The sequence below is a fragment of the Nocardia brasiliensis NBRC 14402 genome, from assembly GCF_000308475.2.
In the GTDB taxonomy this organism is placed as follows: domain Bacteria; phylum Actinomycetota; class Actinomycetes; order Mycobacteriales; family Mycobacteriaceae; genus Nocardia; species Nocardia brasiliensis.
On sequence record NZ_BAFT02000020.1, the window covers coordinates 1 to 94116 of the forward strand.

Here is a 94116-nt window from a genome sequence, read left to right on the forward strand (position 1 = left end):
CCGCCGTCATCGACCGGGTGGCCCGCACCGCCGCGCGGGCCGCGGCATGACTCCCCCGACCACCGTCATCACCCTGGCGGCGGGACGAACCGGCCACCTGCGCAACCAGTTTCGCGGTCTCGCCGCGAGCGGCGCACAGCCGGACGAGCACATCGTGGTGGCGATGGGCGATCCCGCCGTCCTCGACCTCGCCCGGCGACACGGCGCGCACGGCGTCTGGCTGGACGGGGAGCCGCCCCGGCTGCCCCTGGCCCGGGCACGCAATCTGGGCGCCAGGACGGCACTCGCGCGGGGCGCGGAACTGCTGGTCTTCCTCGACGTGGACTGCATTCCGAGCCCCGGCCTGCTCGGCCGCTACCAGGCCGCGGCGGACGCCGAGCCGCGGCTGCTGTGCGGCCCCGTGACCTACCTGCCGCCCGCCCCGCCCGGCGGCTACGACCTGTCCGCGCTGCACCGGCAGCGCGACCCGCATCCGGCGCGACCGGACCCACCGGCGCGGACCCACGCCGACAGCACGGATTTCGACCTCTTCTGGTCGCTCTCGTTCGCCGTCACCGCCGAGACCTGGCGCCGGGTGGGCGGCTTCTGCACCCGCTACCGGGGTTACGGCGGCGAAGACACCGACTTCGCCTACAAGGCGGCGGCCGTGGGCGCGCGCCTGCGCTGGGTGGGCGGCGCGGACGCCTATCATCAACACCACCCGGTCTCGGACCCGCCGATCGAGCACCTCGACGAAATACTCGTCAACGCAACAACTTTCCATCGTCGCTGGTCGCGCTGGCCGATGCGGGGCTGGCTCGACGGCTTCGCCGCCGCCGGGCACATCGCCTACGACGACGCGGCGCAGCGCTGGGAGCTGGTTCGCACACCCGTCGACAGCACAGCCGTCGGACATTGATAGGAGGTCAGCAATGCAACGAAGTTCCGGCCGCGACACGCGGTTGCGCACCGCCCGTGGTCTGGCGGTCGTCCTGGAGGTGCCCGGCTATCGGGAATTCGTGTTCAGTGCCGACCGGGTGCGAGTGCCCACCGTCGACGGCGTCCAGGTGCTCGAGCCGGGCCACGACCGGATGGACGTGGCTCTCGACATCGGGGTGCTCACGGTGCGGGCGGGCGCGCGGGAGTGGCTGGCGGCGCTGCACGGTGGCGAGCTACGCGCGATCGACGACGAGATCCGTTTGACGGCACAGGGATTGGAGTTCGCGGAACGGATCGACGTGGTCCGCGCGCGCACCGCGCAGACCGACGCGGCCCAGCGGCTGACCGACGATCGCTCGGATGACGAAGCCCGAGCGGCCTTGCAGCGCGCGAATGTCCGGCTCGCGGTCGCAGCGCGCGTGCACAGCTGAGCGGGCCGCTCAACTCGCGACGGCACCGCCGCCGATGCTCAGGAAGACGGTCATGAGCACGAACAGGAACCATCCCGCACCCTGCCAGATCGGCCAGTTCCGGCCGCGCCGCCACTGCTGATACGTCCGGATGAAGGCGCCGATGCCACCGAGCAGAACTACCGCGGCGGGACCGGCCAGCACCGCGGTCTTGGCCGGCGTGTCACACAACGTACTCGCCGCGGCCGCACAGGCCGCCCGATTCGCCGCCCACACCGTCGTCACCACGAACACCGCCGCCGCCACCCCCAGCACCGCCAGCACATAGGCCGCGGCCTGGCGGAACGTACCTTCGTCGGTCCACCGCTTCTCGACATCCTCGGTCCGCACCGTGCTCACCTCCCGTCGAAGCGGCTACTTCGCCGCCTGTTCAGGCACTACCCGGTGGGCTGCCGTCAAACAGGTGCGGGTCCGGCGCCGCGCGCATGATCGCGATCACACGACTTTTCCTGAACCTGCCGATTGCCGCGGCGCGGGCCGGGTAGCGCGTGACTGTGCCCAACCCGACAAGCGAGGAGGATCATGGTCAGCCACGACGTCATCGCCCAGCTCCGCCAGGACATCACGACCGCGGAGAACGCGGGTGATCAAGCCGCCACCGATCGCCTGCGCGCGGAACTGAGCGACGCGATCGACGCACTCGACAACACCGATTCCGGCGACGAAAACGCCGGCGGTCTCGCCGGTACCGGCGCCGCCCCGCAGCCGTCCGAGGCGCCCCGGCGCGCGGCCGCCGATCTCGGTCCAGGTAGTTACGACGGCACCGACGATCTTCCGGCCAATATCCCGGGCGCGGTCCCCGAGGACGCGCAGGAGCCGCCGGATTGAGGAAAGGAACGAGCATGGTTTCGATGGATCCCGATCCCGCCAAGACCCCCGGCCTGGAGCCGGGCGGCGGCGTCGCGCCGGGCACCACACCCCCGGACACACCGCAGACCTCCGGGCTCTCGGCCCCTGAGCCACGCACCCGGAACCGATTCCCGATCACCGGCATCGCGGCCATCGTCGCGGGGGCGTTGATCGTCGCGGTCTTCGCCGCGGTGGCGATCGGCCTCGTCGTCATGGCGATCGGCTAGCCGCCTCCGGACGCGGCGCGCTGCGGCAGTTCCTCACGTACGGGTTCGATGCCGCGGCGGCGCAAATCGTCGCCCGAGAGCAGCGGCCAGCCTCTACGCAGCACGTGGTCCAGCCAGAAACCGCAGGCCTGCGAGGTGAGGACGGCGGTGAGGACCAGTGTCGTGTAGAAGGTGGCGTTGATGATGCCCGCGTCGAAGGCGACGGAGGCCATGACGATGCCCGGTCCGCCGCGCGCGTTCTGCGTGATCGCGAGATTGACGATGTCGAGCCGGTTCATCCCGGCCAGCTTGGCCCCGAGACCGACGGACAGGAACACCACCAGTGAGGTGCCGAGCAGGAACCCCGCGAGCATGAGCGGGTCGAAGGTCTTGGTCAGGTCGAGCCGGTAGCCGACGATGGCGAAGTAGAGCGGGACGAAGAAATGCCCCGCCACCTCGCCGAGCGCGTGCATGGGTGCCTGAAACCGTTCCTGCTCTGTACCTTTCATCCCGCCCATGACGCCGAATCCGGCCAGCAGGGCGGCGAAGGCGAGCGTCACGTCCAGCGCCGCCGCGAGCGAAACGTAGCCCAGGAACACGACGAGCATCCATGCGATGGGCGAATTGCGCGCCACCACGTTCCATCCGGCGCGCGAGAGTTTGCGCAACACCGCGGGCATGACGGTGAGCGCCAGCAGCACGAAGCAGGCGTTCACCGCCATGTGCTCGCCGATGGTGGCGGCCAGGTCACCGCCGGCGGACATCGAACTCGCCGAAGCGATCGCGGTGGCCACGGACAGCACGCCCCACAGGGCGATGTCCTCGAGTACCGCGGAGCCGAGTTGCAGGCTGGCGAACCGGGTGTGCAGGATGCCCAGGTCATAGAAGATCTTGGTGATCACCGGAATCGAGGTCACCGCCGTGGCGGCCGCGAAGACGAGCACCACCGCGTGCGCACTGCCCGCGGTGCCGGTGAACGCGTCGAGTGGCAGCAGCGGTGCGGCGCCGAGCGCGAGAAAGAACGGCAGCGGGGTGCCGATGCCCAGAATCCAGGCGGTGGCCCTGCGGTTCTGCGATCCCAGCAGATGCTTTGCGGCACAACCCGATACGAACATCAGCAGGAGCAGGCCGAGGTGGTACAGGAAGCCGAGCAGCACCGCCCTGCTGGCCGCGTCGTCGGTGCCGAACAGCTCGGTCGCAAAGCCGGGCGCGAGCTGTCCGAGTACCGTTGGCCCGAGCAGGATTCCGGCCAGGATCTCGCCGACGACCTTGGGCTGACGCAGCTTACGGAACAGCTGCCCGAGCAGATTGGCCGCCAGCAGCAGCACCAGGACGGCCAGCAGGACCTGCCCGAGTTGCGGATTCGTCATCGAAACCTGCTGCTTTCCTGGTCGGGGCGACGCGGCTACAGCAACTCGTGCTCGAGTCGGCGTAGCGCCTGATAGCACCGCTCGATCTCGGCGGCGTCCGGGTGCACGAGGAATACGACACCGGGCGAGGAGTTGAGATCGACCGTCGGCCTGGTCAACGTCTGATCACCGATCCGGAACCGCACGCTCTCCACCGCGGGCAGTCGTTCGAGCTCGTCCCGGAGCACGGGTGCGGGCAGCGGAACCTCGCGGTGCGCAATGAGATTCACACAGCGCGCGTGCTCGCGCCGGGTGTACACGGCCGGCTGGGTGGCCAGCGCGTTGCCGCCGCCGAGGTAGCAGTCCATCGTCAGGTCCACCTGATTCACCCCGGTGCACCGATCGAGGGCACGCGGATTGGCCAGGCCGGATAATCGCGCCCCGGTCTCCAGCAGTACCGGACCTGCTGCGGTATAGATCAATTCGGTGTGCGCGGGCCCGTTCACGATGCCCAGCGCGTCCAGCACGCCCACGACGTAGTCGAGGATCTCGTCGAACCGCGGGTCCGACCGCGCGAGCAGATCCTCGTAGTCGTAGATCCTGCGGTTGTCCCGCACGGTCTTCTTGTGGCTGATCCAGGCATCGGTGAACCAGTGCATCCCGTCGCGGCTGACGGAATTGACGATGTACTCCTCCCCCACCAGATACTCCTGGGCCAGCACCGCCGCATTGGTCCGCAGCATCAGGTTCGTCTTGCCGATGATCGTGCGGACCGCGGTGCGCACCTGCGCCTCGGTATCGCTGATGAACACGTCGTCGGAGCCCGCGCTGTCGAGCGGCTTGACCACCATGCGTGCGAGCCCGGCCGCGCGCCGCCAGGCCAGCAGGTCGGCCACCTCGCTGGTCCGCCGCTGCCGCGCGGTGCGCAACCCCGCCGCGCCGACCGCCTCCAGCATGTGGAACTTGTCCCGCCGCACATGCGACAACGCCGGATCGTTGCCGCGCAGGCCCAGTTTCGCGGCGATCTCATCGGCCACTTCCACGCCGAACTCGCTGGCCGCGATGACCGCGATCGGGGCGAGTTCGGCGAGCCGGCGCATGACGTCGTCGGCGTGGTCGGTATAGGCGAAGTCCTCGGCGAACAACTCGGCGGGCAGGCTCGCCGAGAAGGTCGCGGGCAGCCGGGCCCGGGACCGGACGTGGATCAGCCGGTACCGGTGCCAGGCTTGCAGGGCGAGCAGCGCGCCCGTGGAGAACGCGTCCACCAGGACCACGGTGGACGGATTGTCTTCGGACATCGAGCTTCCCATCTGGGTGTTCACGGAATCAGGCGGCTGTCATAGCTGTTCGCGACGTGGTCGAGCATCCCGTACAGCGCGTCGGAACCGAGCCGGGCCAGGTCGGCACGACCGGCACTGGGCGGCAACGGAAGTCGGCCCAGCTCGCCCCAGCGCAACGCCCCCTGCTCGTCGAGCACGGTGGTCGCGGCGCCGAGGTTGTCGTTGTGCAGGCAGAACGGGACGTCGAGCAGCCCGGTGGCGAAGGCCCGCAGCAACGCCTCCCCGACGTCGGCGTGCAGAGCGAGCACCGTGTCGATGAGCAGGCGCGCCTCGGCGAGCACCTCGGCGAAGTACATGTCCGCGGCCGCGGAGGCCGGATCGAGCGGTCCGGCAGCCTCTTCCGCGGCCATGCGCAATGCCGCGATGTTCTCGGGCACCGACGGGATCTGCCAGGCCTCCGACACCGTCTTCACGATCATCCGCTCACAGCCGGTGGCGATGGCCAGCCGGGCGCTGTCGCGGATCAACCGGCTCGCGCCGTCGGGTGTGCGCGGGAACAGCCCCATATAGGTGTAGAACACGACGTGCCAGGTCACATCGCCGAGGTACTCGGCGGCCAGGGTCCGCAGCGCCCGCAGCGCGCCGCGGTCCTGTTCGGCCAGCGTCCCCTGCGCGTAGCTGAACGACAGGTAGCGCAACCCGTGCTGCCGGAAGAAGCAGCCCTCCAGCACGCCCATCGCCACCAGCAGCGAGGGTGGGCAGAGCTGGCCGAGCAGACAGCCACCGAAACTCTCGATATGGCCGAATTCGGTTGCGTCCGCGAGGAACCGGGTGCTCTGCGCCCACGCGTCGATGGCTTCCCGCAGCGGCAGCCTGCTGTAGGGCAGGCAGTACGAGACCGGCCCGCCCTCGGTCGCGTCCAGACCCACCTCGACCAGCCGCTGGAAGACCCGCAACGGCAGGGCGGTGCCGTGGCGCACCTGGACCGGGAAGTTCGGCCCGTACAGTCCGGCGAGCAGCTTCCTGGTCTCCGCGACCGGATGCGAGACGAGCGGGTACCCGTTCAACTCCTCGCCCGCGGCCAGACGTTCCAGCGGCGTCCGGTAGTCGCCGACGCGGGTGTAGCTGTCCAGCGTGAGCGTGCCTATCACCGGAAAATCCAGGTAGGCCACCCGGGCGAGACCGGACCGCATCGCCGACAGGCTGCCGAACCCCATGCGCGGCTGGACCACCAGCTGCCCGGCCGCGGCCCGGTCCGCCACGAATCGATCGAAGTACCCGGCCACGTCACCGGCCCGAGATCAGCTCTAGCGTCGGCAATCCGGACCGCGGGTCCACCGTGTGCACCTGGGACTTGTGCGGATCACCCGCGCGCACCTTGGCCATCACGGTGTCCCCGGCCGCGAAATCGACCAGGGCACTGCGATAGAGCGTGCGCAGATGGGCGACGGACAGCCCGGACACCTCGGTCAGCCACGCGGCGGCACGGTCGTCACCGGACTCGCCGCGCAGCACGGCGTGCAGAGCGGGTACGTCGCCGAGCCGCTCGGGATGGCAGCGTTCGACGAATTCCGCAAGGCGCGCACCCTCGTTCGTGAACGGCGAGAAGACCAGCGCGACCAACGCGTCCTCGCCCAGCCCGAAGGCCTTCTCCGCGAACGCCGCGGCCACCTCCCGTCGTTCCACGATCTTCTCCGGCGAGTCGTAGCGGGCGAGGGCCAGCTCGATGAGCTGGTCGGGCATCTCCTTCTTGCGCATCATCGTCGCGGCGAATTCCAGATACTCGGTGATGCCCGCCTGATAGGTGCGGCCCTCCACGTACTGCACCCGCAGGCCGCGCAGGTGCGCCATGAGAGTCGGGTTGGCGCAATCGGATTCGGTGAAACTGAAGGCCAGATCGTCGAACCGGAAACCGAGGAAATCGACGATCAGGTCCCAATGGTCGTGCACCCGATAGCTCACCAGGTCGTAGATGGAGACGAAGGTCGGCTGCACCGAGCGATCCCCCACCGCGACCTCGCGCTCGGCCGGTTCCTGCTCGGCGGCGCCGAACAGCTCGTGGAAGTAGGCGTCGCCGACCCCGCGCAGCGCCTGCAGCAGGTCCTGGAACGTCATGCCCTTGCGCTGTACGTCGATGCCGATTCCCTTGGCCAGCCGCAGAATCCACGCCGCGTACAACGCCTGTTCCCGGCGCGAGTCGCCGGTCATGATCGCGTCGACCCCGCCCTGCCACCAGGCCGCGCGACCGTAGAAGTCGGCTACCGCCAGGTTGCAGCTGTTGCAGAAGGTGGGTCGGCCGTCGCCCGCCGAGCGGTGCCCGTTCATCAGCACGTCGAGCCGGTTTATCGCCACCAACTTGTCGGGCAGCGGCAGATCTACTCGGAAGCGGCGGATCTCGGTGTGGTCGATGGTGAGCAGTTCGGCCCGTTTGTCGGTCAGCAGACCCAGCGCCGAATACACCCGATCGATGTTCTCCATGACCGCGCCGACCACGCCGGCATGGCGCATGTTCGCCACCCGCATCAGGAACGTACTGCCGTGCGCGAGTTGCAGATGCAGCTGTACGGCACGCACGAACGCGACGACGTAGGTGCTGTCCTTGCCGCCGCCGTAGGCGACCATGACCTTGTAGCCGTCGAGGCGGTCCACCCCGCCCGCGGCCTCGACCAGCTTGTCACCGACCGCCGCGACGCCGAGTTTCTCCTCCTCGGTGAGGAATCCGATCAGCTGCTCGTAGCGTGTCCGATCGTCGATACCATGTGCACTGTTCACAGCGATTCCGCCTCGAAGTCGAAGTTCTCGATGATCTTCCGGATGCCCGCCTCGACGACGTGCTCGTCCTCGTGCAGCAAGATGAATCGCCCGCGATGCAATGCGTCGTAGGCACCGCCGGGCGCCAGCACCTGCCCAGGCGCGGGCAACAGCTCCCGCCAGAGCGCCGGTACCTGCTCCCGCATCGAGGACGCGCGCACCACCCGCTCGGCGTGCTTCTCGGATTTGGGCATGATCAGCCAACCCCCGGAGGCGTCGGCGTAGTCGGGGACCTGCGGGACCGGGTCACCGGCCAGCGTCCGCAGGAACATCTCGTACAGGTTCACCCCGAACACCCGGTACAGCAGGTGCGGGACCTCGGCGCCGCCCACCCGTCCGCCGATCTCGAGGAACACCGGATCACCCGCCGGGGTGATGAACACCTCGAGGTGAAAAGGCAAGCGGCGCAGGTCGAGTGCGGACACCACCTGCTGGCAGAAGTCCTCGAGCATGGTCCGTCGCGGCGAGGACCGCAGCAGGACCGAGCCCAACGGCTCGCCCTGGGCAAAGGACAAGCAGTCGTTGATATACCGGGAGACGGCCTGGAACACGACGTGGGCGTGGTCGTCGGCGAAGCCGTCGATATGGTAGATCTCGCCCGCGACGAACTCCTCGACCTCGTAGCCGGACAGGTCCAGAACGTCCAGTGCCGCCTCGAGTTCCGCGTCGTCGTCCACCCGGCGCACGCCGATGCTGGCGGCGGCGGCGAGCGGCTTGAGGATCAGCGGATAGCCGCGGTCGGCCGCGAACGCGCGCACCTGTTCGGCGCTCACACAGGAAGCGAAGCGCGGCACCGGAATTCCCGCCTTCTCCAGCACCTGCTTCATTCGGACCTTGTCCCGGTAGACCGCCACCTCGTCCAGTGACGGCCCCGGAATGCCCAGTTGCGCACGGACTTCGGCCGCGATCTCCAGTGTGAATTCCGACAGCGCGATCAGCTCGTCCACCGGGCCGACCCGCTCGATGATCTCTCGCACGGCCGCACCGAGCGCCGCCACGTCGTTGACGTCGGCGACCCGCACCTGCCACGCGATCTTGCCCGGATCGATCAGCACGCCATCGGCACCGGGACCGTCCACGACGTAGCTCACCCGGTTCGCTTCGTGGTCGATGAACTCCTCGTAGCGGGTGAGTTCGTTGTCCCAGCGAATCCCGTCGAAGAACCGTGGCCACCGGTTGACGATGACGATATGCATCAGAAGACCTCTCGCGTTTCCGCGTTCTCGCTGTCCCACGGCGTGATTACGGCGCGATCCGCGCGCCAGGCCGAAAACCCTTGGGCCATACCGAAACGCAGGAAACCCCGGAAGCGATCGATGGCGTCGTCACCGAGGAACACATCGGTGTAGCCCAGTTCGAGCAGCTCGCGCCGCACCCGGTCGTCGTCGGACACCGCGGTGGTCAGCTTGCCGCCGATGGCGCACGGCACCTCGAGTCCGCGTTCGCGCAGTGCGGACAGCAGTACCTGGGCACCGTGGAACCCGTGACCGTTGACGCTCGACACGACCAGCAGATCGGGGCGATCGGCGCGGATGGCCTCGGCCACGCTCTGCACCGGCGTGCACGTCCCGAGGTTGCGCACCTCGGCGCCGTGCTCCTCGAGCAACTTCTGCAGATAGACCAGATTCCAGAGATGAGAATCGGATTCGACGGTGCTCAGCACGCACCGGAAAGTGGCATTCATGTCACGACCTCGACGTTAGCGTTCTCGCGGGCCAGGAGTGCTTTACGGAAGCTGGCCATCGTCAACGGCAGGAATACCGCGCCGAACAGGCAGAGCAGGCAGCCCAGCCACAGCGCAAGTCGTTGGGGGCCGATGGTGGCGCCCAAGCCACCGATCAGCAGACCCGCGATCGGATAGGACAAAAGGTTGAGCAGATAGAACGGCCCCATCACCTTGCCGAGATGTTGGCCGGGTATCACCTTCACCCGCTGGGTGCGGTTGTAGATGTTGTAGAGCGCGTCGCCGACGAGCATCGCGACGAAGGCGGGCGCGTAGATCCAGTAGGACGGGGCCAGCGCCGCGATCAGGAACGCGACGCACATCAGCCAGAACCCGGTGGCGCCAATGGGTTCCACGCCGACACGGCGCAGCAGCGCGGGCATCAGCAGCAGGTTCAGCAGCCCGGTGACGCCGACCGCCGCGTTCAGCAGACCGTACGCGGAGTCGGGCGCTTCGAAGACGTCGGTGACCAGGGCCGCGTTCGACACGATCAACACCCCCACCACCAGATTGATGGTGAAGTTGAGGATGCCGAGCAGCAGGACCGGCCGGATGCGCACCATGAGCTGCCATCCGATGGCCAACTCCGCCAGCACCTTTCGGGCCGCCCACTCCACCCGTTGCCGGGTCTGCGGGCGAGGCAGCGGCAGCCAGGTCAGCGCGCTGATGCCGAAGGCGGCGGCCGCGACGAGCAGCAGCCACAGCTTGCCGAGGAACGCCGCGGCCACGATCGCCAGTGCGGGCCCGAGCGCCATGGCGAGCAACTCCATGTTCTGCACCAGCGACTGCACCGTAGCGATCTGGGAGTCCTTGGCCAGCTGGGGCACCATCCGCTCGATCGACATCCGGATCGGCGCCACACACACCGACAGGAAGGCACCGCCCGACATCAGTGCGGGCACCATCCAGTCGGGCTGGACGACGCAGACGAACACGACGGTCAGCAGGATGAGCGCCCGCAGCACCGCGACCCGGGTGAACAGCCTGGCCCCGCCGTCCCGGTCGGCGAGCAGACCGGCGAACGGGTAGGCGATGAGGGCGGGCGCCCATTCCAGCGCGAAGGCGAAGCCCAGCGTGGACACCTGCTTGGTGTCGTGAAAGATCAACAGCGGCACCGCGAACAGCACCACTTGCTCGGCGACCAGGCCGAGCAGAACGCCGGTACCGAACAGCGCGCTGTGCCGCGGCACCGCTCGCGGCGTCATGCCGGCCGTCTCTCGTGTTCCCGGATCAGCGGCAGCACGTGGGTGTAGAAGATCCGCATCTCGTCCCTGGTCGGCCAGCCGGAGAAGATGAACTCGCTGACCCCGTGCGCCTTGTACTCGTAGAGGTAGTCGGCGACCTCCTGATAACTGCCGACCACACACAGCGCGGGCCCGCCGCGATACGGCACGAAACCGGAGTAGATCATCGGCGAGAGCCAGTCCCCGTCGGCCTGTTCGGCCAGCCGGAAGGAGGTCTTGACGGCCTCGGAGTCCGAGGCCGCGACAACCTCGGCGACCCACGCCTTGTGCGCCTCGTCCGGGTTCTCCTGCATGGCGGCGAGATCGGTGAGCGCCTGCTCCCGGGTCTCCCTGGCCAGCACGTGCATCCGGGTGCCGACCCGAATGCCTTTGTCCAGCACCGGCCTTGCCGCGGCGCCCATCCCCTCGGGGGTGTCGCCGTAACGCAGCCAGCAGTCGCCGAACATGGCGGCAGTCTCCTGCGCGACCCCCGACGCGCCGCTCAGATAGATCTCGGGCCGGCCGCCGTCCTTGTAGCCGAGGCCGAGCGCCGCCTCTTTGATGACGTAGTGGTCGCCCTCGTAGGTCAGCGGCTTCTCGCCACGCCAGAACCGATGGCAGATCTCCAGGAACTCCTGAGTGCGGGCGTACCGTCCGTCGTGCGCGACGAAATCGCCGTAGCCCGCCTGCTCGGCCGGGGAGATGCCGGCGACCAGGTTCAGCGAGATCCGCCCGTTCGACATCCACGAGATCGTGTTCACCACCTGGGTGAACAGCGTCGGCGACAGCAGGCCGGGGCGGTAGGCGAGGATGAAGGTGACGTTCTCGGTCTCCCGGACCAGCGCGCCGATCATCGGCAGCGGATCGGGCATGTAGTCGGCGATGCCCATCAGCAGGGAGTCGACGCCGAGCGCGTCGGCCTCCTGCACGAAGGAGACCATGCCGTCGAAGTCGAGTTCGCCGACTCGATACTTCTCGGTGGCTTTTTGCTGCCCGCTGTCCAGCGGCGCACACCAGTGGAACCTCAACTCGCCCCGATCGGCCTCACGTGTGTGAGACAGCGGAGCAAAGTTCGTACGGTCGTAGTTCATTTTTATCGGGATTCTCTTCCGGTATCGCAGCGGAGGCTGGAGAAGGTGCTCAGCATCAATTCGGACAACGACTGATCCAAGTCCACCCTCTCAGAATTCACACACCCGGAGCTGCACCCCCCAGATGCTCCCGAAGGGAAGTCGCACCCCATTCCAACTCCCCGGCCCTGTTAAAGCCAAGTTACCTCGGCCCACACCGGCTGTCAAAGGGAAGCAAGAAACCCTCGCCACCTCGGATTCCGCAATTCGAGCGGAAATGATCTTGCGCGCCAGACCCCCCGGACGGGGGGTGGACAGGACGATCTCCCAGGGGGAGAATGGGCCAGTGACCAGTGCATATGTAGCCAGTCCACAGAGAACGGGGGGTTCTATGAAAGCTTCCAAGCAATAGTTTCCCGCCAGTTACCGTGTATTCGGATATACGTTATCGCATAGCGGACCAATTGCACACGAGGGGACGGGCGTAAATAAAAGGCGCAATCGCGGATCGACGGCTCGACGCTGGGGCTCGAGCACGCTTTCCGATAATTCCGCTACACCCGCACGGACTATTGAACGGATGGAACTTTGCCCGAAACGACGGAACCCGCGAGATCGGCTCTACCACTACCGCGCGCGCATCTCACCTCGAAACGAACCATTGCCGCACTGACGGTGCAGGCCCGTTTCCTGGCGGCCGCGCGGGAATTCTTGACAGCCGAGGGCTTCACCGAACTGCTGCCACCCATCATCGGCCCGGTGACCGATCCGGGCGCCCGCGGCGCGAAACAGGTGGACATCGACTACTACGGTCACCGCTACAAGCTGATGACCAGCGGCATCCTCTACAAGCAGGCGTCGCTGCTCGCCTTCGAGAAGATCTTCCACGTGGCGCCGAACGTACGCCTGGAACCGCTGGAGACCGCGGTGACCCACCGCCACCTCGCGGAGTTCCACCAGCTCGACGTGGAGATCGCGAACGGATCCCGCGAGGACGCCATGGACGTGGCCGAGCGCGTGACGAAGTACGCGGTGGAATACGTCCTGAGCAACGCCCAGACCGAGCTGGAGGTGCTCGGCCGCGATCTCGAACAGTTGAAGCAGGTGATCGCGGGACCCTACGGCCGCACGCGCCACACCGCCGCGGTGCAGCAACTGCGCGAGCTCGGCTACGACCAACGCGAGCACACCGAAATCGATTGGGCGGGTGAGGAAATCATTTCCGCGGCGGCCACCCGCCCGTTCTTCATCACCGATTACCCGAAGGGCTCGCGCGGCTTCTACGACAGCGAGAACCCCGAGGAGCCCGGCATGCTGCGCAATTTCGACCTGATCTTCCCCGGTGGATTCGGCGAGATGATGAGCGGCAGCGAGCGCGAGTCGGACTATCGCACGCTGCTCACCCGAATGCGCGAAACCGGTGAGAATCCGGCGAAATACGAGTGGTATCTCACCCTCGCCCGCGAAGGTCTTTCGCCCAGTGCGGGTTTCGGGCTCGGCGTGGAGCGGTTCACTCGTTTCCTGGCCGGGCTGGACGCGGTCTGGCAGGCCACCGCCTACCCCAAGGTGCCTGGGGAGCCCAGGCCATGAGCATGCTGTCGGCGCCCGGTTTTCCCGAGCGCGAGGTGCGGGCGCGGGCGCGGGCGGCGGCGGGCGCGGTGTTTCCCGACGACGCGCACTACGGCTCCCGGCTGTTCGGGCAAGGCCGAGCGGAGGCGCCGCACGCGGGCAGCATCGATGCGATCGATCGGGCCCGGCTGGTGCCGCCGGTCTTCGTGCCACTGCGCGAGGAGAAACTGTTCGACCTCGGCCGCGAGCCGCTGGCCGGTGACGTCGACCTGAGCACCACCATCGGCGGCCTGCGCTCGGCGTTGCCGGTGTATATATCGGCCTTCGGTTCGACCGCGGTGGCCGACGGCGATCTGGGCGTGGCGGTGGCCGCGCAGGCCGGCGCGGCCGGGGTGCCGATGGTGATCGGCGAAAACATCGTTCCCGTATCGGGTTACGGACGGATGGTGGCGGAAGCGCCGAGCTCGCTGCTGCGCCGGCTCACCGAATACACCAAACGCGCGGCCGACGACGCCGGCGGCGTGATCGTGCAGCAGAGCACCGAGGACGCCGACGCCGAAGTGTGGAACCTGGTGTACAGCGACCCGTCGAGCGAGCCACTGCTGGCCAGTGGGCGTTTGGCGTTCGAATTGAAGGTAGGGCAAGGCGCGAAGCCGGGTGTCGGCGGCATGACCCTCGTCCCCAGAGCACGTGCCGCCGATCTTTCGGCCCAGTACGACATCGTGGACATCTACGACACCGCCGACGCCCCGATGCTGCGCTGTGCCACCCCCGGCACATTCACGCCGGAAATTCTGCGGCAGCAGATCCGGTTGATGCGCAACAACTATCCGCGCTGCCGCGTCTGGGTGAAGCTGCCGCCTGCCCGGGACGTGGGTGAGGCGGCGGAGGTCGCGTGGGCGGCGGGCGCCGACGCCGTGACGGTCGACGGCGCGGAAGCAGGCACCGGCTGGGCGCCGCACGGCTTCCTCGACCATGTCGGCCTGCCCTTGGCCGAATGCCTGCACCGAGTCGCGGGGCGCGACCGGCAGGGCCGCAGCCTGCTGGTCTCCGGAAGGTGCTGGGAGGGAACCCGAGTCGTCAAATGCCTGGCGCTCGGCGCTTCCGCCGTCGGCCTGGGGCGGGCCGCCCTGGTGGCCGCCGACGAGAACGCCGATCATGGACTGACGAACCTGCTGTCCGCGTTCGAGTTGGAACTGCGGCTGCTGATCAGCGCCCTCGGGAAATACCGGGTCACCGACGTGGCGGCCGAGGACATCTGGTTCTCCGCGACCGACGAAAGGATCCCATGAACGCAGTGCAGCCAGGCACCAGGAACACAATGTCGCCATGGCGGGTGGCGGTACTCGGCCCCGGCGGTGTCGGCGGGCTGGTGGGCGCGCTGCTGGCGCGGGCCGGGCACCGCGTGCTCTTTCTCGGTGGCGAGGCGACCACCAACGCCGTGCGCGAACACGGAATCCAGGTACGCAGCGCGCTTTTCGGCGACTTCACCGCGAAAGCCGAGGCGGACACCGAGCTGCGGGAACCCGTCGACCTGTGCCTGGTGACGGTGAAACAGAATGTGCTCGGCGACGCCGTCGAACGGGTCTGCCCCGACCTACTCGGCGACGGTCTGGTGCTGCCGCTGCTCAACGGCATCGAACACCCGGCCGCCCTGCGGGCGCGGTACCGGCCGGAACTCGTTGTGCCCGGGGTGATCCGAGTGGCCTCGACCCGGGTGGCCCCCGGCGTCATCGAGCACGGCAGCCCGTTCGTGGAGATCGATCTGGCAAGTGCCGCAACGCCGTCCGAACGCCTCACCGCACTCGCCGCCATGCTGGACGAGGCCGGGGTAACGGCCACGGTCCGCCCGGACGAGGCCGCGATGCTCTGGGGCAAATTGTTCTTCCTCGCGCCGTTCGCGCTGCTGAGTACGCGGCACCGGTGTCCGGTCGGCGAGCTGCGCACCGCGCATCGCGGCGAACTGGTCGACGTCGTCACCGAGATCGCCGCGGTGAGCCGGGCGGCGGGCGTGCCCGCCGACGTCGAGGCGGCCCTGCGGTTCTACGACACTTTCCCGCCGGAGGCCAAGTCGTCGATGCAGCGCGACGCCGAGGCCGGTCGGCCCCTGGAACTCGACGCCATCGGCGGTGCACTGCTGCGCATCGCCGCGCGGCACGCCGTGCCCGCGCCGCTGACCGAGCGATTGGTCGCCGACCTGACACCGCGGAGCGACGGGTCGGCGTCCGCCCGCTGACCCACGCTGCCGGCGACTGGGTAGCCGGCCGAGCAGCCCCCTCCGACCTCGTCGGAGGGGGCTGTTTCGCGGTGTGGCGTGCTCTCGCCGAGCGCTGCTCGAGTACCGGTCCAGCCGGCTCGCCGAAGATGCGGTTAAAGTATCGGGGCTCTACTACGAATACCCAGCGTGTGTCACCGTAGGAATAGGAGCTCGAATTGTTGCAGGCAGGTCAGTTTCCCGCGATAGCGTATCCGTTCCGCCGCACTCCGCGTCGCTAGACCGTTGGCCGTCGAGGAGAAGGTTTCCCGCGCGGACAATGGCGTCGGCATCGTGACGTTGACGCTCTGCGCAATTGCCGCCGTTGTCGTGCTGGTCTGGCATGTGTTCGCGCTGCCTATCGGGAACGGATATTACGGACTGTTCGGCAACAATGTCGACCTGTGGGTCTACCGAGCGGGCGGTGACGCCCTGTTGCAGGGCAGCGGGCTCTACGCCGGGCCCGTGTTCTTCGAAATGGAGTTCACCTACACCCCGTTCGCCGCGCTCGCGTTCGTGCCGCTCACGCTCATGAGTTTCGGCGTGACCGAAATTCTCTGGTGGATCGCGATATTCGCGGCCCTGGTCGGGATCGTCCGCTGCTGCCTGCGCACCCTCGGCTATCCGAATACCCGGCGTACCTGGGTTTTCGCGGTACTGCTCGCGGTGGTCTGCACCTCGTTCGAGCCGGTGCGGACCACCATCTGGCTCGGCCAGATCAACGTTTTCCTGGTGTTACTGGTCCTCTGGGACCTCACGCGCACGCGCTCCGCGGCGCGCGGCATCGGCGTGGGCATCGCCGCCGGAATCAAGCTGACCCCGGCCTTCTTCCTGGTCTACCTCGCGGGCACTCGGCAGTGGCGCACCTGGCGGATCACCGCCGCGACCCTGCTGGCTACCGTCGCGATCGGCTTCCTCGTGCGGCCGGCCGATTCGTGGAGTTACTGGGGGCAGCAGTTCACCCGGTCGGGTCGCGTCGGTCTGGTCGATTCACCGGCCAATCAATCCGTCAACGGGTTTCTCGCACAAATGCTGAGATTTTATGACGTGCAACGTTTCTCGTCGCCGCTGGGCACCACGACGGTCTATCAGCCGCCGCTGTGGATGTGGCTCGCGGTGACCGTTCCGGTGGCCGCCCTCGGAATGGCGGCGGCGGTCGCCGCTTTCCGCCGGCGCAACGAACTACTCGCGATCACCCTGACCGGAATGACCTCGGCCTGCGTTTCCCCTTTCTCGTGGGGACACCATTGGGTCTGGTTGGTGCCACTGTTCGTCCTGACCTTGCACCACGCCCGCACCGCGCACACGAAATGGCGTTTCCTGCCCGCCGTCGCGGTGCTGGTTCCCAGCTTCTGCTGGTGGTGGAACTATTGGGGCGGCCCAGCCCAATTGGAAGCGCCGCACCCCATCGGCATCGGATTCTTCATGCTCCCCCGCGACGCCCCCGAATGGTGGATCCACGCCCTGGTCCCGCTCTACTCCGGCTGTTATCCGCTCATCCTGATAGCAACCGCCACGTACGTCCTCGCTACAGCGCGAACCGTGCCTGCCCGAGTTCCGCGCCCTGAACCGCAGGCACCGATCCGACCGCTACCTCTGAACGCACCGGCTACCTCTTGAGCATCGGCAGCGTCGACAGCGGGTGACCGCGGATCCGCTGCACGCCGATCAACCGTCACCTCTGTTCGAGGAACATATCGCGCAGTGCCTCGGCCGGGTTGTCGCCGACCATGCCGCCGAAGAATTCGACGGCCTCGGCCGCGATCGCGGTGCTGCGGGCGAACATGGCCTGCTCGTACTCGGCGAGCGCGGCCTCGATGTCGCCGGAGTGGGCGGCCAGGGCTTGCCCGAGTTCCGCGCCGTCGAGCATCGCCAGATTCGCCCCTTCACCATTGGGGGCTACGAGATGCGCCGCGTCACCGAGCAGCGTCACTCCCGGCATCCGCTCCCAGCGGAACTTCCCGGGCAGCATGTAGTGCGGCCGGAACACGGGCACGCTGTCGGCCTCGGTGATCAGCGCGGTGAGCTCTGGTGCCCACCCGTCGAATTCGCGCGCGACGCGGGCGATGGCCGCGGGGGCGTCGGCGAAATCGATGTCGGCGAACCACTCCAGCGACTCCCGCAGCACAACGTAGGTGTGCAACGTGTCGCCCCGTTCCCGGTGCGCGTGGATCTCCCGCGCCGGCCCCGGTGCGATCAGCGACCCGCCGCCGACCGTCCGCGCCGCCACCGGGTGCCGGGTGTCCGCCTCGAACAGGTACGTCTCGACGAACGCCTCGCCGACATATTCCGGCACCGCCGGGGACAGCAGCGACCGGACCTTCGACCACGCCCCGTCCGCGCCGACCAGCAGGCGCGTGCGGATCGGGTCTCCCGCCGCGAAGCTCACCTCGTAGTCGCCCGGATCGACGGCGCGCACGCCGGTGACCTTGTGCCCCCAGCGCACGGCACCGGACGGCAAGGAGTCGAGCAACAGCTGCCGCAGGTCGCTGCGCTGGACCTCGGGCCGTCCACCCGACCCGTCGTCGGGCTTCTCGAACAGCACGGTCCCGTTCGAGTCGAGGACCCGCAGCGCCTGCCTGCCGTCGAGCACGAGCCCGCGGAACTCGTCCAGCAATCCGGCCGCGGCGAGCGCGATCTGCCCGTTGTAATCGTGAATATCGAGCATCCCGCCCTGCGCGCGTGCCGTCGGCGAGGCCTCCGCCTCGTAGACCGTGGCGGGCATGCCGTGCACGTGCAGCACGCGAGCCAGCGTGAGGCCGCCCAGCCCCGCGCCGATGATCGTGACCGGTGTCGTCATGAGGATTCCTTTCCAAGCCTTATGGAACGCCGTTCCATAAGACCATGTTGGAACAACGTTCCAGGCATGTCAAGATGGGCTGGTGGCGACCAAGAAGCAGCGGGCCGAGCGACGCACGGACGCACTGTCGAAGCAGCGGATCGTCGAGGCCGCCGTGGCCCTGCTCGACACCACCGGCGAGAGCGGCTTGACCTTCCGGGCCTTAGCCGAGCGGCTCGCCACCGGCGCGGGCGCGATCTACTGGCACGTTGCGAACAAGGACGAATTACTCGCCGCCGCCACCGAGGCCGTGGTCGCCGCCGCCCTCGCCGTCGAGCCGAGCGGCCCGCCGAGCACACCGCAGGACGAGATCCGGGCCGTGGCACTCGGCCTGTTCGACGCGATCGACGAACATCCCTGGCTGGCAACCCAACTCGCGCTCCACCTGTCCCGCGCCCCGATGGGACCGGTGACACCCCGCCTCTTCGAACGCATCGGCCGTCCGGTGCGTGCCCTCGGCACACCCGAAAGCAGTTGGTTCACTGCGACTTCGGTGCTCGTGCATTACATCCTCGGCGCGCTCGGCCAGAACTCCGCCAGCGCCCGCGCCCTCGGCCCCGCCACGGATCGTGCCCGATTCCTCGACACCGTGGCCACGGCTTGGGAGAATCTCGACCCCGACGAGTACCCGTTCACCCGCGCCATCGCCGAGCAGGCCCGCCAGCACGACGATCGGGAACAATTCAGCACCGGCATCGACCTCGTGCTGCGCGGTATCGCCGCAATCTCCTGATCGAACCGGCTCGGACCGATTGAAAGCGGCTGGACGGGTTACTGTTCAGACGGTAGTGATTCGGGGCTCGGTACGAGGAGATCCAACGCCATGCTGGTGCTCAACGGCGCTCGGGACGACATGCCGGAGCCGCAACGGCTCGTCATCGACTGGCTGCACACCTGGACCGGGCCGTATTTGATTCCCGGCGTTGCGATCTCGGGTTACTCGCTACCAGAGGGCCCGGCGACCGATCTGCTGGTGATCACGCCGAACGCGTGCATCGTCATCGAAGTCGAGGGAATGCTGCTGAAAGAGAGCGGCACACTGCGCTGTCCCGCCGAAGAGCGCTGGCAGCTGACGGGTTTCGACGGCGACCCGGTGCGGGTTCCGGCGGGCGACCCGAACCCGCTCCCGCGGGTACACGCCGCGATGGACAGCCTGGCACAGCATTTGGCGAGTGCGGCGGACATCGACACGAACGTCACCGGCCTGGTGCTGGTGCTGCCACAGGTCGGTACCGCCGTCACGGCAGACCCGGGGGGACCGTTGCCCGCGGGGATCGAGGTGCTCGCCGGGGAACTCCGGGAACTGCGCGGTTGGTTCCGCACCACCGCCCGCCGCGAGATCGCGTGGACCGCCGAACAGGTGCGAGCCGCGTTGGCGGCGTTGCACTTCGCCGATGCGGTCACCGTCGCCCAGCTGGCCGCGGAGGGGTTCCGCAGCGCGGAGGCCGACAAACCACCCGCACCGACGCACGCTCCCCCGGTCTCCCCCGGCCCGCCGCCGACCCTGCCCGGCCCCGCCGACGCCCCGCCGACCGCGGAACCGATCCCGGCGCCGCTGTCGACCACCGGCGCGGCGCGCGCCAAACGCCCCGTCGGCAAACCCGAATCCACCAAAACCAGGTCCGCCAAAACCGGTTCCGCCAAACCGCGCGCGAACCGCGGCCCGCTACTCCTGGCGATCGGGGCCGTGGCGGCGGTGCTGATCCTCGGCGGCGCCATCTGGCTCTTCGCGAAATCCGGCCCGGCCATGGGTCCGCCCGACACCGGCAACCACAGCGTGACCGAGCCGCCGCCGCAACTGCCGATCGAAGTCCCGCCGCCCACCTCGGAGCCCACCACCGAAGCGCCGTCACCACGTACCCCGCAGGGCTGCTTCCCCTTCCAGCCGGACTGCTGACCGGCCCGCCTGCGCGGTGTCAGGCCGGGTCGGTGATCAGGTGGAGGTAAGCGGTGTCCAGGGGCATGTCGACGGCGAACCAGGCGGCGGGGCGGTCGTCGTCGCGGGGGCACCATGCGGTGGCGATGCACAGGCGGGCCGCTTCGGCGGGGCTCAGGTCGGGGAGGTGCCAGGCCACGCGGGCCGGGTCCGCGTACCGCACGCCGTAGTCGGCGCTGCTGTCGTCTTTCGGGAGCAGGCGCGCCCAGCGGTAGGGAAACAGCCGGCCGTCCTTGGCCTGCATGGCGAGCAACTCGGTGTCGGGACCGCCGATCGACACCATGAAATGTTCGTTCTCGACACTCACCGCCGCGAGGCATTCACCGGAGTCCGGGCCGCCGTACGCGTCGGCGGGCAGGTCGGTCAGTTCGGCCACGACCACCAACCCCGGCACGGTCGCGTGCGCCTGCACCTGCCAGATGCCGGCCCACACCGGAATCGGCGCGCCACCGTCCCACGGCGCCACGTCGACGCTGCCGAGCAACAGGTCGATCGTGGCGGCCGCCTGTTGCCACCGGTGTAGATGTGTGCCATTGGGCAAGCGCCACAGCGCATTCGATTCCGCGGGCAATGCTTCCGAGCCGATCCGGACGGAGAACTCGACGGTGCCGAGCGGCGTGTCGACCACGGCGGGTCGACGGTCTACCTGAGCCAGGTCGTCGGTAGGAAGCATGCGCCCATCATGCAGGTCCGGGTTCAGGCCGATTCGACCCGGACGAGTTGCTTGCCGATGTTGCTCCCTTCGAACAGACCGCGCAGCGCCGCGGGCGCGGCTTCGAGACCGTCGACGATGTGCTCGGCTACGAAGATTTTCCCCGCCGCATGCCATCCGGACAGTGCGCCGAAGGCCTCGGGGAAGCGGTCCACGTAGTCCAGGACGATGAAACCTTCCATCCGCGCGCGCTGCATCATCAACTCCGGGTAGTTGCGTAACGCGTACGCCGCGCCGCCGGCGGTGTAGCCCGAGGCGATGCCGCCGCACAGCACCACCCGGGCCTGCCGCGCGAGATGGGCCAGCCCGTCGTCCAGGATGCTGCCGCCGACGCTGTCGAAGAACACGTCGATGCCCGCGGAAGCGGTGTCGGCCAAGCGTTTCCGCACATTCTCGTGCTTGTAGTCGATGGCGACGTCGAAACCGGCGCGCTCGGTGAGCCAGGCGCACTTCCGCGGTCCGCCCGCGATCCCGATCACCTTGCAGCCCAGGGCCTTCGCGATCTGCCCCGCGACAGATCCGGTGGCTCCCGCCGCGGCGCTGACCACCACCGTGTCGCCCGCGCCCGCCCGGCCGATGTCGACCATGCCGAAGTACGCGGTCAATCCGGTGACCCCGAACAGGCTCAACATCAGCTTGGGGTCGACGCCGCCGGGCACGATGTTCAACCCGAACAGTCCTTGCCCCGAAGCCACGGCGTAGTCCTGCCATCCGACCATGCCCGCGACCCACGCACCGACCGGATAGTCCGGATGGTTCGACGCGACGATCTCGCCGACGCCGCTGCCGCGCATCACCGTGTCGAGCGGCACGGGATCGATGTAGTTGTCGCCGTCGTTGAGCCAGCCCCGCTGGGTCGGGTCGATGCCGAGCCAGTGCACCCGCACCAGCGCTTCGGCCGGGCCGATCTCCGGCACGGGTGCGTGCAGCAGCTCGAAGTCGCTGTCGCGCACCACATCTACGGGACGACGTCGCAATATCCATTGCCGGTTACCGAGTTCGCGGGGGACAGCAGCCATGTCACCGAGTGTGTCAGTGCGGGCAAATCCTTTTGTGATCACCACCAGCATCGGTGCGGCCGGGTTGTGTCGGCGCCAAAGGTTTCCCACTTTGTGGGCAGTCGGCTCGCGCACCCGGGCGTGCCGTGAAAACATCTGCGCCAGTTGGCTGCCGGAGTGCGGGGACCGGGACCGCATCGTTGTACAGCCGAGAATTCGAGGGAACGACAATGCTCTTGTGGGCAACCATCGCAGGCGCCGCGCTCATCGTGCTGCTACTGCTCGCCGCGACCGCGCGGGCCATGGATCCGCAGAGCCGCGCCGAACGCCGTCGCCGCCACGACCCCGTACCCCAGCACCAGTGGCCGCAGACCCGGCACCCCGGCTCGCGCCCGTAGTCCACCCGCTCCAGCGGTGCCCGGGCACGGGTCGGCCGACCGGACACGAGCACACCGGGTAGCCTGCGGATAGCTCAGTGATCTTCTGACCTGTAGGCAGCTGCCGGATCGGCAGCCGGGACGGAGTTGTCCCGGCGCGGACGGCAATCCCCCGAGGGGCCCGGATGACCGTTCGATGTGTGCGACCGATCGCCGCGCTGGTGCTGGCGGCGCTGGTGCTGGTCACGGGCTGCGGGAGCGAGAAGAGTGAGCCTCCGGCGCGCGAACCCGGACAGGTGATCGAGACCCGGCCGCTGATGGTCGGCGACGCGCTCGCCGCCGCCGGTACTGCGACCTATCTGCGCTACCTCTCGACGGCGGCCTCGGGACAGCCGATCGAAGTGTCCGGCGCGGTCTTCCTGCCCGCGGGACAGGCGCCGCAGAGCGGCTGGCCACTGGTCGGCTTCGGCCACGGCACGGCGGGCGTCACGGCGCGGTGCGCCCCGACCGGTTCGCCGAACCTGTTCGGCGCCGCCACCACCGTGGCGGAGCTGCTGCGTGCGGGGTACGCGGTCGCCATGACCAACTTCCAGGGCCTCGACGGTCCGGGTGCCGCACCGTATCTCGACTCCGCGAGTTCGGGTCACAACGTGCTGGACGCGATCCGCGCGGCGCGCCACCTGAAGCTGCCGCTCTCGGATCAGGTTGCCCTGCTGGGGGTTTCGCAGGGCGGCCGCGCGACCGAGGCGGCCGCCGAGTCGGCCCCGCGCTACGCTCCGGAGCTGCAGCTCGTCGCCAACGTGCTGATCTCACCCGCGCTGCGGCTGTCGATCGCGTCGAACATCGATGCCGGAACCCTGAGCACGGACCAGTACCTGGTCCTGCCGTATGTCGTGTCCGGAATCCGCGCGCAGCGACCGGATTTCGGCTTCGACCAGGTACTGCACGGCCAGTTGCTTTCCGCCGCACCGGCTTTGGCCGCCCGGTGCACCGGCGACGCGCTCGACAGCGGCGTAGCCGCCACACTGACCCCGGATCAGGCCCGGTTCACCGATGCCGCCGCGCGCGCCGTCGTCACCGACTTCCAGCAACGCACCGAGCTGCCGCAGTCCCAGAGCACGGTGCCCACGCTGCTGCTGCGCGCGAACCGGGACGTACTCGTCGAGACGGCCTGGTCCGATGCCGCGGCGGCGAACATGTGCCGCAAGGGAATTCCCTTGCGCGACGTGGTGCTGCCCGGCGATCACAACGGCTTCGAATCCGGCGGCGACCAGTGGCAGCCCTGGCTGGCCGACCGCTTCGCGAACCGCCCGGCGCAGGGTTCGACCTGCGGCTGACCTACCAGAAGTCCGGGTGCAGACCCCAGGCGGCGAACTCCTCCTCGACGAAGCCGCGCAACACATCCCGGGTCGGAAAGTGGTCCGGGTCGGCGGCGGTGACCGCGAGGAACACCTGTTCGCCGTCGCTGCACCAGGACATGTTCAGCCCGGCCTCGGTGCGCCGATACAGCTCGGTCTCGGCTTCCTTCAGCATGGGTCGCAGCAATACCGCGCGGGCCCGGTTCGCGCCCAGGTTCAGCAGCGGTCCCGCCGCGCCGCCCAGGTTGGTGCACAGGCACAGCGGCGCTTTGGAAGTGCGCGCGAGTTTGCGTGCCACCGCGTCCGGGATCACCATCTGCAGCGATTGCAGATGTTGCAGCGGCGGTACCCGATCAGGATCGTCGTACGCGGTGATCGCGGTCTTGGTCGCGGACCGGATCGCGCCCAGATCGGCGAGTTCACCCTTGCGATAGGGCACGCTGATCGGTATGCCGGTCGTCGCATTACCGCGCGGATCACCGGGCACGCGCAGCGACCGCGGGATCTCGATGCGCGCCAAGTCCCCGTCCCGGATCCGGCCGCTGCGCCCGAGCACCCCGAGGGCCGCGCCGAGCATCAACCCGTTGGCCGTGCCACCGTGCGCGGCGGCCGCGTTCTCCCATTGCGCCAGTGGGATATTCAGGATCACTTCGGCCGGGTGGTAGCGCTCCCCCAGGGGCACCACGTGGTCGTCCGGCCGGGGCGGGCGGGGCGGCTCGGCGATACCGCGTGCCCGGAACGCACGCACTATTCCGGTGCCGATGGCCCGCAGCTGTCCGGCCGCGTCGGCCAGATTGTGCCGCCACACCCCGTTTTCGGGTGCGTCGCCGACCAGTGCGCCCGAGCTGTCGGCCCGGCTCACCGGCAGCTCGGCGGCGACACGAGCGAGCGCGTCCCCGATCGCGCCGACCGCGCCGCTGCCGTCCGCGGCGATATGCGAGATCACCAGGGACAGCACGTGTCCGGTGCCGTACGGCGCGACCGAGAGCCGCCAGAGCCGGCCGGTCGACGGGTCGAACTCGACCTCCGCCTGGTCTGCCAGCCAATCGATCAGCGCACCGTCTGCGACCGGATCCTGCTGCCAGACAAGCGGAATCGACGCGTGGGCCGGTTGCCACCAGGGACGCGCCAGCGGGATGCGCGAGGTGACCACGCGCCGCGCGAGGAATCCGGCGGCGAGGTGGGCGTGGAACGCCGGCACCGCCGCACGATCCACGGGTCGATCGAACAGCAGCGCGAACTGGTTGACGATGACGGAGCCGAAAAGCCGGTCCACTCTGCGAAACAGGTCGTCGTCCGGGGTGAGGCGATTCATCGGTGCGGGCATCGGTGTTCCTTCCGCGATCAACGTGGACGCAGCGCTTTGTAGGTCAGCGGCGCGAGCACCACCACCACGATCAGTGCCCCGATCAACGACCACCACGCGTCGGCGCCGAACCGGCCGGTGTCGGCCAGTGTGCGCACCGCCGACACCAGCCGCGAGACCGGGTTCACCGCCGAGACGCGGCGCAGCCACTCCGGCATCGCCGCCGTCGGCACCAGCGCGTTGGAGACCAAGGTGAGCCCCAGCAGGATCAGCGTCGAAATGCCCTGCACCGCGGTCGGCCTGGCGACGGTCACGCCCACGTAGGCGAAGATCCAGCTCAGTGCCACGGTCACCAGCACGACGAGCAGCACCGCCACCGCACAGCCGATCGGGTGTTCGGGCCGGTAGCCCATCACCGTCCCGACGAGCACCACGATGACCGCCGCCATGCCGTAGCGGACGATCCCCGCCAGCAGCGCACCGATGATCGGCGCCAGCCGCGCCAGCGGCATCGCGGAAAACCGCTCGTGCACACCGGAACTCATGTCCTCACAGAGTTGGACGCCGGTCGCGACCGAGGAGGTGAGCACGATCTGCACCAGCACGCCGGGGATGAGGGTCGGCAGGTACGCTTGCAAGCTGCCCGCCACCGCGATGCCGAAGATGTTGCCGAACAACACCGGTCCGAGAATGGGCAGCAGCGCCGCGTCGAAGAGCAGTTGCGGGCTGCGCCGGAAGATCAGCAATCCGCGCAATGCCATGATCAGCGACTGGTATACCGCCGCTCGGGTGCCGAGGTGGCGGACCCGCGGCCGTCGATCGATCACCGGTTTCTCGCGCGCCTGGTCGGCCGCCGCACCTGCCGTCGCTATCGCCATCGCATTCTCGATTCCTGAGGTTCCAGTGCCCGCGCCATCAGACCGGCGCTCCGTGCGGTGCCTGTGCCCGGTTGGTCAGTGTGAGGAACACTTCGTTGAGTTCCGGCCGGTCGACCCCGAAGCCGCGCAAACCGACACCCGCGCGGCGCAATTCGGTCAGCACCACGGTCGCGGTGTCGACATCGCGCAGCGGCACCGAGATCGTCGCGCCCTCCGGGCTGATCCGTACCGCGTTCCCCGCCAGGCGTTCCGCGATCAGCACCGCGGTCTGCACGCCCGCCTGGTCGAGCAGGTCGAGCCGGAGCACGTCCTCGCCGACGGCAGCCTTGAGATCGTCGGCACTGCCCTCGGCGACCACGGTGCCGTTGTCGATGACGGCGATCCGGTCCGACAGCATGTCGGCTTCCTCGAGGTATTGCGTGGTGAGCAGCACCGTCACGCCCTCGGCAACCAACGCGCGGATGGTGTCCCACATCCGCATCCTGGTATGCGGGTCGAGCCCGGTGGTCGGCTCGTCGAGAAACAGCAGCGGCGGCGGAATGATCAGGGAGGCAGCCAGATCCAGCCTGCGCCGGGTGCCGCCGGACAATGTGCGCGCGGGCCGGTTCTGCGCCGCCGTCAGCTGGAACTGCTCGATCAGTTCCCCGGCCCGCGCGTTCGCGGCCCGCCGGGTCAGACCGAGCAACCGGCCGAAGATCTGGAGATTCTCTGTGGCGGACAGGCTTTCGTCCACCGAGGCGTACTGGCCGGTGAGCCCGATCATGGATCGCACCGCGGTCGCGTCCGTGGCCACGTCGTAGCCGAAGATGCGGGCGCTGCCCCGGTCGGGCCGCAGCTGGGTGGCCAGCATCCGCACGATGGTCGTCTTACCCGCGCCGTTGGGACCGAGCAGCGCGAACACCGTGCCACTGGGGACCCGCAGATCGATCGCGTCGACCGCGCGCACACCGCCGAAAGACTTGCCGAGGCCCTGGGTTTCGATCGCGATATCGGTGGCCGCGGTCATCGGAGTCCCCCTGCGTTCGCGGTACCGGCCGATCGGACGGGTAGCGCCTCGAGCAGGTCCGCCGCCTCGGACACACCCGCCCCGCGAAATCCGGTGGCGAACCGGGCGGCGCGCGCCGTGACTCCGGGATCCATCACCTGATCCAGCGCGGCCGCGAGCCTCGCGGTGGACAGGCGCGAAAACGGCAGTGCCACACCGAGCCCGAGCGCCTGCACCCGCTGGCCCCAATACGGCTGATCGGCCATGAACGAGCACACCACCGCGGGCACGCCCGCCCGCAGCGCCGCCGCGGTGGTGCCCGCCCCGCCGTGGTGCACCACGGCCGCGCAGCGCGGCAGCACCGTCGCATGGTCGACGCTGCGGAGCAGGGCGTACTCCGCGGAATACTCGCTCTCGGCGGCGGTGGCGCCCGAGACGAACAGCAGCCGCCGGCCGACCTCGCGGCACGCGACCCGCGCCTGTTCGATCGTCGCGTCGATATCCGGAACCGGCATCGAACCGAAACCCACGTAAACCGGAGCAGGCCCGGCCGCAAGCCAATTCGTCAGGTGCGGATCTTCCGCGGCCGCGGCGCCGGGCGGCTGGGTGAAGAAGCCGGTGAACGGCCGGTCCGGGCCCCACTCGGCGCGCAACCCGGGGAACAGCCGATCGTCGTAGGCCTGAATCGCGATGTCGGGCAGCGCCGATCCTCGCGGTGTCGCACCGTACAGCTGCTCGACATCCGGCGCGATCGCCCATGCCCGCGCCGCACCCAACGCCGACCAGCAGGCTCGATTCAACACACCGGGGAGCTTCGCGCCGAACCCGCTCGGCACCACCGGAACCGCCCGGTTGGGCCGGATCGGGAAGTAGTGCACCGCCGCGAACGCGACACCGGCGCGCGCGGCCACACCGCGCGCCACCTCCTCGTTCGCCATCGCCCCGACGATCACATCCACGCCGACCGCGGCCGCCAGCAGGTCGTCGGCCATCTCGGCGAAGCCCTGCCGATTCACCGCCCGCAGCGCGCGCACCCGGGCGATCGGCCCGCCCTGCCCGGCGTTCTCGAACTGGGCACGCAGCAACTCGTCGGTGTCCAAACCGAAAGGCGTTGCGGGCACCCCGCTCTCGGCTGCGAGCCGGACCAGGTTCGGCGACACGGTGAGCCGCACGTCGTGGCCGCGCCCGATCAGCTCGCGCGCCAACGCGATACCGGGCTGCGCGTCACCCCGGCTGCCGCCGAAGGCCAGCAGTGCTTTCATCGACTCACCTCGTGTTCTGGGACAGAGCCCGTTACAGGAAGACCGGGGCGAGCCCGTAGTCGTCCAAAATCGATCCGACCACAGCCGAGAGCTGCTGCCGGTCGAGCGGGTGCGGCGGATGCAGCCCTTGAATCCGCAGGCAGATGGCGTCGTTCGAGGCGACGAAGCCGCCGAACAGGTATCCGCCGCACCGGTGCACCTCGTCGAGCGCCTCGAGCCGCTGGGTGATCAGGCCGAGGCTGAAAATGCTCGCCGGGACACCGGCCACGGTGCGCACCAACGGATCCGGGCAGGTGACATACGAACAGCCGGTGGTGACCTGATCCTTCGTCAGGTCACGCGCGAGCTTCCGGAACACCGAAGGCGGCAGCACCAGGGCCAGTTTCAGGAGCGCGTCGTAGGCTCGCCCATCCGCCTCGCGGCGTTGCAGCTTTCGTTTGACCTCGGCCCGGATCTCGGTGAGGTCGTCGTTCGCGCCGGTCCGATCGACGACGAGATCGATGGCGCCGAGCGCGTTTCCCCGGGTGTCGTGCTGCGGCAGCCGGATACTGACCGGCATCGCGATCCGGGCCCGCCCCTGCTCGTCGGTGCGACCGACCCGCGTCGCCAGCTCGGCCATCACCGCGACCGCCAGCGACGCGTCGTTGCCGCCGCGCGCCTCGGCCTGTTTGCGCCATTGCTCGGCGGGCACCACGGCGAGCACGAACGGCAGGGTGAAATCGGCGGGCGGCGTTATGGTCAGCGGCGCCGGCGGGGGTGCCACCGACCCGTGGTGCGGCTGCTGCCTGGACTCCCGGATGAACCGCGCGACCGTGGGCACGGCGGGCGCCAGGGCCGCCAGCCGGCGGACCGCGGCGAACAGGTCGGAGACGAAAAGCCGGAACCGGCCGACCCGGTCCGCTTCGAACGACCACGCCCGCGGTGCCGACGCGGCGGCTTCCTCGAGCGCCCGGATCAGTGCCAGCCCGTCGGTCAGCGTGTGCGAAACCAGCAGGGACACAGCGGATCCGCCGTCGTCCAGGGTGGTCACCGAGAGTCGCCAAGCCGGTCCGCCATAGGTGTCCAGCTCGCCGCGCGCCTGCTCCGCGATCCAGTCGGTCACGTGCTCCCTGGGCAGCGCGCCCGCATAACGTTCCACCGGCGCGAACGCGTGCGCGCGCACCCAGCGGTCACCCGCGGTGCCGATGAACGGTGTCGCGGCGACCCGGCCGAGCACGCCGCGCTGCAAGAGCCGGTGGAACCGGTCGAGCGTCGCATCGCTGAGCGCGGTGTCGAACAACCAGATCGCATGGATCGACACGGTGTCCGAGCGCACCTGCGTGCGTGCGCTCGCACAGTCCAGATCCGCCATGCGGTGCGGCACCATCACTCCGACCATCGTGACCTCCTTCCGATCGATGTGCCCGTGTCACTGCCAGATGCCGGATATCGCGGCGAGCGGACACGCACTGCGGTAGTCCCCGGTCTCGGCGATCGAGACCAGGATCCGGCGCAGCCGCTGCACGTAATCCCCGGCCTGTTCCCAGGTTTCCGGCAGATCCGGCGCGCCGATGCAGACGAAGTATTCGGTGTTGTTGCGCCCCAACCAGATCGACACCGTCGAGGTGGTGCCGTCGGCGGTCAGAATGCGGGTGTCGGCCTCCGCGCCCAGCGCCTCGTCCACGGTGCGCAGGTCGAGCAGGGTGACGAAACTCGGCTCCCGGGTGACCAGGTCGGCGCCGTACCCGCGGGCGAACAACTGCGCGATCGCACCGTGTGCAGGCAACCGCGACATCTGCCTGCCGCGCTCGAGCGCGTCCCGCGCGATCGGCAGCGTCGCGGCGAAGCTCGGCACCGGCGGCAATTCGAACGAGACCGGGACGAAGTTGCAGAACCAACCCTGCGCGGTGCGAAAGCGCGCACCGAAGCGGGTGGACAGCACATTCAGCGACCAGTAGAACTCGCTGCCGGTCGTTTCGAAATCGGCCAGCGCCAGCACGCTGAACATGGCCGAGGCGACGCTCGCGCCGGTGCGGGCGAGCGCCTGATCGAACGCCGGAACCAGTTCGGCGTCGAGCAGCACCGAGCCCTCGACTCGGCGGCGATGCCGTTTCGGCGTGGGGCCGCCGCGTTCGATCGGCGACACCGGCAGCCGAAAGCCGTTCTCGGCCAGCGCATCCTGCCAGTACGGATACAGGTCCGCCGCGAGCGCGTCCGAGGCGCGGGCGCGCTCGTCGGTCGCGTAGTCGGTACTCGACCCGCCCGGGCCGGGCCAGGCCGCAGCGCGACCTGCCGTCCTGGCCCGATAGCGCTCGGTGAGTTCGAGTGCCGCCAAGGCTTGCGACATGCCATCGCTGAAGGCGTGATCGACGGCGAAGACCAGCTCGAATCCGTCCTCACCCGGCAGCACGGCGAAGGCCGCGCTCGGCCACTGCAGCGGCGAGGACACGGCGTCGAAGTAGTCGGTCAGCGCCACGGCCCAATCACCTTCGGCCCCAGCCAGTTCCCGCGTGCCGAAGTGCACGTCCTCCGGGGCGAGGATGTGCCGGACACAGCCCAGCGCGGTCGGCTCGAACCAGGTGCGCAGGCCGTCGTGCGCCCGCACGAAATCGGTGATCACCACCGTGAGCGCCGCCAGGTCCAGCGCACCGGAGATCCGCGTGACCATGCCCAGGTACACACCGTCGGACACGCCGCCCAGCACACCGTCCAGGTGGTCCTGCTGCAAGAACGACGGCGGCACCGCGGAGGTCGGCGCGGATCTCGCGGCTCTGGCGGTCGCGGCGGTGGGCGCCACGATGATCGGGCGGCGCGTCGGCCGCAGCGCGAAATCCACGCCCCCGATGCGGATCACGCGGCCCCGCAGCCGACCGCGGCGTCGATCACGTCGAGTGCCGGGACCGCGCCGCCGGCGAATTCGCGTAGGCCGCCGACGAATTCGCCGATGAACCGGTCCATCTCACTGACCGGGAACGAGGCCGGGAAGCGCGTCGAGATGTTCAATCCGTCCACGGTGCGCCCGACCCAGAAGTAGACCTCGTCCGGCGAATACGACTCGGCCCGCAGCAGGCGGTGGCGCAGGCTGCCGATCGTGTCGACGCCCGGCACCCGGCGCATGTCGACGAACGACGCACCGAAGCGTGGCGTGTCCGCGATCTCCAGCAGCTCACAGACCGGTCCCGCGGGCACCAGGGTCAGCGGCCGGACCGCCTTCAGCGCAGCCGCGGCATCGTGCAGTGCGGAGTCGAAACTCCGCTCCGGACCCACCGTGATCGAGAGCGGCACGATGTTGACGAACCAGCCCATCGACTCCGCCCACTGCGCGCTCGGCCGGGTGGCCACCGGCATGATCGTCCGGAATTCACTGTTGCCCGATACCCGATACGAGGCATAGGCCAGCGCCGCGAAGATCACGGCGGTGAGCCGGTAGCCGCGAGCGGTCGCCGCCGCCTCGATCAGGTCCGATTCGGGATCGTCGAGCAACCAGCGAGAAAAGCTGTTCTGTTCGATTTCCCGGGCCGCGTCGTGCACCGTCGAATGCAATGGCGGGAAACTCGGGAACTTTCCGTCGCAGGAATCGAAGAAATTCTGCCACGCCAGCGTCGCCGGGCAGTCCGCGGTCACCGCCGCCGCGGCCTGCCGCTCGAGCACCGCGTAATCCGCGGAACTCGCGCACGTGGTCAGGGCTTCGATGCGCGAGCCGTCGAGCAATGCCCGGTACAGCGCGCGGAACTCGTTGATGATCAGTGCCTGTCCGTAGGCGTCCATGACCGAGTGGTCGGCGGCGACCAGCACCGTGAAATCGTCGGTGTCGCGGTGCTCGATGGTCGCGACCAGGCAGTGCGGCCAAGCCGCCGGGGACAGCCGCCGTTCGAACTCGGCCGACAGGTACGGGCCGAGCTCGTCACCGTCGGAGACCGTGTCGACCACTTCGCGAATAACCTTGACCCCCAATGCCGAGCAGGTGAACCGCTGCGGCCGGGCGCCGGGCGCCGCCACCCTCGCCGTGGTGCGCAGGCCCTCGTGCCTGGCGTGCCAGACCCAGATGAGATCGCGTACCGCCCGCCGGTCCAACGGCGCGTCCATCTCGAATATCGTCCCGATCCACTTGCCGCGCCCGGGCCGTTCGTCGAGCGAATCGAATTCCCCGCAATACTTCTCGTGCTGACTCGTCAGCGGCCGATTATCCAATTCCCAGGCCTCGGCGGTTTCCGCCTCCGTACGCCACAGGGTGAGATTTCCCGAGCGGATGGGAAAATCGGACAGGCAGGTATATTCCATTTCGCCCTCATCTATCGATCATCCTCGGACAACTTCGCCGGGCCGAGGAGGGTGGCAGATTCAGAGATGATCACGCGTGAAATGCAATTCTTGGTACCGCTCGATGAGGATATAGCACGATCCGACGGCCCAGCAGCGTGATGCCCGTCACGCGTTTGCCCTGCGGAAACGCATTCGAAACCATTTTTCAGCAATGTTTCAGCTCATTCGGATATGCCGGACCCTCGCGACTATTTGGACATTTCCGCAAACCTCACTGCACACCCGGAGTTGAATTACACCTCCGCCAGGTTAATTCTGGATGAAAGGATTGGTTTCCGGCCGCCGAGCCGCAACGCAGTGCGGGGTGACCGGGCACCGGGGCGGCCCGCGCGAGATCATGGGTATCTTCGACCGCGACGCCCGGCGCGGTCACCAGCGCGGCGCGGACGACGCACAACCGAACTGATCCCTTGGACGAACGGGAGGCCGAGGTGGGCGAGACGACGGTGGCCGACGTGCTGGCCGAGTTGGCCGGCCTGGAAGATCCGAAGATCCGGGCCGTCAACGAGAAGCACGGCGACGAGCACGGGGTGAATCTCAGCCAGTTGCGCGCGGTGGCGAAGCGGCTGAAGACCCAGCAGGAGCTCGCCCGCGAGCTGTGGGCCACCGGCGACACCACCGCCCGGCTGCTGGCGACCCTGATCTGCCGTCCCAAAGCGTTCGAGCGCGACGAGCTGGACCGCATGCTGCGTGCGGCGCGCACCCCCAAGGTGCACGACTGGCTGGTGAACTACGTGGTGAAGAAGAACCCGTACGCCGAAGAACTCCGCCGGTCCTGGCTCGCCGACCCGGACCCGGTGGTCGCGAGCGCGGGTTGGGCGCTGACCACCGAACGCGTCGCGAAAAAGCCCGACGGCCTGGACCTTCCGGGACTGCTCGACGTGATCGAGGCGGACATGAAAGACGCGCCCGAGCGCCTGCAGTGGGCGATGAACCACTGCCTGGCCCAGATCGGCATCGATCATGCCGAGCATCGCGCCCGGGCGATCGAGATCGGCGAACGCCTGCACGTGCTCGAGGACTACCCGACACCGCCGAACTGCACGTCGCCGTTCGCCCCGATCTGGATCACCGAGATGGTCCGGCGGCAGGGCGGTTGACCTGCTCGATCTGTCGTAGAACATTGGATCCGCAATGGATTTCGCCGCCGCCCAGGTGCAGAGCCTCCCAGTCGTCCACATAGCGCACCGTCAGTCCCACCGATCGATAGACGTCGGTGACCGCCGCTTCGAAGACATCGCGACCGTCGACGATCGGACCCCACTGGCGGGGAGCGACGTAGTTCGAGGCGTTCATCAGCACGCCGTTGACGGCACCCGGGTAGAAGGCCACCAACCCCTCCGGCGCTTCCGGGACACCACCGGATTCGTAGAGCCCAGGGATCCGGACGAACTCTTCCGGCTGTAAGCCGACCTCGCGGACCAGGCGCTCGACGTTCTCGTCGATCTTGCGGGCGGCGACTTCGTTTCGTGCGACGAACTTTTCGTCCGCCAGCACCTCGTCGATGGTGCGATCGGAGACACCCGGGCGCGACAGCGCCCGTTCCCCGCCGTGCCCACCGCGCTGCTGTTCGCGCAGGATCTCCAGCCCGCGCCGGGGATCGGAAACGGCGGGCCGCCAACCGCGACCGCCGTTCGTCGGCAGGAACTGGACGAACTCGTCGACGTGGCCCACCACCAGCCATCCGGCGTCCAGCAGCACCGGCGCCTGAACCTGCTGCGCGGCAAAGAATTTCTCCAGTTCCCCGCTGCGTACCGCGGGGTCGTCCGCGTTGCCGATGCCGATGATCACCCGGCCGGCGGGAAACTCGCGCCCGCTGTGGGTATGCGGCGGTATCGTTTCGACGTTTCCGAACGCGTCCACCAGCCGGTCACCGAAGCCGCCGAGCTGAATCGCGCCCACGCCAGGGCCTTTGAGATCGAAGACGGCGCGGCCGCCCTCGCGCTCTGGCTGCGGCGAGCGGATCGCGATGCGCAACGAGACGTTCTTGCCGCCTGTTCCGGGCATCGACACGTAGCCGATCTCCACGAAGTCCTGTCCCCAGGTGTCGGTGGTGCGCAGCCGGATCAGGGGTGTATCGATCCCGGAAGCCTTTGCGGCCGCGCCGAATTCACCCACGAACTGCTCGTGCGATCGATCGTCGCCGCTCTCGGGCACCAGCACCGACTGCGCGGGCTGGGTGTGGTTGTGCAGGACGACGGGCGCGACGCGGAGCACGACATCGTCGGTCTCGATGCGAGCGCCCCGGCGGACGGTGAGCCGGACCGTGACCGCGCCGTCCCAGATTGCCTTGTCACGCACCACATCTCGAGCGTCGACACCGAGGGTGGCCCCGTCTCGCAACTCGATCTCGGTCAGGTTCGTGTCGGGTCGCAGCGGTACCCACGCATCTAGCCGTTTGGCGAATATCCGGATCTTGTCCGCTCCGGCGCCTACTGCCGCTACCTGTCCCGTCGCGTCGGCCGTGTCGCCGATCGGCATCGTCACCAGCGGCGCCAGGTATTCCGGTGCGCGCGCCACGTCGTCGGCGGCGTCGTGGCAGGCCGCCAGCTCCGCATCGGGGAGCTCGCTCGCGCTCGACGGGCAACGCCGCGCGACGTCGCCGATATTCGGCAGGATGATCGCGCCGTCCGACTCGGCATCGGCGTCCTTGTCGTCGACGACCCCGTCCCGATTGCTGTCGGCGCGGATCTGCGCGACGAGCCGATCCGCGGTGGGCGCCGAACAGCCGGACAGTGCCACCGCCGCAACGCCGGCGAGCAGCCAGAACCTGCGATATGCCATGCCACGCTCACTTTCGGTGTCCGGGAGGGCGTCCGCCGGCCTCGACCGGCATCGGTCGGCCCGGTACATCGCCACCGAGGGAGCGCTGTGGCATCCGAGGCCGGCGGACGGAAGTGACCGGCCGTGCCGCGCACGGCGAAACCCGAGGGGGGTGACTGGTTTCGCCGCCCTGATATGCAGGGTCCCGGCCGATCACTGGTTCCCACAGTAGGACCCGCGCGCGCTCCCCCACACCCGTCGACCGGGTGTTTCGACCAGCCGACCGGCTGGTGCGGGGTCCGTCGCCGGCGGGTTTACCACCGCGTCTGCCGGGCAATCGGGTTCTGGTGGCGCCACCGCCACCGATTCTCGACGCATTCCGATGACTTGTTCGAGCAGGAGGAATAGCGAATGAAGGCAGCACTGATCATCCCGTTCGCGGCCGCCGTGGCCGTGGCGACCGTGGCCTGCGACGACGACGGGTCGCCGGCCGCGACCGGTACGACGACCGTCGTACCGGCCGTAAGCAGCTCCGCGCCCGCCGGCACCGATACCGCGCGCGTGGACCTCGCGAACCACAAGTTCCCGATCAGCGCGCAGAACGCCCTGGAAGCGGCCCGCAAGAAGTTCGACGGCACGTTGACCGGCTTGGAGCTGGAACCCGAAGGCGTCAACACCCGCGACACTTACGTGTACAAGGTGAAACTGACCTCCGACACCGAGAAATACACCGTGCAGCTGACCGCCGACGCGGGCACGGTCGTGACCGAACACCGGGAGAACCTCGACGCGGACGAGCAGCGCACCGAACGCATGCGCGAGGCGATCAATCTCGATGCCGCTGTGCCGTTGAACGACGCGATGGCCACCGCGACGAAGGCCCGGTCCGGCCGGGTCGAGAAGTGGAAGATCGAGGGCAAGGACAATGCGGCCCAGTACGAATTCGACATCCAGGCCCCCGGCGACACCGACGAGGATTACGAGGTCCAGGTCGACGCGTACACCGGGCAGCTCAAGACGGCAGGATAAGCGCGCCGGGTCGGAGCCGTGCGAGTCGACGGGCGTCGGCTGGGTATCACCCACTCGTGACCTTCGATCTGACGCCCACGGCCGCACAGCACGACCTGGCCAAACGTGCACACGAATTCGCGCGGGACTGCATCAGACCGGTGGCCGCGCACTATGACAAAGCCCAAGAGTTCCCGTGGCCGGTGCTCGAAGAGGCCGCCGAACGCGGGTTCTACAGCCCGCTGTTCTACCGCGACCTGATCGGCGACCCCACGGGGCTGTCCCTGCCCATGTTCATGGAGGAGGTGTTCTGGGGTTGCGCCGGGATCGGGCTCGCGGTGGTGATGCCCGCGCTGGCCCTGTCGGCGATCGGCAAAGCCGCCACACCCGAGCAGATGTTGCGATGGGCGCCCGAGTGTTTCGGTACGCCCGGGGATCTGAAGCTGGCGGCGCTCGCGATCTCGGAACCGGAGGGCGGCAGCGACGTACGCAATCTGCGCACCCGGGCGACCCGCGACGGCGACGACTGGATCATCGACGGCCACAAGATGTGGATCGGCAACGGCGGTATCGCCGACGTGCACGTGGTCAACGCGGTGGTGGACGAGGAACTCGGGCATCGCGGCCAGGCGCTGTTCGTGATCCCCGGCGGCACACCGGGATTGGAGCTGGTCCGCAAACTCGACAAACTAGGTTGCCGGGCCTCGCACACGGCGGAGCTGAAATTCGATCGGGTGCGGATCCCCGGGGACCATCTGCTCGGCGGCGTGGACAAGCTCGAACACACTTTGGCCGCGCGCCGGGCCGCGGCCCGCGGCAACGGACGCTCCGGCTCGGTCACGCTGGGGACGTTCGAGCAGACCCGCCCGATGGTCGCGGCGCAGGCGCTGGGCATCGCCAGGGCGGCTTTGGAATACATGACCGGGTACGCGAAAGAACGGGAGGCGTTCGGCGCGCCGATCATCGACAACCAGGGCATCGCCTTCCCGATCGCCGATCTGGCCACCCAGCTCGACGCCGCGCGACTGCTGACCTGGCGTGCCTCCTGGATGGCGGCCAACGGGGTGCCGTTCGAACGCGGCGAAGGATCGATGTCGAAGCTGGCGGCCAGCGAGGTCGCGGTGCGCGCCACCGAACGCGCGATCCAGACCCTCGGCGGCTGGGGCTACATCACCGACCATCCGGTGGAGAAGTGGTACCGAGATGCCAAGCTGTACACCATCTTCGAGGGCACCAGCGAGATCCAGCGGATCGTGATCTCGCACGCACTCGGCGCAGCCGAAGGCCGGCCACCGCTGCACGTAGACCTAGCGCCCTCCGGCGGACCACTCAGCAAGGTCTTCGGCCGCGGCACCGCGACCAGAACCAAAGCCGCGGCGGCCGCCTTGAACCTGAAAGACCGTGTCCCCCAGCCCATAGTCCAAGCCGCAATGCGCCTACTCCGACCACCCCGCTGAGGCGACCGCCGTGCTCGACGCAGCACAGATCACCGCGTTCATCCAGGACGGATTCATCCGCATACCGTCGGCGTTCCCGCCGGAGCTGGCGCAGCAGTGCCGGGAGATCATCTGGCCCGACACGGGTTGCGATCCCGACGATCCGGCTACCTGGACCGAGCCACTGGTGCGGATGCCCGAATACGACGCCGAGCCGTTCCGCAGAGCGGTCCGAATGCCCGTGCTGGAGCGAACTTTCGACCAGCTGGTCGGCCCCGGCCGCTGGGTCCGCCGGTCCGGGCTCGGCAGCATACCGATCCGGTTCCCCCATGCCGACCCCCCGGCCGACGACTACTGGCACTTCGAAGGCAGTTACCTGCCCGCCGACTGGCGCGGACACACCTGGACGAATTATCGATCTCGCGGCCGCGCCCTGCTCATGCTGTTCCTGCTGAGTGATGTCACAGAGGTGGACGCACCCACCAGGATTCGAGTCGGCTCGCATCTGTTCGTACCTCGTCTGCTGCTCCGCTACGGTGAAGCGGGCATCGACGCCACGCGGATCGAGGAGACCGGTGTCTTGGCAGCCACCTCCGGCCTCCCGCTCGCCTGCGCCACCGGCAGCGCGGGCGATGTGTATCTGTGCCATCCGTTCTTGATCCACGCGGCACAGGCGCATCGTGGCACGACGCCGCGTTTCCTGGCACAACCCGCGTTGGCGCCCGCGGTGCCGCTGGAAGTCGACCGTGCCGACGGCGCATACTCCCCCGTCGAACGCGCCATCAGGATCGGGCTCGGCAGACCGAGCTGAGCGCACTACGGCTCGATGGCCAAAGGGTGGCGGAAGATGTTGTGGGGGTCCCACTTTGCTTTGGCGCGCTGGAGACGGGGGTAGTTGTCGCGGTAGTAGAGGGTGTGCCAGGGGGTGTCGGAGGTGTTCCAGCGAGGGTCGCGCAGGTCCGGGTCCGGGTAGTTGAGGTAGGCGCCGCCGTCGGTTTCGCCGGGGACCGGGACGCCGCCGGTCGCGGCGTAGACGTCGCGGTACATTTCGCGTGCCCAGCGCAGGTAGGCGGCATCGTCGGCCGCGTTGCGCCAGGCCGCGTGGATGAGCATCGTCATGAACGAGTCGCGCACCGGCATGGCGGTGGCGTCGGCGGGTCTGGCGTTGATCGCGCCGCCGAAAGGCAGGAATTCCAGCTGGGATTCGCCCAGGTAGCGAAGGTCGGTGAGGTAGCGGTACAGCGTCTGCACTTGCTCGGCAGTGTAGGGCCGACGCAGGTACGCCGATTTCACTTTCACCCGCGGCGGCAGCGGACCCTTGGCGTAGTAGACCTGAGATACCGTGTCCGAGTACGACTTTCGTTCGAGTGGCGGAACCAGAGGCGGCGGCCACACCCCGTCCCCGACGGCCGCGACGAACTCGTCGTAGCGTGCCGCGGCGTCACCCTGCGCGCCGTCGAGCAGCACCAGGATGTCGCACGCACCACCGGGTTTGACGTGCAGCGGCGCATACAGACCGGTGAAAGGACTGTCCGGCGCGCTGTTTCGCGCGAAGAAGTCCAGGTAGTTACCGACGAACCGCACGAACGATCCCTCACTCATGATCGGCAACACCAGCCGGGCGTGCAGCATGCTCGCGGGCGGCCGGGGCAGCGGCCGATCCGGATCCGCATCGGGAGAGCGCAGCAGAAACCGCGTCACCACACCGAAATTGCCGCCCCCTCCGCCGGTGTGCGCCCACCACAGCTCCGGGTTCGGACCGTCCGCGGTGGCGGTGCGCACCGACGCCGTCCCGGACGCGTCGACCGTCACCACCTCGATGCCGTAGAGGTGATCGGCGGTGAGTCCGAGCCGCCGCGACAGCGGGCCGTACCCGCCGCCGCACAGAAACCCGCCCGCGCCGACGCCGAGGCAGATCCCGGCCGGCACGGTCACCTGCCAGCCGTGCGCCAAACGCTCGTACATCGTGCCGAGTTCCACCCCGGCCCCGACGGAATAGGCTCGGTGCCGCTCGTCGAACGTCACGGCGGCGAGTCGGCTCAGATCGATGATCGCCTGGGTTTCCGGATTGTCGACCAGGCCGTCGAAGCAATGACCACCCGAGCGCACCGCGATCCGCAGCCCTTCGGCGACCGCCTGCTGCACCGCGTCGCGCACCTGCGCCGCATCGACCGGTACGAAGATCTTGCGCGGCGCGGCGACGAATCTGCGGTTGTATCCACGCATGGCGAGCCGTGCGTATTCCGCATCGCCGGGCACGACGACCTCGGGCCCAGCCGCCGCGGGTGCGGCACGCGCCGGGGCGCCGCCGACCACGATCCCACCGGCCCCGGCTCCTGCCGCCCCGAGGAATCGCCGCCGCGACAATGGCATCCGCACACCCTCTCGTTCGAGCCGAGCGACGGACGTTCAGTCGTTGCGGAAGCCTTCCGCACGATGCGACAGCCGTTCAGCGAATGTTTCCGACCATGCCACCGATTCCAGTTCGTCGGCCACGCGCGGCGTGCGCCGCACCGCGGGCGCGCGCACGGCGGAATGGTGCCGCGCACCACCCTCCGGCCTGGATTCCAGCGCCAGCAGCCGCACACCCCAGCAGACGTACGCCTCCAGGCTCATCCCCGCACACTCGGCCGCATACTTCAGAGCGCGCCACTCGGTCTTGTCCACGGTCACCGTGATATCCCTGGTTGCCATGCGCAACCACGGTAGTCCGACAACGCCGCGCGCAAGGCGGTTCGCGCTTTTGTCGCCGGACGCTAGGCGTGTCCGCACGGGCTGATCTGCTAAAACGCGTCGGGACAGCCGCACGAGCCGCGGGTCTCGAGTTCCGCGGCCAGACTCACGACGCCGGGCTCGGCCGCCCCGGTGTCGATCTGGCGCAGCAGCAGCTCGACCGCGAGTTCGCCCATCTTCCTGGTCGGCTGCACCATGGTGGTCAGACCCGGCCTGGTGTATCGGGAGTACTCGATGCCGTCGAAGGCGACGACGGCCAGATCGTCCGGGACGCGCAGACCGGCGTCGTAGGCCGCACGCAGCATGCCCATCGCCTGCAGATCGCTCGTCACGAAGACCGCGGTCGGCGCGGGCGTGCCCGCCATCAGCCTGCCGAGCGCGTGGTAGCCCGCCGCGCCGCCGAATTCGGTACGCACGATGACACTTTCGGGCAACCCGGCCCGGTGCAGCGCTTCCCGATAGCCCGCGACGCGCTCCTCCGCGGTGGACACGTGCGGTCCGCTGAGACAGGCGATGTCGCGGTGCCCGTGCGCGATCAGGTGCTCGACCGCGGTGCGCGCGCCCGCGACGGAATCACACATGACGTGCGCGCACCGCAGCGGGTCGATGATCCGGTCCACCGCGATCAGCGCCATGTCCGCCGCCGCGCACGCCTCGGCGACGCCGGATTTCCAGGACGACGAAATCGCGAGCAGCCCTTCGACTCTGCGGTCGATGAACGAGCTCACGTACGCGCGCTCGCGCGCTTCGTCGCCCGCGGCGTTGCCGACGATGAGCGGGTAGCCCCGGGCGAACGCCGCCGCCTCGATCACGGCGGACAGTTCGGCGAAGAACGGGTTCGCGCCGTCGGGGATGACCATCCCGAGCGCGTGCCCGCGGTTCATCCGCAGGCTGCGCGCGGACAGGTTGGGCCGGTAGCCGAGCTCCTCGATGGCGGCCTCGATCCGCGCGCGGGTGGCGGGCGCGACCTGGCGCGGACCGCCGTTGATCACATAGCTGACCAAGGCGGGTGAGGTGCCCGCGCGCCGGGCGACGTCGGCTCGGGTGACTGCCATCGCGATTTCTCCTGTCTGCCTTGCCATTCTCGCGAACTGGCCGGAAGACCCTTGACAGCTCGTGACACAGGTCACACACTACACATCAACACGTGTTGTCAACACGAGTTGAGAATGAGCCCAGGATAGGTCGAACACCAGATGAACTCACGATTCAGGTACGCGGTCGTCGGCATGGCCCTCGTCAGCGCGGTCGCGCTCACCGCAGGCTGCGGCCGCGGCGAGGACGCGTCGTCCGATTTCAAGATCGCGGTCGTCACGCGCAACTTCACCAACCCCTACTGGGCCGCGCTGCGCGACGGCGCGAAGGCCGAGGGTGCGCGGCTCGGGGTCGATGTCGCGGTGCAGGCCGGGCAATCCGAGACCGACGCCGACGGCGAGAACGCCCAGATCTCCACCCTCGCGGCCCAGGGCTACGACTGCTTCGCGGTCGTGCCGGTGAACGGCACCAACGTGATCACGCCGCTGGTGCCGGTGGCCCGCAAGAACATTCCGATCCTCAACCTGGACACCCAGATCGATGCCGAAGCCTCGAAACAGGCGGGCGTCGAGTACGCGAGCTTCATCGGCTCCGACAATCTGGCCGCGGGCCGGATCGCGGCGGAGAAGATGCTGGAGGCGCTGGGCGGCACCGGGAAAGTGGTTGTGCTGCAGGGCATCGCCGGTGAGCAGAACGGCATCAACCGGGACAAGGGCTTCAGCGACGCAGTCGCGGGCAAGCTGGAGATCGTGCAGCGCACCCCCGCCGACTACGAGCAGGACAAGGGTCTCACGGTCACCGAGGCGATCCTGAAGGCGCACCCCGATATCACCGGCATCTTCGCCGCCAACGACACGATGGGCCTCGGCGCCGCCCAGGCGATCAAGAACGCCGGCCGCACCGGCCAGATCAAGGTGATCTCGGTGGACGGCATCCAAGCCGCCCTCGACGCGGTCAAGGCGGGCACGCTGTACGGCACGGTGACCCAATATCCTTACGCCGAAGGCGAACTCGCGGTGCAGGCCTGCCTCGCCAAGCACCAGGGCAACGACATTCCGGCGCGCGTGGTCGCCCCGATCGCGTTCATCGGCAAGGACAACGTCGAGCAACAGATCGCCGCGTTCCCCAGGCCCATCACCGCATTCGACAATCCGCTCGCCGGACTGGTGCACAAGTGAGCAGTGTCGCCGCCGTCGCACCCGACCGGGGCGGCGACCGGCGCATCTCCGCCCGCCTCGCCGAGTTCGCCGCGCCTATCGCCCTGGTCCTGGTGTGGGTGGCGTTCTTCATCGCCACCCCGAACTTCTTGACCGCCAGTAATATCGACGACCTGCTCGTCGCTTCGACGATTCTGACCGTACTCGCGCTCGGCCAGCAGTTCGCCGTGGTCGTCGGCGGCATCGACCTTTCGGTCGGCGCGACGCTGCCGTGGTCGGCGGCTCTGCTCGGCTATCTGACCAGCCACGGGTACCCGGTGACCGTCGGCATCGTGGCCGCGATCGCCGGCGGGCTGGTCGTCGGGGTGGTCAACGGGGTGCTGATCGGCCGGTTCCAGATGACCGACTTCGTGGTCACACTCGGCACGCTGAGTGTGCTCAGCGGCTGCACCCTCCTGCTCACCAGCGGTAACAGCGTCGCCGTGAATTCGCCCTTCCTGCAAAGCCTCGCGCTCGACGGGGCGGGCCCGTTCCGCTGGTTCTGGCTGCTGGCGCTGGTCGCGGCGCTCGGCGTGGCGGGCATCCTGTTCCGGACGCGGCTGGGCACCCACCTGCTCGCGACCGGCGGCAATATCGACTCCGCGCGCGAGACCGGCATTCCGGTGCAGCGCATCCGGTTGATCGCCTACCTCGCGTGCGGGCTGCTGTGCGGCGTCGCCGGCGTCATGCTCGTCGCGCGCAACGGCGGCGCGGACCCCTCATTGCAGACCACCTATCTGCTGAGTTCCATTGCGGCCGTGGTGCTCGGCGGATCCTCGCTCAGCGGCGGCAAGGCCTCGGTCCTCGGCACCGTCTGCGGCGCGGTCCTTTTCACGTCGCTGATCAACGGGTTCACCATTCTCGGGATCTCGCAGTACTACCAACCGGTCGCGGTGGGCGCGGTACTGCTGCTCGCAGCGGCGATCTCGCGCTTCCGAAAGTAGTTGATGTGATGACCAAGCCGATGGTGGAGGCGCACGGCCTCACCAAGTCGTTCGATTCCGTCCGCGCCCTCGACGGCGTCAGCCTGACCATCCCCGAGGGCGAGGTGACCGCGCTGGTCGGCGACAACGGCGCGGGCAAGTCCACCCTGGTGCGCTGCCTCACCGGCGTGCACCCGCCCGATACCGGGGAGATCCTGTTCCGCGGTGCGCCGGTGCGGCTCGGATCGCCGGAGGACGCCAGGAGGATGGGCATCGAGACGGTCTACCAGGACCTCGCGCTGATCGACGATCTGGCGGTCTGGCAGAACCTGTTCCTGAATCGTGAACTCGTGCACCGGATCTGGCCGCTGAAAATCCTCAACCGCACGGCGATGATCGCGCAGAGCGTGGACATCCTGCGCGATCTCGACGTGGACGTCCCCTCGGTCCGGACCACGGTGCGCCGGATGAGCGGCGGTCAGCGCCAGAGCATCGCGATCGCGCGCGCGGTCGCCTGGGGTAAGGCCATGGTGATCATGGACGAGCCGACGGCCGCGCTCGGCGTGCGGGAGACCGCCGCGGTGGAGAAGCTGGTGCGCGGACTGCGCGACCGCGGGGTCACCGTGCTGATCATCAGTCACGACCTCGCGCAGGTCATGCGGATCTGCGACAACGTCGTCGTGCTGCGCCGCGGCCGCTCGGTGGCCGCGCACCCGGTCCGGGAGATCGACGGCGACCGGCTGGTCGCGCTGATCACCGGCGCGGCACAGGGCAATCTGGAGGCGAGCGCCGCCGCGACGACGGAGGTGTCGTGACGGGTCAGGTCGCCGTGATCGGCTCGATCAATCAGGACATCGTCTGCGAAGTGCCCGCGCTGCCGGGCCCCGGCGAGACCGTCTTGGCCGTCGCGGCGCGAACCAACCTGGGCGGCAAGGGATCCAACCAGGCGGTGGCCGCGGCGAAGGCGGGCGCGAGGGTGCAATTCATCGGGCGGATCGGCAGTGACGCGACCCTGTCGCGCTGCCGGGAAGCCCTGACCGGCATCGAATCGGCCACGCTGCGCGAGGTTCCGGGCGCCCGGACCGGGACGGCCTACATCACGGTGGCGGCGGGCGAGAACCAGATCGTGGTGGACCCCGCCGCCAACTACCACTGGGAGTCCGCCGCCGTCCTGGACACCATGCCGGAGGCCGCGCTGCTGACCGGTGCCGATGTCGTGGTGGCGCAATTGGAGATCCCGCTCGCCGTGGTCGCCTGGGCGGCGAGCCGCGCGCGCCGATTCGTGCTCAATGCCGCGCCGGCCGCGGCACTCGACGACGCGGTGCTGCGCCGGTGCGACCCGCTGGTGGTGAACGAGCACGAACTGGCACTGATCAGCGGCCTGCCGACCGGCGACCGGGAGCAGGCCGCCCGAGCCGCGCGCTCGCTGTGCCATCGGGGCGCGCGCTCGGTGGTCGCTACCTTGGGTGCCGCCGGTTCAGTCGCCGCAGATGGTGACGCGAGACTCACCTATCACGAAGCGCCACAGGTGGACTCGGTGGATTCCACCGGCGCCGGCGACGCCTTCGTCGGCGCCCTCTGCGCCGCCCTCGCCGACGGACTCGACCTCGATGCCGCCGTCACCTACGCCACCGCCGCCGCGGCACTCTCGGTCCGGTCACCCGGAACGCACGCGTCCTATCCGACGCGACCCCAGATCATCGCCGCACTGGCCACCGTGCCGCGCCCCGTTCCGCTCGATCTGCCGGACCCGGCCGCGAGCCCCCATCAGCCGAGATAGGAAATCCTCATGCGCACAAGCGGTCTGGTCCACGCCGAGCTGATCTCGGCCCTGGTCGCGCTACGCCACACCGACACCTTCGCGGTGAGCGACTCCGGACTTCCGGTGCCGCCCGGCGTCCGCGTCATCGATCTCGGAATCAGCTACGGGTTACCCCGTTTCGCGCAGGTGGTCGAGCTGATCCTGGACGAGGTCACCGTCGAAGCGGCGTGGGGTAGCGCCGAGGTCACCGCGACCAACCGGGAGGCGGCGGACCTGCTCGAGCGGCTCGACGCCGAACTGCTCGACCACGAGACGTTCAAGGAACGAATCGGGCAGTGCCGCTTCGTGGTTCGCACCGGCGAGGCCCTCCCCTACGCCAACGTGCTGTTCCGGGCGGGCGTGCCCTGGCGGTAACCGCATCGCTCACTTCGTTGCGAGACGCGCGGCATGCGCGGCGAGGCCGTCGGCCATCTGCTGCATCACGCGCTGCATGGTGCTCTTCATCAGCCAACCCATACCCCACCTGGGGGTGTAGGTGCCGTGCCAGTGGATGGTCGTGCGGCCCTCGGGCGTGCCGGTCAGGTCGATGACCGCCCGGTACTCGCGGATGGCCGGGTTGAACGCGTCCTCGTAGGTCAGTTGCCGCTCCTCGATGAGCCCGGTCAGCCGTTCCCCGGTCACGACGCGCCCGGTGCGGAACGCCCGCACCGCACCGACCGGATCGTGGCCGTCCCGGTCGAGCCCGCGGGAACGTTCGACTTCCAAGCGGTCCACCGTCGACCAGACGGGCCAGGTCCTGGCGTCGATCAGCAGTGCCCAGACCACGGCGGGCGGCGCGGCCGCGGTCGCGACCGCATCGTAGCTCTGCCGCATGAGACTCCTTCCGTCTGCGCGAGTTGTGGTACCGGCTCGAACGTATCGCCGCGACGGCACCGGGCACGATGCGCGGAATTGCCCGGCCTCGATCAGTTCTTGCGCCCAGCGCGCGGACATACGCGTTACCGCTTGTAACAAGCAGATTCTTAGTAGTACGATCGGTCTATTCATGCTCCGGCAGCGAGCAATCGTGTACGAGGCCCATCGCAGGAGGAATCCGTGTCCGCAGAGCAGACGCGTCGCCCAGAGCCCGAGCAGCCCGCCGGCCCCGCCGCGGACGAATGGCACAAGTCCGCCTGCATCCTGTGCGAGTGCAACTGCGGCATCGAGATCAAACTCGACGATCGCAAGCTGAGCCGGATCCGCGGCGACAAGGACCACCCCGCCTCCGGCGGCTACACCTGCGAAAAGGCCCTGCGCCTGGATTTCTATCAGAACGGCAGGCACCGGATCACCAGTCCCCTGCGCCGCCGCGATGACGGCACCTACGAGGAAATCACCTGGGAGACAGCGATTTCCGAGATCGCTGCGAAACTGCTGGCGGTCCGGCGCGAGCACGGCGGCGACAAGATCTTCTTCTACGGCGGTGGCGGACAAGGCAATCACCTCGGCGGCGCGTACGGCAAGTCGCTGATGGCGGCGCTCGGCGCGAAGTATTACTCGAACGCGCTGGCGCAGGAGAAGACCGGCGAGATGTGGGTGGACGGCAAGCTGTACGGCGGCCACACCAAAGGCGACTTCGAGCACTCCGAGGTAGTGCTCTTTCTCGGGAAGAATCCGTGGCAGTCGCACAGTTTCCCGCGGGCGCGGCCCACCCTGAAAGCCATCGTCGCCGATCCGCAGCGGGCGATGATCGTCATCGATCCACGACGCAGCGAGACCGCCGAGATGGCGGATTTCCATCTCCAGGTGCGGCCGGGCACCGACGCGTGGTGCGTCTCGGCCATGCTGGCGGTGCTGGTCGAAGAGGATCTGCTCGATCACGAATTCCTGCGCGAGCACACCGCAGACGTCGCGCCCGTGCTCGCCGCGCTGGCCACCATCCCGGTGGCCGAGTTCGCCGCGCACTGCGGCGTACCGGAAGACCTGCTGCGCACCGCGACTCGGCGCTTCGCTGCCGCCCGCAGTGCCACCACCTACGAGGACCTCGGCATCCAGCAGGCCCCGCACAGCACCCTGGTGTCGTATCTGAACAAACTGCTGTGGATCCTCACCGGCAACTTCGGCCGCCCCGGCACGATGTATCTGCATTCGACCTTCGCCGCGGTCGCGGGCACCGGCGGCGCGCCGAAAGGCAAGCCCGCCTCGGGTGTCCGCAAGCAGCTGAAAAAGGCGACGTCCGAAACGATGTCACGCGGTGCGGCCGCTTTGTCCGCGCTGCTGCCCACGCTCGCTTCGGCACCCGTGACGGCCGCACCGACCCGGCGACTCACGCGCACGCTGCTGCGCACCGCCGTGCCGACGCTCGCGGCCGGACTCGGCGGGCTGGGCGGTGGCAGCGCCGCGGGCGGCAAGACCACGCCGGTCACCGGCGCCCGCATCATCGCCGGACTGGTACCCGCCAACTCGATCACCGAGGAGATCCTCACCGATCATCCGGACCGCTTCCGGGCGATCTGGATCGACAGCTCCAATCCGGTGCATTCGCTGGCGAATTCGGAGCGGATGCGCGAGGCGATGCGCAGCCTCGAGCTGTCGGTGGTGATCGACGTGGCGATGACGGAGACCGCGCGGGTCGCCGACTATGTGCTGCCCGCGAGCAGCCAGTTCGAGAAGTGGGAGTCGACCTTCTTCAATGTCGAGTTCCCGCACAACACTTTTCAGCTGCGCCCACCGGTGCTCACCCCGCTGCCCGGCACGCGGGCCGAATCCGATATCTACACCGGTGTCGTTCGCGCACTGGGGCTGGTCGATCCGGCGCTGGTCGACCGACTCGTCCGGGCGCGCCAGGTAGGCAAGGACGAATTCGCCCTGACCTTCTTCAGCGCGGTCGCGGGTAACCCCGCCCTGATGAATCTCGCGCCCTATCTGCTGCACGAGGCGCTCGGCCCACACCTGCCCGCCGGCGCGGCAAACGCCGCGACACTGTGGGGAGCCGCGCACCTGTGCGCGTTCGCCAACCCCGCCGCGGTGCGCCGCGCGGGATTCACCGGCACCGGAATCGAGCCCGGCGAGAAGCTGTTCGAGGCCGTCCTGACCCAGCACGCCGGCGTCACGTTCACCGTCGACACCTGGGACGATGTCTGGGCCTACGTCAAACGGCGAGACCGCAGGTTCACCGTGCACATTCCGGAGCTGCTCGCCGAACTCGATCGGTTGCGCACCACGCCACCGGATTTCACCACCGCGGAGTATCCGTTCACGCTGTCGGCGGGCGAACGGCGCTCCTTCACCGCGAACACCATCATCCGCAATCCCGACTGGCGGCGGCGCGGCGGCGCGGGCGAGCTACGGATAAGTCCCGCCGACGCACAGGAACTCGCCCTCGACGACGGAGCACGCGTCGCCGTCGTCACCGAAACCGGCCGGGCGACAGCGATCGTCGAGATCAGCGCCATGATGCAGCAGGGCCATATCTCGCTGCCCAACGGCCTGGGCCTGGACACCACCGACGGCAGCGGGCAGCCGATCCGAATCGGGGTAGCCGCAAACGAATTGACCTCCGTCGAACGACGCGACCGGTTCGCGGGCACGCCCTGGCACAAGAACGTGCCCGCACGGATCGAGCCGGTACGGGACTGACCCGCGAGCTACTCGACCCGGCCGATGCGCTGGTTCATCCAGTCGCCGAGCCACTGCACGGCGTTGCGGCCGGAGTCGTCGACGATCAGCGCGCCGTAGTTGGTGTGCGCCCCGGACGCGACAAAGCTTGCGGCACTGAGCCCGTCGCGGATGAGCGTGCCCAGGTTCAGGTCACGGAAGCTCAGCAGTCTGGTGAACGGTGCGATCGGGTCGTCGGCGGCGGTGTCCGGCGCGGCGATGGAGCGGGCCGGGACATCGGCGCGCCGGCCCAGCACGTTCGGCGGCTGCTGCCGCGGCTTGGGCCTGAGCAGATCAGCGGCCGCGGCGGCCAAGTCCTGCCCGATCGGCAGCAGGCCGGACAGTGCGACGCCCGCGCCCACCAGGTCGGGAGCCTGCCCGGGTACCGGGACCAACCGTTGCAGCACCGACCACGCGACGTCCTGGATCCGGCCCACCAGTTCCGCGAGCCGCCCGATGTCGACCCCGGCCAGGATCGAGGTCACCGTGGCGGCGACGCCGGTGAAGCCGAGCGCGTCCGGCAGCACCGCCAGAACCTGCGAGATCCAGCCGAGATCGACGGTGCCGACGAGCCGGACCAGCGGCTGCAACTGGCCGCTCAACGCGCTGGCGACCTGATGCACGCCCTCGGCGTCCATCGCGATCACCCGCTGGGGCAGCAGTGCCAGGTTGGCGATGATCGCGGGGAGATCGAAGCCGGTGACCGCGGCGGCGACGTCGAGGGCCTGATCGACCAGCACGGTGGGTTTGAGCAGCGACAGCGGGCGGGTCGCCGCGCCGAGCACCTCGGGTGGTGTGGCCGCCAGCGGCGTGATGCGGTCGCTGACGGCCGTGGCGGCGGCCCGCAGTGCCCGCGCTTTCGGATCGCTCGGCCGGAGTTCGCCCACGCCGCGGCTCAGCATCTTGTCCGTGATCTCGGCGACCTTCGCGACCACCGCGGCGACACCGGGCAGGTTGGACTGCGCCGCGCGGGACAGCACCTCGCCCGCCTGCCGGTCCGCGGTGCCCTCGGGCGCCGCCGACAATTCGGCCGTGGCGGCGGGATTCGCCGCACCCGAGCCGAGCAGATCGACGAGCGGAGCGAGGGTGTGCAGCACCGTGCCCGCGCTGGTGCGCACCCGCGCCACATCGACACCCGCCGGGGCGCTCAGTGCCGCGGTCAGGCCGGCGATCGCCGGTGCCAGACCCGGGAGATCGGCCCGCGAGAAGTCCGCGGTCAACGCGGAGGCCAGCGGGAAACCGGCGTCGGCGGGCAGGGTGCCGCTCAACGCCTTGCTCAGGATCGAACCCAGCGCGCCGAGCAGCGGGTTGTTCCCCTTCTGGATCGAGCAGTACAGGTCCTTCGGATCGCAGATCGAGGTGACGCGCCCGGTCAGTTTGCCCATGCCCTGCGGACGCGGGTCAGCGATCCCCGTGCCCGCCGCGCCGGGACCGACGGCGATCTCACCGCTGGTGCCCGCGCCCGGATCGGAGAGCAGGCCGACCGCGAGCACCCGATCGGCCGGGATCGGGCCGCGGTCATTGCCGATATCGGCCGCGATATCGCCGGCCGCGTCGGCCCCCTGGCTGTAGCCGTTGATGGTGAACCGCGCGGCGGGGCAGCGTGTTCCATAGTCGAGCAGCACCGAACGCGCATTGTTCAGGGCGGTGCTCTTGCTGTCGGCGTAGGTGTAACCGTTGTCGAAGGCCCGGGCCATATAGGGCGTGAAATAGATCGCCGAATTAGCGCCTTGCCGTTGCTGGATGGCCGCCGCGATCGGCGCGAGCATGCCGACGGGCCGCGCCGGGTCGGCTTCTTCGTCGGTTTCCCAAGTGCCCGGGATGAACAGATTCATGGTCGCCACGCAGGGCATCGGCTCCGCTCGCGCGAGCCCGGGTGCGGCGACCACGGCCGAGCCGACGGCGACACCTACGGTCACCAATGTGGTGGTCACATACCGTTTCGACGAACGCATGACAGGTGTCTGCCCCTCACTACAGTGCTGATCGGTGCTTGTTTCCGCTGGCCGGACCGGCACCACGGTAAAACACTTTGCAGCGGTTCGAGCGTTGGGCAGTGCCCCACTTACGGTGCTTAAGAAGCACTTTCAGAAAGAGCGGCGCAATTCTTAAGGCGCGACTACAGTCCGGGACGACTCAGTCCCGCTCGAGCATCGGCGCGAGATAACGTCGCGCGAAAGCCCTGGCCTGTTCCGCGGTGTCGAGTTCGATGATCGTTTGCGGCGTCAGCAGCAGCGACAGTGTGATCCGGATGTGCAGTTCCGCGACGGTTCGCAAATGCTGTTCGATGTCGGCCGAAATCGGTGCGTCGCCGTAGAGTTCGCGTTTCCACAGGGCGAGGCAGAATTCGCGGAAGGCTTCGAGCAGCAAGCCCGCGTCGGTGGTGAGTGCGGGCAGGATGGCGTCCGGCTCGGTTTCGAGCAGCCGCCGCACCAGCGGATGGTTCCGCAGGTATTCGACTGTGTAGGCGGTGCTTTCGGCCATCCGATCGGCGATATCGGTGCGTCCGGCGACGGCCGCGGTGCTGCCCGCGAGATAGGTGCGGAACTCGCTGTGCAGCACCGCCTCGGTGAGCGCTGCTTTCGACGGGAACCGCCGGTAGACCGTCGCGCGTCCCAGCCCCGCGCGTTTGGCCACGTCCTCGACGGTCGAGCGGCGCCAGCCCGCGACCCGCATCTGCTCGATCGCGGCCGCGAGTATCCGCTCGGTGATCTGATCCGCGTCGTCCAGCCGGCGCAGCACCGCCGCGTCGGGCGCGGTGAGTTTGCTGAGCAGCGTGTCCTCGGTCACTCGCAGCACAAGCCTCCTTGTCCGGGTCTCGACCTCACTATATCGTCGGGAGACAAGGAGACGAAATTTGTCTCACACGTATCGAAGCTCTCTGAGCAAAGTAGCTGGAGGCAGTGCGTCATGACCACGTTCGCGAACATCCGACCGTCCCGGATCCTCACCGCCACCGACGGCGTCCAACTAGCGGTGTACGAATCCGGCCCCGCCGGCCTGCCCACCGCGCTGCTCGTGCACGGCTGGCCCGACGATCACCGGGTGTGGGACGGTGTCGTCGCGCTGCTCACCGATCGCTTTCGGGTGGTCACCTATGACGTGCGCGGCGCGGGCAACTCCGAGCGGCCGAATTCGACTGCCGCCTACCGCATTCCGCAGCTGGTGGCCGATCTCGCCGCCGTGCTCGACGCGGTCGCGCCCGACGGCGCGCATCTGCTCGCGCACGACTGGGGATCCATCTTCGCCTGGGACGCGCTCGCCGACCCTGAAATCGCCTCCCGGATAAAGTCGTTCACCAGCATCTCGGGCCCGTCGCTGGACATGATCGGCAGCTGGCTGCGCGGTATCCGCCGTAACCCGCGCGACGTGCTGACCCAGATGCGGCACTCCTTCTATGCCTTACCGTTCCAGCTGCCCGCCCTGCCCGAGTTCGCCGTGCGGCGTGGCCTCGTGTCGCGCATCGTCGCGGCGTCGAGCGTGCGGGGCGAGCCGGAAACCACCGCCCCGCACACCATCGGGCTGGCCGACACCCTCGACGGCATCGCGCTGTATCGGGCCAATATGGCTCGGCGCGTGCTGTTTCCGAAGCCCCGCCCGGTGACCGTCCCCGTCCAGGTGCTCGCGCCGCGCGACGATATCCACGTTTCGGTGGCCTGCCAGACCGAAGCGCCCCGGCCGTTCGCGACGAACCTGCGGACCCACGAGATCGACGGAAACCACTGGGTCCTCGCGCAGCGTCCGGCCGTGATCGCCCGCTGGTTCGGCGAATTCGCCGGCGCACACCGGTGATCCGCCGGGTCGACCGGCCACGCGCGCACTGCCAGATCTCCTGACACGATCGCGATCCCCGGGGAGTAGGGCCCCGCTGCGGCTTTTCTTCCGAGAGAATGCAACCCGATGACTGACATCGACCGACACACGCAGGGGATCGCGGACCGGGTCACCACCCGGGACGGGCGGCAGCTGTACGCCATGTGGCTGCCCGGCCCGGAGACCGCCGACAAGACCACGCCGACAGTCGTATTCGAGGCCGGCGCCGGTGCCAGCCGATCCAGCTGGGCCCTGGTGCAGCCGGCGGTCGCGCGGCACGCTCGGGCGATCGTCTACGACCGTTCCGGGCTGGGTAACAGCGCACCCGACCCGGGCGCCCGCACCCTGAGCACCATGGCCGACGACCTGAACGACGTGCTCGACCACTACGCGCCCGGCCCGTTCCTGCTCGTCGGCCACAGCGCGGGCGGACCCATCGTCCGGCTCGCCGCGGCCCGGCGTCCCGATCGGATCGCCGGCTTGGTGCTGGTCGATCCGACCGACGAGGCCGCGGCATCACTGTTCGGCGCCGGCTTCCGCCGTACCGAACGCAGGATGATCGCCACCGCCGCCGTCCTGGCCCGGCTCGGCCTGCTCAAAGTGCTGTACCGCGAGCAGATCCGCGCCTCCCCGCCGGACGTGGGGCGTGACCTGCAGCGGGAGGGCTTCGGCCCCGGCGTGGCGCGCACCATGCGTCAGCAGGCCCGCACTTTCCTGGACGAACTCGCCGCCTGGCGCGACAACCCGCCCGACGACGCCGATATCCCGGTCACCGTCATCTCGGGCGGGCAGGCGGGCGACGGCATGAACGCGACATGGCGCGCCGAGGCCAATGCCGCGCACGCCCATCGCGCGGCTCGCGCGCGGCACGGCCGCTACGTCGTCGCCGAGCGCTCGGCGCACGTCGTCCCGTTCACCGAGCCGGAGGTCATCGTCCGCGAGATCGTCGACCTGCTGCCGTAAAGCGGCCGCGGTCAAGCAATCCGGAAGACGATCTTGCCCGCGACGCTCGCGCCGAGCATCGCCCGGAAGCCCGTTGCGGCGTCCCGCAGCGTGAACTCGCGGGCGATGCTCGGGCGCAGGCCGGTGCGCACGAGGAAGTCCATCAGTGCCGCCAGATCCTCCGCGGTACCCATGCCGGATCCGACCAGGCGGTGCTCGGCGAAGATCAAGGTGTGCAACGCCCGCGCGGCGGCCACGGTATCGAAGCCGGTGATCGCGCCCGCCCGGTAGCCGGAACAGACGATGGGCGCGCCGGGGCGCAGCACCTCGATCGGCCACCACCAGTCCGCGACGTCGATGCCCGCGTCGAACGCGGCGTCCAGACCGCTCGGTAGCGGCTGGTCGGCGGTCGTCACGACGGCCGCGCCGCTGCGCCGCGCCAACGCGTGATCGGCGGCGTCGGCCCGGACACAGACCTCGACACCCGCCGCGGCGGCGAGCGCGATGAGCGCGGTCGCGATGCTGCCCAGGCCGCGACGGCCGCGCACCACGATCGTCTGGCCCGCGCGAATTTCGGCGGTGACGAACAACATTCGATAGGCCGTCAACCACGCGGTCGGCAGGCACGCGGCCTCGGCGAAAGAGAGTTCGGGCGGTTTGGGCACCGCGTTGCGGCGGGGAATCGTGGCGCTGCCCGCGAACGTGCCCTGATGGTAGGAGCCGAGCACCATCCGGTCCGGGTCGCGCGCCTCGGGTCCGGTCCAGCCTGCCGACCCCACCGACGCGTGCACCACCACCTCCGAGCCGTCCGCCAGGACGCCCGCACCGTCGTTGCCGAGGATGAGCGGATAGGCGTGCGCGGGCACGCCGATACCGCGCAGCGTCGCGATGTCGCGCATGTTCAGCGACGCGGCGCGCATCCGCACCGTCGTCCACCCGACCGGCTGCGCGGGCTGCGGGCGTTCCCCGAACCGCAGCGCGGCCAGCGGGTCGGCGGGGTCGGGGCGCTGACAATAGACGGCGTCCATCACGGCGGTCTCCTCCGGCCTCAGCGTGGGCGGTAGTGCGGCAGCAGATCCTGGTCCAGCAGTTCGGCCAGCGTCGCGGCGCCACGGTCGTTCTCGGAAAGAATCGGTTCGAATCCGGTGGTCAACGGCAGACCGAGGGCCGGATCGAGCACGTTCACGGCGAGTTCGCTGCCCGGCGTGTACAGCGTCGAACACTGGTAGAGCACGCGGGTGTCCTCGGCGGTCGCGACGAACGCGTGGCCGACGCCGGGCCCGAGATAGACCCCGGCGGCCATCCGCTCGTCCAGCGCGACCAGTTCGAACTGCCCGAAGGTCGGCGAACCGACGCGCAGATCGACGGCGATATCGATGATCGAGCCGCGGACACAGGTCACCAGCTTCGATTGTCCCGGCGCACTGGCCACCACATGGATACCGCGGATCACCCCGCGGTGCGAGACGGAGATGTTCACCTGTTCCAGGCGAACCGGGTAACCGGTGATCTCCGCGAGCACATCGGTGCGGCTGAGCTCCTGGAAATGCCCGCGCTCGTCCGGAAACCGGCGTGACCGCAGCAGATAGACATCCGGCAGCCCGAGCGCGGTCGCGACGATCGTCGCCGGTCGTGCGGTGCCGCGCGGCCCGGCGTCCGGCGCCGCGGTGTCACCGTCTCGGTGGGGCATGGCGGCGAGGCTAAGGCGGCGCGCTCGAGAATCTTTCGGGGCGCGCTCCAGCCGCGCCGAGGGCCACCGGGCCCCATCCGCGTCCCAGTGGTTCTCGAACGACCGGCCGGACCCTGTCCGCATGGGGAATGCCGCACAGGTCGAGCAGCAGTCGGTGGCCACCTTCGACGAGGAGCTGGCCTGGCGGTTCGCCCGCTCGGCCGCGGTCACCGCGACGCCGCTGTGCTCGGTCGAGGGCTTCCGGGACTGGTTCGCCGCCTGCCGCCGCGCCGATCGGCTGGCGGTCGAGCGGATACCGTTCGCGGACCTGGTCGGCTGGCAGTTCGACGAGGACGGGAATCTGCGCCACGACAGCGGGCGGTTCTTCACCATCGAAGGGCTGGACGTGCGCACCGATTTCGGTTTCGTCGAACACTGGCAGCAGCCCATCATCAATCAACCCGAGATCGGCGTGCTCGGCATCGTCGTCAAGGAGTTCGACGGGGTGCTGCATTTTCTGATGCAGGCCAAGGCCGAACCGGGAAATATCGGCGGCGTGCAGCTCTCGCCGACCGTGCAGGCGACGCGGAGCAACTACCTGCGGGTGCACCAGGGGCGCGCGGTGCCCTACCTCGAGCATTTCCTCGACGCGCGGCCCGACGCCGTCCTCGTCGACGTGCTGCAATCCGAGCAGGGCGCGTGGTTCCTGCGCAAACGCAATCGCAACATCGTGGTGGAGGCGACCGGTCCGGTCGAAACCCTGCCCGGCTTCTGCTGGCTCACCCTCGGCGTGCTGCGCGAACTGCTGCGCCAGGACAACACCGTCAACATGGACGCGCGCACGGTGCTGTCCTGTGTGCCGTGGCGGATCAGCCCGGCGCAGGCCGCCGCCGGGGACGAGTTCACCCGCGCGCTGGCGCGCGGCCTCGATCCCGGGGCCGCCGCACGGCACGGCGCCGCCGAAATCCTGCACTGGCTCACCGATTTGAAGGCCAGGCACGAGCTGCGCCAGCGCCTCATACCGCTGGCCGCGGTCGCCGAGTGGCAGCGCGGCGCGGACGAGATCGCCCATGCCAGCGGGAAATATTTCCGGGTGATCGCCGCCCGGGTGAGTGCCGGTCAGCGCGAGGTGAATTCGTGGACCCAGCCGCTGCTCGCTCCGGTCGGCCAGGGCGTCGCCGTCTTCCTCGCCACCGCGATCGACGGCGTGCTGCACCTGCTGGTGAACGCCAAACTCGAAGCGGGCGTGCTGGATGTCGCGGAGCTCGCACCGTCGGTGCAGTGCCAGCCGACCAATCATGCAGACCTGCCCGTGCCTCGGCAGCCCGCGTTCCTGCGCGACGTGCTCGACGACGGGCTCGGCGCGGTGCGCTACAGCGGGTTACAGTCCGAAGAGGGCGGCCGCTTCCAACACGCCGACAATCTCTATCAGATCCGCTTGCTCCCTGCGGATTTCCCGATCGCCGAGCCGCCGGGCTTCCGCTGGATGACGCCCGCGCAGATCACGAACCTGCTCATCCACAGCAACTACGCGAATGTGCAGGCGCGCAGCCTGATGGCCTGTCTGCTGGCGAGTTGGTGAGCCCGATGCTGCGCTGGGGAATCCTGGGTACCGCACAGATCGCCGAGCGGCGCATGCTGCCCGCGCTGTCCCGGCACCCGGCCGCCGAACTGGTCGCGATCGGCAGCCGCGATCCGTTGCGCGCCGCGCAGTGGGCCACCCAGCACGGGCTGCGCATCTCCGGCGGCTATCAGCGGGTACTCGACGACGACGCGGTCGACGCGGTCTACTTGCCGCTGCCGAACGCGCTGCACGGCGACTGGATCGAGCAGTCCCTGCGGGCGGGCAAAGATGTCCTGGTCGAGAAGCCGATGTTGCCGCCCCGGCTGGACGGAACCGAGATCGCCACGGCACGCAGGCTTTTCGCGTTCGCCGCCGACCAGGGCCGAACGTTGATGGAGTGCATGACCTTTCCCCGGCACCGCCAGCACACCGCGGTGCGCGAGCTGGTCGCGGCGGGCGCGATCGGCGAGCTGCGGCAGCTCACCGTGCGTTTCACCATCCCGGAGCGCGCCCCGGACGATTTCCGGTATCGGGCGGACCTCGGCGGCGGCGCGCTCGCCGATCTCGGTTGCTACGCCCTGCGGGCCGCGCAGTTCTTTCTGGGATCCGAGCTGCGCGTGGAACATTCGCGGATGCGGCGGGACGACCGTTTCCCCGGTGTCGACCTGTCGGGTTCGGCGCGGTTGCGCGACGCGGCAGGTGCGCAGGCCGATCTGGAGTTCGCGATCGGCGCGCCCTACCGCTGCGAGTATCACCTCGCGGGCAGTGCGGGCTCCCTGTCGGTCGAGCGCGCGTTCACTCTTCCACACGATCTCGCGCCGCGCGTGTTCCTGGATCGAGCCGGTGACATCCGGCAACTCGACCTGGCACCCGACGACCAGTTCGGCAATATCCTCACCGATTTCACCGCAGCACACGACGGCGAACAACCCGACGCCGCGGCGACATTGCGCACGATGGAGCTCGCCGCGGCCGTACTCGGCGTGGCGTCCCGATGAGCGAGTACACGCCGCGGCGCACCGCGCTCGTGCTCGGCGGCACCGGGTTCGTCGGCGGTCATATCGCGAACACGCTGCGGGACAACGGCTATCGCACCGTCACGGTATCGCGCCGACCGGGGCCGGCCGGGGCCGCGCACTGCGCGCTCGACCTCGAAACGGGTGACGCGCAGCCCTTGATCGAGGTGCTGCGTACCCACGAACCCGCGCTCGTGGTGAACGCTGCCGGATCCTACTGGGGCCTGGACGAGCCGCAGTTGCGCCGATCGTTCGTCACCGCCACCGAAACCGCACTGACCGCATTGGCCGCGCTGCCCGACCGGCGCCCCCGCTACGTCCACCTGGGCAGCGTGATGGAGTACGGTCCGCTACCCGAGCTGGGCGCAGTCGACGAATCCGTACCGACCGAACCCGAATCCGCCTACGGGCGGACGAAACTGGCGGCGACCGAGCTGGTCCGGGCGGCGATCGCGGCGGGCACGGTGGACGGCGTCGTGCTACGCGCGACCAACAGCATCGGCCCCGGCGTGCACCCGGGCAGCCTGATCGGCAAGGTCGGTTCGGCACTGGCCGCGAACCGGGACGGCCGGGCCCGGATCGAACTGTCGCCGCTGGCCGCCCACCGCGACTACATCGACGTGCGCGACCTGGCCGAGGCGGTCCTCGCCGCGGCGCGCACCCGCGACACCGTCGATGTGGTGAACATCGGTCGAGGCCAAGCCCTTTCGGTACGGGAGCTGGTCGACCGGCTGGTCACCATCAGCGAGGTGCCGGTCGATATCGTCGAGTCCGCGGCCGCGCCGACCGCGCCGGGCACCAGCTCGATCTGGCTGGAGGTGGCCACCGAAACCGCCGCGCGGACACTGGGATGGCGGGTGACCCGCAGCATCGACCAAGCGCTGCACGACTATTGGCGCACGCTCATGCGCTGAGCACCGCGCTCACAGCCAGCCGTTGTCCTCGGCGAACCGGATGGCCTCGATCCGGTTGCGCGAGCCCGTCTTCGAGATCGCCGCAGTGATGTAGTTGCTGACCGTGCTGACCGACAGATGCAGATGCGCGGCGATCTCGGCGACCGTGTCGTGCGAGCGCGCGGCCACCAGCACGTCGCGTTCCCGTTCGGTCAGCGGGTTCTGCCCCACCGACATGGCGGCGCGCAGCTGCTGGTCCTCGATGAGCATGCGACCCGCGACGACCTCGCGGATCGCCTGCGCGATATCCCCGACCGGCGTGTTCTTGGTGAGGTAGGCCCGCACGCCCGCCTCCAGCGCGCGGCGCACATAACCGGGACGCTCGAAGGTCGTCAGGATCATCAGCAGCGGCGGTGCGGGCCGTCTGGCCAGTTCTTCGGCGAGCGCCAGCCCGCTCTCCTCGCCCATCTCGATATCGAGCAGCACGACGTCGGGCTGGGTTTCCTCGACCATCTCCGGCACGCCGGCCGACGAGCCGAGGTCGGCGACGACCGTGAGGTCGGGTTCCAGCTCGAGCAGCGTGCGGATGGCTCCTCGCAACGTTGCCTGGTCCTCGACCAGCGCCACACGAATCATGCCGACGATTCTGCCGGTCGGGGCGCGGGCAGCGGCACCGACACCGCGAGCCGGTAGCCGCCGTTCGCCGTCGGTCCCGCGGTCACCGTGCCGCCCAGGACGCGGGCCCGCTCGGCCAAGCCGAGCAAACCGTGCCCGCCGCCGGTGGACGCGCGGCCGAACAGCTCGTCGTTGTCCACCGTCAACTCGACCGCGCGCGGCTGCTCGTGCACCCGGACCGTGATGGCGCACCGGCTCGCGTCGGCGTGCCGCAGCACATTGGTCACCGCCTCGCGCACCACCCACCCCAGCAACGTGTCCACCCGTTCATCCCACACCCGGTCGGGAATGCGCACGGTGAGCCCGTCGCGCAGCAGGGCGAGGCTCTGTTTGGCGCGCGCCACCTCGTCGGCGAGGGTGGTGGCCCGGTAGCCGCGCACCGCCTCCTGGACCTCGAGCATGGTCTGCCGGCCCACCTGCTGCACCTCCGCCGAGGCCGCCGCGGCGGCGTCCGGATCGATATGCGCGAGCCGTTGCGCCAGTTCGGCTTTCACCAGCATGGTGGCCAGGCTGTTGCCGAGTAGATCGTGCAGATCCCGCGCGATCCGCAACCGTTCGTCGCCGACCGCGGCCGCGGCCATCGCCTGCCGGGTCGCCCGCGATTGCACGATCTCCAGCAGCAGCCGGCCACGCAGCACCGCGATCATGCCCGCGCCGAACACCACCAGCGCCGCCCCGCCCTGGCCGAGGACCGCCCAGGTGAGGCTGCCGACCGCGAGCACGCCCAGCACCGAACCGAACACCAGTGGCAGCAGATTGACGCAGGCGACGGCGGTGAGCATCAACGCGACCACCCAGGACGTGCCGAACGCGGCGGTACCCGCACCCGCCACGGCGGCCATCGCCGCGAGCAGCCCCACCCGGAAACCCATCGGGCGCCCCGCCATATCCGACTGACTCCAGACGAACAGCGCGCCGAAGCCGGCGACCGCACCACCGGAGGCCGCCAACCGGCCCACCGGCCACGTGCTCGCCTCCCACAGCGGCAACGCGAGCGCGATCAGCAGCACATACATGCCGCCGGGCCCGGTGTCGCCCACGCCGACACCCAGGTTCCAGATCCGGCGACGTACCTGGACGACCACTGCTTTCGCGCGATCAATCGGGCGCATACCGCGAATCTACCGGCCGCGTTCGCCCGCGCGCGGGACCGATAGCGCCGATAGGAGAAAACTCCGACCCGATTGCGGACCTTCCTCCGTTGTCGAGCACCGCTCGCGCCGCCGATACTTTCCGGAGTCGATCATGTTGTCCAGCAGGAGGTACGGATATGAGCGGGCCGATGCAGGGGCTGATTCTGGCCATTATTCTGATCACCTTGTTCATCATTTCCCAGATCATTCAGCGGCGGCGGAAGCAGAACCGCAAGGACTGATCCGGCGTCAGCGGACCCGGTGGACCGGGCGGGCGGCGAATTCCCGGATGACGGTGACCATATAGTCGATCATCTCGTCGGTGAGCCCGGGATAGACGCCGACCCAGAAGGTGCGCTCGGTGACGATGTCGCTGTTGGTCAGGCGGTCCGCGATGCGATGCGGTGCGTGCCGATAAGCGGGCTGGCGCAACAGGTTTCCGGCGAACAGGAATCTGGTGTGGATGTTGCGGGCGAGCAGGTGGTCCACGATCGCGCGCCGGTCGAACGGCGCGTCCTCGGCCACCGTCAGCACGAAACCGAACCAGCTCGGCTCGCTGCCCGGCGTCGCGTGCGGCAGCAGCAACCAGGGGACACCGGCGAGCCCGTCGCGCAACCGGGTCCAATTACGCCGCCGCGCCGCCACGAATTCCGGCAATTTACGCAATTGGCTCAGGCCGAGACCCGCCTGGATATCGGTGGTCTTCAAGTTGTAGCCGATATGGGAGAACACATATTTGTGGTCGTAACCCGAAGGCAGCGCGCCGAAATCCTGGTCGAACCGTTTGCGGCACCGGTTGTCCTCCCCCGGCTCGCACCAGCAGTCCCGGCCCCAATCCCGCATTGATTCGACGAGTTTGGCCAGCACCAGGCTGTCGGTGAGCACACAGCCGCCCTCGCCCATGGTGAGATGGTGCGCGGGATAGAAGCTGACCGTCGCGAAATCACCGAATGTCCCGGTGGTCTGGCCCTGATAGGTGGACAGCACCGCGTCGCAATTGTCCTCGATCAGGAAGAGTTCGTGCTCGGCGGCCAGTTCGGCGATCTCCGCGACCGGGAACGGATTACCGAGCGTGTGCGCCATCATGATCGCCTTGGTGCGCGGGCCGATCGCGGCGCGCACCCGGTCCACCGTCGTGTTGTAGGTGCCCAGTTCGATATCGATGAACACCGGCACCATGCCGTGCTGCAGGATCGGGTTCACGGTGGTCGGGAAGCTGGCCGCCACGGTGATCACCTCGTCGCCGGGTTTGAGCGCGCGCTCCTCCAGTTCCGGGGTGGTCAGCGTCGCGAGGGCGAGCAGGTTCGCCGACGACCCCGAGTTGGTCAGGTGCGCACGGCGCACGCCGATGGCCTTCGCGAACAACCGCTCGAAACGCAGCGCGGTCGCCCCGGACGCGATGCGCAACTCCAGCGCCTGCTCGACCAGTGCGACCCGATCGTCGGCGTCCAGCACCGCCCCCGAACTGAAGATGGGGGTCACGCCCGGCTCGAAAGCCGGCGGCCTGCGCCGGTGATGCAGTGCGCGCACCAGTTCCAGGACATCGTCATCCGCCGGTATCGGCTCACTAGGCACAGCTCATGTGTTACTCGCACCGGTTCGAGCCTCACTGGTGTAGCGCCAGAGCGCCCGCAGCGCATCGTCGAGACCGAAGCGCGGCGCCCAGCCCAGCCACCGCCGGGCCTGCTCGATCGAGATCGGCGGCGCGCCGGCCGCCGTGCGCGGCGAGCCACCGCCACCGGTAGCCACCACCTGGACGGCCACACCGCTGATTTCGATCAACCGGCGCACCGCGAACTCGACCGGCACCGCATCGCCCGAGGCGATATTGACCACCTCGACGCCCGGCACCTCGGCCGGCACGGTCGCGGCCGCGAGCACCGCCGCGCCGAGATCGCGCAGATCCAGCACGTCGACCGTGCCACGCAGCGCGGGCAGTTCGAGCACATGCGGCGCGGCCGGATCCAGGGGCGGCGTGGCCAGCCCATGCGCCACCGAGCCGAGCAGACCGGCCCGCGGTGCCCGTGGGCCGACCACCGTCGAGCAGCGCAACACGACACCGGAACCCGGCCAGCGCCGCATGGCTTGGGTAGCGGCAAGTTTGGTTCGGCCGTAAGCGGTTTCCGGATGCTCCGGCGTCGACTCGTGCACCGGGCCCGGATGCCCTGGGCCGTATTCGTACACCGACCCCAGCTGCACGACCCGGGCAGGCCGAGCCAGCAGGCTTACCGCCTCGAGCAGCCGTTGCACCAGCACGGTATTGGCGGCCGCCATCTGCTCGTCGGTCACCTGCCACAGCGCACCGGCGGCGTTGACAACGACGTCGGCGCCGGACAGCAGCTCGGTCAGCGCCGCGATCGGTTGAGTCGACACATCGAATTCGGTGCGTCCGAACGGCACCACCCGGAACTCGTGCGCGGCGAGAAACGCACCGACGCCCCGGCCGAGATACCCCGTACCGCCGACCACCACTGCCGTTCGCGTCACCGCCGCCTCCGCTCCTGCTGTGCGGTGATCGTGGCCGTCCGCGATCGAGAACGATCGGAGCGCGAATCCAGTGGCGCTCGAGACATCCCTGTCATGGTGTGGTCTGCGAAAGGAGAAACCGTGGTCAGGGTTGTGGCGACTGTCGTGGTGGTGCTCGGCAACGGAGTGCTGGCCGGGGTGCTCGTGGCGGTGGCGATCGGGTTGGTCCCGATGTTCGCCGCGTTACCGGCGCCGGATTACGTGCGGGTGCACACGCTCGCCGGACGATATTTCGACCGGATCATGCCGCCGATGGTGGTGTGCAGCATCGCCGCGGACATCCTGCTCGCCGTCGACACCGATTCGGCCGCGGCCAGGCCGCTGTTCGCCGGCGCCGCGCTGACCCAGCTGGGCGTCTCACTCGTCTCGCAGTTCGGCAACGTGCCGCTGAACCACCGGACCCGCGCCACCGACCCGGCCGCCATCCCGCCCGGGTGGGACGATCCGCGGGCACGCTGGCGCACTCTGCATCTGCTGCGCACCGTGCTCGCCCTCGTGGCCCTGCTCGCCAACGCGATCGCGGTGGCCGTGCGATGAGCCTGCCCGAACTGCGCGACGCCGCCGCCATCAAACAACTCGCCAACGCCTTCTGCCACGCCAAACTGCTGCTCACCGCGCACGAGGTCGGCGTGTTCGACTGGCTGGCCACCAACGGGCCCGCCGACGCGGACCGGATCGCGGCGGGCACCGCGCTGCACCCGCGCGGCGTCGGCGACCTGCTCCGAGGCCTGACCCTGCTCGGCTTACTGGTGGAAGACCCTGCGGGATACCGGAATTCGCCGCTCGTCGCGCGCACCCTGGTGCCCGGCACACCCGAGTACCTCGGCGGCTTCCTGCGCCGTGCCGACCACATGCTGTATCCGACTTGGGGATCGCTCGACGCCGCGCTGCGCACCGGACAGCCCCAGGCCGCCGGTGCCGGACCGGACGCTTTCCTGCGCATGCTCGACGATCCGAAACAGCGGGCCCAATACCTGCGCATGATGGATTCGGCGTCGACGCCGGTCGCGCATCGGCTCGCCGAGGTGGTGGACTGGTCGCGGTACCGGACGGTCGCCGATATCGGTGGCTGCCGCGGCAACCTCGCGGGCATCCTGCTCGCGCAGCACCCCCATTTGCGGGCAACGGTTTTCGACCTCGCGCCGATGGGTCCGGAACTCGACGCCCACCTGTCCGCGCAGGGCGTCGCCGACCGCGCGAGCTTCGTCGCCGGTGACTTCTTCGCCGATCCGCTGCCGGCAGCCGACGTGCTGATTCTCGGTCACGTGCTGCACAACTGGTCGAGTGCCGAGCGAGCGAAGCTGGTCGACAAGGCTTTTCAGGCCGTGCGGCCGGGCGGCGCGTTGCTCGTCTACGACGCCATGTACACCGGCGAGCCCGCCGATCTGGCGCGGGTGCTGGTGAGCCTCAACATGCTGCTGGTCACCGAGGGCGGCTCCGAGTATCCGGTCGCCGAGGCCGTCGGCTGGCTCACCGCCGCAGGGTGCACCAGCCACACCGCGGTGCCGCTCGGTGGCGCGGACACACTGGTGATCGGACACAAGGAGACCGAGCGATGATCGAAAACGGCGGCGGGCCGCTACTGAACCGGCGCACAGCGTTGCGGCTCTTCGCTGCTGCGGGGCTCGCCACCGCGGTCGCCCGCACACCCGCCCGGGCGGCCCCCGAATCGTTCATCGATATCTCGCTGAATCTCCGGGACATCGGCGGCTATTCGGGTGCCGACGGCAGACGCATCGTCACCGGCGCGGTATACCGCTCCGCCGCACTGTCCCAGGTGACCGATCAGCAGTTCGCGGTGTTGACCGAGCTGCGGCCGCATTCGGTCGCCGATCTGCGCTCCACCCAGTCCCGCGCCATCCACGGCCCCGACCGGCTGCCACCCGGCGCCGTCCCGATTCTCGCGCCCGTCGGCGATCCCGATCCGGCACCGTTGAAGAACAAACTCGCCCAACCGGATTCGGACACCCTCGCGGAGTTCCGGAGCTACGTGACCTCCGCATCCAACCGGGCCGCCTTCGGCCGGGTGCTGAACACGCTGTCGGCCAGCGGCCGGTCCGGCTATCTCTACCATTGCAATTCCGGCACCTACGTCACAGGTTGGACCACCGCCACCCTCATGACCCTGCTCGGTGTCCCCCGCCCCGCCGTCGACAGCGAATTCCTGCTGTCCAACGAAGCATACGGCGCGATCGTCGCGCGCACCGAATACCTCGACGCCGCCTTCGACCAAATCCGCGTCTCCTACCAGAGTTTCGACAACTACGTCACCGACGGACTGGGCGTGACCGGACCCGCGGTAGCCCGCCTGCGTGACGTGCTACTAGTCCGCTGACGCCCTCTGGACCCGTCGGCCAGCCGCCGCCCGCACGCGGCGCGTCCGTCCCCGGTCAGCGAGCAGCGCACGAACAGGCGGGCAAGCGGTGATCTCGGCGGCTTTGCGCTGAAACCAGTCCGAAGCGTCGAGGATCTCCGCTGTGGTCCACGCCTGCCCGGTACTGATCGCCCGCAGTAGGGTCCATTCACGAAGACGCCGGGCGGCGAAAGCACGGCCATCGATGACCTGAGCGACGCGTGCGACCCAGCTCGGAAAGGTTTCGTCGGTGAGCAACTGCGCGGCCCTGCGGTCGATGTGGTGGACGATCGCAGCCTCCGCCATAATGGTATCCGGATCTTCGAGAACCACACCCAGCGTAGCCATCTCGGTCTGTGTGGACGTTTCTGCCAGCTCGTTCAGGTAGCGGACGTATCGGAGGTGCTCCGCCGGTTCTGGCTCCTCTGCCGCCACTGGACCGTTCACACCGGCCCTCCGCGGAGTCGCGCACCAACTACCGGCCGCGCTCGAAGTCGCGAAGTGATTCTAGTAAAGATCGATTCGTTTGACTGCACAGCGATCCAGTTCCCCGTGTGACATCTGAACTCCAGCAATACCACGTCCCCGCCGAACCTCACCATCACTTTTCGGACTTTGCCAGCATGCTCCATCTCCGCGGTGATGCGGGGTGGAAGTGTGCTCGGGTTTGCCACGGGCCGTCTGCGCGAGTTCGGCGGTACAGGAGGCGAATTCGGGCAGCGTTTCTACACCGCCGCCGGGAGTGGCGTGGTGGGGGCAGGTAGGAGTGGGCGCTCTCGGCGGGACAGCCAGGCGCGGTGGTCGCGGCGTTGTCGGGTGTCGCGGTCGTGGATGTGGGACAGGGCGTGGGCGAGGAGTTCGCCGGGGTGGTGGCGGTGGTTGACGCGTGGGGTGCGGGTCGGGTCGATGTGGGCCGGGGCGATCCAGGCGGTGCGGCCGGGGTGTGCCGAATTACTTTCCAGAACAACGGTTTTCCAGCCGTTGGGGCCGTCGTTGACCATGGCGTGGCAGCGGTCGCAGGCGAGCGTCAGGTTTTCGATATCGGTCGCGCCGCCTTTGGCGTATTCGGTGACGTGGTGGATCGCGCACAGCGCGGCGGGCGCGTCACAGCCGGGGCGGGAGCAGCCGCGTACGGACGCGATCAGGGCCATCCGTTGTGCCGGAGTGGCAAGACGTTTCGCGCGGCCCACGTGCAGCGGCATTCCCTTGTGATCGAACACCATCAGGAATGGTTGCGCTTGTTCGGCCAGCGCGAGCGCCTCCGAAATCGGGACGATACCGCCCGTGGCCGTGGTCGCCACTCCGGCGGCTTTTTCGACGTCGTCGACGCTCATGGTCAGGATCGCCGCGACGGGCAGACCGCGGTGCGAGCCGAGCGCGTCGACTCGCACGCCGGGGCTGAGCAGGGCGAGCAGACCGTCGTGGGTGCGTTGCGCGGCGGTTCTGGTGTCCCGCGCCGCGGCGGCGACCATCGCGTTCCGGTCGACGTATTCGCAGTCACCGAACGGGCTTTCGGGATCTTCGGGGTTGTTCATGCCGGGCCGGGCACACTTGGCCAGGGCGGCGTCGAGGAGTCCGCGCAGGGTCGGCGTGATCTCACCGTGGATGGTGGACATGCCGTCTGGGCGCTGCGAACCTATGGTGATGCCGCGCATACGCCGGCGGTCGCGGTCGGCAGTGAGGTTTCCGTCGGGGTCGAGGTGCGCGAGAATCGCTTCACCCACTGCGGGGATATCGTCGGGGGAACCGGTGCGTGCGAAATCCGCCAGAATCTTTTCTGCCGCTTCCCGTTCCGTGCCTGTGGCCCCATACGGGATACGCTTCATCACGGCTGCGATGCGCGTGGCGTGCTCGCAAGAAATCTCGCCGTCGGATTGCGCTGCCGCAGTATGGAACAGTTGCGGGTCATACGAACCGCCATTGAGATCGTGCCAAGTGCCGAGGCTACGTGCCGCGGCGTAACGGCGTGCAGCCTCTCGACTGGACAGCCGTAGGGTCTGCATCAAGAATCGCTTCGTATCTCCCGCACCGACATTCGCGGGTATCGACCGCTCGGTAGTCTCGACAATAACCCGATGTTGCACCGCCGCAAGCTTACGCGTCACACATTCGAGACCACTCAGCAAATCAGTAATCTCGTTGTCACTCAACGCAGTAAAACGCATGCCGAGCAAATCGGAGACGGCATCCAGCAGCGGCTGCACCACCCGTGTCGCCGGAACTTCCCCCTCCGATTTCATAACCGAATTCTACCCCATCCCACCCGACCCCTCATCCCAAATCTCTGCCAAATCCGCCCACCTCCAGAACATCCTCACACACGTATTCTTCAGCGCCACAACAAATACCGACGAAGTAACTCAGCACCTTCCATCGAGCCCGGCTCACCGGCCCCGGCTCACCACCAGAGCCGTCCCCCAACTCAGTAACATGCACCGCATGCCCATCAAACTCGAGAACATCGGCATCACCGTTCGCGACCTCGAAGCAGCAATCGCCTTCTTCACCGACCTAGGCCTCACAGTCGTCCACCGCGACACAGTCAGCGGCGAGTGGACCGACACCGCCGTCGGCCTCGACAACAACCACGCCAACATCGCCATGCTCCAAACCCCGGACGGCAACGGCCGCCTCGAACTCTTCGAGTACCTTCACCCCGAAGCGATCGAAACCCAGCCCACCCGCCCCAACGAAATCGGCATGCACCGCGTCGCCTTCTCGGTAGACGACATCGACAAAGCCCTCGAGACTGCCGCAAAACACGGCTGCCATCCACTCCGCGGCGTAGCGACCTACGAGGACCTCTACAAACTCACCTACCTCCGCGGCCCCAGCGGCATCATCGTGATGCTCGCCGAGGAACTGAAGAAGAACTGACGTCTGTTCGGACCAATCAGAAGCGCGGAACCGAACCTGCCCGGCCCGCCGGTTCGGGCGACGCCGGACTCCGCTGCCGCACCCCGGCCGGCTTCACCGTTGCCCGGGGTTCGACCCCTCCTCCTCACCCTGGCCGATCAATTCTTCACGGTGATCGGAACAAGACGCTCGTTGACAAACCACTGACAAGCCGACTCACCGCACTGCTTGGCTTTGATCTTCGTCGACCCGGAATATTGGGGACTCCAGGTGATATCCGCAACGTAACGCCCGCCATCAGCGATGATTCGCGCGCCTCCGCCACCGATTTCCTGCCCATAGGTACTGTCGAACATATTGAAGAAGAACACGAACCCATAGGTGGTCAGCTGCCCACCCATTACCGCCCTGACGATGTAATTCCCACCCACTCGAAGATCGTTGGGGTCAACCGCGTTCCCCGCGAAGTCCGAGAACTCGATCCCCTGTACCTCCGCCTGCGCAACAGGCGTCCCGACCGACATGGCCGCCGCTACTGAGATCCCCAAGATTCCCAGAGCACGCAGTACCTTCTTCATCGAATACCCCCTAAGACTCGGCACACAACCACGCAAGGAACGAATCGCCCTCGCGGACAGTTGATTTCACCTGGCAATGACGGTACCGAAACGTCGGTCTTTCAGTCAAGGACCGGAACCGGACGCCGCGCAGACCTAACGCACCTACGCAGCTTGCCCACTGCTGCCCATCGCTGCGCGGATATCGAAGCCGTGGGCGGCGATGAAACTCAGCAGGTCGCAGATGCGGGTGATGTCGTGGGGGTCGAGGTCGGTGCCGGTGGGGAGGACGAAGGTGTCGCGGGCGACGCGGTCGGTGCCGGGGAAGGCGCGGTCGGTTCGGTACGGGGCCATGCGGTGGCAGCCGGGGTAGAAATATCTTCTGGTGTAGACGTTTTCGGCGGCCAGGAGGGCCAGGATGTCGTCTCGGGTCACGCCGATGCGTTCGGTGTCGCAGTCGACCACGAGGTACTGGTAGTTGCTGCGTTGCGACTCGTCGATGTCCAGCAGGGTCAGTCCGTCGATGCCGCGCAACCCCTGCCGGTACCGGTGGTAGTTCTCCCGGTTCCGGGCGACGAAGTAGTCCATCGAGTCCAGCGAGGTCAGGCCCATCGCCGCGGCGGCTTCGCTCAACTTCGCGTTGGTGCCGACCGACACCACGTTGTCGCCACTGGCGATGCCGAAATTCCTCAGACGGCTTGCCTTTTCGGCTATCTCCGGATCATCGGTGACCAACGCCCCGCCCTCGAAGGTGTTCACGAACTTGGTCGAATGAAAGCTGAACACCTCGGCGGTGCCGAAACCGCCGATCGGCCTGCCCGCGTAACCGCAGCCGAACGCGTGCGCCGAGTCGTAGATGAGGGCGAGCCCGTGCCGGTCGGCGACGTCCTGCATCGCCTCCAGCGCCCGGGGCCTGCCCCAGATGTGCACGCCCAGAATGCCGGTGGTGTCCGCGGTGATCAGTTCTTCGACGCTGCGCGGGTCGGCACTGCCGGTCCACGGGTCCACATCGCAGAACACCGGCGTCACGCCGAGCCAGGCGGCGGCGTGCGCGGTGGCGGCGAAGGTGAAGGCGGGCACGATCACCTCACCGCGTAATCCTGCTGCCTGCACGGCCAATTGGAGCGCGGAGGTGGCGTTGCAGGTGGCGACGCAATAACGCGTGCCGGCGAGTTCGGCGACGCGGCGTTCGAATTCGCGGCTGAGTTCGCCGCCGTTGGACAGCCATTTGGCGTCGAGCATCCGATCGAAGCGATCGAACAGCACCGCCCGGTTGCCGATATTCGGCCTGCCGAACACCACGGGCGACTCGAAAGCCGGTGTGCCGCCGAACATCGCGAGGTCGGCGCGGCGCAGTTTGGTCGTCACAGCAGGGCCTCCAGATCGTCGAGCAACACGTCGACCCCGGGCAGGGCGTGGATCTGGCGTTGCAGGCGGCGCGCCGAGCGGCGAAAGCCCGGCTCGGTCAGTGTTCGAGTGCAGGCCAGCGCTATCGCGTCGACCGAAAGTTGGTCCAGGGGAACGACGGTCGTGGTCCCCGTCGCCGCGGCCTGCACGGCGTTGTGCCGATGGTCGTCGAGCACCGGGATGTTCACCATCGGCACGCCGAGCCGCATCGCCTCTTTCATGCTGTTCAGTCCGCCGTGCGTGACGAACAGGTCGGCGCCTTCGAGCATCAGCGGCTGATCCACGAACTCCACCAGCCGGACGTTCGACGGCAGCGCACCGAAGGCCTCGGTCTTTCCGCCCGAGCCGACCGCGAGGACCGCAGTGCAGTCGACCCGCCCCAGGGCCTCGATCACCGTGCGGACGAACGCATCCGCGCCGGGCAGGCCGTAGACGATGGTGCCGAACCCGGCGAACACGAACGGGCGATCCAGGTCGAGTTCGGCGAGCCAGCCGGGCAGCCGGTCGCTCTGGAATCCCGCGTTGGGATGCCGATAGCACCGGGTGTTGGGCAGGATCATCTCCGCGGCGGAGTATTCCGGCGGCAGGAAGTTGGCGTGCAGGTAGTGGTAGAGCCGCGCGCCGCCGGGGTCGGGCGGCAGGCCGAACCGCATCCGCCCCTCGTCCAGCGGCGCGGCCAGTTCGGCACCGGTCATCGCCTCGACGCCGCCGAACGAGGCGATCGAAACATGGGGAATGCCCAGTACTTCCGCGGCCAGGTAGCCGCCGAGTTCGTCCAATTCGCGGATCACCAGATCCGGTTTCCACTGCTCGGCGAGCGACAACAGATCGACACAGGTGGCCTGCCCCATATGGCCCGCGAAGCCCGCAGACATGCGGCGGCCGAGGACCCGGAACACGTCGGCGGCTGCCGCGAAGTCCAGTTCGCTCAGGTTCGCGGGCAGCCAGCTCGCCACCTCCGCGCGCCAGTCGTAGCCGCCGACCAGCTGGGGCAGCCCGTAGGCGTCGATCTCGGCCGCCTGCGGCGGCGGCGCGAGCACGGCCACCTCGTGACCCCGGACGCGGGCGGCCCTGGCGATCGGAACCAGCGGGCGCAGGTGCCCGCTGGCCGGTTGGGTGGTGAAGACGATGCGTGCCATCAGCGGGCTCCGGCCAGCTCGGCCAGCGCGTCGACCACGTGCGCGACGGGGGGCTGCGCCCGCATCTCGTCGCGCAACCGCTCGGACCGCACCCGGAATTCCTTGTCCTCCAGCAACTGCCGCACCTCCTTGCGTACCGCGTCCGGTTCCAGAGCACCGCCGAACAGCCAGCGGCAGGCCCCGGCCGCCGCGAGCTGCTCGGCATTGGCCACGTGGTCGGTGAACAGCGGCGTGAGCAGTTGCGGCAGCCCGTAGTGCAGCGTGGTCATCAGCGCACCGCCGCCACCCTGATGGATGACCAGGGCGCAGTCGGCGAGCAGTAGATGCAGCGGGGTGGGGCCGAGGAAGGTGACTGTCTCGCCGTCCTCGGTGAACGCCGGTGTGGCAGTGGGATTCGCTAAAACCAACGTCTCCACCCCGAGTCCCGTCAGCCCGGACAAGACCTGGTCGGCGAACGGAATCGCCCGTCCGGCCAGCTGTTCGACCGCACTGCTGCCCAGTACGCAAACCCGGGGCCGCCGAGGTTGCGGCAGACCGACATCCGCGGCCGCGACCGGTCCGTTGAAGGGGGCGAACCGAATCGGCAGCGTCCGCACCCCGGTGTCGTATTGCAGCGACGCCGGGCACGGATCGACGGTGACCGCGCCCAGCGTCTCCACAGTGTCCAGGCCGAGCTCGGCGCACAGTTCGCGGAGTGCCTCCGGCTCGAATTCCCTTGTCCGATACGTGTAGTCGATCCCCCAGATCTGCCGTACGGCCGGGATGCCGAGCACCGCGGCCACCAGCGGTCCCGCGTAGGTGGTCGGGTCGAATACGATCAGATCCGGTCTCCAGCGCCGGGCGAAGGCCAGCAGCGGCCCTACCGCGCGTTGCGCGATCACCCGGTAGGTAGCGACGTTGCCCGCGCCCCAGTGCCGAATATCGTGCCAGCGCACCGGCCCGTCCTGATCGACCAGCCAGCTGAAGTACTTTCCGGCCTGCGCGTGCAGGTCGACATCCTCGCCGACGACGACGGCGGTCAGCCCGGTCTCGCTGATCGCGGACGCCAAGCCGGCGGAACTGGCCACCACCACCTCGTGTCCGCTCGCGCGCAGACCCCAGCCGAGTTGCACCAGCGGAGTCAGATGGGATCGCCACGCCCACGTGCAGATGATGACGCGCATCCACTCCTCCTCTCAGGCTTCGGCGATCGAATCGCGCTCCGCCGCAACCGAAGTGCGTGCGAAGCTGAGTTCGCGGATCGGTACGTCGGCACCGCCGACCGGCTCCCGGCGCAGCGCCGCACGCAGCGGCCCCGACAACCGCACGGTCGTGCAGATGAGAATCGGCAGGGTGATCAGCGTCGGCAGTTGCCCGGCGAAAACGGCGACATCCAGCGGCGTGCTGTAGATGATGACCACCCTGGCGATCGCCGAGACGATGAAGCCGACGCCCCAGAGCAGATTGATCAGCCGCAGCCGGCCGCGGAACTGCGCGTCGTGCGCCCAGCCGCCTTCCCATGCCGCCACCAGCCGGGGTTCACCTTTGGTCACGAACGGCGCCACGACGTCGAAAACCACTGCGCGCCCGACGTAATTGGTGCTCAGCCCGTACACGCCGCCGACGAACGGCATCACCGCCGACTTGGCCAGCACCAGCCGCGGGTCGCCGGTGATGAATACCAGCAGCAGCGTGGCGAGCAGCATCACCAGGATCATCACCGAGAACGCGTTCACCCGGCGTTCGGTGAGCACCCGCCACACGGTGCGCAATCCGGCCACGACCGCGCCGATCGAGAGCGCAATGACCGGCGAGACACCGAACACGAGGTGCAGCACCACGAAACTGACCACGGGCGCGGCCATGTCGAGTGCCATCGGCGCGGCCGCGGCGAGCGCGGGATAGCGCTTCATGGCTGTCGGGCTCATCGGGCACCGCCTTCCACCAGAGGTCCGGTCCGGAACAGTTGTTCGGACCCGTGCAGCGAATTGCGCACGGCCGCATAGCCGTAGTCCCGCATCTCCGCCTCGTATCGGCCGATCGCCACGACCGGGTCCACCCCGTCGACCAGAGCCAGCGCGAGATGTTCGGTCAAGCCCGCCGCGTCGCGCAGCGCGGTGTTGGCGCCGATCCCGCCCACCGGCGCGGTCGCGTGGATGGCGTCGCCGAGCAGGGTCACCCGGCTGGGCGACCAGTGCACGCCGGGCTCGGTGACCCGGATGGAGAGGGGAAAGACCTCCTCCACCAACGATTCCGCCATGATCCGGCGCAGCAGCGGACTCCAGTCGGTGGTGTGTTCGAGCGCCAGCGCGTGCAGCTGTGCGGGCGTGAGCGCGAAGAAGGCCGACTCGTCGACCCCGAACACTTCCCGCGGCGCGACCAGCGTCCACTTCAGGTAGCTGCGCACCGGATCGATCGCGCTGCCGGGCGCGAACCGGCGCACCGCCTCGCCGATCTCGGTCTGCGGTTGAAAGATGCCGCACGCCAGCGTCTTCGGTCCCGGAGCCAGCACCGGGCGGGATCCGCCGAACAGCACCGGCGGCACCCAGGAGAGGTTGTCCAGGTCAAGATTCATCTGGCCGTAGATCGCGCGCAGTCCCGTGTCGAGCAAGCCGATCTCGGGGAGCAATTGCCCGCGCACCGCGGACCCGATGCCGTCCGCGCCGACCAGCACGTCGGCCACCCAGGTGGTTCCGTCGGCGGTGTGCACGCGCACCCGTTCGCCGGTCTCGTATCCGACCACGGCGGTGTCGAAGTGGACGTGGTCACCGAGCCCGGTCAGCAGGATCTGGCGCAAGGTCTTGCGATTCACGACGGTGCTGGCGCGCGCGGGATCGACGGGCCCCCCGGGGTGCTCCACCGAGAAGATCTCGCGCAGTTGCTCGTCCAGCCCGATGCCGCGGGACATGTAGAGCGGGTTGGCGGTGGCCATGGCCAGCTCGTAGAGGTTGTCGGGCAGGCAGGCCGCCAGTGCCGCGCGCCCGTGCGCGTCGATGCGCAGCCGCAGGCCTTGGAACCGCGCGTGCGCGGACGGGTCGCGCTCGAGCACGGTGGCCTCGATCCCGTTCTTGCGCAGTCCCTGGGCCAGGCACAGTCCGCCGACGCCGGCGCCCGCGATCACCACATGCATCAGCTTCCAGTTCCTTTCACTCGGCCGGACATGGTCATACGGTGCCCGCTACTGTTCGGACATCACTGGATCCGGACTCGGAGCCGCACCGGCGGCCCATCCGGTGAACAGCCGCCGGGCGGTCCGCTCCCCGGCTGCCGCCGCGCCGGGCAACCGCGCGTATTGCTCTTCGAGCGCGCGCCCCGCGGCGGTGACGGCGGCGTGCGGTGCGGCGCACCAGTCGGTGCCGAACAGGATCCGGTCGGGCGGCACCGTGGCGAACAGGCCGGGCAGCGCCGACGGACCGGCCAGCGCGGTGTCGTAGTAGAAGCGCCCCAGCTGTTCGCGGATCCGGACCGGGTCGGCGCCGAAGAAGCCGTGCGCCAGCGCTTCCACCCGGAACGCGGCGTACGGCAGGAACCCGCCCGCGTGCGCGAGCACGAACGAGATGTTCGGATAGCGGTCCAGGGCCTCCGAGAGCACCAACCCGATCGCGCCCCGCGTCGTGTCGAGCAGGAAGTCGGCGAGCACAGCGGGCACCGACGAGCCGGCCGAGTCCGGCGGCATCATCGGATGCACGAGGACCACCGCACCGCGGCGGTCGAGTTCGGCGAGCACCGGCTCGAACAGCGCGTCCCCGAGATAGTCGGACCCGGAGTGCGGGATCAGCACGAACCCGTCGGCGCCCAACGTCTCGCGCGCGTAGTCGATCTCGGCCAGTGCGGCGTCGATGTGCGGGATCGGCAGCGCGGCGAGCAAACCGAACCGCCCGGGGTGCGCGGCGGCGAACTCGGCGACGGCCTCGTTGGCTTCCCGGCAGAAGAACTTCGCGGTTGCCGCGTCCGGAAGGTACTCCACCGGAATGGGATTGGAGATCACGGCGTAGTCGATGTGTTGTTCGGCGAGCACCTCGAAGGTCTCGGCGAGGGTCCACGGAATCTTGAACGGCGCGCCCATGCGGCGCATCAGTGCGGCGATCCGCGGCACGATGGCGTGATGGTGGACGTCGATGCGACCCGGGGTCACCGCACGACTCCGCCGTCGGTGTCGAGTACCCGCACCACCCCGGCGGTGCCGTCGACCTCGACCAGCTGTCCGTCCCGCAGCCGCTCGGTCGCGCCCGCGGCCGCCACGACGGCCGGGATGCCGTACTCGCGGGCGATGATCGCCGGATGCGAGAGCAGGCTGCCGTTGTCGGCGATCAACGCGCCGAGGCTGGGGAACACCACCGACCACTGGGCGGTGGTCTCCGGGCACACCAGCACATCACCGGCGCGAATCTTGCCGAAGTCCGCGGCTCCCAGCACTATTCGTGCGGGCCCGCGGTACTTTCCCGCGGCAGCGGCGACACCGGCCAGCGTGCCGTCGGCGGCGTCCGTGTCGCCGCGCTGCGCGCCGAACAGGCTCATCGACCAGGTCGCGATGTCCATGACATGGGACGCGGCCGCCGAGGGTGGCGTCATCCCGGGTTCGAGCACGAGCGGGCGCGGCGGTGTCCCATAGTGTTCCGGCCCGGGATGCGTGGCCGCCCACAGGTGCCTGCCGCGGCCGTCTCGCACACTCGCGATGCGATCGCCGGTTTCGGTGAGCGAGGACAGTGCGGCGTGGTGGTCCAGGTAGAAAACGTCGTCGACCCGCTCGATCACGCTGCGCGCGACCAACCTTCGGCCCAGGTCCAGGACGGCGTAGCGGACCAGTGCCCACGCGGACACCGCGAGATAGACCTTCTCGTCGCGCACCGGCGCCACCGCTTCGGCCGCCGCCACGGCCCGGTGGAACTGCTCGCGCTGCTCGGCCGAGGCGTCGGCGAGACCCGTGGCGGCCGCGTCCAGCGTCTTGTCGATCCGCGCGCGCAAAGCCGCCTGTTCGCGCTCGAGGTCGAACGGCGCGTCGATCTGGGCGAGTACCAGGTTCAGCAGTATCTCGGGCTGTTCGGCGAAAGTCGGCTCGGTGAGGTCGAAGCCGAGCGTGCGATGGCCGTGCGCACGGACATAGTCGGCGAAGGCCGCCGCGAACTCGCTGTCGATCTGTGGCAGCCGGACGGCAGCCTCCCGGGTACCCGCCGTGAGCGCTTCGCGCACAGCGGGTTTCGTGGCGGCCAGCCGGGCCAGGGCACCGAGCCCCACCGCCGCCGCCATATGCGCCCCGGTCAACCCGCCACGCAGGGCCAGGGTCTCGGCGGCCGACCAGCCGAGCAGCTCCCCGGCGAGCACGCCCAGCTGCCCATTGAGGCAGACACCCGCGCCGGTGAGCCGGAAGTAGACCATGTGCAATTCGGTGAACAGCTCCAGGAGCGCGGCGAAATGGGTGCGGAACGCGGCGTCGTCCAGCTCCGGCAGGGTGAACGACACCGTGCGCAGTGCGGCGATCCGCTCGGTGAACTCGCGTCGCTGCGTCGAATGCCACTGGGCGACGAGCTGTTCCGGCGCACCGGCGGCCAGATCACCCGCGATGCGTTCCAGCCGCTCGATCAACGCGGGCATGGTGTCCGGCGGCGTCGTGGTGTAGATCCAGCCGCCGATCGCGTGCACCGACAACTGGTTTCCGGTGGTGAAGGCGAACACACCGGGTGCGGCGGCGGCGAACACCGGCAAGAAGATGGACTCCTGCACGGGCGTCCACGGCGCGCTCACCCGCGCGTCGCGCACCGAGAACCCCTCGGGCACCACCACCGGGATCGGCACCGGTGCGACCGCCGCGGCCAGGGTGGTGATCGGCCGCGCCTGCACGAGCCACAGCCCGGTCTCGTCGAGAGCCCATTCGATGTCCTGGGGCGCTTCGAATTCGGCCGCCACCCGGGTGGCCAGCGCGGCGACCTCGGTGGCCTCGTCGGGAGTCAGACCGGCCGCGCCGGTGCCGGAACGCAATGCGGCCTGTCCGTCCCGCACGGCCCATTCGTCGGCGACGGCGGAGCCGTCCATCAACTGTTCGGCCAGACCGGACACCGCGCTCACCACGGCCTCGTCCGGATCGCCGGTCACCGGGTTCACGCTGAACGCCGCGCCCGCCGCGCGCGCCTCGACCATGCGCTGCACCAGCACGCCCATCCGCGGCGTCTGCTCGTCGGCGTCGGCCGCCCCGCGATACACGGCGACCCGCTGTGCGCGCGCCGAGCGCCAGCAGGTGTCCACGGCGGCCAGCACGGCATCGATCCCTTTGACGCCGAGGACCGACTCGTACTGTCCCGCAAACGATTTACCGGCGAGATCCTCTTCGATGCCGGAGGACCGCACCGCGACGCCGACCCCGTTCGCGTCCAGCTCCGCCAGCGCGGTCGCGATCTCCGCGACGAGTTCGGGCACCGCCGCGGCGCTCTCCCCAGCGGTCGCCGCCTGCCAATCGATCGCGAAACCATCCGGCACCGGATAACCCGCGCGCCGTAACCGGGCCAGGACGGCGGCTTTCCGGCCGACGCGCTCGGTGTCGCCGAGATCCAGCTGCGCGAACGCGATGACGTGGGCCACGGCTACTCCGCTCCCGGTGCACGATGTGCGGCGGCCACCTCGAACACCTCGAACACCTTGCCGCGCGAGGCATCCTGATACGGGCGCAGCGGCGAGGTGGCACCGCGATGCGACATCCCGTGCTCCCAGGTGCGGAAGGCCGCGAAGGACTCCCACTCGCTCAGCACCGCGCCGCTGTCGCCCGCGCCGCGCAGCAGTTCGTTGCCGAGCAGCCCCGGCGTGCCCGCCAATTCGGTGCTGATCCGGTGGTAGGCGTCGGTGACCGCCGCGGCGTCGGCCTCGGTGATGCTGAGGTACACCAGCACTCGAACGTGTCCGGTCACGGCGCGGTCCCCTGCCGGGCGGACGCGGCGCCGGTCAGAGCGTGCAGCACCGTGGCCACGGCCATGGAGCCCTTGCTACGGTACGGGTGCAACCGGGCGCGATGGTGCAGATGCTGTTCGCTGCGCTCGTAGACCCGGAACGAGGCCTCGTCCACCCAGTCGCTGACGATGTAGTACACCGCCGCCTCCTCGGTGCTGCGGGACAGCCACTGCCCCAGGTTGGCCGGTTGATCGGTGATGATCGAGGCGCCGTCGAGCCAGGCCTGCTCGAAGGCGGCCTCCTGCCCGGGGATCACCTCCATGCGCAGCATCACCCGGAACACCGTGCCCGCGATCGTGTCGGTCATCAGATCCCTCCGTCGACGTGGATGGTCTCGCCCGTGACGTACGCGGCGCCGTCACCGGCGAGAAAGGCGACCACGGCCGCGATATCGTCGGTCGTGCCGAGCCGGCGCAGGGCGGTCATCCCCTCGTAGCGCGCGGTGACCTCGGCGGGTAGTTCGACCTCGGTGGCGGTGACGCCGGGCGCCACCACGTTCACCCGGATACCTTGCGGCCCCAGCTCTTTCGCCAGCGACCGGGTCAGTCCGATCAGCCCGGCCTTGGCCGCGGTGTAATGCGCGCGCAGCGGGATGCCGACGGTGGCGACGCGGGAGCCGATATTGATCACCGAAGCGCCGCGGTCCAGCAGTGGCAGCACCTGCTGGGTGACGTGGAAGGCGGCGGTCAGGCCGGTGTCGAGGACCCGATGCCATTCCGCCAGCGGCAGTTCCGCGAACGGCACGTGGCTGATCGCCCCCGCGTTGTTGACCACCACATCCAGTCGGCCGTAGCGCTCCCGGCAGGTCTGCGCCAGCGCGACCACCTGCTCGGGATCGGTCACGTCGGTCAGCACCAGGTGATGGTCGCCGCCGATCGCGGCGAGTTCCTTCGCCAGCACGTCGACGTGGTCGCCTGGCGTGTGATAGCAGGCGATGACCTGCGCCCCGGCCTCGGCCAGGGTCTTGGTGATCGACGCGCCGATACCGCGCACGCCGCCGGTCACCAGCGCGGTCTTGTTCGCCAGTGCTTGCCCCATCTCGACTCCTCTTGAACTCGGGCCGGTTTCACCCGGCGAGCGCGGTGGTCAGCACCGCGACGACGAAAGCGGTCAGGGCCGACCCGGTGCGCACGACATTCCAGCGCCGCCAGCGCCTGCGCGGGTCGCGGTCGGCCCAGTCCACGGGTTGATGCGCCGGATCCAGGCTCGCCACATAGCGATTCACCGGCAGGTTCTTCGTCACGGAGATACCGACGGTGCACAGCAGCAGTGCCGACGAGGTCGCGAAACCGAAACGGGCCGTGGCGGACTCGTCGAGCACGACCGCGTGCACCAGATATGCCAGCAACGCGGTGATGTTCAGCAGCGGCATGGCGGGATCGAAACGCGGCCACATGAATCGCACCCCGCTGACGTACTCCCGGTAGGACTGCACGCCCTGGTAGGGCGCGACACCGATCACCGTGGCCAGCATGATCCCGGTGCCCAGCCCGTTCGCGGCGAGCCCCGCCGCCAGCAGCAACGCCCCCGCCGGGCCCGTGGACGCCGACATCAGCCCGCGCCGCCCGCGGTATGGCGTGCCTCCAGGATCTGCTTGATCCGGCGCATCTCCCGCGGCGAGTTGACGTTGATCCGCTCGGCCATCTGCTCGTCGCTGATCGGTGCGGTCGGCTTCAGGCGGAAGCGCTGGCTCCAGCGCATTCGCACGCCCTCCGCGTCCGGCGTGTATTCCCAACGCAGGTACATGAATTCGAACGGCCCGGTCTCCACCCGCCGGGCGTGTACCACACCGCCGTCGGCGTCGAGCAGTCGTTCGGAGACCCAGCTCCAGACCGCGCCGTTCGGATCCGGGTGCATGGTCAGCCGGAAGCGCACGTAATCCGGTCGCTGTTCCAGTATTTCGACCGCCGCGTACTCGCTGAACAGTCCGGGCCACGCGGACACGTCGTTGGTGTCGGCCCAGACCCGCTCCAGCGGCGCGTTGATCACCACCGCGTTCTCGGTGACCAGGCCGCCGGTGGCCGCGTCCGCGAAGACCGCGCCGATCTCGACGCCGTCGGTGCTCATTGCGGCCGCACCGGGACGAGTTCGGCGGCGAGCTGGGCGTTGACCGCCGCCACCAGGTCCGCCGGAGTGCTGGTGCCGACGACCAGGCCGTCCTCCAGCCGCACCCCGAACCGGCGCCGGATCAGCGCCTGGGTTTCGATCAGCGCCAGCGAATCCAGGCCGAGTTCCTCGAACTCGATATCCGAGATGTCACCGGTGGTGTCGAACTCCTCGTCCAACTCGCCGAACGCCTGGACCAGGATCGGTCTCAGATCGTCGATCGTGAACTCTGCCATCGTCGTCCCTCCTGTTACCTGTGCAACGAGATATGTTGCGGCCGTGCCGTTCATGACGGCCCGGCCAGCACGAGCGCGGCGGCGAAGCCGCCGTGGCCGCGGGCGAGCACCACCGCGTGCCGCAGCGGACGCGACCGTGGTCCGTCCACCACCAGGTCCAGCTCGGGGTAGGCCGAACTGATCGCGCCCGGTGTGGGTGGGATCGTCTGATGCCGCAGGGCGAGCAGCGCGGTCGCCACGTCGAGCGCCGAACCGCCCGCGTACAGCCGCCCGGTCAGGGTTTTGGGCGCGGTCACCGGCACCGCGCGCGGGCCGAACACCGCGGTGAGCACCGCCGCCTCGGCCGCGTCCAGTTCCGGTACGGCCATCGCGTCGGCGAACACCACGTCCACCTCGTCCGGCGCGCAACCGGCATCGGCCATGGCGCGCAACAGCACTCGATGCAGTCCGGTGCCGGTCGCGGGCGTCGCGTCGAAGGCGGCGGCGTAACCGGCGATCCGGCCGTAGCTTTTCGCGCCGCGCGCGCTCGCCGCAGCGGCGGGCTCCACCGTGAACATCGCGCCGCCTTCACCTGGGACGTAACCCGCGGCCGCCGCGTCGAACGGCAGATAGCCACGCTCGGGATCGGTTGCCGTACTGAGCAATCCGCTGGCGAGCTGGCACGAATAAGCGTAGGGGGACAGCGGCGCCTCGGTGCCGCCGGCGAGCATCAGCCCGGTGCCACGGCGCAGCTCCCGGCGGGCCTGACCGAGCGCGTCCAACCCGGCCGCCTGCTCGGTCACCACGACCGAACACGGTCCCTTCGCCCCGTTGCGGATCGAGACCTGTCCGGTGGTGGCTGCGTAGAACCAGGCGATCGACTGGTACGCGCTCACCTCGGCAGGCCCGCCGGACCACAGGCTCGCGATCTCCCGCTGACCGAATTCGTTACCGCCGGAAGAACTCCCGGTGACGACGCCGACGGATTCGCCTGCCGCCGCGGTCGGTTCGATACCGGCGTCGGCGAGGGCCGCCGCCGTGGCGGCGAGCCCGAAGCCGGTCCAGCGGTCGGTCTGCACCGACAGTCGGCGCGGAATATGCTGTTTGGCAACGAATTCGGGGACCGGTGCATGCAGCACGCTGGTGTAACCGGCATCGCGATACTGTGCGCTGACCCGAATCCCGCTGGTGCCCGCCAGGCACGCCCGCCAGTGCGCGTCCGCGCCGATCCCGGTCGGCGCGATGACACCGATCCCGGTCACCACCGCGTCGGCGGTACGCGGGCGCGCAACGGCCAGTTCGACACTCATGCCAGCGCCCCCACAGCCGAGAGCACCATCGCGGACTGGAAGCCGCCGAAACCGCTGCCGACGGTGAGCACCGAGCGCAGCCGGACGTCGCGGGCGGTGCGCGGCACATAGTCCAGGTCGCAGAACGGGTCCGGCTCGGCCAGATTCGCCGTCGGCGGCACCACCTGATGCCGCAAAGCCAAAGCGCAGGCGGCGATCTCGATCGAGCCGATGGCGCCGAGCGAATGCCCCACCATCGATTTGATCGAGCTGACCGGTACCCGGTACGCGTGCGGCCCGAGCGCCCGCTTGAGCGCCATGGTCTCGTGCCGGTCGTTCTGCTGGGTGCCCGAGCCGTGCGCGCTCACGTAGTCGACGGCGGTCGGGTCCAGCCGGGCGTCGTCGAGCGCCGCGCGGATCGCACCGGCCAGCTCCAACCCGTCCGGCCGCAACCCGGTCATATGAAAGGCGTTGGCCCGCCGCGCTTCTCCGGGCAACGCACAGTAGATGCCGGCACCGCGGCGCCGGGCCCGCCCGGCGGTCTCCAGCACGAACATCGCCGCGCCCTCGGCCAGCACGAAGCCGCTGCGGCGCCGATCGAACGGCCGCGAGGCGCTCGCAGGATCGGCGTCGTCGGCGGTGGTGGCCAGGATGGCGTCGAACGACGCGGACGAGATCGGCGAGATCGGGGCCTCGGTCGCGCCGACCACCGCGACCTCCGCCGAACCCTCCCTGATCAGTTCCGCGGCGTGGGCGACCGCGTCGATGCCCGCGGTGCAGCCGGTCGAGATCAGCGCGCTCGGTCCGCCCGCGCCGACCGCGCGGGCCACCTCGGCGACGGTCGCCGATGGCACGAGATAGGAGTAGCCGTGCGGGGACAGCGTCCGGGGATCGACCACCCAGCTCGCGCCGGACCCGCTGATCCCGACGAACTCGCGTTCCAGGCTGGTGGTCGCGCCCACCGCACTGCCGATCACCACGGCGGTCTCCGCGGCGCATTCGGCGAGTTCCAGTCCACTGTCCGCGACCGCCTCCGCGGCGCTGACCAGCGCGAACTGGGTCATCCGGTCCAGTTGCGCGGCGCGGCGCGGGTCCAGGCCGTGCGCCGCGGGATCGAAATCGACCTCGGCCGCGATCCGCGAACGGAAGCCCGAGGCGTCGAACAGGGTGATCGGCCGGGTCGCGGTGCGCCCGTCGACCAGGAGTTGCCAGAAGTCCTTGCTGCCGATTCCGCCGGGGGCCACCACCCCGAGTCCGGTGATCACCGGCGTGCGCTCGTCCATGACTAGCCGGACACTTTCGGCTGCGCGGCGTCCGGATCGGGCAGCGGCTCGGTATCGACATGGCCGAGTGCGGGTTCCGGGGCCAGCGGTGCCAACTGGAACACGGCCTCGGCCGGCGCCGAGCCGTCGTTCTGCACCCGATGCCGGACGCCGATCGGGACGAAAACCGCACTGCCCTGGGCCACCTCGACCGGCGCGCCGTCCAGCAGCACGGTCAGCGAGCCCGCGACGACATAGAGGAACTCTTCCGAATACGGGTGATAGTGCTCGCTGACGAACTCCCCCGGCGCGAGCCGCAATACGCCCAGGAAACCGGCGGTCGACTCGACCGTGCGCGGGCTGAGCAGCACCCGCAGGTCGCCCCCGCGCCGGGCATTCGGCGCGATATCGGCCGCCGCCACCACCCGCGTCACGGCCGGGTCCACTGGTAGAAGGAGCGGGCCATCGCGTCGGCCGGGCTGCGCCAGCTCGGCGAATAGGGCTGGATGAACGGCAGCAGCCCCTCGTTGATCTCCTGGAACAGCGGGTGGTTGCGCACCTCGGCGACCCGTTCGGCCACCGCCGCGTCGGCCTCGATCAAATGAAAATACAGATCGTGGAAGGTGAACAGGGTGCGGCGCCGCACGCCCACCAGGGCGGGGAGTTCGGTCTGGTCCGAGCGCGCGAACAACTCGGCGACCTGCTCGCTGTCCCCCGGTCGCATCCGCGCCACGATCAGACTGAGCTCCGACATCTCGACCTCTCCTCATGTTGCTCAACTGGCCCAATGAGATTCGTGGACTGTGGCACCCCGTGATCGAGGCGCACTGTGGGAGCGATCGAGGACACCCCGTGCGCAGCACGATCGAGGACGGCACCAGTGATCGTGGAGCGCGCGAACCGACGATCGCTCGCATGTCGACCGAGATCACCGCGCGTGGGCAGGCGCAGCAGCAGCTGCTCGGATTGCTGGCCGGGAAGATGGTCTCCGCGACCATCTGCACGCTGGCGCGGATCGGCCTCGCCGATCACCTCACCGAGGGACCCCGCCCGGTGTCCGAGCTGGCCACGGCCACCGGCACCGACCCGGACATGCTCTACCGATTCCTGCGCACCGCCGCCGGCGTCGGCCTGTTCAGCGAGCACGCGGACCGGTCGTTCGGGCTCACCGAGACCGGCGCGCTGCTGCGCTCGGATGTGGACGGTTCGCTGCGCTACCTGGCCTACCTCTACGGCGAGGAGAGCGTCTGGAACTGCTTCGCCTATGCCGCCGACACCCTGCGCACCGGCAAACCCGCGGGCCCGGCGTTGCGCGGCGGGCGCGGCTGGTTCGAGTACATGGCCGACAGCCCCGAGTACGCGGAGGTCTTCCATCGCGCGATGACCGGCGTGAGCAACCGGGCGCCGGAGGTGGCCGCGAGCTACGACTTCGGCCGATACCGGACGATCGCCGATATCGGCGGCGGGCAGGGCCGGCTGCTCTCGGCCATTCTCGCCGCCAACCCGCAGCAGCGCGGCGTGCTCTTCGATACCGAATCCGCCATCGGCGGCGCGGATCCCGTGCTCACCGAGTTCGGGGTGCGCGATCGGGTCGAATGCGTGGTCGGCGACTTCTTCGACAGCGTGCCCGCCGGGGCCGACGCGTATCTGCTCAAGGCGATCCTGCACGACTGGAACGACGCCGACTCGATCCGCATCCTGCGCAACATCCGCGCGGTCAGCACCGAGGACACCCGGGTCTACGTGATCGAGGCGGTGGTGCCCGGCGCCGGCGAATGGCATTTCAGCAAGGCGATGGACATCGCCATGGCGGTGAGCCTGGGCGGCAAGGAGCGCGAACTCGCCGAGTGGCGAGACCTGTTCGCGCAGGCCGATTTCGAACTGGTCGACACGGTCCGCACCGCACCGCCGCACTGGTTGATCAAGGCCAGGCCGATACCGCGGACGCCGCGATGAACGGCTGCCCGTTCCCGTTCGCCTGGCCCGCCGGCCCGGCCCAGCCGGACGCGCTGCTGCAGGCGCACCGCGACCCGTTCCGCACGGTCACCCTGCCCAGCGGCGACGCCGCCGTGCTGGCCACCCGCTACCAGACGATCCGGGCTTTGCTCGCCGACCCGCGAATCAGCAAGGACCGCAACCGGTCCGGCGTGGCGAAGATGACCACCCGGCCGCAGAAGGTATTTCAGCGCCGCGTCGACATGTCCCCGCCCGCCCATGCCCGGATGCGGCGGCTGATCGCCCGCGAATTCACCGCCGCCCGAGTCGAAACCCTGCGCCCGCGGATCGCGGCCATCGTCGAGGAGTTGCTCGACCGGATGGCGGCCGGTGGCGCGGCGGAGCCCGTGGATCTGAACACCGCCTTCGCGTTTCCGCTGTCGATCCAGGTGATCTGCGAGTTGCTCGGCGTCCCCGCGCAGGACCGTCATCATTTCGGCGACACCAGCAATCCGCCGTGGGACTACATCCGCGAACTCATCGAACGCAAACGGCGGCAACCCGATTCGGATCTGATCAGCGCGCTCATCGCGGTGACCGATGCCGAGGACGGCCGCCTCACCCCCGACGAACTGCATTTCTGGTCGACTCTGCTGCTGCTCGCCGGCTACGAGACGACCGCGAACCAGCTCGCGGGTGCCGTCGTGCTGCTGCTGCACCATCGCGACCAATTGGCGCTGCTGCGCGCGGATCCGGCGTTGATCACCGGTGCGGTGGAGGAACTGCTGCGCTGCCAGGTGGTCGGCACGTCGCTGTCCATGCTGCGCTACGTCACCGAGGACGTCACCGTCGAGGATCGTGTTATTCCGCAGGGCACCAGCATCATTCCCGCGCTCGAATGCGCCAATCACGATCCGGCGGTCTTCGCCGACCCGGGGCGGATCGACCTCACCCGGCGCGACGCGCAGCAGCTCACGTTCAGTGTCGGCCGGCACTTCTGCCCCGGCGCGCCGCTGGCGCGGGCCCAGCTGCAGATCGGTATCGGCGCCTTGATCGAGCGCTTCCCGACGCTGCGACTCGCGGTCGCGCCCGAGCGCCTCGACCGCGTCGACGACCATTTCTTCCAGGGCTTCCGCACGGTTCCCGTGCGCTGGTGAACAGCAGGAAGGTGCGCATGACCGCCGCAGAACCCGTCCCCTATCCGTTCACCCGGCCTGCCGCGCTGGAACCGCCGCGCGAGCTGTTCGGCCTGTCCGGCTGCCCGATGGTGCCGGTCCGGCTGCCGAGCGGCGACGACGCGGTGCTGGTCACCCGGCACGCCGACATCCGCGCGCTGCTCGTGCATCCGGCGGTGAGCCGCAACCTGAACCGGCCCGACGCCGCGCGAATCAGCAAGCACAACAGCATGTTCCAGGATTCGAAAATGGATCCCGATCCGCCCGAGCACACTCGGGTGCGCCGGCTGGTCATGCAGGCGTTCAGTCCGGCCCGGGTCGCGGCGCTGGAACCGTTCGTCGTCGCGGTGGTCGACGAACTGCTCGACGCGATGGAAAACCACGGCGGGCCGGTCGATCTCAATCAGGCGCTGGCGTTTCCGCTGCCGATCCGGGTGCTGTGCCGGCTGCTCGGCGTGCCGGAGCAGGACCAGGCGCGCTTCCGCGGCTGGACCGAGCATTTCCTGTCGGTCAGCCAATTCAGCGGTCCCGAGATCGGCGCCGCGATGCGCGAGCTGAACGAGTACATCGCGGCGTTGATCGAAGCCAAACGTGTTGCACCCGGCGACGATCTGGTCAGTGGCATGATCGCCGCGCACGACGCCGACGACGGCAGGCTCACCGGTTACGAACTGCACTGGTGGTGCCGGCTGCTGCTGCTCGTCGGCTACGAGACCACCGCCAGTCAGCTGGGCGGCACGGTGGCGCTGCTGCTTTCGCGCCCCGATCAGCTCGCGCTGGTGCGCGACGATCCGAGCCTGGTGCCGCGCGCGGTCGAGGAGGCGTTGCGCTGGAAACTCGTCGGCTCCTCGGTGTCGATGCTGCGCTACACCACCGCCGACATCGACCTCGACGGATACACCATCGCGGCGGGCACCAGCGTGATTCCCGCCGTCGACGCCGGAAACTTCGACCCCGCGGTGTTCGATCACCCCGAACGCTTCGACATCACCCGCACCGACAACGACCACCTCACGTTGAGCCGGGGCCCGCACTTCTGTATCGGCGCCGGACTCGCGCGCGCCGAACTCACCACGGCGATCGGCCGGCTGCTGGCCCGCTTCCCGACGCTGCGACTCGCGGTGCCCGCCACCGAATTACGCAGACAAGAGGGCGCGTTGCTGGAGGGCTTCCTCGGTATCCCGGTGGAGTGGTGAGATGCGCGTCCTCTGTGTGAACTGGGCGTGGCCGTCGCACTTCATGCCGCTGGTGCCGGTGCTGTCGGCGCTGCGGGCGGCGGGCGCGGAGGTCCGGGTGGCGAGTCAGCCGCTGCTGCAACGGATCGTCACCGACGCCGGACTGCCCTTCACCCCGGCCGGCGCCGACGTCGACCACTCCGCGATCCGGGCCCGCACGGCCGCCGCCGCGCCGCCGGTGGCCGATATCTGGAACGTCGACGAAAACGCCAGAATGACACAGGTTTTCGCGGTCTTCGCCGAGCGTGCCCGGCTGATGCTGGACGACACCGTCGCCCTCGCCGAACGCTGGCAACCCGACCTGGTCTTCTTCGAGCCGACCAGCTTCGCGGGACCGCTGGTCGCCGCGCTGCTCGGGGTGCCCGCGATCCGGCACATCCACGGCGTGGACATGACCTATCGGGCCAGGGGCGCGACCCCGGCCTTGGTGGCGCCGCTGGCCGAGCAACTCGGCATCGCGCTGCCGAACCTGCTCGGCAGCCACACCGTCGACCCGTGCCCGCCGTCGCTGCAGATCGCGACCGACACCACCTCGACCACGGTGCGCTACATCCCGTACAACGGGCCCGCGACCATTCCGGCCTGGCTCGCCGAACCGCCCACCGTGCCCCGCATCTGCCTGACCTGGGGCACCACGGTGACCGCGCAGGGCGGGGAATTCCTGCTGCCCGAGGTACTGGCCGCACTGGACGGGCTGGAGCTGGACGTGGTCGTCACGGTGCGGCCCGCCGAGATCGAACACCTCGGCCCGCTGCCGAGCAATGTGCGGGCCGTCTCCGGGCTCGCCCTGCACCTGCTCATGCCGTCGTGTGCGCTGGTGATCCATCAGGGCGGTTTCGGCACCATGCTCACCGCGGTCGACGCCGGCGTGCCGCAACTGCTGCTGCCGCAGTTCCCCCATCACATGCTGCCCGCCGAGCAGTTGCGCGGGACCGGCGCGGCGGCCGTGCTACCGGTCGCCGAATTCGATCGTGCCGTGGTGCGCGACCTGGTGGTCCGGCTCGTCGGCGACAGTCCCGAACGCGCCGCGACGCAGGTGCTGCGCGCCGAGCTACGGGCGCAGCCGACCCCCGCGCAGATCGCGCCCGACCTGCTGGCACTCGGAAAGGGAACACGGTGAGACAAGCAGCCCCGCGCGCACTGACCGACCGCAAACAGCATGTCCTGGAGTTGCTCGCCGAACCGGGACACCTGTGGCTCGCGACCGCGGCCGAATCGCTCCCGCACCTGGTGCCGCTGGCCTTCGCCTACGGCGAGGGCGACCTGCTGATGGTGACGAAACCCGGCGCCAGGACCGTGCGCAGTTTGCGCGGCGCGAGCCGGGCCAGGGCCGCGCTCGGCGACACCCGGGACGTGGTGCTCATCGACGGCACCACCACCTTCTTCGATCCGCAGTCGGTCACCGGGCAGCTCGGGGCTCTGCTGGACACGCTGCCGATGGGTCGGCGGGTGCCCGGCAGCGTCGGTCTGCGGCTGCGGCCCGACCGGATCCAGGCGTGGCAATCGATGGCCGAGATCGGCGACCGCACCCTGATGACGGGTGGTCGCTGGCTGGTCTGAGACCGCCCGCACAGGAGATAACTCCTGGCCGAATCGGCGGTTTCGTCTCTACAGCGCGCCGCGGGCGGCCAATAGCCTGAGATCGCCACCAACCCCACCGATCAGGAGACCGCGATGACGGCACCGACGCCGAAGAAGACGAGCCGGTTCAAGGCGCTGTTGCCGCTGTTCGGCAACGTGATCGTGTCGACCGTGCTGTATTTCGTGCTGCGCGCGATCGGCTTCAGCGAGATCTGGTCGCTGGCCATCCCCGGCATCGTGGTCGCCGTCACCACCACGGTCGGCAGCATCCGGCGGCGCTCGCTCGACGTCATCGGCGCGCTGGTGCTGGTGGAGCTCGTCGTCTCGCTCGGGCTGGCCTTCGTCACCGACGATCCGCGCATCGCCGCGATCCGGCCCGCGCTCTACATGCTGACCACCGGCGGTTTCTTCCTCTTCACCTGCGTGGTCGGCAAACCGGTCATGTATCTGCTCGCCACGCCCATGGCGACCAATGGCGGCGAACCCCGCCGCACGGAGGCCTACCACCGCGCGTGGGACGAGGAACCGCGGTTCCGCAAGCTGGAACGGCTGATGACCCTCGGCGTCGGCCTCACCATGTTCCTCGATTCGGGTCTGCGCATCGGCATCGTCTACAGCTCCCCCGCCAGCGACCTGGACCGTTCCTTCCTGGTGTCCAACGGCGCCGCCATCGTCATGGTCGTCCTGGTCATCGTCATCATGGTCGCCTTCATCCCCCGCCTCTCCAAGATCGTCGACCAGGTCCAGCAGCGTGTCCCGGAATCCGGCCCCGCCGCCGAGGTTCGCGCGCACTGAATACGGTGCCGTGGTCCACGCCTATGGCAGGATCGCGCGGTGGACGAAATCGCGAACAGGACGGGGAGTGCGGTCGACGCGGCGGTGGCGGTGGGCCGCGAACTGGGGCTGACGGTGACCGATGCCGTGGTGCTGCACGACTTGTTCTCGGTGGTCGTGCATCTCGCGCCCGCGCCGGTGGTGGCGCGGATCCCGGTGGTGCTGTCGCCCACCACCGACCTCGCGACCTTGGCGCGGCGGCAGCGGGCCGAACTGGACGTGGCCCGATGGCTGAACGAACAAGGGACACCGGTGATTCCGCCCAGTCCGCTCGTCCCGCTGGAACCGGTACAGCGCGAAGGCTTTTCGATGACGTTCTGGCAGTTCGTCGTCGAGGATCGCGACAAAGAGCCCGACTATGTGGCGAATTCGGAGCGCACGGCCGACCTGCACGCCGCGCTGCGCGGCTACCCGGGAGAACTGTCGTTCCTGTCCTCGGCCGAACCGCGGTTCGTCACCGAAAGCCTTGCGCTGCTGCAGGACCGGCCGGACCTGATCGATCCGTCCGACCTGGACCGCGCGCGCCGCGAGTGGCGGGTGCTGGCACCGTTCGTCCGGTCCCGCGACGCCTTCGAGGCCCGGTTCCCCGGGATCGACGTGCAGCCCATTCACGGCGACTCACCGCCGGCGAACATCTTCAACGGGACGGCGGGCGACCTCTATTCCGACTTCGAACTCGTCACGCTGGGTCCGGTCGAATGGGATCTCGCCGCGCTCGGCCCCGACCTCGAAGCCGCGTACAACCGTGGTGCGCGACGCAACGGCATGCGGCCGCTGGACGACGAGGTGCTGCGGTTCGTGAACGCCGTCGGCGTACTGCGCGCGATCGCCGTCCTCACCCTCAGCCCGCAGCTGCCCGCACTGGTGGAGTTCCTGCAACCACTCATCGACCAGTGGCACGACCTGCCGTTCGCGGGCGGACTGGACGGGTTCGTCACCAGGTGACCGGCAGCTCGTGCAGACCGAACAGCACCGCGTCGTATTTGACTGCCGCATCGGGCAATTCACCGGCCGGCCGCAGCTCGGGCAAACGGGCCAGCACGGTGCTGAACACGATGTCCAGCTCGAGCTGAGCCAGCGCCGCGCCCATGCAGGCGTGCGCGCCGTAGCCGAAAGCCAGGTGCCGCTGTGCGTCTCGGTGGATGTCGAGCACCTCGGGATTCGGGAACACCGAGGGATCCCGGTTGGCGGCGGCCGCCAAGGGGATCACGCCCGTACCGGCCGGGATGGTGGTGCCCGCGACCTCGATATCCCGGGTGGCGGCTCGGCAGGTGGCCAGCTCGGCGACCGAGGTGTAGCGCAGCAGTTCAGCGATAGCGCCCGGCATCGCGGACGGGTCCGCCCGTAGCGCGGCCAACTGGTCCGGATGACGCAGTAGCGCGAGCAGGCCGACCGAGATGGTGTTCGCCGTCGTCTCGTATCCGGCCAGCAGGATCAGGATGAGCACGATGGTCAGCGCGCGCAATTCCAGCCGGCCCGGCGCGACGTGCTCGCGTAGCACGCGGGAGATGAGGTCGTCCGCGGTCGATCCGTGTTTGTCGCGCACCAGTTGCTTCACGTAGTCGACCAGCGCTTCGAAAGGCGCTGCGCCGCCGTGCGTGATCACGCGCACGGTGAGTTCCTCGAACGACGCGGTATCCGCTTCGGGCACGCCGAGAATGCGGCCGATGGCCAGCGCCGGTACCGGTAACGCGATCGTGCGGACCAGATCCGCAGGCGGCCCCGCGTCGAGCAATCGGTCCAGGCGTTCGTCCACGCACCGCTGGATGTAGGGACGTAGCGCGGCCACTTTCCGCGCGCTGAAATCAGGGGTGAACATCCGCCGGTGCACACCGTGCTCCGCGCCGTCCATGCCCACGAAAACCTTTATCCGGCGCAGGTATTCCGACTCCGCGGTCAGAAACGGGAAGCCGGGAGCGCAGCGATCGGCGCTGAGACCGGGGTCGGTGAGCACGGCCCGGACGTCGGCGTAGCGGGTCACCAGCCGGACCGGCCTGCCGTCACGCAGGGTGGCCCGCCCCACCGGGCATCCTTCGCGCAGGGCGCGATATTCGGCGGGCAGATCGAACGGGTTCGGCCGGCGCATCGGGAATACCGGGTCCGCCGCGTTCATCCGGGGCTCCCCTGCTCGACCAGCGCGGACACCGGCCCGGCACAACGTGGTGGCGGCTCCAGCGCGGCGATGAATTCCGCGAAGGTCGGGTGCTCGTAGAGCAATCCGACCGGAACGCGGCGGCCGAGCAGCGCGCCGAGGGCGGCCACACACCGCACCGCCGCCATCGAGGTGCCACCCGCGGCGAAGAACGAGGTGCCCGGACGGGGCGGATCGCCGAGCAGCTCGGTCCAGACCTCGGACACCTTCGCAGCCAGCGGATCTCGGCGGCGCACGAGCGAGACGCGGTGGCGCACAGTCGGCTCCGGATGCGGCGCACGGTGTCCGGCACGCAGGCGGGCCCGCTGGATCTTGCCGGTCGCCGTCCGTGGGAAATCGGTGGTCGGCAGGACGCGGACCTCGTCGACGGCGAAGCCGAACCGCAGCGCGACCCGTTCCCGAATCGCGTCCGCCACCTCGACATCGGGGCGCACACTCACGAACACCGCCCGCCGCGGCGGCCCGTCCGGGTGCTCGAGCACGGTGAACGCCGCGTAGCCGTCCAGCACGCCCTCGACCTGCGCCACCACCGCTTCGATCTCCTGGCACGGGATATTGCCGCCGTTGATGACCACCACATCGTCGTCGCGTCCCGTCACGACCAGTGCGCCACCAGTGACGAAACCTTGGTCACCGGTGGTGAACCAGCCGTCGTGCAGCGCCGCGTCCGCGCCGAGGTAGCCCGCGAACAGCGTCGCACCGGCCACCTGTACCGCGCCGAGCTGATCTTCGTCGCACACCGAACCATCGGGCCGCACCACCCGAATCCGCACGCCCGGCACCGGCGTACCGGTCACCGCCAGCTCCAGCGCACCGGCCGAACCCGGTGCCTCGTGCCGCACGCGTTCGTCGGCCGTCATCCGCACCCGCACCGCCGGGATGCCCGGATCATCCGGGGACGGTCGCGAATAGACCACGCCGGAACCGGTTTCCGACATGCCCCACGCGGGCCGGAACGCGGCACGGGAAAGCCCGTGCGGCGCCAGCAGATCGATGAATTCGTCGGCGACCGCCGCCACCACCGCCTCGCCCCCGTCGAGCACATGGCGCAGCCGGTGCAGCCGCCACCGCCGCTGCGGCGCGCGCCGCAGCGCCGAACAGACCAGTGCGAAACCGAAATTCGGCGCCCAGGTGGTGCCGGCACGGTGCGCTTCGAGCAGGTCCAGCCAGGCAAGCGGATCGGCGAGCACGCGCGCGGTGTCCACCTGCACGAGTGAGCAGCCGAGGAAGACCGCCTGCGTCGCCCACATCACAATGCCGCCGACATGATCGAGGGGCATCCAGTTCAAGGCCACGTCCGACGCGCGCAGATCGTTGAATTCGGCGGCCGCCCAAGCACGGTGGGCCAGGGCGGCGTGGGTCAACAGCACGCATTTGGGCCGTCCCGTGCTGCCGGAGGTCAACAGTCCGAGCGCGATGCCGGCTGCCATCGGTGGTGCGGCCGTCCGGTCCGCAGGCTGACCGCCGAGCGGTCGCGCCGTACCATCCGTGTCGACGGCGATCTGATAATCGATGACGCCGGCGGCCACCGGACTGTCCACGAGAACCACTGGGTGACCGAGCAATTCGTGTGCCGCGCGAATGCGGTCGCCGACCGCGCTCACCGTACCCAGCGCGCCTGTCCGCCCCACCGGAACCGGCACTGCTCCCGCGAGCACGCAACCCCAGAACGCGGTCAGCTGCACACGGGCGTCACCGGCGGCGATC

At 69.0% G+C, this 94116-nt stretch carries 93 protein-coding genes; 39 read left to right on the top strand and 54 right to left on the bottom strand.

Going from position 1 to position 94116, the window contains the following annotated elements; translation table 11 throughout:
* Window positions 1-46: 46 nt before the first annotated feature.
* Complete coding sequence (locus TY25_RS04405) at window positions 47-898, top strand: glycosyltransferase family 2 protein (protein ID WP_042254279.1); 852 nt, start codon at window positions 47-49, stop codon at window positions 896-898.
* Between the two features lie 13 nt (window positions 899-911).
* Window positions 912-1349, top strand: coding sequence for a F0F1 ATP synthase subunit delta/epsilon (locus TY25_RS40330; protein ID WP_052382792.1), 438 nt, complete (start codon window positions 912-914; stop codon window positions 1347-1349).
* A 9-nt stretch (window positions 1350-1358) separates the two neighbouring features.
* Here the strand turns inward: TY25_RS40330 and TY25_RS04415 are convergent, their stop codons facing one another.
* Complete coding sequence (locus tag TY25_RS04415) at window positions 1359-1718, bottom strand: hypothetical protein (RefSeq protein WP_042254369.1); 360 nt, start codon at window positions 1716-1718, stop codon at window positions 1359-1361.
* 192 nt (window positions 1719-1910) lie between these two features.
* Between TY25_RS04415 and TY25_RS04420 the strand changes: the two genes are divergently transcribed.
* A complete protein-coding gene (locus TY25_RS04420) occupies window positions 1911-2216 on the top strand; it encodes a hypothetical protein (protein WP_042254280.1) in 306 nt (101 codons plus the stop codon).
* 14 nt (window positions 2217-2230) lie between these two features.
* Window positions 2231-2464: a DUF6480 family protein gene (locus TY25_RS04425; RefSeq protein ID WP_042254281.1), complete on the top strand. Its 234-nt coding sequence runs from the start codon at window positions 2231-2233 to the stop codon at window positions 2462-2464.
* Here the strand turns inward: TY25_RS04425 and TY25_RS04430 are convergent.
* Genes TY25_RS04430 through TY25_RS04465 form a run of 8 tightly spaced genes read right to left on the bottom strand, consistent with a single transcriptional unit; the run spans window position 2461 to window position 11857 of the window.
* Complete coding sequence (locus tag TY25_RS04430) at window positions 2461-3813, bottom strand: cation:proton antiporter (protein ID WP_042254282.1); 1353 nt, start codon at window positions 3811-3813, stop codon at window positions 2461-2463. The two genes, TY25_RS04425 and TY25_RS04430, sit on opposite strands and share 4 nt — an antisense overlap.
* A 35-nt stretch (window positions 3814-3848) precedes the next feature.
* Entirely contained in the window at window positions 3849-5090 is a 1242-nt protein-coding gene (locus tag TY25_RS04435; protein ID WP_169744319.1) for an argininosuccinate lyase 2, read from the bottom strand.
* Window positions 5091-5110: 20 nt separating this feature from the next.
* Window positions 5111-6358, bottom strand: coding sequence for a methylaspartate mutase (locus tag TY25_RS04440; RefSeq protein WP_042254283.1), 1248 nt, complete (start codon window positions 6356-6358; stop codon window positions 5111-5113).
* Between the two features lies 1 nt (window position 6359).
* Window positions 6360-7844 (bottom strand): hypothetical protein, encoded by a 1485-nt coding sequence (locus TY25_RS04445; RefSeq protein WP_042254284.1) that lies wholly within the window; start codon window positions 7842-7844, stop codon window positions 6360-6362.
* Window positions 7841-9079 (bottom strand): ATP-grasp domain-containing protein, encoded by a 1239-nt coding sequence (locus tag TY25_RS04450; protein WP_042254285.1) that lies wholly within the window; start codon window positions 9077-9079, stop codon window positions 7841-7843. Before TY25_RS04450 ends, TY25_RS04445 begins: the two co-directional genes overlap by 4 nt.
* Window positions 9079-9567: a cobalamin B12-binding domain-containing protein gene (locus TY25_RS40335; RefSeq protein WP_014983910.1), complete on the bottom strand. Its 489-nt coding sequence runs from the start codon at window positions 9565-9567 to the stop codon at window positions 9079-9081. The genes TY25_RS04450 and TY25_RS40335 overlap by 1 nt, the downstream gene beginning before the upstream one ends.
* Window positions 9564-10811: an MFS transporter gene (locus tag TY25_RS04460; RefSeq protein WP_042254286.1), complete on the bottom strand. Its 1248-nt coding sequence runs from the start codon at window positions 10809-10811 to the stop codon at window positions 9564-9566. The genes TY25_RS40335 and TY25_RS04460 overlap by 4 nt, the downstream gene beginning before the upstream one ends.
* A complete protein-coding gene (locus TY25_RS04465) occupies window positions 10808-11857 on the bottom strand; it encodes an LLM class flavin-dependent oxidoreductase (RefSeq protein ID WP_042254373.1) in 1050 nt (349 codons plus the stop codon). Before TY25_RS04465 ends, TY25_RS04460 begins: the two co-directional genes overlap by 4 nt.
* A gap of 630 nt (window positions 11858-12487) precedes the next feature.
* On the opposite strand from TY25_RS04465, the gene TY25_RS04470 reads away from it, so the two are divergent.
* The 4 genes from TY25_RS04470 (at window position 12488) to TY25_RS04485 (ending at window position 17342) form a co-directional block, all read left to right on the top strand.
* The gene (locus tag TY25_RS04470; protein ID WP_042254287.1) at window positions 12488-13489 is read left to right on the top strand and encodes an asparagine synthetase A; all 1002 of its coding nucleotides are present in this window, start codon (window positions 12488-12490) and stop codon (window positions 13487-13489) included.
* Window positions 13486-14760 carry a glutamate synthase-related protein gene (locus tag TY25_RS04475; RefSeq protein WP_042254288.1) on the top strand — a complete coding sequence of 425 codons (1275 nt, stop codon included), beginning with the start codon at window positions 13486-13488 and terminating at the stop codon, window positions 14758-14760. Before TY25_RS04470 ends, TY25_RS04475 begins: the two co-directional genes overlap by 4 nt.
* Window positions 14761-14789: 29 nt before the next feature.
* Window positions 14790-15704, top strand: a complete 915-nt coding sequence (locus TY25_RS04480) for a ketopantoate reductase family protein (protein WP_042254289.1) — start codon at window positions 14790-14792, stop codon at window positions 15702-15704.
* A gap of 264 nt (window positions 15705-15968) precedes the next feature.
* Complete coding sequence (locus tag TY25_RS04485; RefSeq protein ID WP_052382793.1) at window positions 15969-17342, top strand: glycosyltransferase 87 family protein; 1374 nt, start codon at window positions 15969-15971, stop codon at window positions 17340-17342.
* A 55-nt stretch (window positions 17343-17397) separates the two neighbouring features.
* Here TY25_RS04485 and TY25_RS04490 read toward each other — a convergent pair whose 3' ends face one another.
* Window positions 17398-18522 carry an FAD-dependent oxidoreductase gene (locus TY25_RS04490; protein WP_042254290.1) on the bottom strand — a complete coding sequence of 375 codons (1125 nt, stop codon included), beginning with the start codon at window positions 18520-18522 and terminating at the stop codon, window positions 17398-17400.
* Window positions 18523-18604: 82 nt separating this feature from the next.
* Here TY25_RS04490 and TY25_RS04495 point away from each other — a divergent pair, with 82 nt between their 5' ends.
* Entirely contained in the window at window positions 18605-19294 is a 690-nt protein-coding gene (locus TY25_RS04495) for a TetR/AcrR family transcriptional regulator (protein WP_042254291.1), read from the top strand.
* A gap of 90 nt (window positions 19295-19384) precedes the next feature.
* The gene (locus TY25_RS04500; protein WP_042254292.1) at window positions 19385-20458 is read left to right on the top strand and encodes a nuclease-related domain-containing protein; all 1074 of its coding nucleotides are present in this window, start codon (window positions 19385-19387) and stop codon (window positions 20456-20458) included.
* Window positions 20459-20477: 19 nt separating this feature from the next.
* On the opposite strand, the gene TY25_RS04505 is transcribed toward TY25_RS04500, so the two are convergent.
* On the bottom strand, window positions 20478-21170 hold the full coding sequence (locus TY25_RS04505; RefSeq protein ID WP_146154006.1) for a hypothetical protein: 693 nt from the start codon (window positions 21168-21170) through the stop codon (window positions 20478-20480).
* Between the two features lie 23 nt (window positions 21171-21193).
* Window positions 21194-22228, bottom strand: coding sequence for an NADP-dependent oxidoreductase (locus tag TY25_RS04510; RefSeq protein WP_042254375.1), 1035 nt, complete (start codon window positions 22226-22228; stop codon window positions 21194-21196).
* Window positions 22229-22437: 209 nt separating this feature from the next.
* On the opposite strand from TY25_RS04510, the gene TY25_RS42405 reads away from it, so the two are divergent.
* Both TY25_RS42405 and TY25_RS04515 read left to right on the top strand, forming a co-directional pair.
* On the top strand, window positions 22438-22605 hold the full coding sequence (locus TY25_RS42405; RefSeq protein WP_156055043.1) for a hypothetical protein: 168 nt from the start codon (window positions 22438-22440) through the stop codon (window positions 22603-22605).
* A gap of 164 nt (window positions 22606-22769) precedes the next feature.
* Window positions 22770-23921: a lipase family protein gene (locus TY25_RS04515; RefSeq protein WP_042254294.1), complete on the top strand. Its 1152-nt coding sequence runs from the start codon at window positions 22770-22772 to the stop codon at window positions 23919-23921.
* A 1-nt stretch (window position 23922) separates the two neighbouring features.
* Here the strand turns inward: TY25_RS04515 and TY25_RS04520 are convergent, their stop codons facing one another.
* From TY25_RS04520 to TY25_RS04550, 7 genes are read right to left on the bottom strand one after another with little or no spacing between them, the layout of a single operon-like run.
* Window positions 23923-25269 (bottom strand): condensation domain-containing protein, encoded by a 1347-nt coding sequence (locus TY25_RS04520; protein ID WP_042254295.1) that lies wholly within the window; start codon window positions 25267-25269, stop codon window positions 23923-23925.
* 17 nt (window positions 25270-25286) lie between these two features.
* Window positions 25287-26126, bottom strand: coding sequence for an ABC transporter permease (locus tag TY25_RS04525; protein ID WP_052382795.1), 840 nt, complete (start codon window positions 26124-26126; stop codon window positions 25287-25289).
* A gap of 37 nt (window positions 26127-26163) precedes the next feature.
* The gene (locus TY25_RS04530) at window positions 26164-27132 is read right to left on the bottom strand and encodes a daunorubicin resistance protein DrrA family ABC transporter ATP-binding protein (RefSeq protein WP_042254296.1); all 969 of its coding nucleotides are present in this window, start codon (window positions 27130-27132) and stop codon (window positions 26164-26166) included.
* Window positions 27129-28373: a glycosyltransferase gene (locus TY25_RS04535; RefSeq protein WP_042254298.1), complete on the bottom strand. Its 1245-nt coding sequence runs from the start codon at window positions 28371-28373 to the stop codon at window positions 27129-27131. Before TY25_RS04535 ends, TY25_RS04530 begins: the two co-directional genes overlap by 4 nt.
* Before the next feature lie 31 nt (window positions 28374-28404).
* On the bottom strand, window positions 28405-29751 hold the full coding sequence (locus tag TY25_RS04540; protein ID WP_042254299.1) for a hypothetical protein: 1347 nt from the start codon (window positions 29749-29751) through the stop codon (window positions 28405-28407).
* Window positions 29752-29781: 30 nt separating this feature from the next.
* Entirely contained in the window at window positions 29782-31206 is a 1425-nt protein-coding gene (locus TY25_RS04545) for a condensation domain-containing protein (protein ID WP_042254300.1), read from the bottom strand.
* Window positions 31203-32633 (bottom strand): condensation domain-containing protein, encoded by a 1431-nt coding sequence (locus TY25_RS04550; RefSeq protein ID WP_042254301.1) that lies wholly within the window; start codon window positions 32631-32633, stop codon window positions 31203-31205. The genes TY25_RS04545 and TY25_RS04550 overlap by 4 nt, the downstream gene beginning before the upstream one ends.
* A gap of 301 nt (window positions 32634-32934) precedes the next feature.
* On the opposite strand from TY25_RS04550, the gene TY25_RS43600 reads away from it, so the two are divergent.
* Window positions 32935-33081, top strand: coding sequence for a hypothetical protein (locus TY25_RS43600; RefSeq protein WP_201773641.1), 147 nt, complete (start codon window positions 32935-32937; stop codon window positions 33079-33081).
* A 25-nt stretch (window positions 33082-33106) separates the two neighbouring features.
* Window positions 33107-33775 (top strand): DNA alkylation repair protein, encoded by a 669-nt coding sequence (locus TY25_RS04555; RefSeq protein ID WP_042254377.1) that lies wholly within the window; start codon window positions 33107-33109, stop codon window positions 33773-33775.
* On the opposite strand, the gene TY25_RS04560 is transcribed toward TY25_RS04555, so the two are convergent.
* Complete coding sequence (locus TY25_RS04560; RefSeq protein WP_042254302.1) at window positions 33744-35459, bottom strand: protein-arginine deiminase domain-containing protein; 1716 nt, start codon at window positions 35457-35459, stop codon at window positions 33744-33746. The genes TY25_RS04555 and TY25_RS04560 overlap by 32 nt on opposite strands.
* A gap of 390 nt (window positions 35460-35849) precedes the next feature.
* Between TY25_RS04560 and TY25_RS04565 the strand changes: the two genes are divergently transcribed.
* Genes TY25_RS04565 through TY25_RS04575 form a run of 3 tightly spaced genes read left to right on the top strand, consistent with a single transcriptional unit; the run spans window position 35850 to window position 38693 of the window.
* Window positions 35850-36467: a PepSY domain-containing protein gene (locus TY25_RS04565; RefSeq protein WP_042254303.1), complete on the top strand. Its 618-nt coding sequence runs from the start codon at window positions 35850-35852 to the stop codon at window positions 36465-36467.
* Window positions 36468-36523: 56 nt separating this feature from the next.
* On the top strand, window positions 36524-37903 hold the full coding sequence (locus TY25_RS04570) for an acyl-CoA dehydrogenase family protein (protein WP_042254304.1): 1380 nt from the start codon (window positions 36524-36526) through the stop codon (window positions 37901-37903).
* 10 nt (window positions 37904-37913) lie between these two features.
* Window positions 37914-38693 (top strand): phytanoyl-CoA dioxygenase family protein, encoded by a 780-nt coding sequence (locus TY25_RS04575; protein ID WP_042254306.1) that lies wholly within the window; start codon window positions 37914-37916, stop codon window positions 38691-38693.
* A gap of 5 nt (window positions 38694-38698) precedes the next feature.
* Here the strand turns inward: TY25_RS04575 and TY25_RS04580 are convergent, their stop codons facing one another.
* The 3 genes from TY25_RS04580 to TY25_RS04590 all read right to left on the bottom strand — a co-directional run bounded on the left by TY25_RS04580 (window position 38699) and on the right by TY25_RS04590 (window position 41670).
* Window positions 38699-40255 carry an FAD-binding oxidoreductase gene (locus TY25_RS04580; protein WP_042254307.1) on the bottom strand — a complete coding sequence of 519 codons (1557 nt, stop codon included), beginning with the start codon at window positions 40253-40255 and terminating at the stop codon, window positions 38699-38701.
* 36 nt (window positions 40256-40291) lie between these two features.
* Entirely contained in the window at window positions 40292-40576 is a 285-nt protein-coding gene (locus tag TY25_RS04585; protein WP_042254308.1) for a hypothetical protein, read from the bottom strand.
* 89 nt (window positions 40577-40665) lie between these two features.
* Window positions 40666-41670, bottom strand: coding sequence for a LacI family DNA-binding transcriptional regulator (locus TY25_RS04590; RefSeq protein ID WP_051727421.1), 1005 nt, complete (start codon window positions 41668-41670; stop codon window positions 40666-40668).
* 141 nt (window positions 41671-41811) lie between these two features.
* Here TY25_RS04590 and TY25_RS04595 point away from each other — a divergent pair, with 141 nt between their 5' ends.
* The 5 genes from TY25_RS04595 to rbsD are packed head-to-tail and all read left to right on the top strand — an operon-like array spanning window position 41812 to window position 45945.
* On the top strand, window positions 41812-42828 hold the full coding sequence (locus tag TY25_RS04595) for a sugar ABC transporter substrate-binding protein (protein ID WP_042254309.1): 1017 nt from the start codon (window positions 41812-41814) through the stop codon (window positions 42826-42828).
* Window positions 42825-43790 carry an ABC transporter permease gene (locus TY25_RS04600; RefSeq protein ID WP_052382796.1) on the top strand — a complete coding sequence of 322 codons (966 nt, stop codon included), beginning with the start codon at window positions 42825-42827 and terminating at the stop codon, window positions 43788-43790. The genes TY25_RS04595 and TY25_RS04600 overlap by 4 nt, the downstream gene beginning before the upstream one ends.
* An 8-nt stretch (window positions 43791-43798) precedes the next feature.
* A complete protein-coding gene (locus tag TY25_RS04605; protein WP_081868664.1) occupies window positions 43799-44584 on the top strand; it encodes an ATP-binding cassette domain-containing protein in 786 nt (261 codons plus the stop codon).
* Window positions 44581-45549: a ribokinase gene (locus tag TY25_RS04610; RefSeq protein WP_052382797.1), complete on the top strand. Its 969-nt coding sequence runs from the start codon at window positions 44581-44583 to the stop codon at window positions 45547-45549. The genes TY25_RS04605 and TY25_RS04610 overlap by 4 nt, the downstream gene beginning before the upstream one ends.
* 9 nt (window positions 45550-45558) lie before the next feature.
* Entirely contained in the window at window positions 45559-45945 is a 387-nt protein-coding gene (gene rbsD / locus TY25_RS04615) for a D-ribose pyranase (RefSeq protein WP_042254313.1), read from the top strand.
* 9 nt (window positions 45946-45954) lie between these two features.
* Here rbsD and TY25_RS04620 read toward each other — a convergent pair whose 3' ends face one another.
* Window positions 45955-46404 (bottom strand): SRPBCC family protein, encoded by a 450-nt coding sequence (locus TY25_RS04620; RefSeq protein ID WP_042254314.1) that lies wholly within the window; start codon window positions 46402-46404, stop codon window positions 45955-45957.
* 222 nt (window positions 46405-46626) lie between these two features.
* Between TY25_RS04620 and TY25_RS04625 the strand changes: the two genes are divergently transcribed.
* Window positions 46627-49149 (top strand): molybdopterin-dependent oxidoreductase, encoded by a 2523-nt coding sequence (locus TY25_RS04625; RefSeq protein ID WP_042254315.1) that lies wholly within the window; start codon window positions 46627-46629, stop codon window positions 49147-49149.
* 8 nt (window positions 49150-49157) lie between these two features.
* On the opposite strand, the gene TY25_RS04630 is transcribed toward TY25_RS04625, so the two are convergent.
* Entirely contained in the window at window positions 49158-51101 is a 1944-nt protein-coding gene (locus TY25_RS04630) for a cutinase family protein (RefSeq protein WP_369405378.1), read from the bottom strand.
* A 202-nt stretch (window positions 51102-51303) separates the two neighbouring features.
* The gene (locus TY25_RS04635) at window positions 51304-51957 is read right to left on the bottom strand and encodes a TetR/AcrR family transcriptional regulator (RefSeq protein WP_042254319.1); all 654 of its coding nucleotides are present in this window, start codon (window positions 51955-51957) and stop codon (window positions 51304-51306) included.
* A gap of 120 nt (window positions 51958-52077) precedes the next feature.
* On the opposite strand from TY25_RS04635, the gene TY25_RS04640 reads away from it, so the two are divergent.
* Together TY25_RS04640 and TY25_RS04645 are read left to right on the top strand one after the other, a co-directional pair.
* Window positions 52078-52959, top strand: coding sequence for an alpha/beta fold hydrolase (locus tag TY25_RS04640; protein ID WP_042254321.1), 882 nt, complete (start codon window positions 52078-52080; stop codon window positions 52957-52959).
* A 108-nt stretch (window positions 52960-53067) separates the two neighbouring features.
* A complete protein-coding gene (locus tag TY25_RS04645) occupies window positions 53068-53943 on the top strand; it encodes an alpha/beta fold hydrolase (RefSeq protein ID WP_042254323.1) in 876 nt (291 codons plus the stop codon).
* 11 nt (window positions 53944-53954) lie between these two features.
* Here TY25_RS04645 and TY25_RS04650 read toward each other — a convergent pair whose 3' ends face one another.
* Both TY25_RS04650 and TY25_RS04655 read right to left on the bottom strand, forming a co-directional pair.
* The gene (locus TY25_RS04650; protein ID WP_042254324.1) at window positions 53955-54950 is read right to left on the bottom strand and encodes a quinone oxidoreductase family protein; all 996 of its coding nucleotides are present in this window, start codon (window positions 54948-54950) and stop codon (window positions 53955-53957) included.
* Between the two features lie 20 nt (window positions 54951-54970).
* Window positions 54971-55612, bottom strand: coding sequence for a dTDP-4-dehydrorhamnose 3,5-epimerase family protein (locus TY25_RS04655; RefSeq protein ID WP_081868665.1), 642 nt, complete (start codon window positions 55610-55612; stop codon window positions 54971-54973).
* Between the two features lie 121 nt (window positions 55613-55733).
* Between TY25_RS04655 and TY25_RS04660 the strand changes: the two genes are divergently transcribed.
* The 3 genes from TY25_RS04660 to TY25_RS04670 are packed head-to-tail and all read left to right on the top strand — an operon-like array spanning window position 55734 to window position 59085.
* Window positions 55734-57173 carry an NDP-hexose 2,3-dehydratase family protein gene (locus TY25_RS04660; protein WP_042254325.1) on the top strand — a complete coding sequence of 480 codons (1440 nt, stop codon included), beginning with the start codon at window positions 55734-55736 and terminating at the stop codon, window positions 57171-57173.
* A gap of 5 nt (window positions 57174-57178) precedes the next feature.
* Complete coding sequence (locus TY25_RS04665) at window positions 57179-58153, top strand: Gfo/Idh/MocA family protein (RefSeq protein ID WP_052382799.1); 975 nt, start codon at window positions 57179-57181, stop codon at window positions 58151-58153.
* Entirely contained in the window at window positions 58150-59085 is a 936-nt protein-coding gene (locus tag TY25_RS04670; protein WP_042254326.1) for an NAD-dependent epimerase/dehydratase family protein, read from the top strand. The genes TY25_RS04665 and TY25_RS04670 overlap by 4 nt, the downstream gene beginning before the upstream one ends.
* A 9-nt stretch (window positions 59086-59094) precedes the next feature.
* Here the strand turns inward: TY25_RS04670 and TY25_RS04675 are convergent, their stop codons facing one another.
* The 4 genes from TY25_RS04675 to TY25_RS04690 all read right to left on the bottom strand — a co-directional run bounded on the left by TY25_RS04675 (window position 59095) and on the right by TY25_RS04690 (window position 63359).
* Complete coding sequence (locus TY25_RS04675) at window positions 59095-59700, bottom strand: response regulator transcription factor (protein ID WP_042254327.1); 606 nt, start codon at window positions 59698-59700, stop codon at window positions 59095-59097.
* On the bottom strand, window positions 59697-60851 hold the full coding sequence (locus TY25_RS04680; protein ID WP_081868666.1) for a sensor histidine kinase: 1155 nt from the start codon (window positions 60849-60851) through the stop codon (window positions 59697-59699). The genes TY25_RS04675 and TY25_RS04680 overlap by 4 nt, the downstream gene beginning before the upstream one ends.
* 270 nt (window positions 60852-61121) lie before the next feature.
* The gene (rfbH, locus tag TY25_RS04685) at window positions 61122-62447 is read right to left on the bottom strand and encodes a lipopolysaccharide biosynthesis protein RfbH (protein ID WP_042254328.1); all 1326 of its coding nucleotides are present in this window, start codon (window positions 62445-62447) and stop codon (window positions 61122-61124) included.
* A gap of 3 nt (window positions 62448-62450) precedes the next feature.
* On the bottom strand, window positions 62451-63359 hold the full coding sequence (locus TY25_RS04690) for an NAD-dependent epimerase/dehydratase family protein (protein WP_063602700.1): 909 nt from the start codon (window positions 63357-63359) through the stop codon (window positions 62451-62453).
* 120 nt (window positions 63360-63479) lie between these two features.
* Between TY25_RS04690 and TY25_RS04695 the strand changes: the two genes are divergently transcribed.
* The 3 genes from TY25_RS04695 to TY25_RS04705 are packed head-to-tail and all read left to right on the top strand — an operon-like array spanning window position 63480 to window position 65733.
* A complete protein-coding gene (locus TY25_RS04695; protein ID WP_201773642.1) occupies window positions 63480-63935 on the top strand; it encodes an anthrone oxygenase family protein in 456 nt (151 codons plus the stop codon).
* A complete protein-coding gene (locus tag TY25_RS04700; protein WP_042254333.1) occupies window positions 63932-64957 on the top strand; it encodes a methyltransferase in 1026 nt (341 codons plus the stop codon). The genes TY25_RS04695 and TY25_RS04700 overlap by 4 nt, the downstream gene beginning before the upstream one ends.
* Window positions 64954-65733, top strand: a complete 780-nt coding sequence (locus tag TY25_RS04705; RefSeq protein ID WP_052382801.1) for a tyrosine-protein phosphatase — start codon at window positions 64954-64956, stop codon at window positions 65731-65733. Before TY25_RS04700 ends, TY25_RS04705 begins: the two co-directional genes overlap by 4 nt.
* On the opposite strand, the gene TY25_RS04710 is transcribed toward TY25_RS04705, so the two are convergent.
* Both TY25_RS04710 and TY25_RS04715 read right to left on the bottom strand, forming a co-directional pair.
* Window positions 65722-66198 (bottom strand): hypothetical protein, encoded by a 477-nt coding sequence (locus tag TY25_RS04710; RefSeq protein ID WP_226887398.1) that lies wholly within the window; start codon window positions 66196-66198, stop codon window positions 65722-65724. The genes TY25_RS04705 and TY25_RS04710 overlap by 12 nt on opposite strands.
* 278 nt (window positions 66199-66476) lie before the next feature.
* On the bottom strand, window positions 66477-67991 hold the full coding sequence (locus tag TY25_RS04715) for an HNH endonuclease signature motif containing protein (protein WP_042254337.1): 1515 nt from the start codon (window positions 67989-67991) through the stop codon (window positions 66477-66479).
* Window positions 67992-68190: 199 nt separating this feature from the next.
* Here TY25_RS04715 and TY25_RS04720 point away from each other — a divergent pair, with 199 nt between their 5' ends.
* Complete coding sequence (locus TY25_RS04720) at window positions 68191-68628, top strand: VOC family protein (RefSeq protein ID WP_042254384.1); 438 nt, start codon at window positions 68191-68193, stop codon at window positions 68626-68628.
* Between the two features lie 137 nt (window positions 68629-68765).
* On the opposite strand, the gene TY25_RS04725 is transcribed toward TY25_RS04720, so the two are convergent.
* From TY25_RS04725 to TY25_RS04810, 18 genes are all read right to left on the bottom strand, one after another.
* Window positions 68766-69185 carry a hypothetical protein gene (locus TY25_RS04725; protein WP_146154007.1) on the bottom strand — a complete coding sequence of 140 codons (420 nt, stop codon included), beginning with the start codon at window positions 69183-69185 and terminating at the stop codon, window positions 68766-68768.
* Window positions 69186-69329: 144 nt separating this feature from the next.
* Window positions 69330-70532, bottom strand: coding sequence for an aminotransferase class I/II-fold pyridoxal phosphate-dependent enzyme (locus tag TY25_RS04730; RefSeq protein ID WP_081868667.1), 1203 nt, complete (start codon window positions 70530-70532; stop codon window positions 69330-69332).
* Window positions 70529-71710, bottom strand: coding sequence for a glycosyltransferase (locus TY25_RS04735; RefSeq protein ID WP_042254341.1), 1182 nt, complete (start codon window positions 71708-71710; stop codon window positions 70529-70531). The genes TY25_RS04730 and TY25_RS04735 overlap by 4 nt, the downstream gene beginning before the upstream one ends.
* Window positions 71710-72873: a nucleotide disphospho-sugar-binding domain-containing protein gene (locus tag TY25_RS04740; RefSeq protein ID WP_052382802.1), complete on the bottom strand. Its 1164-nt coding sequence runs from the start codon at window positions 72871-72873 to the stop codon at window positions 71710-71712. Before TY25_RS04740 ends, TY25_RS04735 begins: the two co-directional genes overlap by 1 nt.
* A gap of 12 nt (window positions 72874-72885) precedes the next feature.
* A complete protein-coding gene (locus tag TY25_RS04745; RefSeq protein ID WP_042254343.1) occupies window positions 72886-73617 on the bottom strand; it encodes a VC0807 family protein in 732 nt (243 codons plus the stop codon).
* Entirely contained in the window at window positions 73614-74819 is a 1206-nt protein-coding gene (locus TY25_RS04750; RefSeq protein ID WP_042254345.1) for an FAD-dependent oxidoreductase, read from the bottom strand. The genes TY25_RS04745 and TY25_RS04750 overlap by 4 nt, the downstream gene beginning before the upstream one ends.
* A 48-nt stretch (window positions 74820-74867) precedes the next feature.
* Window positions 74868-75824 carry an amidohydrolase family protein gene (locus TY25_RS04755; RefSeq protein ID WP_042254347.1) on the bottom strand — a complete coding sequence of 319 codons (957 nt, stop codon included), beginning with the start codon at window positions 75822-75824 and terminating at the stop codon, window positions 74868-74870.
* Window positions 75821-78262 (bottom strand): PEP/pyruvate-binding domain-containing protein, encoded by a 2442-nt coding sequence (locus TY25_RS04760; protein ID WP_042254349.1) that lies wholly within the window; start codon window positions 78260-78262, stop codon window positions 75821-75823. Before TY25_RS04760 ends, TY25_RS04755 begins: the two co-directional genes overlap by 4 nt.
* A 2-nt stretch (window positions 78263-78264) precedes the next feature.
* On the bottom strand, window positions 78265-78585 hold the full coding sequence (locus TY25_RS04765; RefSeq protein WP_042254351.1) for an antibiotic biosynthesis monooxygenase family protein: 321 nt from the start codon (window positions 78583-78585) through the stop codon (window positions 78265-78267).
* Window positions 78582-78932: an antibiotic biosynthesis monooxygenase family protein gene (locus TY25_RS04770; RefSeq protein ID WP_029892446.1), complete on the bottom strand. Its 351-nt coding sequence runs from the start codon at window positions 78930-78932 to the stop codon at window positions 78582-78584. The genes TY25_RS04765 and TY25_RS04770 overlap by 4 nt, the downstream gene beginning before the upstream one ends.
* The gene (locus tag TY25_RS04775; RefSeq protein ID WP_042254353.1) at window positions 78932-79663 is read right to left on the bottom strand and encodes an SDR family NAD(P)-dependent oxidoreductase; all 732 of its coding nucleotides are present in this window, start codon (window positions 79661-79663) and stop codon (window positions 78932-78934) included. The genes TY25_RS04770 and TY25_RS04775 overlap by 1 nt, the downstream gene beginning before the upstream one ends.
* Window positions 79664-79691: 28 nt before the next feature.
* Complete coding sequence (locus TY25_RS04780; protein WP_014983842.1) at window positions 79692-80177, bottom strand: anthrone oxygenase family protein; 486 nt, start codon at window positions 80175-80177, stop codon at window positions 79692-79694.
* Window positions 80177-80692, bottom strand: a complete 516-nt coding sequence (locus TY25_RS04785) for an SRPBCC family protein (RefSeq protein WP_201773643.1) — start codon at window positions 80690-80692, stop codon at window positions 80177-80179. The genes TY25_RS04780 and TY25_RS04785 overlap by 1 nt, the downstream gene beginning before the upstream one ends.
* Window positions 80689-80967 (bottom strand): acyl carrier protein, encoded by a 279-nt coding sequence (locus TY25_RS04790; protein ID WP_042254355.1) that lies wholly within the window; start codon window positions 80965-80967, stop codon window positions 80689-80691. Before TY25_RS04790 ends, TY25_RS04785 begins: the two co-directional genes overlap by 4 nt.
* 50 nt (window positions 80968-81017) lie before the next feature.
* On the bottom strand, window positions 81018-82256 hold the full coding sequence (locus TY25_RS04795) for a beta-ketoacyl synthase N-terminal-like domain-containing protein (RefSeq protein WP_042254357.1): 1239 nt from the start codon (window positions 82254-82256) through the stop codon (window positions 81018-81020).
* Window positions 82253-83518 carry a beta-ketoacyl-[acyl-carrier-protein] synthase family protein gene (locus TY25_RS04800; RefSeq protein ID WP_042254358.1) on the bottom strand — a complete coding sequence of 422 codons (1266 nt, stop codon included), beginning with the start codon at window positions 83516-83518 and terminating at the stop codon, window positions 82253-82255. The genes TY25_RS04795 and TY25_RS04800 overlap by 4 nt, the downstream gene beginning before the upstream one ends.
* 2 nt (window positions 83519-83520) lie before the next feature.
* Window positions 83521-83931: a cupin domain-containing protein gene (locus TY25_RS04805; RefSeq protein ID WP_226887399.1), complete on the bottom strand. Its 411-nt coding sequence runs from the start codon at window positions 83929-83931 to the stop codon at window positions 83521-83523.
* A complete protein-coding gene (locus tag TY25_RS04810; protein WP_042254359.1) occupies window positions 83928-84251 on the bottom strand; it encodes a TcmI family type II polyketide cyclase in 324 nt (107 codons plus the stop codon). The genes TY25_RS04805 and TY25_RS04810 overlap by 4 nt, the downstream gene beginning before the upstream one ends.
* Before the next feature lie 161 nt (window positions 84252-84412).
* On the opposite strand from TY25_RS04810, the gene TY25_RS04815 reads away from it, so the two are divergent.
* From TY25_RS04815 to TY25_RS04845, 7 genes are all read left to right on the top strand, one after another.
* Window positions 84413-85453 (top strand): methyltransferase, encoded by a 1041-nt coding sequence (locus TY25_RS04815; protein WP_042254389.1) that lies wholly within the window; start codon window positions 84413-84415, stop codon window positions 85451-85453.
* Window positions 85450-86589: a cytochrome P450 gene (locus TY25_RS04820; protein WP_042254361.1), complete on the top strand. Its 1140-nt coding sequence runs from the start codon at window positions 85450-85452 to the stop codon at window positions 86587-86589. Before TY25_RS04815 ends, TY25_RS04820 begins: the two co-directional genes overlap by 4 nt.
* Before the next feature lie 17 nt (window positions 86590-86606).
* Window positions 86607-87803 (top strand): cytochrome P450, encoded by a 1197-nt coding sequence (locus tag TY25_RS04825; protein WP_042254391.1) that lies wholly within the window; start codon window positions 86607-86609, stop codon window positions 87801-87803.
* 1 nt (window position 87804) lies between these two features.
* Window positions 87805-88962 (top strand): glycosyltransferase, encoded by a 1158-nt coding sequence (locus tag TY25_RS04830; RefSeq protein ID WP_042254362.1) that lies wholly within the window; start codon window positions 87805-87807, stop codon window positions 88960-88962.
* Window positions 88959-89402 (top strand): pyridoxamine 5'-phosphate oxidase family protein, encoded by a 444-nt coding sequence (locus TY25_RS43175; RefSeq protein WP_042254364.1) that lies wholly within the window; start codon window positions 88959-88961, stop codon window positions 89400-89402. The genes TY25_RS04830 and TY25_RS43175 overlap by 4 nt, the downstream gene beginning before the upstream one ends.
* Before the next feature lie 114 nt (window positions 89403-89516).
* Complete coding sequence (locus TY25_RS04840) at window positions 89517-90218, top strand: VC0807 family protein (RefSeq protein ID WP_029892432.1); 702 nt, start codon at window positions 89517-89519, stop codon at window positions 90216-90218.
* A gap of 39 nt (window positions 90219-90257) precedes the next feature.
* On the top strand, window positions 90258-91202 hold the full coding sequence (locus TY25_RS04845) for a phosphotransferase (RefSeq protein WP_042254366.1): 945 nt from the start codon (window positions 90258-90260) through the stop codon (window positions 91200-91202).
* On the opposite strand, the gene TY25_RS04850 is transcribed toward TY25_RS04845, so the two are convergent.
* Window positions 91192-92370, bottom strand: coding sequence for a cytochrome P450 (locus TY25_RS04850; RefSeq protein ID WP_042254367.1), 1179 nt, complete (start codon window positions 92368-92370; stop codon window positions 91192-91194). The two genes, TY25_RS04845 and TY25_RS04850, sit on opposite strands and share 11 nt — an antisense overlap.
* Window positions 92367-94116: non-ribosomal peptide synthetase (locus TY25_RS04855; RefSeq protein WP_156055045.1), on the bottom strand; the 1750-nt coding region annotated here is incomplete at its 5' end. The genes TY25_RS04850 and TY25_RS04855, both read right to left, overlap by 4 nt.

What these genes read in the sequence shown, in the direction of transcription:
- TY25_RS04840 (WP_029892432.1), top strand. Translation starts at nt 89,517, where the DNA reads ATGACGGCACCGACGCCGAAGAAGACGAGCCGGTTCAAGGCGCTGTTG.
- TY25_RS04680 (WP_081868666.1), bottom strand. Translation starts at nt 60,851, where the DNA reads ATGCGCCCGATTGATCGCGCGAAAGCAGTGGTCGTCCAGGTACGTCGC.
- TY25_RS04775 (WP_042254353.1), bottom strand. Translation starts at nt 79,663, where the DNA reads ATGGGGCAAGCACTGGCGAACAAGACCGCGCTGGTGACCGGCGGCGTG.
- TY25_RS04425 (WP_042254281.1), top strand. Translation starts at nt 2,231, where the DNA reads ATGGTTTCGATGGATCCCGATCCCGCCAAGACCCCCGGCCTGGAGCCG.
- TY25_RS04420 (WP_042254280.1), top strand. Translation starts at nt 1,911, where the DNA reads ATGGTCAGCCACGACGTCATCGCCCAGCTCCGCCAGGACATCACGACC.
- TY25_RS04665 (WP_052382799.1), top strand. Translation starts at nt 57,179, where the DNA reads ATGCTGCGCTGGGGAATCCTGGGTACCGCACAGATCGCCGAGCGGCGC.
- TY25_RS04535 (WP_042254298.1), bottom strand. Translation starts at nt 28,373, where the DNA reads ATGAAAGCACTGCTGGCCTTCGGCGGCAGCCGGGGTGACGCGCAGCCC.
- TY25_RS04435 (WP_169744319.1), bottom strand. Translation starts at nt 5,090, where the DNA reads ATGTCCGAAGACAATCCGTCCACCGTGGTCCTGGTGGACGCGTTCTCC.
- TY25_RS04450 (WP_042254285.1), bottom strand. Translation starts at nt 9,079, where the DNA reads ATGCATATCGTCATCGTCAACCGGTGGCCACGGTTCTTCGACGGGATT.
- TY25_RS04490 (WP_042254290.1), bottom strand. Translation starts at nt 18,522, where the DNA reads ATGACGACACCGGTCACGATCATCGGCGCGGGGCTGGGCGGCCTCACG.
- TY25_RS40330 (WP_052382792.1), top strand. Translation starts at nt 912, where the DNA reads ATGCAACGAAGTTCCGGCCGCGACACGCGGTTGCGCACCGCCCGTGGT.
- TY25_RS04520 (WP_042254295.1), bottom strand. Translation starts at nt 25,269, where the DNA reads ATGCCCGCACCGATGAATCGCCTCACCCCGGACGACGACCTGTTTCGC.
- TY25_RS04815 (WP_042254389.1), top strand. Translation starts at nt 84,413, where the DNA reads ATGTCGACCGAGATCACCGCGCGTGGGCAGGCGCAGCAGCAGCTGCTC.
- TY25_RS04655 (WP_081868665.1), bottom strand. Translation starts at nt 55,612, where the DNA reads ATGCCCCACCGAGACGGTGACACCGCGGCGCCGGACGCCGGGCCGCGC.
- TY25_RS04595 (WP_042254309.1), top strand. Translation starts at nt 41,812, where the DNA reads ATGAACTCACGATTCAGGTACGCGGTCGTCGGCATGGCCCTCGTCAGC.
- TY25_RS04670 (WP_042254326.1), top strand. Translation starts at nt 58,150, where the DNA reads ATGAGCGAGTACACGCCGCGGCGCACCGCGCTCGTGCTCGGCGGCACC.
- TY25_RS04590 (WP_051727421.1), bottom strand. Translation starts at nt 41,670, where the DNA reads ATGGCAGTCACCCGAGCCGACGTCGCCCGGCGCGCGGGCACCTCACCC.
- TY25_RS04750 (WP_042254345.1), bottom strand. Translation starts at nt 74,819, where the DNA reads ATGCATGTGGTGATCGCGGGCGCCGGCGTCGGCGGACTGTGCCTGGCC.
- TY25_RS04430 (WP_042254282.1), bottom strand. Translation starts at nt 3,813, where the DNA reads ATGACGAATCCGCAACTCGGGCAGGTCCTGCTGGCCGTCCTGGTGCTG.
- TY25_RS04825 (WP_042254391.1), top strand. Translation starts at nt 86,607, where the DNA reads ATGACCGCCGCAGAACCCGTCCCCTATCCGTTCACCCGGCCTGCCGCG.
- TY25_RS04460 (WP_042254286.1), bottom strand. Translation starts at nt 10,811, where the DNA reads ATGACGCCGCGAGCGGTGCCGCGGCACAGCGCGCTGTTCGGTACCGGC.
- TY25_RS04725 (WP_146154007.1), bottom strand. Translation starts at nt 69,185, where the DNA reads ATGAAGAAGGTACTGCGTGCTCTGGGAATCTTGGGGATCTCAGTAGCG.
- TY25_RS42405 (WP_156055043.1), top strand. Translation starts at nt 22,438, where the DNA reads ATGCTCTTGTGGGCAACCATCGCAGGCGCCGCGCTCATCGTGCTGCTA.
- TY25_RS04705 (WP_052382801.1), top strand. Translation starts at nt 64,954, where the DNA reads ATGATCGAAAACGGCGGCGGGCCGCTACTGAACCGGCGCACAGCGTTG.
- TY25_RS04785 (WP_201773643.1), bottom strand. Translation starts at nt 80,692, where the DNA reads ATGAGCACCGACGGCGTCGAGATCGGCGCGGTCTTCGCGGACGCGGCC.
- TY25_RS04550 (WP_042254301.1), bottom strand. Translation starts at nt 32,633, where the DNA reads ATGGAATATACCTGCCTGTCCGATTTTCCCATCCGCTCGGGAAATCTC.
- TY25_RS04745 (WP_042254343.1), bottom strand. Translation starts at nt 73,617, where the DNA reads ATGAGCCCGACAGCCATGAAGCGCTATCCCGCGCTCGCCGCGGCCGCG.
- TY25_RS04560 (WP_042254302.1), bottom strand. Translation starts at nt 35,459, where the DNA reads ATGGCATATCGCAGGTTCTGGCTGCTCGCCGGCGTTGCGGCGGTGGCA.
- TY25_RS04820 (WP_042254361.1), top strand. Translation starts at nt 85,450, where the DNA reads ATGAACGGCTGCCCGTTCCCGTTCGCCTGGCCCGCCGGCCCGGCCCAG.
- rbsD (WP_042254313.1), top strand. Translation starts at nt 45,559, where the DNA reads ATGCGCACAAGCGGTCTGGTCCACGCCGAGCTGATCTCGGCCCTGGTC.
- TY25_RS04660 (WP_042254325.1), top strand. Translation starts at nt 55,734, where the DNA reads ATGGGGAATGCCGCACAGGTCGAGCAGCAGTCGGTGGCCACCTTCGAC.
- TY25_RS04850 (WP_042254367.1), bottom strand. Translation starts at nt 92,370, where the DNA reads ATGAACGCGGCGGACCCGGTATTCCCGATGCGCCGGCCGAACCCGTTC.
- TY25_RS04700 (WP_042254333.1), top strand. Translation starts at nt 63,932, where the DNA reads ATGAGCCTGCCCGAACTGCGCGACGCCGCCGCCATCAAACAACTCGCC.
- TY25_RS04720 (WP_042254384.1), top strand. Translation starts at nt 68,191, where the DNA reads ATGCCCATCAAACTCGAGAACATCGGCATCACCGTTCGCGACCTCGAA.
- TY25_RS04515 (WP_042254294.1), top strand. Translation starts at nt 22,770, where the DNA reads ATGACCGTTCGATGTGTGCGACCGATCGCCGCGCTGGTGCTGGCGGCG.
- TY25_RS04830 (WP_042254362.1), top strand. Translation starts at nt 87,805, where the DNA reads ATGCGCGTCCTCTGTGTGAACTGGGCGTGGCCGTCGCACTTCATGCCG.
- TY25_RS04405 (WP_042254279.1), top strand. Translation starts at nt 47, where the DNA reads ATGACTCCCCCGACCACCGTCATCACCCTGGCGGCGGGACGAACCGGC.
- TY25_RS04510 (WP_042254375.1), bottom strand. Translation starts at nt 22,228, where the DNA reads ATGGCTGCTGTCCCCCGCGAACTCGGTAACCGGCAATGGATATTGCGA.
- TY25_RS04735 (WP_042254341.1), bottom strand. Translation starts at nt 71,710, where the DNA reads ATGGCACGCATCGTCTTCACCACCCAACCGGCCAGCGGGCACCTGCGC.
- TY25_RS04620 (WP_042254314.1), bottom strand. Translation starts at nt 46,404, where the DNA reads ATGCGGCAGAGCTACGATGCGGTCGCGACCGCGGCCGCGCCGCCCGCC.
- TY25_RS04480 (WP_042254289.1), top strand. Translation starts at nt 14,790, where the DNA reads ATGTCGCCATGGCGGGTGGCGGTACTCGGCCCCGGCGGTGTCGGCGGG.
- TY25_RS43600 (WP_201773641.1), top strand. Translation starts at nt 32,935, where the DNA reads ATGAAAGGATTGGTTTCCGGCCGCCGAGCCGCAACGCAGTGCGGGGTG.
- TY25_RS04770 (WP_029892446.1), bottom strand. Translation starts at nt 78,932, where the DNA reads ATGACCGACACGATCGCGGGCACGGTGTTCCGGGTGATGCTGCGCATG.
- TY25_RS04715 (WP_042254337.1), bottom strand. Translation starts at nt 67,991, where the DNA reads ATGAAATCGGAGGGGGAAGTTCCGGCGACACGGGTGGTGCAGCCGCTG.
- TY25_RS04650 (WP_042254324.1), bottom strand. Translation starts at nt 54,950, where the DNA reads ATGGACGCCGTCTATTGTCAGCGCCCCGACCCCGCCGACCCGCTGGCC.
- TY25_RS04505 (WP_146154006.1), bottom strand. Translation starts at nt 21,170, where the DNA reads ATGCTTCCTACCGACGACCTGGCTCAGGTAGACCGTCGACCCGCCGTG.
- TY25_RS04475 (WP_042254288.1), top strand. Translation starts at nt 13,486, where the DNA reads ATGAGCATGCTGTCGGCGCCCGGTTTTCCCGAGCGCGAGGTGCGGGCG.
- TY25_RS04640 (WP_042254321.1), top strand. Translation starts at nt 52,078, where the DNA reads ATGACCACGTTCGCGAACATCCGACCGTCCCGGATCCTCACCGCCACC.
- TY25_RS04645 (WP_042254323.1), top strand. Translation starts at nt 53,068, where the DNA reads ATGACTGACATCGACCGACACACGCAGGGGATCGCGGACCGGGTCACC.
- TY25_RS04740 (WP_052382802.1), bottom strand. Translation starts at nt 72,873, where the DNA reads ATGCGCGTCATCATCTGCACGTGGGCGTGGCGATCCCATCTGACTCCG.
- TY25_RS04530 (WP_042254296.1), bottom strand. Translation starts at nt 27,132, where the DNA reads ATGACCGCGGCCACCGATATCGCGATCGAAACCCAGGGCCTCGGCAAG.
- TY25_RS04500 (WP_042254292.1), top strand. Translation starts at nt 19,385, where the DNA reads ATGCTGGTGCTCAACGGCGCTCGGGACGACATGCCGGAGCCGCAACGG.
- TY25_RS04580 (WP_042254307.1), bottom strand. Translation starts at nt 40,255, where the DNA reads ATGCCATTGTCGCGGCGGCGATTCCTCGGGGCGGCAGGAGCCGGGGCC.
- TY25_RS04790 (WP_042254355.1), bottom strand. Translation starts at nt 80,967, where the DNA reads ATGGCAGAGTTCACGATCGACGATCTGAGACCGATCCTGGTCCAGGCG.
- TY25_RS04540 (WP_042254299.1), bottom strand. Translation starts at nt 29,751, where the DNA reads ATGGTCGGAGTGATGGTGCCGCACCGCATGGCGGATCTGGACTGTGCG.
- TY25_RS04810 (WP_042254359.1), bottom strand. Translation starts at nt 84,251, where the DNA reads ATGTCGGAGCTCAGTCTGATCGTGGCGCGGATGCGACCGGGGGACAGC.
- TY25_RS04525 (WP_052382795.1), bottom strand. Translation starts at nt 26,126, where the DNA reads ATGGCGATAGCGACGGCAGGTGCGGCGGCCGACCAGGCGCGCGAGAAA.
- TY25_RS04800 (WP_042254358.1), bottom strand. Translation starts at nt 83,518, where the DNA reads ATGGACGAGCGCACGCCGGTGATCACCGGACTCGGGGTGGTGGCCCCC.
- TY25_RS04605 (WP_081868664.1), top strand. Translation starts at nt 43,799, where the DNA reads ATGACCAAGCCGATGGTGGAGGCGCACGGCCTCACCAAGTCGTTCGAT.
- TY25_RS40335 (WP_014983910.1), bottom strand. Translation starts at nt 9,567, where the DNA reads ATGAATGCCACTTTCCGGTGCGTGCTGAGCACCGTCGAATCCGATTCT.
- TY25_RS04565 (WP_042254303.1), top strand. Translation starts at nt 35,850, where the DNA reads ATGAAGGCAGCACTGATCATCCCGTTCGCGGCCGCCGTGGCCGTGGCG.
- TY25_RS04795 (WP_042254357.1), bottom strand. Translation starts at nt 82,256, where the DNA reads ATGAGTGTCGAACTGGCCGTTGCGCGCCCGCGTACCGCCGACGCGGTG.
- TY25_RS04675 (WP_042254327.1), bottom strand. Translation starts at nt 59,700, where the DNA reads ATGATTCGTGTGGCGCTGGTCGAGGACCAGGCAACGTTGCGAGGAGCC.
- TY25_RS04780 (WP_014983842.1), bottom strand. Translation starts at nt 80,177, where the DNA reads ATGTCGGCGTCCACGGGCCCGGCGGGGGCGTTGCTGCTGGCGGCGGGG.
- TY25_RS04585 (WP_042254308.1), bottom strand. Translation starts at nt 40,576, where the DNA reads ATGGCAACCAGGGATATCACGGTGACCGTGGACAAGACCGAGTGGCGC.